Source organism: Domibacillus sp. PGB-M46, assembly GCF_022668875.1.
Classification (GTDB): Bacteria; Bacillota; Bacilli; order Bacillales; family Domibacillaceae; genus Domibacillus.
This window is the reverse complement of sequence record NZ_JAKGCR010000002.1, coordinates 114470-228763: the sequence shown is the minus strand read 5'-3', so window position 1 is coordinate 228763 and position 114294 is coordinate 114470. Positions and strand designations below refer to the sequence as shown.

Sequence of the window (114294 nt, the reverse complement as noted above, 5' to 3'; positions counted from 1 at the left end):
CGCTCTTGATTGTCAATACGGCAAGCAAATGCGGATTTACGCCGCAGTTTGGCGGCCTGCAGTCTTTATATGAAAAGTACAAAGACGACGGTTTTGTGGTTCTCGGGTTTCCGTGTGATCAGTTTAACAACCAGGAATATGACGATATCAATCAAACGACCGAATTTTGCCGGGTAAACTATGGTGTTACGTTTCCCATCTTTGCCAAGGTTGATGTAAATGGTGAGGATGCACACCCGCTGTTTGTTCACTTAACAACCGAGAAAAAAGGGATGCTGTCCAAAAAAATCAAATGGAATTTTACAAAATTTCTCGTCGACCGAAACGGGCAGGTTGTCGAGCGATATGCACCACAGACAAGCCCTGAAAAAATAGAAGAGGATGTAAAAAAAATCCTATCATGAATGATTTTCGCTCACTGAACGGCCAGCTTTGTTTTGCTGTTTATGAAACAGCTGGCGAGTTTAACAAGCTGTATACAAGCGTATTGCAGCCGTTTGGACTTACGTATCCGCAGTATTTGGTGCTTTTGGCTTTATGGGAAAAAGATGGGGTAACGATGAAAGAGCTTGGTGCAAAGCTCGACCTTGGTACTGGAACACTGACGCCGATGATTTCACGTATGCAGGAAAATGGCTGGGTGCGTAAAGAGCGCTCCAAAGAAGATGAACGAAGAGTATTTATCTATTTAGAGGAAAAAGCGCACCAGCAGCAGGGGGCTATTACGAAGCGTGTGGCAGAGGAAATCGAACTTTGTCAAATTAACGCGGAAGAATACAAAGAATTGATGACCAGGCTTAATGATCTGCATCAAAAACTTAAAAAAAGAACAAATTCCGCCGGCGCGTAGTGCACCGGCGGAATTTTTTTGTTGTCATGTTTCGGACAGGTCACGCATATCGTAGTACGGGAAAGGGTGATGCGCATGTGTGGCATAACAGGCTTTGTACATTTTAATCAAGAGCTTGCCAGTAAAAAAGAAACAGTCCGCCAGATGGCGCAGACACTTGAAAAACGGGGACCGGACGATTTTAACATTTGGACAGCGGAGCATGTAGCATTCGGTCATACGCGGCTTGTCGTCGTAGATCCGACAGGCGGGATCCAGCCGATGACGCGCGGAACATACACCATTGTATATAACGGTGAGCTGTACAATACGGAAGAGATCCGGGCTGAGCTTAAAAAGTGCGGCCACTCATTTCAAGGACATTCGGACACGGAAGTGCTGCTTTATTCATTTATCGAGTGGCGTGAAAAGTGCCTGGAGCGGTTAAATGGCATTTTTGCGTTTGGTGTGTGGGACCAAACACGTGGGGAGTTATTTATGGCACGTGACCGGCTCGGTGTGAAGCCGTTATTTTATACAGAAAAAAATGGCGCGTTTATTTTCGGCTCGGAAATCAAGGCGCTGCTTGCCCATCCGGATGTGAAACCGGAACTTGACCGATTAGGCTTTATGGAGCTGATCGCGATCGGACCGGGCCGTACACCGGGACAGGGAGTGTTTAAAGGGATAAAAGAGCTTCGGCCGGCGCACGCGCTAACTGTAAAAAAGACCGGGGTGAAAGTATGGAGATACTGGAATGTACAGAGCGCCCCGCATGCTGATTCCCTTCCTGAGACAGCCCTGCGTGTCCGGGAGCTGCTGCAGGATGCCGTTATGCGTCAGCTGACGGCAGATGTACCAGTGTGTACCTTTCTGTCTGGAGGGGTAGATTCCAGTGCAATCAGTGCATTTGCAGCTCAGTTTTTCGACACACCGCTTCATACGTATTCAATTGAGTACGAAGACAACAGCCGCTTTTTCAAGCAAAACGTTTTTCAGCCGGGAGAAGACCGGCCATGGATCGAAAAAATGCAGCAGCACATTGGCTCCGTTCATCACACAAAAGTGATTGATCAGGAAACATTGGCTCATGCATTAAAAGAAGCCATGTGTGCGCGTGACCTCCCGGGCATGGCCGATGTGGATTCGTCCCTGCTTTGGTTCTGCCATGAAATCAAGCAGGACTTTACTGTCGGATTGTCAGGAGAGTGTGCAGATGAAGTGTTCGGCGGGTATCCGTGGTTTCACCGGAACGGATCAGAAGAAGGGTTTCCATGGATTACCTCCATGCAGGAAAAATCCCAGCTGTTAAACGATAAATGGAGGCAGGTTCTTCCACTAAAAGAATATGGACGGGAGCAAAGCGGCAAACTGCGGGACGAGACACCAAAGCTTGATGGGGAATCGGATGTGGAGCGCCGGCGCAGAGAGCTGTTTTATTTGAACATGGTATCATTTATGACCGCACTTTTGGAACGAAAAGACCGGATGAGTATGGGGGCAGGGCTGGAAGTGCGTGTACCGTTCGCGGATCACCGGCTTGTTGAATACGTCTGGAACATACCGTGGGAGATGAAAATGGCAGACGGGCGTGAAAAAGGCATTCTTCGAAGAGCACTGGATGGTGTTCTGCCGGGAGATGTGCTGTATCGGAAGAAAAGTCCGTATCCAAAGACGCATCATCCAGCGTATACAGCAGCCGTGTCAGGCATGCTGCAGGATATTTTAAAGAAGGATACACCGCTCTTGCACTTTTTCTCAAAAGAAGGACTTGAGAAACTCGCACAGACCGGCGGGGCATCATTTCAATATCCGTGGTTTGGCCAGTTGATGACTGGACCGCAGCTTGTTGCTTATTTTGTTCAAATGCACGAATGGTTTGAAGAATATTCTGTTAGGTTTTATGACAAATAAGATGTTTTTGAGCAGGAAATCGGGGAATATAGTAATCAAATACGAAAGGAGTGCTGAAAATGAAAACAAATAAAATGACATGTGTATATAGAAACGGGCAAGGTGAGTGGAAACAAGGCGAGTCGTTTGAAGAAGAACTCAAGCTCGGCGAAGGCACTCACTTTCATATCAAGTGCGGCGAAACATCAAAGTTTTACGAAATGGTTTCAGACCGTTATATAACAGACCGAAAAGACCGTCAAAAAACATTTTATAAATTTGAAACACCCGATGGCTATAAAGCAGGAGACCGCTTTTTCAGCGTTGCTTATATAGACCATCGCAATCAGGATATTACATTTGATATTCACAGCGAATAAACCTGCATTACATGTTTTAATCATAAAAAGGGGTTATTCCAAAGTCGAGGGAGTGGACTTTTGGAATAGCCCCTTTTTATGTGTTAAAGAGACTCCAGTTTTTTCACACTTACTTTCACCTCAAGTGTTTGACTGCCGCCTCTGTAAATCCCTTGAAGAGGGCTGACATCTGTATAGTCACGGCCAATGCCAATTCGAATATGATTTTCTAGTGCTTCTACATTATTGGTTGGATCAAGCCCAATCCAGCCAATTCCAGGCACCATCACTTCTACCCAGGCGTGGGAAGCTGAGTCGCCAATAAATTCCGCATTGTCTCCTGTGTATAAATAGCCGCTGACATATCTGGCCGGGATCCCTTTTTTTCTAAGCATGCCGAGCATAACATGCGTATAATCCTGACAGACGCCTTTTTTCAAAGTGAAAGCTTCCTGGGCCGTTGTAAGGACATTCGTGGCTTCAGTATCATACGTAAATGTCTTATGCAAATACCGCATTAATTCCAGTGGGAATTGAACAGGATTTTCAATATTACCGACAGACTGCGTCATTTCTTCTACTTGTTCCGGACTAAGAAAGGTATATGTATTTTCCTTTAAAAAAGGAAGATAGTGCTCCTTGAACCGCCTTGAGTGAAAAATGGACTTCATTTCGGAAGAGTATTCAATTCGTTCAATAAACGGCGCCCGCTGAATGCTGACAACAGAAGTCGTTTTTACTTCTAATGAGCGGTGTTTTTGCGGGATAAGAAAGCTTTCCACGGTATTTCCCCACAAATCTATACTTTCTTTTGTCATAGAAGGAGGGGTAATATCAATCTGATAAGAAAGCAGGTGCTGGCATTCGTCCGTACTTGGTTTTAAACGAATATGGTTCATGCTTTGGTCCACATCGTTTTCGTATTTGAAAATATTAGTATGGGTAATTTCATACTTCATAAAGCCATCACTCTCCAAGTGCGTTGGTTTATTCGTTCACATAATAGATTCACGCTCCATTAAATAATACGTCTCAGAGAATATTTTGCCAAATTCTATGCAGCGATTTAATGATTGAAGCAGGAAATATTCCATTTCTTCTTCTGCCAGGCTGTTCAGGTAATCTTCATGAAACTCTGTCATCATTGTATCGAGCAGCGCATACATCCGCCAGGAATAATGGGACACTTTTTCATTTTCTAATTTTTTGATGGCTTCCCAAATATGATCTACACAGTAGCGGACCGAGCGTGGGAAAGAGACGTCTGTCAGGAGAAACTTAATCACACAATCCGGATTGATAATAGGAGAAAAACGGTTAAAGTATGTGTCAGCCCCGTTTACAAACTGCAGCGCAGAACGCCAGGCAACATCATCGGTCGTAGTGTCGCAAGCCTGTTTTGATTTTTGGTAAAAAACGTGCAAAATACGCGCTGTTTTCTCTGCCCGTTCAAGCCATCTGCCGATCTTCATAAAGTGATAAGGAAGATCACGTGCCATAGAAGCGTCTACCACACCTGTTGCGGTAAACGATGTTTTTTTAATTTGATTTAAAAAGAAATGGATATCTGGAAGAGAGCAGTTTACTGTCTGCGGTATCTTCGGAAGAGACAAATAAAATTCATTCCAGACCTCCCACAGCTCATTCGGGATATGATTGCGGGTAATGCGGGCATTTTCGCGCACGATTGACACGGTATTTACAGTCGAGTTAACATTTTCTTTTGAAAATGTTAAGTAATCTACTATGTTATCTAATTGTATACTATTATACAAAAAAGAAAATTCCTCTTTTGACGAGCAAATATCAAGAACGGTTTCCCAGTCGTCTTGTGCAGCCGTTTCCTGCTCGGATGATTCGAGCATTTTGATCAGCTGCATACTGAGGATGTGCGCGTTTTGCTCTGTTCTTTCACCATTTCTAGACATCCAATATAATGAATCAGCGACTCTGCTTAGCATGCTGTGGTTCCTCCTTTAATACCCAGGTATCTTTTGCTCCTCCGCCTTGTGAAGAGTTCACAACGAGTGAGCCTTCTTTTAAAGCAACACGTGACAGGCCGCCTGGAAAAACATTAATGTTTTCCCCTTTCATCACAAATACGCGAAGGTCCACATGGCAAGGATAAAAGCGGCCATCCTGATAAACCGGTGCTCGTGACAGCTTGATGGTCGGCTGCGCAATATATTGATTTGGGTTTTCCATAATTTTCTCTTTGAAAATAGCGATTTCTTCTTCAGACGCGTGCGGGCCAATCAACATATCGTAGCCCCCGGAAGCTCCTACGTTTTTAACAACAAGCTGGTCAATATGCTTAAGCACCCATTCGCGCTGTTCAGGATTTCGCAGCATATAGGTTTCCACATTTGGGATAATCGGTTCTTCGTTTAAATAATATTTGATCATATCAGGTACATACGCATAGATCGCTTTATCATCTGCAGCCCCGTTGCCGATGCCGTTTACGATCGAAACATTTCCTGCCCGGTACGCATCGAGCAGGCCGGGAACGCCTAAACGGGAATCTTTTCGAAAAGCCTGCGGATCAAGAAAATCGTCATCAATACGCCGGTAAATAATATCAACCCGTTTTAGTCCCCTGATTGTTTTCATGTAGACGATTTTGTCCTTAACAATCAAATCCCGCCCTTCAACAAGAGAAATATTCATCCGCTGTGCTAAAAAAACGTGGTCATAGTAAGCGGAATTATACATGCCCGGTGTTAACAAAACAGCTCGTGGATCGTCGGTTGTTCTTGCATTTTTAGGAAGATGGGACATTAAAGCAGCGTGCAGGTGGCCGATTTGTTCTTCCAGCATGTTAAGGGAATGCTTTGAAAAGAACTCCGGGCAAACCTGGCGCATCACATACCGGTTTTGATATACATATGACATGCCGGAAGGGTTTCGCAAGTTGTCTTCAAGTACTCTGTAAACACCTTTTTCATCTTTGATTAAATCAATGCCTGCCAAAAAAATATGGTTTCGAAGCGGGATGTCTACTCCGCCTGCTTGCTGGTAGTAAAAGTAAGGGTTTTGTTCAATGAGGTCACGCGGAATAATCCCATCATTCAAAATATTTTGACCATGGTAAATGTCATCTAAAAATAAATTTAATGCTTTGACACGCTGCACCATTCCTTTTTCGATTTGCTTCCACTTGTCAGATGGGATAATAATAGGAATAAAATCGAAAGGCAGCGTCCGTTCGGTTCCCCCTTCATTTCCATAGACGGTAAACGTTATACCCTGACGTAAAAAATTTAAATTTGCTGTATCCTGTTTTTCCTTTAATTCTTCAGGATTCAATTGTAGAAGAGAGTTATAAAAACGTTGGTAATGTTCCCTCGGATTTCCGTTCTGGTCAATCATTTCGTCGAAATAAGGATCACTAGTGTACGGTTTAAACATTGTCAGGACTCTCCTTAAAAGTATTTATTGTAAGAATACAACAAATGATGGTAAATCCCTGCAGTTTTGTAAAAAAATCTTACATGAATATGTGATATTTTTTTACAAAATTAAAGTGTGAAAAATAATAAAATGCAAACAGAAGATTTGAAAGGAAAGATAAAATGTCTAACATATAGAAGAAAAAGCAAAAAGTAGTGGGAAAATTCTGTTTAATGAGCCGGGCTTTTATGATAAATTATTGGGAGAAAGTGAAAGGATGGAGAATATGACTCAATTAAAAAACGTAAATATTGCAAAGGAAGCAAACATTTATTTCGACGGGAAGGTAACGAGCAGAACCATTTTCCTGCAGGACGGAACTAAAAAAACGCTCGGTATTATGATGCCCGGGGAATATACATTTTCAACGGATTTAAAAGAAGAAATGGATATTTCAGCTGGAAAGCTCGAATACAAGCTTCAAGGCAGTGACTGGGAAACGATTGACGGAGCGGGTGTTTTCTTCGTGCCGGCCAATGAAACATTTGAATTAAAAGTACATACAATTGTGGATTATTGCTGCTCTTATTTGTCTGAGTAATCAAGTTGTTTTTTCGTTTTTGGCGCTCCCTTTCGAGCGCTTTTTTTTGTTTAAATTTTTGGAAAAAGGATATAAATAATGGGAATGTGAATTCAATTTGGCAGGGAGGAATAAATGTGGAACACGAAGACAAGAAAAAAACAGGGACAGGTGAAACGGAAGAAACGTTAACAAACCGTCAGGGACATCCAGTTGTAGACAATCAAAACATTCGAACTGTTGGAAATCGTGGTCCGGCAACGCTCGAAAACTATCATTTTATCGAGAAAATTTCCCATTTTGACCGTGAACGTATTCCGGAGCGGGTTGTGCATGCGCGTGGTGCTGGGGCACATGGCTATTTTGAAACGTATGGGAAAGTCGGCGACGAAGATGTTGCTAAATATACACGGGCAAAGGTATTTAAAGGAGCAGGCAAGCGGACACCGGTATTTGTTCGGTTTTCAACGGTTGCCGGAGCGAAGGAATCTCCGGAAACAGCCCGCGATCCGCGTGGATTTGCGGTTAAATTTTATACAGAAGACGGCAACTGGGATCTTGTCGGCAACAACCTGAAAATTTTCTTTATTCGTGATCCACTGAAATTCCCAGACATGATTCATGCGTTTAAGCCAGACCCGGTGACAAACATTCAAAATCCGGAGCGCATGTTTGATTTTGTTTCCAAAACACCGGAAGCGACTCATATGATTACTTTCTTATTTTCCCCTTGGGGCATTCCGGCAAACTATCGCCAAATGCAGGGCTCGGGCGTTAATACGTATAAGTGGGTAAACGAAGCGGGTGAAGCAGTGCTGGTGAAATATCATTGGGAGCCGTTAAAGCAGGGCATTCGGAACTTGACGCAAAAAGAAGCCAATGAAATTCAAGGCATGAACACAAGCCATGCCACACAGGATCTTTATGAAGCGATTGAAAAAGGTGACTATCCGGAATGGGAGCTTTGCGTACAAATTATGAGTGATGATGAGCACCCAGAGCTTGATTTTGATCCGCTTGATGATACAAAGCTATGGCCTCAGGATCAGTTCCCGTTTCTGCCGGTTGGGAAAATGGTGCTGGATAAAAATCCGGAAAATTATTTTGCAGAAGTTGAGCAGGCGGCTTTTGGGACAGGAGTGCTTGTAGACGGCCTGGATTTTTCTGATGATAAAATGCTCCAGGGACGCACGTTCTCTTACTCAGATACCCAGCGTTACCGTGTTGGAGCAAACTACCTGCAAATTCCGATCAATAAACCAAAAAAGCGGGTTGCGACCAATCAGCGCGATGGCCAGCATGCCCACTATGTAGACGATGGACGGAATCCGCATGTGAATTACGAGCCGTCTATGCTGGATGGCTTAAAAGAAGCGGAAAGAGCCGGTGCAGACCATCAGCCTGCTTACAACGCTAAATTAATAAAGCAGCCGATTGACCGCAGAAACGATTACGGGCAGGCCGGTGATACATACCGGAGTTTTGAAGACTGGGAACGCGATGAATTGATCAGCAATTTGGTTGATGCGCTCAGCGTATCACACCCGGATATTCAAAAAGCCATGATCGGCCACTTTACAAAAGCAGACGAGGAGTATGGCCGCCGCGTAGCGGAGGGGCTTGAAAAAGCAAAACAGAAGATGAACCAAAGGGCTGGAGATACCGGTTCAGCGGCAGCGAAAAAAGCAGCAGATACTGCCAAACAAGAAGGCCACGAGGCGGATCCATACTAAAACAACCCCCTTCACCATAGTGAAGGGGGATTTTTGATTTTTATTCGAGCGAACGCAAAACGTCTGCTGCGAGTTTAAAGGAATGCAGTCTCGCTTCGTGGTCATAAATTTGCGCGTTAATCATTAGTTCGTCCGCGCCGGTTTCTTCAATGAAAGCGGCTAATTTTTTCTTAATGGTTTCCGGACCGCCGATGATGGAGGAACCGAGCTGCTGCTGCAGGGCCGCTTTTTCAAATTCAGTCCAAATGCCGTCCATGCTGTCCACTGGCGGCTGAAGAGGCACCGCTTTGTTGCGGATCAGGTTTAAAAATTGCTGCTGCATGGATGTGGCAAGCCGCTCTGCTTTTTGGTCCGTATCAGCGGCAATAACGTTTACGCCAAGCATAGCATGCGGCTTTTCGAGAACGTCCGATGGGGTAAAATGCCGCCGATAAAGGGCGAGCGCCGGCAGCGTATTATCTGGAGAAAAGTGGCTTGCAAAAGAAAACGGCAGGCCTAAATCACCAGCGAGGCGAGCGCTGAACCCGCTTGAGCCAAGCAGCCAGATCGGAATGGACAAGCCTTCACCCGGAACGGCATGAACATGATTTGTACCGTTAAAGTATCCGCGCAGCTCAGCCAGCTGCTCTGGAAAGTCGTGCCCGTCGCTCATATTCTGGCGGCGCAGTGCCCGCATCGTCACCTGGTCCGTTCCAGGAGCGCGGCCAAGCCCCAGATCGATGCGTCCAGGAAACAGGGACTCAAGGGTGCCAAATTGTTCTGCGATAACAAGCGGCGCATGATTAGGCAGCATAATGCCCCCAGCGCCAACCCGAATTGTTTTTGTGGCGGCGGCAATATGGCCGATCACCACGGATGTGGCAGAGCTTGCAATGCCGGGCATATTATGATGCTCAGCAAGCCAGTAGCGGTTATAACCCCATTTTTCTGCATGACGGGCGAGGTCAGCAGAACGCTGAAAAGATTCTGAAGCGGTGCTTCCTGCTGTAATAGGAGCAAGGTCAAGAGCAGAATAAGAGATAGACATCTATAAACACTTCTTTCATATAAGGTAAGTAAAGGTACTCATTTCTTGTCTGTTTAGTGTAGCAGGAATATTTCGTGCGGCAAAATAAAACGGCTTGCATTTCAGGCGAAAAAGAAGTAAGATACGAATACAGCTGCATTGTACGTGTTTTTTTAATTAAGTTTTAACCTTTAAGCTGTAATAGGGAGTTTAACATTAAAGCGGGATTGACAAGCCTCTGCCGTTTCGGCAGGGAGGACAGACATGAACGTTTTTGCAAACACCCACTTTGAGGAGTGGTGGTTTAAAACTTTCTTATTTTTGATAATACGGCAAAAGCGGCACAAAAAAACCAGCCCCGTTTAGGAGCTGGTTTTTTTGTGCCTGAAAAACAATAAAGAGAAAAAAGTTTAAAACTTTCTATAGGGCTGAAATTGATTCATCAGCTCGTCCAGTTCTTGGCTGAACTGAACAGTCTCTGCATGGCTTAATCCTTTTGTTGTGCCGGATGTAATCATGTCCCGGCGGACTTTTTTAATTTTTTTCATTAACTCATCACGATTTACCAGCGTATTCATTTTGAAACCTCCGTGAGTACTTTCCATACTTTTTTATAAGAGAACAGCATCTAGTATACGAAAAGATCGTATTATTTAAAACAGATTCGACAAAACGTATCAAAACGTTACAGATGGAGCGGGCTGTTTGACAGAAAGGGGAAATTTTCGAAAAAGGAGCAGCATAGAAAGAGAAGAAAAGCCGGCTTCAAAAAAACCGGCTGCAGGATTAAGAACGGAAAAATGCTTTGTCCGTATTGTATTTCGCTTCGAACGTATTAATAATATAGGTTTCATAAATATCCCGTTCCATCGGGTTATCCACTACAAGAACAACAATTTTGTGAACGTCATCACGGTGGTTTTTAATGTCGGATACATTATCTTCAAAATGTTTGCGGATACGCATGCGGAGTTTACGGGCTTTGCCCACAAACAGAAGACGGTCCTGTGCATCATAAAAAAGAAAAACGCCGGCTTTGTCACGCGGAATTTTATGGTAATCGGTAAATCCGTACTCGCGTGCGATCAGCGCTTCACTTGTGTCCTCCGGATTCCGTTTTCTTGTTAAAATGTAGTCAGCCTCAGGCAGTTCAATATTAATCAATGTGAATCACTTCCTATTCCTTTGCATAATGGTACAATGCTATCATAACAGAGAAGAGAGGGATATGTGTGTCTATTTTTGTTTGGACAGTTATTATTTTACTGTTTATTGCAAGTTTTGCCGGCTTCATTTTTCCAATTGTTCCATCGGTTCTCGTTTTGTGGGCAGGATTTGGTCTTTATTATGTTGGCATTAGCCGCGAAGAATTATCCATTCTTTTTTGGATTGGCATGCTTGTTTTAACAGCGCTTATGTTTTTAGCTGATTTTCTGGCAAACAGCTACTTTGTGAAAAAATACGGCGGTTCCAAATGGGGCGAGTGGACCGCGGTGATTGCTCTTATTGCGGGTTCGTTTATCATTCCGCCCTTTGGGATTTTGATTGTGCCGTTTGTGGCGGTTTTTGCCGTTGAACTCATTGTTTTAAAAAATGTAAAACAGGCTTTTTTTGTTGCGTACGCAACGCTTATTGCTTTCTTAAGCGGAACGCTGGCCAAGGTGGTGATCCAGCTTATTATGATCGGCTGGTTTTTGGCAGAAGCAATTCTGTAGCGGCTCCATGTTTGGATGCTTCCTCTGTAAGGGTATAGAGCATACCATGAAGAAGCATACAGGAGGCTTGAGCAATGGCAGCTGAACGGATACGAGTTGGATATATGGAATTAACAGAGGAAGAATCCAATCGCTTGTTAAAAGAAGTGCAGCGTGATGGACGGGCGGAAACACTGGAAGATCTGCAGCAATTGATGGATAAGTATGATGCCCGGATGACAGAGGCGGAAGGCCATCTTCTTGAGGAAATGATGGACGAAAAGGAAGAGAAACCCTCTGTAACAGAGGAAGAAATTGAATTTTTTCCAAAAACAGAAGATGATAAGCGGTATAGGATTAAAGCATCGAAAAAAACAAATGCTTTTGACAAACCGGGAAATCAATAAAAGCAGGCAAAAGAAAAAAGCGGATTCCCAAGAGGGATCACGCTTTTTTTTGTTCGGCCTCTGCCGGTTTACGAAACGTATTATTTTGCAGCGAATTCGTGTGCCGGGTTCCGTTTTCCATCTCGCTCCCGCAAAATGGGCACGTTGGTGAATCATCATCTGAAAAGTTCTTTCTCATCCAGCCTTTGCAGCCCTCCGACGGGCATTCCCATGTCTCGATATCAACGTTTGGCAATGGTTCCGTACGATTTTTGCTGTAATAAGACATTTTAAACGTCACCCCCGGGATTATTGGTCAATCCTGTCTATTATCTCACACTTTGCCTCGTTCTGATACATTTTGCTGTTTATTTTTGTTTTTAAGCAGTTCTTATTTCGGATCGGTTGTGTGATGATCCGTTAAATATCCCTTTATTTTTGATATACTGGGATGTAAAGGAGAAGATAACGATGAATGATCTTATTTTACAAATTATAGTCTGGGCAGCAGTCATTTTGGCCATGGTGAAGCTTTATCCGATTTTGCAAAAATTATGGAAAAAATGAGAAAGGGCTTTCAGAAATAAGTTGAAATTTTCTGAAAGCCGTGTTACTCTTTTTTTAAGATTTTTTTGAAACGCTGTTGCGTAATACCAAACAAAGGGGATGTTGTACGTGGGGAATTATGTGAAAGCAGGGTCGCTGCAAGTAGATGATCGGTTGTTTGAATTTGTAAACAGCCGTGTGCTTCCTCAGGCAGGGATGGATGAGGAAGCGTTCTGGACGGGTTTCAGCCGGCTTGTAGCGGATCTTACACCAAAAAACAAGAAGCTTTTAGAGCGAAGAAATGACTTGCAGGCTCAAATCAACGATTGGCATCGAAAGCATTCCTTTGAGCCGGCAGCGTATAAAATCTTTTTGAAAGAAATTGGTTACATTGAGCCTGAAGGGGACGACTTCACGATCCAAACAGAAAACATAGATGATGAAATTTCGCTTCAAGCCGGTCCGCAGCTTGTTGTACCGGTAAATAATGCGCGCTACGCCGTTAACGCAGCTAATGCAAGATGGGGGAGCTTGTATGATGCGTTATATGGTACAGATGCCATCCCGGAAACGGACGGTGCAGAAAAGTCAGACGGATTTAATCCAATCCGCGGCGAAAGAGTTGTTGCTTTTGCACGCCGGTTCTTAGATACAGCAGCACCGCTTGAAGCAGGTTCACATACAGAATCAACCGGCTATCGTGTAGAAAATGGCCGTCTGATCGTTTCTTTACAAAATGGCGAGACATCACTGAAGAACCCAGAACAATTGAAAGGAACGAGTGAAGAAGGGATTTTGCTCGTACATCATGGTCTGCATATTGAAATACAAGTGGATCCGGAGCACCCAATTGGCTCAAAAGATCCAGCGGGAGTCAAAGATATTTTACTGGAAGCAGCCATAACGACCATTATGGATTGTGAAGACTCTGTAGCGGCTGTCGATGCCGAAGACAAGCTCCTTGTGTACGAAAACTGGCTGGGCTTGATGCGGGGTGACTTATCTGCTTCTTTTACAAAAAACGGCAGGCAAATCCACCGTACACTGAAAGCAGACCGGTCTTATATATCGCCAGATGGTGCGCCGTTTGAACTTCCCGGCCGCTCTCTCATGTTTGTTCGAAATGTTGGCCATTTAATGACCAACAATGCCATATTGGACGAGCATGGTGATGAAATTTTTGAAGGTATTTTGGATGGTGTGATCACAAGCGCCATTGCTAAGCCGTCCGCACTCGGACAGCCGAGCCGGATAAATTCACGCAAACGCTCCATTTATATTGTGAAGCCGAAAATGCATGGATCCGAGGAAGTGGCTTTTGCAGACGATTTATTTAACCGGATTGAGGATTTATTAAATATGCCGCGATACACACTTAAAATCGGAGTGATGGATGAAGAGCGCCGAACGTCTCTTAATTTAAAAAATTGTATCGCAGCTGTTCGAAACCGGATTGTTTTTATTAACACCGGCTTTTTAGACCGGACTGGCGATGAGATGCACACTTCAATGGAAGCGGGTCCGATGATTCGAAAAAGCGAAATGAAAAAAACAGCCTGGCTGGAGGGCTATGAAAAATCGAACGTAGCAAGCGGGTTGGCAGCGGGCTTCGGACACCGGGCGCAAATTGGTAAGGGGATGTGGGCAATGCCGGACTTGATGGCTGATATGATGGAGCAGAAAATCAGCCATGTGCAGGCTGGCGCCAATACAGCCTGGGTTCCGTCCCCGACCGCAGCTGTTTTGCACGCCATTCATTACCATGAAGTGAACGTGTTCGATCGCCAGAGGAAAATCGCCGATCAAGCTTCGGCTTTTCAGGACATGATGCTGCAAATTCCAATCGTGTCCAAAGTGAATTGGCGTCTGGAAGATATTCAGCAGGAGCTCGATAACAATGCCCAGGGAATTTTAGGATATGTTGTCCGGTGGGTTGAACAGGGGATTGGCTGTTCCAAAGTGCCGGATATTCATAATACGGGCTTGATGGAAGACCGGGCGACTCTCCGGATTTCAAGCCAGCACATGGCCAACTGGCTGCATCATGGAATTTGCACAAAGAAGCAGGTTATGGACACGCTGGAGCGAATGGCAGAAGTAGTTGATGAGCAAAATGCGGAAGATCCCGGCTACCGGCCAATGGGGCCGAATTATCATGATTCGGTTCCCTTTGCGGCTGCTTGTGAGTTGATCTTTAAAGGATATAAGCAGCCGAATGGCTACACAGAACCGATCCTGCACAAAAAACGGCTCCAGGCAAAAGAAAAATATCGTATTACATCATAAAGGAAAGCGGGCCTGGCCGGCTTTTCCTGCATAGTGAGGAAGGGATTCGGTTGGAAAGAGAAAACGTCGTTAAATCGGTCGCGCGTGCGCTTGATATTATTGCGCTTGTCAGTGCATCCCCGAGGGGGCTTGGTGTAACAGAAATTGCGAATGGAATGGATATTAATAAAAGCTCGGTGTTTCGGACACTAGCGACACTTGAGCAATACGGCTATATTGAACAGCATAAGGAAACAGGCCGCTATCGAATCGGCTACGCTTTTTTAGAGGTAAGCTCAAGGCTGCTGGAATCACTCGATGTCCGATCAGAAGCACAGGATGTTCTGCGCCAGTTGGAGGCGGAAACAAATGAAGTGGTTCACCTTGTCGTGTATGACCGTGGAGAAGTAGTGTATATTGAAAAGCTGGACGGACATGAAGCGCTGCGTATGCATTCAAAAGTCGGCAGGCGCGCGCCGGTTCACTGCACGTCTGTCGGAAAAGCAATTTTAGCCCATCTGCCCCAATCAGAAGTAAACGATATATTGGAACGAAGAGGGCTGCCGGTCCATACAGACTACACCATTACAACGGAAGAAGCGTATCTGGCGGAGCTCGCGCGTGTAAGAGAAGCAGGATATGCGCTTGATCTTGAAGAAAACGAGCCTGGAATCCGTTGTATTGCAGCACCGGTATTTGATCATCATGGAGCCATTGCAGCGGCTGTATCAATTTCCGGTCCCACTCTCCGCATGACGGATGAGCGCTTAAAAGCGTTAAGAGGGCGCATGATAAAAGCGGGAAGCGACATTTCAGAGCGCCTTGGATGGAACAGGAAATAATTTCTTGACTTTTTATTTGATGAGTGTTATGATTAACATCTGATTCAGATCGTAACTTAGAACGTTCATATAACATTCTGGCATTCTGCTAGTGTTGACTTTACTTATTCACACTGGAGCAGCTTCGGAGCTGCAAGGACTTAAGAGCAGGAAGGGCTTAGGTCGTTTAGGGACATCAAAAACGATAATGTGGAATTAATATACCGCGGCGGTTTAACGAAGGATAAAGAAAAAGATTTATCCTTGGAACGTTGTGAGTTACCCAATAAATATAAAAAAACCGGCCTGATCCGTTCAGGCCGGTTTTTCTATTCTCTTCCGGCATACGCTGTAGGAAAGGAGGAGATGGCGATGTATGATCGTGAATCCGCAGTCCGTTATGCGGAAAAGTGGTGGAACAAACGCAATCCGGCTTTTCCGGCGTTTGCTGTAGACTGCACCAATTATGTTTCACAATGCCTGCTGGCCGGAGGCGCCCCTATGAGAGGCGGCTACGCCGACCGCAAAAATGGCTGGTGGGTTGGAGGCGGTACGTGGAGTTTCAGCTGGAGTGTGACCCATTCGCTCAGGTGGTATTTAGAAGGATCGAAGAAGGGGTTAAAGGCTGTGCGGAAAGCATCGGCAGCAGATCTGCTTCCTGGAGACGTCATTATTTATGATTTTAACGGTGATGGCCGTATGGATCATGCTGCTTTTGTCGTAAGCCGCCAAAACGGTGTACCGCTTGTGAATGCGCACACGGCTGACAGCTATCACCGCCATTGGAGCTATACGACGTCACCGGCACACACGGACGGCATTCGTTACTACTTTTTCCATATTGATGAAAACACATCCTTGTAACAGTTTTGTAAAAGGGTTACGCTTATATGTCGCTGCCTGTTTCTGCTTTCAAGTGAAAATGGCACAGCGCTGACTGGACAGGGACTGAGCACGGTGGGCAAAGCAGGAAACTATCATTATGAAATGAGACTGTCATTTTCCATCTCAAAATCTATTGCCGTTTTTTTGTGTTCCGGGCTATAGTAATCACGCAGCCCGGGTAACACATAAAAAAAACGCAGGAGGATTTTGACCTTGAAAATAAATGTACGCATTGCCGCAATCGCTGGTCTTGTGTCAATTGGACTTTTCACAGCAGGACAGGTGGAAGCAGCTTCCCTGACTTGTGATACGACAAAGACTGTTCAGGTGAAAACCCAACAAAAATATTATGAAGTAAAATGGCAGGCACAGCCAGCAGCGGCTGCTCCGTCTAAAGAAGTAACACAGCCGACAGCACCTGCTGCTGGAGCAAAGCCTCAGCAGACAGCGCCTTCACAAGAAGCACCAAAGCAGGAGCAGGCGGCACAGCCGGCAGCTTCTCAACCAGTAAATGCTTTTGGACAGGAAGTAGCGAAGCTTGTAAACCAGGAGCGCGCTAAAGCAGGATTAAAGGCTTTAACGTTAGACACGGAGCTTAGCAAAGTCGCTCTTGCGAAATCACAGGATATGAAAGATAAAGGCTACTTTTCTCACCAGTCACCAACATACGGATCACCATTTGATATGATGAAACAATTTGGTATTACGTATAAAACAGCAGGCGAAAACATTGCCAAAGGCCAAAAAACGCCGGCAGAAGTAATGGAAGCGTGGATGAACAGTGACGGCCACCGGAAAAACATCTTAAGCCCTGACTTTACACACATCGGTGTTGGCTATGTAGATGGCCACTGGACACAAATGTTTATCGGAAAATAAAAACGCGCGGAAAATGGAGATCATTTTCCGCTTTTTTGCGCGTTCAATGTATGCTGAATAGTGGGCGATGAGAACTTTAGATGTTATTTGAAAGAATGCTTATAGTTCCGGCAGCGGATGAAAATAAGAAAAATTCCGGAATCACAGAATGAAGGGGAGAAAACAGCGAAAAAGGACTCTTTTATGGTTGGCACAGCTCTTGCAAATATAAAATAAAAGCGGTTACCAAAAGGGGGGGAGTGAAAATGGGTTTACTGGTGATACTTCTGGCGCTTGGCCTGCTCATGTTTACCGTATACCGCGGCTTTTCTGTTATTTTATTTGCGCCGATTTGTGCATTGCTGGCTGATCCCTTAACAGAGCCAGCCCGTGTTTTGCCGTTTTTCTCAAATGTTTTTATGGAGAAAATGGCCGGTTTTATTAAATTATATTCTCCTGTTTTTTTACTCGGTGCTATTTTTAGAAAAGTGGTGAAAATGTCAGGTATTGCAGAATCGATTGCCAAAACAATCGTTAGGTTCGTGGGTGCCAGGCAGGCTGTTTTAGCCATTGTGTTAATGTGCGCTATTTTAACATGCAGCGGTGTCCGCTTATTTGTAGTTGTTTTTGCCGTTTATCCGTTCGCCAGAAAAATCTTTATGGAGACTGACATTCCGAAGCGGCTCATTCCAGGAACGATTGCACTTGGCGCTTTTACCTTCACAATGGATGCACTGCCGGGAACTCCGCAAATTCAAAATGTTATTCCGACAACCTTTTTTAAAACAGATATTTACGCAGCGCCGGTTCTAGGAATCATCGGAGCGGTATTTGTGCTTGGCGCAGGCCTGCTGTATTTGGAAATGCGCCGGAAGAAAGCCTCCAAAGCCGGTGAAGGCTACTGCGGGTTAAACAATGACGTTTTGGGAGAAGAAGAGGAAACAAAAGCTGTAGAAAAAGAAACATCAGCCCTTCGTAAAGCACTCGCTTTTGTACCACTTATTTTAGTAGCCGTAATGAATAAATTTTTCACTGAAACATTGCCTGTATGGGTACCCAAACGGATTTGCTTTTGCAGCCATCGGATTGGATTCTTTGGGGAAGGTGGAGCTGTCGTCTGTGCTGGCAATCTGGTCTGTAGAAATGGCTTTGCTAACAGGAATTGTTGCGGCTTTTTTATACAACTGGAAGCAGGTTAAGGCCAATTTTCAGGCTGGTGTAAACACGGCTATTGGCGGTGTGCTGCTTGCCGCAATGAACACAGGGGCTGAACATGGGTTCGGCTTGATCATTTTCCGCTTTATTTACAGGAAGAACCGTCCCCAGCACCCGGAATCTGTTCCGTAAAAACGTCGGTAGCTGTTATGCCGCTAAAATATACTCTTCAAAAAGCAGAAAAAGAAGCGATCCAGCATGCCCTTTGTCAGTCTGCTAATAAAACTGAAGCGGCCCGGCTGCTTGGCATCGGAAAAACAAAGCTTTATGACAAGTGCCGGGAGTGCGGATTATGATAGAATAGAAGCGGTCATACATAGAGGAGGAAACGGTATGGAATCAATTAAGCAATTTATTTTCGCAAGAAACGCAGCGCTTGGCACTATTGCTAAAGCACCGGAAAACAAGTGGGATGAAGTACCTGCGGGGTTTTCAAACAATATCCGCTGGAATGCCGGACATATTTTCGTAACGGCAGAGGGGCTGCTTCATTTAGCAGATGAAGCCTATGAGACTGTGCATCCTGACTGGAATTCCCTGTTTGCTACAGGAACACGTCCGGCTGACTGGCCGGCAGGGGTTCCATCAGCAGAAGAAATTACGAACGCCCTGCAGGAACAATTGAATCGTGTAGAGCGTCATTTTTCTGCGAGGCTCGGTGAAAAAGCAGCCAATCCCGTTACAATCGGTCCGCTTGAAATGACAACCGTAGAAGCTCTTTTGCAGTTTGTCACGTTCCATGAAGGCATGCATACTGGGGTTATAAACAGCTTAACGAAAATGGTATAAAAAAACGCCTTTGCCGGATGCGGCAAGGGCGTTTTTTTTGTGAGCAGCTTAACCAGCAGACTTTTGCTTAGACAGCTGGCTGGCAGGCGTTACCCGTTTCATAAAGAAAGCCAGGACAAGGGCAACAGCGGCAATAAACACAGAGATGGTAAAAGAGAAATTAATACCGTGCAGCATCGCTTCATTGGCAATATTGGCCATCGCAGCTGGATCACCCGCAGCAGACTCGGCAAGCTGTTCAGCTTCCGACTCGGTCCGGTTTTGCATCAGTGTAACGAGCAGGGCAGACCCGACAGCGCCGGATACTTGCTGCAGGGTATTGTTCATGGCCGTTCCGTGCGGATTCATAGCCGGCGGAAGCTGGTTCAGCCCGTTTGTCATAACCGGCATCATAACCATAGACATCCCAAACATGCGAAGCGTATATACAAACATAATATAGCCGTACGAAGTGTCCAGCGTTAAATTACTGAACATAAAGGTCGTTAGAATCGTAATAGATAAACCGATAACGGCTAAAACCCGTGCACCGAATTTATCGAACAATATTCCGGTAACCGGAGACATGATCCCCATAACGATCGCGCCGGGCAGCATTAACAGCCCTGAATCAAGCGGGGAAATACCGCGGATTGTCTGTACATAAATCGGCATAAGAAGCATAGCAGAAAACATAGCCATTGCAATCACAACCGAAATAGCTGAAGACAGGGCAAACATCGGATACTTATAAATCCGGAACTCAAGCAGCGGTTCATCCAGCTTCATCTGGCGTAAAACAAACCAAACTAAGCCGATGACACCGGCCGCAATCGCGCCATAGACGTAAACAGAATCCCAGCCTTTTTCACCGGCAGAGCTGAATCCGTACAAGATGCCGCCGAAGCCGATGCTCGACAGCGCGAGAGACAAAAGATCCAGCGAAATGGGGCGCTGGGGCGTAATATTTTTTAATTTAAAGATGGCAAAAAGAAGCGTGAGAGCAGCAATTGGGATGACGACGTCAAACAGAGTACGCCATGTGTAATGCTCAATGAGCCAGCCGGAAAGGGTAGGTCCGATCGCTGGTGCCGTAATCATCACAAGCCCGAAAATCCCCATGGCCGCACCGCGGCGTTCCACCGGAAAGCTTGCGAGCATAACATTCATTAAAAGCGGCATCATAATCGCAGAACCGGATGCCTGGATCATCCGGGCGGCGAGCAGCACGCCGAACGATGGCGAAAGTGTTGCGAGAACAGATCCGGCCGTAAACAACGTCATTGCCGTAAGAAATAAACTCCGGTTTGTAAACCTCTGAATAAAAAAAGCACTTGCTGGAATTAAAACGCCGTTTACCAGCATATATCCAGTCGACAGCCACTGAACAGCAGAAGCCGATACATCAAATTCTTTCATAATAGACGGAAGCGCTACGTTAAGAAGCGTTTCATTTAAAAGGGAAACAAAAGCGCCGACAAACAAAATGGCAATCATCGCGTAAGGCGGTTTTCCCGGTACTACGTGTGTATTCAATTTATATCCTCCTTATACATACTAACTGTTCAATTTTTGTACTGTTGTTCTAACAGGTATTTATATTATACCGATCGTTCAAAAAAATCAATAAATAAATTAAATTTATATATGAAAGCTTGAAATAACAAGGTTATTGCGCTAATCTCTGAATAGACCGACAGTTCAAAAAAGGAAGTGCATTCATTGAACGAACGAAAAAGAAATGTAATGGAAGCAGCGCATGCTTTATTTGTAGAAAAAGGGTATGCGGCTACATCGATTCAAGATATTCTCGATCAAAGCGGCATTTCAAAAGGAACGTTTTATAATTACTTTCCATCTAAAAACGAGCTGCTGATGAGTATCTTTGAAAAAATTAATCTCGAAACGGATCAGCGCCGGGCGCATGTCATTGCCGGGCGGCCTGTTCACGATAAAGAAGCGTTTATTCAGCAAGTGAAAGTCAAGATGGAAGTCAGCAAGGAAAACAATTTATTTGCCCTATTTCAAGGTGTATTTATATCCGAAGATGAGGAATTAAAAAAGTTCATTAAACAGCACCATATAAGCGAGCTGCGCTGGATGCAAAGAAGGGTTATAGAAGTGTATGGAATGCGGGTTTATCCTTATTCAATTGACCTGGCTGTGATGATGCATGGCATGATCCATCATACGGTTCACTTTGTGATGGCAATTGAGGCAGATGTGAATGTAGATCAAGTCATTGGGTATGCGATGCGCCGGGTAGATGCGGCTATAGAAGAAATTATTCACACAAACGATGCACTGCTTGATCCGCATGTGCTCGAAAAATGGCAGCCGGAAGAAGAACGGGCAAGGGAACGGAAAAAAAGCCGTGTGCTGCAGGAAATCGGAGCGATGCAGAGGGAGGCAGATGAACGTTCCAACGAGCTGCTGGTATTTTTACAGGATGAAATGAGGGAAGAAACGCCCCGCCGTCTTGTGATGGAAACCGTGGCGGGCACCATTTCAAACAATGAAACCCTTATGCTGCGCATAAAAGAATTTTTTTCATAAGCGCCAGGCGGCCCAGACAGGGCCGTCTTTTTTTGGACAAAGGCCAGCGGGACTATGATAATAAAGAGAGAGAAAGGAGCGGAAGGGATGGATAAACAGCGTATTTTAATTGTAGAAGACGAAGAGCGGATTGCCCGGGTGCTTGAGTTGGAGCTTGAGCATGAAGGATATAAAACGAAAAAAGTGCTGGACGGGCTGGATGCTCTTGCTTTGTTTCGAACAGAGACATTTGACCTTGTCCTGCTTGATGTGATGCTGCCGGGAATGGATGGAATGGGCGTTCTGCGGCGAATCCGCCAGGGAAGCGATGTACCTGTTATTATGCTGACAGCCAAGGATGAAGTGGCCGACAAAGTAACCGGGCTTGATCTTGGGGCCAGTGATTATGTCACAAAGCCGTTTGATATGGATGAGCTTTTAGCCAGAATCCGGGCGGCACTTCGTAAAACTGTTTCAAACAGCTCGCTGTCTGCAGCGGATTTAATCGTAAAAGAAGAATCTCGTGAGGTTACTCGGGCAGGCCAGCCTATCGATCTTACACCGCGTGAGTATGATCTGCTCGTTTACCTATTGAAAAATAAGCGTCACGTATTGTCCAGAGAGCAGCTGCTTGATGGCGTCTGGGGATATGATTATTACGGTGACACAAACGTGGTGGATGTATATATCCGATATGTGCGAAACAAAGTTGATAGACCGTTTGATCTGCCTCTTATTCATACCGTACGCGGCGTTGGATACGTGTTGAAAGAATCATGAAGCTGAAAAATAAAATTCACCTCGGTACGAGCGTCCTGCTTGTTGTGATTGTTATTTTGATGAATACAGCCGTTTATTTTGCCGCTTCTTTTATGCTGAGGGAAGCAGATGTTGAACGAGCGGCAGCGGATGCAGCACAAATAGCCGGAGGCGTGTCGAGTCCAGCCGAGTCTATAACGAGCAGTGATTTGCTCCGGGCTTATGCGCCGCCGAATGGAATGGTCCGTGTAATATTGCCGGATGGAACGGTTGATGGGGTGGCAGTTTCGCCGGATGCCTCCGGGCTCAGAGAGCGGGCGGCTGCTTTTACAAAAGGAGAGAAACGGGAGATCATAAGGGATAATAATGGTTCTTCCTATGCCCGAGTCGCGCTTCCGGTTATTTGGCGCGGCGGCGAAGTGGCTTCGCTTGAATTATGGGAGGATCTGCAGGCAACAGAGCGAATTTTAACCATTTTGCGCGGCGTGCTTTTTGCTGCTTTGCTGATAGCGGTTATTCCTGCTGTGATATCAGCCCGCGTACTGGGTGCTATTATCTCTAACCCGGTTGAACAGATGACGGAAACGATGCGCCGGATCCGTAAAAGCGGTACACATGAACGGATTGAAACAAACGGCAGCCGGCATGATGAACTGCAGGATATGGCGCTTACCTTCAACGATATGATGAATTTGCTTGAAGAAAATTACCGAAAGCAGGAAGCATTTGTACAAAATGCGTCACATGAATTAAAAACACCCCTTACCGTTGTAGAGTCATACGCCCGTTTGTTGAAACGCCGCGGAAAGGACCATCCGGATTTGTTCGATGAATCGGTTGAAGCTATTTACGAAGAAGCGCTCCGCATGAAAGAACTGACCCAGCAGCTGCTTGCGCTCGCACGGCGCGATGAAACCTGGAATGTAAAAATGGAAATGGTCGATATGGCTATTTTTGTACGGGAAACAGCCGACTCCTTTCAGCGGGCATATAAACGGCGTGTTGACGTTCGAATAAAGGAAACATGCAGCGTGGAGACGGACCGGGATAAATTGCGGCAGCTGTTATTTATTTTTTTGGATAATGCACGCAAATATTCTGAGAAGGAAATCTATATAGAAGTCGAGAAACAGGAAATTCGTGTGATCGATCGGGGAATGGGCATACCCGTACCGGACCTGCCAAAAGTATTTGACCGATTTTACCGGGTGGACAAAGCAAGAGCACGTAAAACGGGCGGGTTTGGCCTCGGTTTGTCTCTCGCAAAAGAGCTGGCGGATGCCCTTGGGATCATTCTCCGGATTGAAAGTGAGGAAGGAAAAGGGACAATCGTAATTCTTACTTTTAGCGAATGCTCGTCTGCTGAAAGAAAAGACGAACGGGGGAAAGAGGAATGAAAAAAGTCATAACGGCTGCCATCGCCATCGCAGCCGCCGCAGCCGCGTTTTTTTTATACCAGTCCCTGCAGCAGCCGGATGTCACGATGAACGAAGCAGGAGAAAAGCTGGCGGAGCAGTACGGCGGCACGGTGAAGAAGGCAGAGCAGGCAGATGGTGAATTTCACTATACAATAGAAGTGCCCGATGAAGGCCAATACAGCATGACGGTTGACAGTGAGACGGGCGAATTAATGGCCATGACACGCCTTGAAACAGTAGAAAATGATTCGGCTGCCCAAGAAGAAAAAACTGAAAAAGGTGCTCGACAGCTGACACCGGAGGAAGCAGGAGAGATTGCGCTTAAAAAAGTACCGGGAACAGTGGATGATATCGAACGAGGCGACGGAGAAGAAGCTGGTTCTTACCTCGTTGATATAGATGCTCAAAATGGCGAAGAAGCAACTGTGCGAATCAATGCCATTTCAGGAGAAGTGCTGTCGATTTCCTGGGACGACTAACGGTTCTCATCAAACTCTCATTTTTCCCTCCCTTTTTTCTCATTTTGCATGGATATGATAAAAGCAGAAAAGGAAAAAGAGGAGGAAATAAAAATGAAGAAAACAACCATTGCAGGCAGCTTCTTAACATTAGGTCTTTTAGGCGGAGGGGTTCTCTGGGGCGTACAGAATGACAAAATCCAGGCGGAAGTGCCCGGCTTTGACGCGAAGCTGACGATGGAAGAAGCAAAAGCAATTGCTGAAAAAGAAACGCAGTCTGTAGTTGAAAGCATTGAATTGGAGAAAAAGCTGTCTGGCCCTGTTTATGAAATCGATACGCAGGAGTATGATATAAAAATAGATGGAGACTCCGGCAAGGTGTTAAAAAAACAACGGGATACGGATGATGCCAGCGGCGATGATGATGATCATCGTGAGAATACAAGTGTAACGGTAACGGAAGCAGAAGCGAAAGCGGCCGCTCAAAAACAAGTAAAAGGCACGATTGAAAAAATAGAGCTGGATGACGGACACTATGAATTAGAAATCAGGGACGGCAAAACAGAAACGGATGTATGGGTAAATGGAACAACAGGTGAAGTCGTAATCGAGGAAGAAGATCTGGATGATTAATCCGGGTCTTTTTTATTTTTCCCTTGCTAAAAGAAGCTCTTCCCTGCTAATGTTAAAGACAACAAAACTAAATAAAGCAATCATTAAAAGTGCCCGGAGTTTCTACGTCCGGGATAATAGGGAAACCGGTGAAAGTCCGGTGCAGCCCCCGCTACTGTATGCGTGATGAACCTGCCTGAAACCCACTGGATTCTATCCGGGAAGGGAGGCAGAAGTAAATTGACCGCAAGCCAGGAGACCTGCTTTTAATGCTGAAACATCATTCTTCGGTGGGAAGAACGGGATGAATACGCATGGCTTTTTCTTGGACAAGTCTTTTCTTTTATGCGGTTTTCTGCCCCTGCTTCTGCCGTAGAAGCGGGGGCTTTTTGCATGCTTTAAAAAGGAGCGGATAAAGTGGCAACGTGGAACTTAACGAGTATGAGCAAGCATGTGCTGATTTGCAACGGGTCTACCTGTATGCGAAAAGGCGGTGAAGAAGTGACACAGGCAATCCGGAATGAAATTACCGAGCGGGATTTGGATGCATATGTACATACAACAAGAACAAGATGCAATGGACGCTGCAAAGACGGGTGTGTAGTTGTCGTTTACCCGGAAGCAGACTGGTATTTTGAAATGGACGAGCATCGTGCCAAAGAGATGGTCGCCTCGCATCTTGAAAACAACCAGCCAATAAAAGAATGGATTGCCTATGAGCGGTCAGGGGAAGGTATGCAGCTGTTGAACGGCCGCTTTAAGGGAACGGAAAAAGGAGAGAAAAAATGACGGGCACATTGTATGTTGTCGGCTTCGGGCCCGGCCACGAAGATCATATTACGGATCGGGCGAAACAAGCGCTGAAAGAAAGTGATTACGTCATTGGATACAAAACCTACATGGAGCTTGTAGCCCCTTTGATTGAAGGAAAAGACGTTATTTCAACTGGAATGAGTGAGGAAGTAAGCAGGGCGCAGGCAGCAGTTAAGCAGGCGGAGCGCGGAAAAACCGTTTCTGTCATTTCAAGCGGTGATGCCGGTGTATACGGCATGGCGGGTCTTGTATATGAAGTATTGGCGGAACAGGGATGGAAGCGGGATACCGGTATTCGTGTAGAAATCATTCCGGGAATATCGGCGATCAATTCCTGCGCGTCTTTGCTCGGCGCCCCTATTATGCATGATGCCTGTACGATCAGCTTAAGTGACCATTTAACGCCATGGGAGCTTATAGCGAAACGGATAGATGCTGCCGGCGCTGCTGATTTTGTGATTGCGCTGTATAACCCGAAAAGCGGGCGGCGCACCAAGCAAATTGAAGAAGCGCAGCGGATTTTGCTCAACTACCGAAAACCGGACACGCCGGTTGGGCTTGTGAAAAGCGCATACCGTGACCGGGAAGAAGTCGTGATGACCACGCTTGCGGAAATGCTGGACCACGAAATTGGGATGCTGACAACAGTCGTAATCGGCAATTCAACGACTTTTTTCTATGATGGACTGATGATTACACCGCGTGGATACACACGCAAATATACGTTAACAGAAGAAAAGCAGCCGTTGCGGCCGCATGAGCGGCTTCGTCCTGAAAACGAACCGTGGGCATTGCATGGGGGCCAAAGCGAAAAAAAGCCTGAGCTCAAAGAGCTTGGCCTGCAGGCACTCGCCGCGCTGAAGCGGCAGAAGACGGCGCCGCCAGCTGTGAAAACAATCTTTGAAGCGGCGGTCAGCCCAGGACTGGTAAACAAGCATTTTACACCACAGCAGCTGATCGCTATATCTGAAGCAGCGGGTGAAAGGGGTACGATCGAATACACACCACATCACTATGTGCTGTTAAAAACCGAAACGAGTAACCCGCAGCCGATTATTGAAAAGTTGAAAGAAGCGGGACTAAGCCTTGCGCCAACCGGCGATGTTGTCACGATAAAAGCATGTGACTTCTGCAACGGGGATAAAGGCGACGCGATTCCATATACCGAGCAGCTTGGACGAAAGCTTGGCGGCCTCGACGTGCCGAAAGAGCTTCGCATTGGCGTGAATGGCTGCGGCATGGCGTGCTACGGTGCAGTGAACGAGGATATTGGCATCGTATACCGTAAAGGAGCGTTTGACCTGTTTTTAGGCGCTAAAGTGGTCAGCCGGACTGCGCACCCAGGTGTGTATGTGGCAGAAGGCATTCCGCCGGAACGAGTTGTTCCGATGCTCACAGGAATAGTAGAAGAATACCGTGAATCCGGTCATCCAAATGAACGCTTTTTCAAATATTTTAAACGGGTTGGGGAAATACAAGGATTTGCCCATCGAGATATGCCGGTGCCGGACGTTGAACCGATGCCGTGCGGAGAATAAGGGGGAAAAAGAATGAAAGCCGTACTTTTTGTTGGGCACGGAAGCCGTGACCCGGAAGGCAATGACCAAATTCATCAATTTGTGGAAGGATTTCTGCCGGATTTAAATCCGCTCGTTTTATATGAAACATGTTTCCTGGAGTTTGCGCGTCCTGATATCGCGGAAGGCATCAAGCGGTGTATAGCCCGGGGAGCAACTGAAGTTGCCCTCATACCACTTATGCTGCTGCCGGCGGGGCACTCGAAAATTCATATTCCAGCAGCGATTGACGCAGCAAAAGAAAAGTATCCGGGTGTAACATTTACCTATGGAAAGCCAATTGGCATCCATTATGAAACCTCTGTGATTTTAAAAGAACGCCTGCAGGATGCCGGCATTGATCCGGATGAAGTGGGCGAACAGGATGCGGTGATTCTGCTTGGGCGCGGCGGAAGCGATGCAGATGCCAATAGCGATCTATGCAAAATTGCCCGTATTTTATGGGAAAAAACATCCTTTGAAACCGTTGAACCGGCGTTTTATGGTGTGACGAAGCCATCACTTCCCCAAGCGGTAGAAAGAATTAAAAAGCTTGGCGCGAAAAAGGTCATTATTCTGCCGTACTTTTTGTTTACGGGTGTGCTGATCAAACGGATCGAACAGGATTTGACCCTGTTTCGTGAGCAATATCCAGAATTGTCTTTCACGCTTGCGGATTATTTCGGGTTTCATCCGAAGCTTAAAGTCATTGTGGCAGACCGGATTGATGAAGCGCTGGGCGGTAAATCACTCATGAATTGTGATACATGCCAGTACCGGTTTGAAGCGGGTATTCATCATCATCATGACCACGACCATGATCACCATGATCACGACCACGACCACGGCCACCATCACCACGGCCATGACCATGATCATGAAAAAGAGGCGATTCGATGATTTTCTTTCTGGCGGGGACAAGCGATGCCCGGGAGCTCGCTGTGAAACTGCAGGAAACGGGGCGCCCGGTTACAGCATCTGTGGTTACCCAGAATGCGTCAATTGAACTTGAAGCAGCGGGCATTTCAACGCGTGTGGGCCGGCTGGCTGGAGATGAAATGGCGACTGTGCTCGAAAAGGGTTATACGGCAGTCGTCGACGCCAGCCATCCGTTTGCTGAAGAAGCATCCCGAAATGCTATCGAAGCTGCCCAACGTGCCGGCATTCCTTATATCCGCTTTGAGCGGGCCGGCACGCAGGTTATTGAGCATCCGCTTGTCACGCGCGTGGGTACGTATGAAGAAGCAGCTGAAGCGGCATTAGAACGGGGAGGTGTCGTGCTCCTGACGACCGGCAGCAAGACGCTGCAGGTTTTCACGGAAAAGCTGCTGCCCCACACGGATATCCGGCTGATTGCACGGATGCTGCCGCGTACGGACAATATGGAAAAATGCGCTGCGCTTGGACTGCCTCAGAAAAATATTGTGGCTATGCAGGGTCCTTTTACGAAGGAGTTTGATCTTGCACTGTACCGCCATTACGGCGTGACGACGACCGTCATGAAAGAAAGCGGCGCGATCGGCGCGGTAGCGGAAAAGATCGAAGCGGCCGTGTCGCTTGGTATCGAAACGATCGTCATTTCCCGGCCGCCGGTGCAGTACCCAAATCAATGCGAGCAATTTGAGCAAGTGATCCACACATTAAACTGCCTGGAGGAAACGAAACATGGACTTTAAAACAACTTTTGTACCGGAAACAGTGAAACCGATGGAAATTGAATCACTTAGTTTCTCGATTATTGAAGACGAGTTTGGCCCCCATGATTTATCACCGGAAGAGTTCGCTGTTGTACAGCGGGTGATTCATGCTTCTGCCGATTTTGAACTCGGGAAAAGCGTGCTGTTTCATCCAAAGGCCATCCAGTCCGGCATTCGCGCGATCCGGCAGGGTGCGCGTGTAATTTGTGACGTACAAATGATTCAATCAGGCGTATCAAAACCGCGTATTGAGCAGTTTGGCGGTTCCTTGCATGTACATATTTCGGATGATGATGTGATGAAAGAAGCCAAAGAACTTGGGCTGACACGGGCAATTATCTCTATGCGTAAAGCGGCTGCGATTGGAGAAGGCGGTATTTACGCGATCGGCAATGCCCCGACAGCTCTTTTGGAAATTATCCGCCTCGCCAAAGAAGGCCTTGCCAAGCCTGATTTAATTATCGGCATGCCGGTCGGCTTTGTGTCGGCAGCAGAATCCAAAGAAGAACTGGCAAAACTGGATATTCCGTTTATTACGAATATTGGCCGTAAAGGCGGCAGTACGGTCACCGTGGCAGCACTGAATGCGCTGTCGCTGCTTGCCGTAAAATGAAGCCGGTCCCTGATAAGCCGCTTCGCACAGGCTACACAACGGGTTCCTGTGCGACTGCCGCGGCAAAAATTGCGCTGCAGACGCTTCTTACAGGCCAGCCGCCCGAATCGGTTTCTATTTATCTGCCGGCGAAGCAATGGGCTCACTTTACACCGGAATTTATCGAAGCAGGAGAGGGCTCTGTAAAAGCCGGCATCAAAAAAGATGCGGGAGACGATCCTGATATTACACACGGAGCGGTTATTTGTGCAGAAGTAAGCTGGACAAGCGGGCCAGGCATTGAGCTTGATGGCGGGGAAGGCGTCGGCCGGGCGACAAAGCCGGGACTCGACGTAGCACCGGGAGAAGCCGCGATCAATCCGGTGCCGCGCCGTATGATTACTGAAGCGGTTCAGGAGTTGCTTTTAGAAGCCGGGGCTGGAAAAGGCGTCCGCGTGATCATTTCCATTCCAGGCGGCGAGAAGCTGGCTGAAAAAACCTTAAATGCAAGACTTGGCATTTTGGGCGGCTTGTCTATTCTAGGAACGAGCGGCATTGTCCGCCCGTTTTCAACCGCGGCTTTTCGAGCCAGTATTGTAAAGGCTATTGAAGTGGCCGTTGCAGCCGGCTGTAAGCACGTGGCCGCTACGACAGGCGGACGCAGTGAAAAATATGCCATGAATCATTTGCCGCACCTGCCGGAAGAAGCATTTATTGAAATGGGCGATTTTGTCGGCTTCACACTCAAGCATTGTAAACGGCTCGGTATTCAAAAAGTTACACTTGCCGGGATGCCGGGCAAATTTTCAAAGGTCGCTCAAGGCGTCATGATGGTGCACTCTAAAAGCGCACCGGTCGATATGAATTTTTTGGCGCAGATGGCGGAGGAAGCAGGCGCCTCCGAGAATGAAATTGAAGAAGTGAGGGCAGCTAACACAGCGACGCATGCAGCAGAATTAATGGCGGACTATCCGGAATTTTTTGCGCTTTTCTGCCGCAATTGCTCAAGAAATGCCGTTCAGGAAGTGCGCGGCGGCATGGAAGTTGAAACGCTGCTGTTTGCGATGAAGGGACAGCTTTTAGGAAAGGCGGAATACAGTGAGTAACGTACATATTATTGGCATCGGTGCAGACGGAGCGGAAGGGCTGCACCCTCGCCAGCTGAAGCGTATTGAAGAAAGCCGGCTGCTTGTCGGCGGAGAACGGCAGCTGTCGTTTTTTCCTGATTTCACAGGGGAGAGGCTCGTGATTGGCGGAAATTTAAAAGAAGTAAAAACAAGGGTTCAGGACGAAGAAGGCCCAGTCGTGGTGCTGGCTTCGGGTGATCCGCTTTTTTACGGAATCGGAGCGTATCTGTCAGGGAGTACAGACGCTGTTATTGAGCCGCAGCCGTCAAGTGTACAGCTTGCATTTGCCCGGATGAATGAATCGTGGCAGAATGCAAAAACGATCAGTGTGCACGGCCGTCCAATCGCCGGGCTTGCCCAGAAAATTGATGGTGAAGAAAAAGTGGCGTTGCTGACAGATGAAACGCATTCACCGGGTGTGATTGCCCGCTACCTGCTTCGGTTTAACATGACTGAGTATGATGCATTCGTGGCTGAAAATATGGGTGCGGCGGACGAGCGCTGCCGTCATTTAACGCTTGAGGAAATGAGTGAAGCTTCATTTGCTCCGTTGAACGTGGTGATTTTAAAGAAAAATCGGCCATCGAAAGAATGGACTACCGGTATTCCGGATGAGGAATTCAGCCAGCGCAAGCCGGACAAAGGTTTGATTACAAAACGTGATATCCGCATTCTTACCATTGGCCGAATGAACATCCGCCCGGACAGTACTGTTTGGGATATCGGAACGTGTACCGGTTCCATCGCGATCGAAGCAGCTAAAATAGCCCGAAATGGTGCTGTTTTTGCCATCGAGAAAAATGAAGCGGACCTCGCCAATGCGGAAGCGAATTTTCGAAAATTTCGCACGGACGTCACACTCGTTCATGGAAAAGCGCCAGATGGCTTAGAGGCTTTTCCTGATCCAGATTGCGTATTTATGGGCGGCACGGCCGGTAATATGGACAAGCTTATTGACACGTGTGCAAAGCGGCTGAAGCCGGGCGGGACAATCGTATTGAATGCCGTTACGATTGAAAACATGTCAAAAGCCCATCAGTTATTCCGGGAAGCCGGCTTTGAGGTAGATATGGCTCTTGCCCAAGTGTCCTTGTCTAAGCCTATTTTAAATATGACGCGCTTTGAAGCGCAAAATCCGGTTTACATTATATGTGCTAAAAGAAAAGAGGAGCAGTGATGACAGGTATTTTATATGGGATTGGTGCAGGACCGGGCGATCCGGAACTGTTAACGGTAAAAGCGTTTCGCATTTTGTCGGAAAGCCGGGTTATTGCGTTTCCGAAAAAGCGGTCTGGTGAAAAAAGCTATGCGCGCCAGATTATTGATGCTTATATTGATCCGCAGGAAAAAGACATGCTTGGTCTTGTTTTTCCGATGACGAAGGATCCAGTCATTTTAGAGCGTGAATGGAACAAAGCAGCAGAAGCCGTAGCGGAAAAACTGGAATCCGGCGAAAACGTCGCGTTCGTGACAGAGGGCGATCCAATGCTGTACAGCACATTTATTCACATGAAAAATGTATTGCAAAAAAGAATGCCGAACGTAAAAACAGAAGTAGTGCCCGGCATATCATCAGTAAATGGAACCGCAGCAAGGCTGAACATTCCGCTTGCCGACGGAGATGAGCATGTCGCGATCATTCCGGCAACAAATGATCGCGAGGCGCTGAAACAGGCAATTGAGACGCATGACTGCGTTATTTTTCTGAAAGTCGCGAAGGTGGCAGCCCTTATTTCAAGTGTGATCAGGGAGCTTGGACTTGAGGGGCACGCCCATGCGGTCACAAAAGTTACATCCAGTGATGAAGTTATCTGGACACTGGATGAATTTGAGCGGGCAGAACCGAACTATTTAACGCTGATGGTGGTGAAGAAAAAATGAAGCTGTTCATTGTGGGAGCGGGACCCGGCGCACCGGATTTAATTACGGTCCGCGGGATGAAGCTTGTAGAGGAAGCAGACGTGATTTTGTATGCCGATTCACTCGTTAACGAGGAATTAATGGCGGGCTGCAAGGAAGGTGCGGTTGTACTGAAAACAGCCGGCATGCATTTAGAAGAGATGGTAGAAACCATGGTTAATTACGTGAAGGAAGGAAAAAAAGTCGTCCGCCTTCATACAGGCGACCCGGCTATTTATGGAGCGATCATCGAGCAAATCGCTCTCTTGAAAGAAGCGGGCATTGAAACAGAAATCGTACCCGGAGTCAGCTCTGTTTTTGCAGCAGCTGCGGCAGCGGGTGCGGAATTGACCATTCCGGATGTTACACAAACCGTTATTTTAACGCGGGCCGAGGGAAGAACGCCGGTACCAGAGAAAGAGCAGCTGAAGGATTTAGCCAAACATGAATGTACAATTGCTTTTTTCTTAAGCGCAACACTGACCAAAAAGGTGACGCGTGAGCTGGTTGAAGCAGGCTGGCCGGAGAACACGCCGGTAGCTGTTGTATACCGTGCCACGTGGCCGGACGAAAAAATTGTCCGCTCAACGATCGCCGGGCTCGATACGGCGATGCGTGAAAACGGCATTCGCAAGCAGGCGATGATTTTAGCCGGCAAAGCGCTTGATCCGGACATTGGAAAATCGGGACATCGTTCGAAACTGTATGATAAAACCTTTACCCACGGGTTCCGGAAGGGAATCAAGTCATGAAGGTTGCGATAGCTTCCATTACAAAACACGGAACCGAAACAGCACGCAAGCTTGCCGGGGAGATGCAGGCGGATTTGTATTACATGCGGAAATTTTGCCGCGGTGATGAAGAAGAGCGGGGCATTACGCTGTTTGACGGTTCTGTCCGCCTTCAACTGCCAAAATTATTTAAAGAATACGACGGCATTGTGCTGATTATTTCACTCGGTGCTGTTGTCCGGATGATTGCCCCGATTTTAGGCGATAAAAAAACCGATCCGGCAGTGGTCGTTCTCGATGACCGGGCTGAGCATGCAATCAGTGTTCTTTCCGGCCATATCGGGGGCGCCAACGAGCTTACATACCGGGTGGCCGAACTGACAGGTGCCCGGCCGGTAATTACAACTGCATCCGATGTGCAAAAAACGATTCCGGTTGATATGTTTGGCCGCGAATTCGGCTGGAAGTTTGAATATGACCGCTTTTTAACGCAGGCGGCAGCTGCCGTAGTGAACGAAGAGCCGGTACTTGTTGTGCAGGAATCAGGAGAGCCGAACTGGTGGAAGCATGACCGGCCGATGCCGGCTCATATCAAGACGGCGGCTTCGGTAAAAGAAGCACTTGAAACACCTCACAATGCCGCTCTCGTCGTCACCCATAGATTACTCGATGCAGAAGAACTCGATGGGCTTCACTATCCTGTTGTGTACCGCCCAAAATCAATCGTCCTTGGCATTGGCTGCAACCGTGGAACAGAAGCGGAAGAAATTGAGCAGGTTATCGATGAGACCCTTCGCGATCTTGCCCTTTCCAAAACAAGCGTTCAGTCCATTGCATCCATTGACCTGAAAAAAGATGAAGAGGGTATTTTGGCAGTTGCCGAAAAAAACGACTGGCCGTTTTTCACCTTCCCGCCTGAGCGGTTAAACGAAGCGCCGATGAAAGAGCGTTCGGAAACGGTGTTTAAGTATACCGGTGCGTATGGAGTCAGTGAACCGGCTGCTTATTTAGCGTCAAAAGGGGGAGAAGTTATTCTGCCAAAGAAAAAAAACGGCAACGTAACCATTTCGGCTGCCCTGATCGAATTTGGCAATAAGTAAAGGAGAGAAGAATAAGATGGGAAAACGAATCGTTATTGCCGGAACGGGCAGCGGCTCCGGCAAAACAACGGTTACGCTGGCGCTGCTTGGCGCTCTGAAGCAGCAGGGCCTTTCTGTACAGCCGTTTAAATGCGGACCGGATTATATCGACCCAACGTACCATACGGCTATATGCGGGCGCCTTTCGCGCAACCTGGACAGCTGGATGGGAGATGCCGGCACGATTCGTGAGGTATTTTCTGAAGCGTCACGGGATGCTGATATTTCAGTAATTGAAGGTGTCATGGGAATGTTTGATGGAAAAGACCCGCTCAAAGATGACGGCAGTACAGCTGAGATCAGCCGTCTTACAGGCGCGCCGGTGCTGCTGGTCATTGATGCATCCGGCACGGCACGAAGCGCGGCAGCCATTGTGAAAGGATTTCAAATGATGGCACCCGGGCAGATCAAAGCCGTTATTGCGAACAAAACTGGCAGTGAAGGACACTTTCGTTTGATTGAGCAGGCAGTAAAGCAGGAATGCGGCATCCCGGTTATCGGCCATTTGCCGAAAATGCCTGGTGTCAGTGTGCCGGAGCGCCATCTGGGTCTTGTCCCGGCCGTTGAAAGAGGAGATCTGGCCGGCTTTTTCCATGCGCTTGCAGAAGCGGCACGAAAGACGGTTGACCTTGATGAACTGCTCCGCCTTGCAGAAGTGCCGGACCTGCCGCAGTCCGAAAACCGTTTATTTGGAAGAAAACAAGACAGCCATGTGACGATTGCGGTTGCAAAGGATGCCGCCTTTCACTTTTATTACGAGGAAAATTTGGATATGCTTCGTACGCATGGGGCAGACCTTCACTTTTTCTCGCCTCTTGCAGGCGAGACCGTACCCGAAGCAGCAGATGCTCTTTATATAGGCGGCGGATTTCCGGAAGAATTTGCACCCGTTCTCGCTGCCCAGTGCGAAGCACGGAAGTCCGTTCGGCGGGCTGTTGAGTCCGGTATGCCGACATTGGCTGAATGCGGCGGGTTTATGTATTTAACGGAAGAACTGATTACCGTTGATGGACACTCTTATCCTATGTGCGGCATTATTCAGGGGAAAACGGTCATGAAATCAACCAGAGCAGCCCTAGGCTACCGGGAATTAACCGCTTTTCCGGGTGCGTGGATCCCAGAAGGTGAGAAGCTAAGAGGACATGAGTTTCATTATTCTGTGTTTGAAGGACAGGAAAAACCAGCTCCGGCTTTTCAATCCGGCAGCCGATTTGGACAGAAGCCGGACGGCTGTATAGTGTATAATGCTGTTGCAGGCTATGCCCATCTTTATTTTCCGTCAAATACTGGAATTCCGGCAGCATTCGTGAAAGCGGCCCGGACTTACCAGCGGAAAAAAGTGACAATCTAAAAACTTGTACGTTTTTCGTCAAATTGTGACAAAAACATAGCCATATTTTTACGAAACTATTGTATTATACTATCTCTTTGTTTACAATCATAAATGGAAGGTGCATCCAATATTATGTTTAATTAGGGGATACGTATGAACAAAAAAACGACCATCATTGCTTTGCTGTCAAGTTTATTTTTGATGCTCGCCATGGTACTGGTCAATTTGATTGTAACAGCCACCCACCATAACAAAACGGTGTGGGCAACAAGCACAGTAAAATCGTCTTATGAAAATATTAACATTAAAATGAAAGAAGCCCATGAAAAGAGGTACGATATCGCGGTACAGTACCCTGTTTTTCAACAGGCTTCCTTAAATAAAAAAATCGAACAGTATGTAAAACAAAAAGAGTCAGGTTTTTTAAAAGAAGTCGGGAAAATCGATAGAAAAATGCGAAACGAACAGCCTGCCTCCCTGCGATTAACGTTTGAGCTTGTTCCAGACAGCAGCGGTATTTACTCGGTTCTTTTCAATGAAAAAACGTATATCACGGCTGAAAAAAACCGCATCTTAAATGAAACGTTTATCGTGGATACAGCAGCGGGCCTGCTTGCAAAAACGCCGGACTTATTTATCAATCCGCAAAAAGCTTCTACGGCTCTTCATACACCCGTTTCGATCAGCGAAGCCGGTTTGTATGTAAAAAATGGCGAAATGGTTTTTTTTAGTGATCGTAAAAAGCACGAAGGAAGTGTGCCGCTTTCTAAGGCAGTGCCGTTTTTAAAAAAGGAATGGCGGGACCAGTTAGCGGCAGAGGCGGAGCCAGCCGGAAAAACATCTAGAAAAATTGCGCTTACGTTTGATGACGGGCCAAATCCGCAGAGTACAAAAGCGATTTTGGCTACGCTTAAAAAACATCATGCAAGAGCCACCTTTTTTATGCTCGGCAGCCGTGTAGAACAATATCCGGAGCTCGCCGACCAAGTGGTGCAAGAAGGCCATGAAATCGGCAATCATTCTTTTAGTCACCGGAACCTGACTGAACTCGATAAGCAGGATATAGAAGAGGAAATTCGGCGGACAGCTTCAGCAGTAGAAGCGGCTGCCGGTGTTTCACCACTGACGGTCCGGCCTCCTTATGGAGCGACAAATGACAGTGTAAATGAAGTGATTGGAGCAAAACCGCTGCTTTGGACCATTGACACCATGGACTGGAAATCGCACAATCCAAAAGCCATCTGCAGGATTGTCGAAAAAGAAGCGAAGGACGGTTCAATCGTGTTAATGCACGATATTCATCAAACTACTGCCCAATCGCTTGGTGAGATCGTGTCTTTTCTGCAAAAGGAAGGCTATGAACTTGTCACAGTCAGTGAATTGTAAAGAGATCCGGCCCGGCGAAAGCTGAGCCGGATTTTGTGTTCATAAAGCGGAACGTGATATGATAAGAAAAAAGACGGTATTTTTTGAAAACAGGAGGTGGATGCTCCGAGCTATCGGAGCCTGTCATTGGAGATTGTGAATTTATTGGGCATTGCTTTATTAATCGCCCTTACTGCTTTTTTCGTAGCTGCGGAATTTGCTATTGTAAAAATGAGAGCTTCACGCGTCGATCAGCTTGTAGCAGAAGGAAAACCGGGTGCTATGGCAGCAAAACGCGTTACAACCCGGTTAGATGAGTATTTATCTGCCTGCCAGCTCGGCATTACTATTACGGCACTCGGGCTTGGCTGGATTGGCGAACCGACGGTGGAAAAGCTTCTTCATCCGCTGTTTGAGCGTTTTGAGCTTGCTTCTTCTCTCGCTGCAGTTTTGTCATTTATCCTTGCTTTTACTATTGTCACGTTTCTTCACGTTGTTGTGGGCGAGCTGGCGCCTAAAACAGTCGCTATCCAAAAAGCAGAGGAAGTCACGCTGGCGCTTGCCGTCCCGCTTATATGGTTTTACCGTATTATGTATCCGTTTATATGGACGCTCAACGGCTCAGCACGGTTTGTGACCGGCTTGTTCGGGCTGAAAATGGCATCTGAACATGATGAGGTTCATACAGAGGAAGAATGGCGGATGCTGCTTTCTGAAAGTTACAAAAGCGGCGAAATCAATCAAACTGAATTGAAATATGTAAATAATATTTTTGAATTTGATGAGCGCCTTGCAAAAGAAATTATGGTGCCGCGCACAGAAATGGTCAGCTTATCGATTGATGATACACTTGATGATGTTCTGGCTATTATCAGAGAAGAAAAATATACGCGGTATCCCGTTATTGACGGAGACAAAGACAATGTAATCGGCATGGTGAACTTCAAAGAAATTTTAAGTGTCGCCGTAAAAGGCAAGCCGCTTCCTAAAGTGCAGCCGCTGCGTCAATTTGTAAAACCTGTGATTCGCGTATTTGAAAACATGCTGATTCATGACCTGCTTGTGAAAATGCAGAAAGAGCAGACCCATATGGCAATCTTAATTGATGAATATGGCGGTACATCAGGTCTTGTGACGGTAGAAGACATTTTAGAAGAAATTGTCGGGGAAATTCGTGACGAATATGATACAGATGAAATTCCCGAAGTACGAAAAGTGAATGATAGCCATTATCTATTCAGCGCGAAAGTATTAATAAGTGAAGTAAATGCCCTGCTTGGCACCGAGTTAAATGATGAAGACGTTGATACGCTCGGCGGCTGGTTTTTAACAGAAAAAATTGATACATCCCTTCATGACATGCTCGAGGAAGAGGACTGGGTATTTACGATTATCGAAATGGAAGATCATCATATTTTATATATTGAAGCGAAAAAGCGCACATAACAGGCGCTTTTTTTCGTGGTTGTCACCAGAAATAGTCCGGGACAAGTTGCCGGAACGCTCAAAAAGGTGTAGGATAATAGGAATGAAATACGATGGAAAAGCAAAGGGAGTAAAAACAATGTCACGATATGAAGACGACAGCCTTGCCTTGCATACCGACCTTTATCAGATTAATATGGCCGAAACGTACTGGCATGATGGCATCCATACAAAAAAAGCCGTATTTGAATTATATTTTCGCAAGCTTCCATTCGGAAACGGATACGGTGTTTTTGCCGGATTAGAAAAAATTATTGATTACTTGGAGAATTTTCATTTTTCAGAGAGCGATATCGACTATTTGCGCGATATCGGCTATAAGGAAGATTTTTTAGCTTATTTAAAAAATATGAGGTTTACAGGCACGTTAAAAAGCATGCAGGAAGGTGAGCTTGTCTTTGCAAACGAACCAATTCTGCGTATTGAAGCGCCGCTGGCGGAAGCTCAAATTGTCGAAACCGCCCTGCTTAATATTGTGAACTATCAAACATTGATCGCCACGAAAGCATCACGGATTAAACAGGTGCTTGGCGACGAAACGGCAATGGAATTTGGCTCGCGCCGGGCGCACGAGATGGATGCAGCAGTATGGGGGACGCGTGCTGCTTATATCGGCGGTTTTGACGCAACAAGCAATGTCCGGGCAGGCAAGCTGTTTGGCATTCCCGTTTCCGGTACGCACGCCCATGCACTTGTGCAAACGTACAAAGATGAATACACAGCTTTTCGCAAATATGCAGAGCGGCATCGTGACTGTGTGTTTCTCGTAGATACCTATGACACGCTCAAGTCTGGTATGCCGGCAGCGATCCGGGCCGCAAAAGAGCTGGGAGACCAGATTCGCTTCGTTGGTGTCCGCCTCGACAGCGGCGATATGGCTTATCTTTCCAAGGAAGCACGTAAAATGCTTGATGAAGCAGGGTTTCCAAAAGCGCATATTGTGGCGTCCAATGATCTGGATGAATACACGATTATGAACTTAAAAGCAGAAGGTGCCAAAATTGATGTATGGGGTATCGGTACAAAGGTAATTACCGCGTATGACCAAGCTGCTCTTGGCGCCGTTTATAAATTGGTGTCGATTGAAGATGACAACAGAATGATGACGGATACGATCAAGCTGTCAGCCAATCCAGAAAAAGTGACAACACCTGGATTGAAACGCGTGTACCGCATTATCAATAAGCTGAATGGCAAAGCGGAAGGGGATTATATTGCGATGGAACATGAAGATCCACAGCATGCCGAGCGGCTGAAAATGTTTCATCCTGTACACACCTTTGTCAGCAAATTTGTGACCAATTTTGAAGCACGCGAACTGCATGAACCGATTTTCATCAACGGCACGCGTGTATATGAACTGCCCGATATCCATACGATCCGGAGCCGGACGGCGGATAATCTGTCGCTATTATGGAGCGAATACAAGCGGGCGCTTAATCCGGAAGAATATCCGGTCGATTTAAGCCAGGCCTGCTGGGATAATAAAATGAAAAATATTGAAGCCGTTAAAGCGCAGCCGCAGGAGCAGCTGTAACGGTCCGAAAAAGCGCCAAAATCGGCGCTTTTTTTCATGTAATCTTTGCTCCTGTAAAAAGCAGCGATTATAATGGAAGAAGGTACACTAGGAGGTGCGTCTCGTGAAGGAAGAATTGAGTGAATTTTATGATATCTTTACCGGCACTAAAAAAGATATTGAAAGTTTTATGGCAATGCTCGACCCGGTTATTAACAATGCAAAAGATGACCACGAGCGGCTGTATTATCACCATATTTTTGAAGAAGAGGAACAGCGGCTTTCCAGGCTTGCCGAGTTGATCCCGCTGATTGAAACCTTTCAGGCCGGGCGGGGAGGCGATTTCACACCGTCCAACAATACGTTTAACCGGCTGCTGCAGGAACTGAATCTTGAAAAGTTCGGCCTGCATAACTTTGTGGAGCATCTTGATCTTGCCCTTTTTCAATTTAAAGATGCAGAGCGCCAGGCCAAGCTGTCTCATATGCGCGAATCCAATTATAAAAGTTATCAGTTTGTAAAAGAAAAGCTTGCCGGCATTAACAAACGCTTTGACACAGGGTACACAGATCCGCATGCGCATCATGACGAGCATGGCGATCATTTAAACCATCATGAACACAGCGATCATCATTCCCATGTGCATACATCAGCGGCGCTTCCGGGAAAACCGGCAGGACCAAAGCGGACATTTACAGTAGGGTCCCTTATTTCAAAGTAGGAGGAAGAGTTCATGAGTAAATTACACTTATATCCAGACGCACCACTATCAGAAGCTGACTTTGATCAGCTGGAGCAAATTATGATTGAAGCGGCCAGAGGGCAATTAACAGGCCGGCGGTTCATTGAGTTATACGGCCCGCTTGGACGCGGCGTACAGAGCATTCACACAGACATTTTTTCTGAAAAAAGCGCAGCTCATATGGATTTGCAGGGATCGTTTGACACGGAAGTGGAATCATCCAAGCGCGTCAATTATACCATTCCTATGTTATATAAGGATTTTGTTTTGTACTGGCGTGACATTGAGCAGGCAAAAGCACTTGATATTCCGATCGACTTTTCCGCAGCAGCCAATGCAGCACGCGATGTGGCATTGCTCGAAGACGAAATGATTTTTCATGGCGCGGCCCAGTTTGACATACCTGGTTTAATGAATGTCAAAGGACGCCAGACACACTTAATCAGCAATTGGTACGAATCTGGAACCGCATTCCAGGACGTAGTGGAAGCACGCGGAAAGCTGATGGAGATGAACCATAACGGTCCGTATGCGCTTGTTCTGTCGCCAGAGCTGTACGCACTGCTGCACCGGGTACACCGCGATACAAACGTGCTCGAAATTGAGCATGTGCGTGAGCTTGTAACAGGCGGCGTTTTTCAATCGCCCGTTTTAAGAGGAAAAACAGGTGTGCTTGTGAATACAGGACGTAATAATCTTGATTTGGCGGTATCGGAAGATTTCGAAACCGCTTATCTCGGCGAAGAAGGAATGAACCACCCATTCCGTGTATACGAAACGGCAGTGCTCCGAATCAAGCGTCCATCTGCAATTTGTACATTCGCCGACCCAAGAGATGATGAATAGGGAGTGGACGGTCGGTTCGCTCATTCCAGGCAGGGAAACACGGCGGGCACCGCTGGAGCCGCCGGCCCGCCTGGCGGAAGAAAAACAGCCATCTCCCGGTAAGCTGGCAGCAGCGGTTCAATGGAAGCAAAAAGAAGCCTCCTGCACTGTATCAGTCAAGCCGGGTGTTACACTGCTCGATGCGACACTTGAACAGGGGTGCAGCATAGATTACAAATGCCGTAAAGGAACATGCGGCCGATGTGCTGTGGACATTCTTTCAGGAGAAGCTTTTCTCTCACCTAAAAATGAAGCCGAACAAAAAAAGCTCGGCGCTTCTTTACGCAGGCTGGCCTGCCAGGCGGTAATGAGAGAAGCGTAAAAAACAGGGAAGCCGATTTGGCACCCTGTTTTTCACATAAAAAAAAGCCTTTTAACAAGGCCTGTTATATATTAAGCAAATTTTTTCGTATTGATGGCAACTACATTCGACTCAATCGCAAATGGCAAATGAACATGCCGCTTTTCCAGTTCGTCTATACTGACGTCCCGTACAAGCTTTAATGCTTCCTTCTTAAAGGAATGAGTGACAAATCCTTCATTTACTTCACACAGCTTACGCAAGTAGCGAAGGGTTTCTTCTGTCATTAGTTCTCGAACGGCTGCATTTTGAAGCTGGCAGATCAATTTATGGCGAAGTCCCCGCATGACGCCGATTTGATCAACGTGTGCTGTAACATTTTCGCCGCTATCTGCCACAAAGCTGAACGAAATGTATTTTCCCTGAGACAAATCAACATTTGTAAAAACCGGGTTGGTATATGTTTCACCGGATGAAAGTGTAATCGACTCGGCTTCCGCAGCACCACCTAGCTTTCGGCTGTTGGCGATAACCATATGGATGTCTTTGAGTCCGTGAAGCATTCCATTCATGCAGTCTCCCTCTTTCCATCATCGTTCTTCTTTCATCTTAAAGGTAATGATAATCATTGTCAATAAGAAGTTAAGGAAGCATGAATTGCTTATTTTTGTACAGAATAAAAGAGCATTCCGCTTTATTTAATACTATTCAGAAAATTCATTCTTTATGCAAGATCTATTCAGTATTCTGTAATAAAATGCAAAAAACGCGCATTTTCGATGAATATTCATGTATAAAAATAAACAAATGCATAAAAAATGATTGAGTTTTTAAAGTGAAAAGAGTATTATCGTACTATATAAAAAAATCAAAGGGGATTTTTAGATGACCTATTCATTTAAAAAAGCAGCAGCCGCTATCATGGCCAGCACTGCTTTGCTGTTAGCAGCGTGCGGCGGCGGAGAAGAAGAAAAGGGCGGCAGTCCTTCTGAAGAGAAAAAGGTACTTAATGTTGGAACGGAAGCTACATTCGCTCCGTTTGAATTTATGGATAAAGGTGAAGTGTCCGGATTTGACGTAGATCTTTTAAATGCCGCAGCAGAAGAAGCTGGCTATGACGTCAACATTCAAAATACAGGATGGGATTCCATGCTTGCCGGTCTTCAAAGCGGACAGCTTGATATCGGCATGTCGGGCATTACTATTACCGATGAACGTAAAGAAACATATGATTTCTCTGTTCCATATTTTGAATCCGTAACGATGATCGTCTACAAAGAAGGAACAGACATTAAAGCCGCGGAAGATTTAAAAGGCAAGAAAATTGGTGTTCAAAATGGAACCACTGGACAATTTGCAGCTGAAAGCATCGTGGGTGTAAACAATAATGCTATTTCAAAATATGAAACAGCCGCTCTGATGTTCCAGGCTCTTCAAAGTGGAGACGTTGAAGCTGTAGTAACAGATATTGCAGTAGCACTTGAATATGAAAAATCAAATCCGAATGCCGGCGTTAAAACGGTCACAGATGATCAGTTTGCAGCTGAATACTACGGTATTGCTTTCCCGAAAGGAAGCGAGTATAAGGACGATTTTGACAAAGCATTAAATACGCTTTACGAAAACGGTAAATACGCTGAAATCTACGAAAAATGGTTTGATGAAGCGCCGGATATGGAAACTTTAAAAAAAGCAGCGCAATAAAAAAACGGCTGTCCATTTCTTAACGGGCAGCCATTTTCTATGAAAGGAGAGAAAAAAATGGATTTTCGTTTTGATATTATTACAGATTATATGCCGTTTTTTCTGCAGGGCTTAAAAGTCACGCTTGGTGTTTCCCTTGCCGGTGTGCTGGCCGGACTTGTACTCGGGCTTTTTATCGCGCTCGGAAAAATGTCAACTAATAGATGGGTTCGTCTTCCCTTTAATATTTATATTAATATTTTCCGGGGAACACCGCTCCTTGTTCAGCTATTAATTATTCATTTTGGAATAGTACCGTTGTTTATGTCGCCTTCTAACCCCGTTATATCTCTTGTGATTGGATTGTCTCTGAATGCGGCAGCATATATTGCCGAAATTTTCCGGGCAGGTATTCAATCTATTGATAAAGGGCAGATGGAAGCTGCGCGCTCTCTTGGGATGACGCGCGTACAGGCGATGAAACTCGTTATTTTGCCGCAGGCGTTCAAGCGTGTAATTCCGCCGCTCGGCAATGAATTTATCGTGCTGCTAAAAGAATCTTCACTTGGTTCAGTGCTGGCTGCACCTGAACTGATGTATTGGGGCCGTGCTGCGGCAGGCCAGTATATTCGTGTATGGGAGCCGTACCTGACCGTTGCACTTATTTATCTTGTACTGACACTGTCACTTACCTACTTGATGAATTATGTTGAAAGGAGATTAAGCACTGATGATAAGCGTTAAAAACTTAAAAAAATCTTTTGGCGACAATGAAGTGCTGAAAGACATTTCCCTTGATGTATCACCGCAGGAAGTGGTAGTGGTTATTGGTCCATCCGGATCAGGAAAATCAACGTTTATCCGCTGCTTAAACATGCTGGAAACAATTGATAGCGGGCACGTAATCATTGATGGAAAAGATTTAACCGATAAGAAAACAAATATTAACGAGGTTCGAACAGACGTAGGAATGGTGTTTCAGCACTTTAACTTATTCCCTCACAAAACGATTCTTGAAAACATTACACTCGCCCCTATCAATGTGCGGGGTGTAAAAAAAGCAGAAGCAGAGGAAAAAGCGCGGGTCCTGCTGGCCAAAGTAGGTCTTGCCGAAAAAGCCTCTGCTTATCCGGATTCACTTTCCGGGGGACAAAAGCAGCGTGTGGCGATTGCGCGTGCACTTGCGATGGAGCCGAAGGTCATGCTGTTTGATGAACCAACATCAGCTCTTGACCCCGAAATGGTCGGGGAAGTACTGGAAGTCATGAAGCAGCTGGCTAAGGACGGGATGACCATGATTGTCGTAACGCATGAAATGGGCTTTGCCCGCGAAGTGGGCGACCGGGTTATTTTTATGGATAATGGCTATGTAGTGGAACAAAACGAACCGAAAGCGCTGTTTGATGCTCCTCAGCACGAACGGACGAAAGCCTTTTTAAGCAAGGTACTATAACAAAAAGCCTCCTTTTAAAAGGAGGCTTTTTTAGTGCTGGTAAATAAGCATTTCGATTTCTGTACCTTCAAGCGTTTCTTTGGTCATTAAATCCTCTACGAGCCGTTCGAACGCCTCTCGGTTTTCCTCAATTAATGTTTGGGACCGTTCGAGTGCGACTTCAAACAGCTCATTCATTTTTGTTTCCTTGTCTGCTTGACGGAATGTCAGGGAAAAACGATCCTGGAAAATACCGGTGTCTACCATGCGTTCTAAGATCTGTTTTGCCTGCTGAACATCACCGCTTACGCCAATTGAATGCTCGCCAAGGTAAAGGCGCTCTGCTACCCCGCCTGAAAGAATCATAGCCACCTGGTCAATCAATTCGCTGGCCGTTGATAAATGAAGCTCTTTCGGCACAGGAGCAACATAACCAAGCGCTTGTCCACGCGGAATGATCGTAGCCTTGCGGACAGAGCCGGGCTTCGTGAGAGCAGCTACTAGGGCATGGCCGGCTTCATGAATCGCGACACGCCGCTTTGTAGCAGGGTCTGCGAGCGGCCGTGTTGTTGTGCCTAGAATGGTTCGGTCGAGCGCATAGTCAAAATCTTCTTTTCCAATCGTATCACGCCCGCTTCGAATGGCATTGCGGCTTGCCGTTTCAAACAGCGCCGACAACTCGGCTCCGGAAAAGCCGACGGTAGACTCTGCCAAATCCTGAAGCATGGCGGCGGCATTGTCGGTTAATTTTCTTCCTTTGGCGTGAATATCAATAATTTCTTTCCGTCCTTTTGCATCCGGCAAAGTCACATGGAACGAGAAATCAATACGGCCGGGGCGGAGAAAAGCTTCATCAAGCATGTCACGCCGGTTTGTCGCGGCGATAAATAGAATACCATCATTGTCAAGGCCGCCGTCAAGTTGAACAAGCAGCTCGGTCAATGTTTTTTCGCCTTCCTCGCCGCCGTGTGCTTTCCGGCGCCCGGCTAATGCGTCAACTTCATCAATAAAAATAACAGCCGGTTTTTGTTTGCGAGCTTCTGTAAACAAGCTGCGTACACGCGATGCACCAACACCGACGAACAGCTCTGTAAAAGCGGAACCGCTTGATGAAAAGAAAGAAGCGCCAATTTCACGGGCGATAGCCTGAGCGAGCAGTGTTTTTCCTGTTCCCGGCGGACCGTATAGAAGAATACCGCGCGGCGGTTCAAGTCCCAGGCGGGTAGATAAATCTCTTTCTTTTAAAATCGACAGCGTCTGCAGAATATCCTCCTTCATCTCATCTGCAAGACCGCCGACATCATCAAGCGTAATATCTGGAAGGGGGCGGGCCTGTGAAAGGCTGTTTTTCATCGAGTGAGCCACACCCATGCCGCCGCCTTTTTTTCGGTAAATGTAAAACCCAATGGCTGATGCTGTTAACAGAACAAGTACAATAATCCAGCTTTCATATGGATTGGCTTTTACATATTCATAGCGAATATTGTATGTTTTGTTCAATTGGTCAACCGCATCGCTTCCCGGAGAAATATAAGAAGTAAACTCGCCGTTTTGTGTGGAAATATGCAGCTTGCCGTCAGGATGCTCCTCTAGCTCAACTACTTTTCCGTTTTCTTTTTGAATAATAGATTCAACCGATGAAAACGGAACGACAGTCGCTTGATTCGTATCCCGTACATATAGAAATACAACGGCTGCTATGAGCAGCGAAAAAGCAATCGCCGCTTTCCACCACAGTCCGGGACGTGTTAACATCGACATCACACTCCCTTTTTAGTCTCCTCTCTATTATAAGAGAAAACGAGAATCGATGAAAGCGGAAAACATTTCTGCTCCAAAACACTCTTGTTTTAAAATCGAATGGTGCGTGGTATGATAAGAAAGATTAAATTTAAAGGAGCGATTACTTTGGCGAAAAAAGGCTATATTCAAATGAAAGACGGAGCGAAAATCGAATTCGACCTGTTTCCGGAGGCAGCACCAGGCACAGTAGAAAACTTCGAGAAACTAGCGAATGAAGGATTTTATAACGGTGTTGTATTCCACCGTGTTATTCCGGGATTTGTAAGCCAGGGCGGTGATCCGACTGGAACAGGAATGGGCGGTCCGGGTTACACAATTAAATGCGAAACAGAAGGAAACCCGCATACACATCAGGAAGGGTCTCTGTCTATGGCACATGCAGGAAGAGACACAGGCGGCAGCCAGTTCTTTATCGTTCATGAGCCACAGCCTCATTTGAATGGCGTTCATACTGTTTTTGGCCAGGTAACGTCAGGCATCGAAGCTGTAAAGTCTATGAAAAATGGCGATGTAATGGAGAAAGTAGAAGTATTCGACGCGTAATGATACACTAAAGCCGGCTTTTGCCGGTTTTTTTATGGGAAAAATGAGTATTTCGGATGTGCAGTTGACGAGGTCATACAACTGTGTAAAAATAAAACACATCATACATAAAAGCCTACTGGGGGTGCCTTCAGGCTGAGAGAGGAATGTCCTTAACCCCAATAACCTGATCCGGATCATGCCGGCGTAGGGAAGTAGCAATCACTGACGAAAAAACGGTTCAGCGTATTGCTGAGCCGTTTTTTGTATGAAGGAGGAAAAATCAGTTGTTTACCCCTAAAAAAATGGCAGTAATGTCTCTCCTGGCCGCAATTGGCGTACTAGGCGCCACTTTTATCTGGTTTCCGGCAGGAGCGGCGAAAGCCTTTCCCGTCCAGCATGCCATCAATGTGCTGGCGGCCATTTTGCTCGGTCCCGGCCCGGCAGTCATCATCGCTTTTTTAATTGCAGCTGTTCGCAACCTATTAGGGCTTGGAACGATTCTCGCTTTTCCAGGCAGTATGATTGGTGCCGCTTTGGCTGGGTATGCTTATCAAAAATGGAAGAAGCCTTCTCTTGCCGCAGTGGGAGAAATGGCAGGAACCGGTGTGGTCGCTTCGCTTGTATCTGTACCGATCGCCAACTTATTTCTCGGTATGAAAGCAGCCGCATTTGCCTTTATGCCGGCGTTTCTTATCAGCAGCGTGACAGGGGCCGTGCTTGGCCTTCTCCTAGCCGTCCGCTTGAAAAAAACAAGAATATTTCAACGAAAGGATCAATTCTAATGAATAATCACGATGCAGCTCAGCTGCTCCAAAAAGTAAGAGCGGAAAAGCCGCTTATTCACAATTTAACCAACACTGTTGTAACAAACTTTACAGCAAACGGCCTGCTTGCGATGGGTGCTTCTCCGGTTATGGCTGATGCCGTGGAAGAAGCAGCAGATATGGCTCGTATTGCATCTGCTGTTGTTCTTAATATCGGTACACTTTCAGCTTCTAAGGTAGAAGCCATGATTTTGGCAGGGAAAGCAGCGAATGAAAAAGGGATTCCTGTTTTGTTTGATCCTGTTGGAGCAGGAGCTACTCCATTCCGCACAGAAAGCGCCAAGCGCATTTTATCAGAGGTGAAAGTGGATGTACTGCGCGGGAATGCAGGAGAAGTTGCCGTGCTGTGCGGACGGTCCGTTGAAGTAAAAGGAGTAGACGGCGGCGGAAATGAAGATGTGCGCAGACTGGCAAGGGAAGCAGCCGGGCTGCTCAACCTTACTTGTGTAATTACCGGCAAGGAAGACAATGTGTTTGGGGAAGAAGCATATGCCATTCAAAACGGCCATCCTATTTTAACGCGCGTTACAGGGACAGGCTGTCTTCTTGGGGCTGTAATTGCTTCTTTCTGCGCGGTTGAAAAAAACTACGCAAAAGCAGCCGCAGCAGCGCTGTCCTTTTATGGTGTGGCTGCGGAACGTGCTGCCGCTGCGGCGGGTGCGGACGGACCGGGTACATTCGCTGCCGGGTTTATCAATCAACTTTATCAAACAAGTAGCCAGGACATGATCGAAAATGGAAAAGTAGAGGTGCTTTAATATGACAGTAGCCAAAGCATTAACAATTGCCGGATCTGACAGCGGAGGCGGCGCTGGCATTCAAGCGGATTTAAAAACATTTCAAGAATTGGGTGTGTACGGCACGTCCGCTTTAACGGCCGTTACAGCGCAAAACACACTCGGTGTACACGGTGTTTACCCGATCGAAGCTGAAGCCGTAGAAAAACAAATTGAAGCGGTATTGTCAGACATTGGAGTAAATGCCGTGAAAACAGGGATGCTGTTTTCAGCTGGCATTATTGAAGCCGCTGCCTGGACACTCCGGAAATACGAGTGCCAAAATCTTGTCATTGATCCTGTAATGATTGCCAAAGGCGGTGCTTCATTGCTGCAGAAGGAAGCATCTGAAGCATTGAAAAAAGTTTTGCTTCCGCTTGCGCTTGTTGTGACCCCTAATATTCCTGAGGCAGAGGTGCTGACAGGAATGACCATTCGTTCAGAAGCCGATAAAAAAGAAGCGGCGGAGCGGATTGCTTCTTACGGGGTGAAAAACGTCTTGATTAAAGGCGGTCATGAGGAAGGAGATCAAACATCGGACCTTTTATATGACGGGGAGGCGTTCCACACGTTTACCGGCCGGCGGATTGATACAAAAGACACTCATGGGACCGGCTGTACTTTTTCAGCGGCTATGACGGCGGAAATCGCAAAGGGTTCATCTGTCCACTCGGCGGCTCAAACGGCTAAATCTTTTATTCAGGCGGCGATTGAAGACGGTCTTCATATCGGAGAAGGCCATGGGCCGACTAATCATTGGGCACATCGCCAGCGGGGAGGACAGCTATGAGAAACGAACAGCTGGCTGTATATTTTATTGCCGGTACGCCGAACTGTCCGCGGCCGATTGAAACCATCCTGCAGGAAGCCATTGCCGGCGGTGTTACGATGTTTCAGTTCCGGGAAAAAGGAAAGAATGCGCTCACGGGAGCTGCCAAGAAACAAACCGCCCAGCGCCTTCAGGCGATCTGCCGGGAAGCAGGCATCCCGTTTATTGTCAATGATGATATTGAGCTTGCTATCGACATTGGAGCCGACGGCGTTCATATTGGCCAGGAAGATGAAGCGGCATCCATCGTACGTGAGAAGCTAAAAGGCGGTATTGTCGGAGTATCCGTTCATACGATGGAAGAATTTGAACAAGCGATAAAAGATGGAGCTGATTATGTCGGGACTGGTCCAGTATTTGCCACCGCAACGAAAACGGATACCCGCCCGGTGGCAGGCACGGGCTTAATCCGCCGTATGAAAGAGCGTTATCCCCAGTTTCCAGTAGTCGGTATTGGCGGCATTACGCTTGAAAATGCGGAAGAGGTCATCGGAGCCGGAGCCGATGGAGTATCTGTGATTACGGCCATCAGCCTGGCTGAAAATCCTGCTTCCGCTGCAGCACTTTTAAAAAACAATTTCTTATAAAAAAGCAAACTAGCAGGCCTTTTTTCGTGCTATGATAAGAAAAACGTATTTAGAACGAGGCCGGGTGAAGCAATGTACCTATGTATTATCAACCCGTCTTCCGGAAACGGACAGGCGGTTTTTTTGTGGAAAAAAGTTGAGAGTATTTTAAAAAAGAAACAGATTCCTTATAAAGCGCTTGTGGGAGGTTCGGACGTAGCAGCCCGTGAGTTTATTTGGAAGCGGATGAAAGAAAAAAAGATAAAAGCTGTGACGGTGATCGGCGGCGACGGAACCTTTCACGCGGTTATACAAGACCTTGTTTACACGGATACAGCGGTCGCTTTTCTCCCGGCCGGGTCGGGAAATGATCTCGCCCGTATGTTTGGCCTGACGAAAAATCCGCATGCCTTTGTAGAAGGCCTGCTGTCAAAAACTCCCCAGCAGATCGATGTATTGAAAGTCAACAACAGCTTTGGGCTGACGGTTTCCGGTATTGGCCTGGATGCTCATATTGCCGGACAGGCAGCCCGGGCTTTTTATAAAAAAACGCTTCATAAACTTGGGGCAGGCGGCCTGTCTTATAAGCTGAGCGCCCTTTCGTCCATTATTCACTACAAGCCATTTAAAAGCATTGTTACAATTGATCAGGATCAATACATATCAGACCGCACCTGGATGATCGCAAGCGGAAATACGTCTTTGTATGGGGGAGGGCTTGTCATTTGCCCGTATGCCCATCCTATTGATGGAGTAGCCGACATTACACTTGTGCATACTGTGTCGAGAAGACGGCTGCTTTTTCGGCTGTTTCCGCTTCTTATGAAAGGGGACCCGGTACTGCGTGCAGGGGTTACCTACAAAAAGGGCAAAAGCATCATGGTTCAAACGAGCCGGCCGGTGCCGGTAATGGTTGATGGCGAAGTAATTGGCGCAACGCCTGCTGCCATTTCTATTCAAGAAAAAGCCATTTATCTTATTATCACTACGTAACAAAATAAAACTTGTTTGCATATTAGAGCCAGGTTTTGGGTATGAAAAAAGGAGAAGATATGTGCACAAGCGAAGTGGAGGCGTAGGAATGGAAAAAATGAACCGTGGTATTTTAACAGCGCTGTCAGCGATCGGCATTGCGCAAGGGCTGAAAATCTTCACTCATAAAAAAGTGAGTGGCAATTGGGATGTAAAACAGGCTTTTACAACAGGCGGTATGCCAAGCTCTCACTCGGCCGGCGTGTCAGCACTGGCTTCTTATGTGGCTGCAAACAAAGGATGGCGCCATACGGAAACAGCATTAGCGACTGTTTTTGGTGTCATTGTAATGTATGATGCTCAAGGCATCCGCCGTCATACGGGGGAAATTGCACAGCTGGTCAATGATCTTGAAGACAATCTCGCTAAATTTTCCGGTGAATTTCCGAGTTTTCAATACGTGCAGCGCGAAAAAGAATTAAAGGAATTGCTCGGCCACCAGCCGGTCGAAGTAGGGGCAGGTGCCCTGCTAGGCATTCTCCTTGGCATTGCCTCTGCAAAAATTGAAGACGGACTGAGAAAATCGGAACAAAAAAAACAAATTTACAATCGGCGTGAAATCAATCGGCGTAAACATCAATGGTAACGAAAAAAGCACCCGTCGCGGGTGCTTTTTTTATTTGATTACTTGGAAAACAACATGACGGTTCATAACCGGTTTCAGCTTGAAAAGCACATGATGGATGATTTCCTTTTTCATCACAGCTGAAACGGCCGGTGAGAGGGTTAATGATTGAATAAAGCGTAATGCGTGGCATTCGATATAGTGGGTAATTTGCTCTTTATAAAATAAATCGCGTTTAACGATTTTCTCCTTTATTTCGTTTGTAAGCTGTATCGCAAATTGCGTAACAGAATACTCAACTCCTCCGTAAAATTCAGCTACTGTCATAGCTCATTCCACTCCTTCCTCCATTCCATTTGTCAATACTTCTATTTATATCTTAACATAAACTTTACAATAAATTAATAATTAAATGATATTTATTTACATTACCTTAATTTATATGCCATAAACAGCCTTATATGCAAAAAAACCCCTAAACAGATGGGGTTTTTTGCATAACGATTTAAGAAAGAGAGATTGCTGCCGGCTTTACTTGAAGGGAAGAAAGCTGGTACGTTTTATGGCGGATTGCTTCAACGGAAACATATTTTCGAGCAACGCCGGTATCCATCGCTGCCTGAGCGACAGCAGCAGCCACTTCCGGTGCTACCCGGGGATCAAATGCAGATGGAATAATATATTCCTCAGAGCGTTCCTGATCGCCTACAAGAGAGGCAATGGCAAAAGCAGCAGCCATTTTCATTTCCTCATTGATATCTGAAGCCCGTGTATCAAGCGCCCCTCGGAAAATGCCCGGAAAAGCTAAAACATTGTTAACTTGATTTGGAAAGTCGGAGCGGCCTGTGCCGATCACGCGTACACCGGCTGCTTTGGCATCTGCCGGCAGAATTTCCGGCGTTGGGTTGGCCATTGCAAAAACAATCGCATCCTGCTTCATCGTCTGGATCATAGCCGGTGTCAGCGCTCCAGCAGCAGAGACACCGATAAACACATCGCTGTTCTTTACAGCTTCCTCAAGCGGTCCGCTCACTTTATCCGGGTTGGTGAACGAAGCAATTTCTTCTTTGATCGGATTCATCCCGGCGGTCCGTCCCTCGTAAATCGCTCCTTTCGTATCACACATAATCATATTTTTCACGTTAAAGGCCTGAAGCAGTTTGGCGATGGCTATACCAGCTGAACCAGCACCATTAATGACAATTTTGATATCAGAAAAGGACTTGTCCACAATCTTTAACGCATTAATTAAACCGGCCGCTGTAACGATCGCTGTACCGTGCTGGTCGTCATGAAAAACAGGAATATCCATTTCCTTTCTGAGACGCTCCTCAATCAAAAAGCAGTTGGGTGCTTTAATATCTTCTAAATTAATGCCTCCAAAGGATGAAGCAGTAAGTTTTACAGTTCGGATAATGTCTTCTGGATCGCTGCTACTAATGCAAAGCGGAAAAGCATCCACACCGCCAAAATTTTTAAATAAAATAGCTTTTCCCTCCATTACGGGAAGGGAAGCATGTGCGCCGATATCTCCCAATCCGAGGACAGCGGAACCGTCTGATACAACTGCCACTGTGTTGGCTTTCATCGTGTACTCATACAAATTTTCTGGGTTTTCGTGAATCTCAAGGCAGGGTTCAGCCACGCCTGGCGAATAAACAAGGCTTAAATCGTTTAAGTCTGTAACCCCCATTTTCGCTGCTGTTTCCAGCTTTCCTTGATAGTGACGATGAAGATCAAGTGCATCCTGACGTAAATCTTTCAATGTGATTCCCCTTTTCTGCTCAGTTTTCTAATTTTCATAGCAACGCAAACCAGAAACTGATTTAAATTTTCTGAAAATTTATTTTTGTATTGTATCGCTTTTCAGAAGGGTTGTAAATAGAATCGGGCAAAAAATGTCCCGATAAATAAAAGGGTTGTGTTCTTTTCTTTTTTACTGTACATTTAGAAAATAAGATCAATTAAACAAACCTTATCAAGAGAAGCGGAGGGACTGGCCCGACGATGCTTCAGCAACCGGCCGTATCGGCAAAGGTGCTAAATCCAGCGGACTGACACCGTCCGGGAGATGAGAAGAAGTGTAAAAACAAGCCTTCTTCCATGGAGGCTTGTTTTTTTTATATTAAAAGGAGCGATAGAAATGACAAATATTGAAACAAAGCTTGCCCAACTCGGCAACCGTACAAACAATCCAACTGGAACAGTTAATCCGCCTGTTTATTTTTCAACAGCTTACCGCCACGAGGGAATTGGCATGTCAACAGGCTATGACTACGTGCGGACAGGAAACCCAACCCGCGAGGTCGTCGAAAAAGCGATCGCTGACCTTGAAGGAGCAGATGCAGGATTTGCTTTTTCTTCCGGCATGGCCGCTATCCATACTTTAATGTCTTTGTTTGAGCCGGGTGACCATTTCTTAGTATCAGCTGACTTGTACGGCGGCACGTACCGCTTATTTGAAAAAGCCTGGAAAAAGTTTGGCCTCGACTTTACATATGACAGCTTTGAATCATTGAGTGAAACAAAAAAATTGGTAACTGAGAAAACAAAAGCGGTCTTTTTGGAAACGCCGACCAACCCGCTTATGAACGAAATCAGCATCAAAGCCGTTTCTGATTTTGCAAAAGAACACGGTCTGCTGCTCATTGTGGATAATACATTTTATACTCCAGTGCTGCAGCGCCCTATTGAGCAGGGTGCCGATATTGTTCTTCACAGCGCCACGAAATATCTTGGCGGGCACAATGACCTGCTGGCCGGCTTAATTGCTGTAAAAGGTGAAGAACTGGCGGCTCGCGTTTTTGACTTTCAAAATGCAATCGGTGCCGTGCTCGCGCCATTTGATTCCTGGCTGCTTGTCCGCGGTATGAAAACACTCAGCCTGCGTATGAAGCAGCATACAGAAAACGGTCAAAAAATTGCGTCATTTTTAAAAGAGCATGATGATATTACAGACGTTCTATATCCGGGACAGGGCGGTATGCTGTCATTCCGCTTACGGTCAGAAGAGTGGGTGAATGCATTCCTGCAAAACTTGCAGATTATTTCCTTTGCGGAGAGCCTGGGCGGAGTAGAGAGTCTTATGACATATCCAGCCACGCAAACCCACATGGATATACCGGAAGAAATCCGTGTTGCAAACGGCGTCTGTAACCGGCTTTTACGTTTTTCAATCGGGATCGAACATGCGGAGGATTTAATTGCAGATCTCGAGCAGGCATTTCAAAAAATGAAGGGATGAACAACGAGTTGAGCGACTATACATTTCAAACCAAATTACTTCATAACAATCATAAATTTGATCCAAATACCGGCGCGGTCAGTGTGCCAATTCAGCATGCATCTACGTTTCATCAGTCTGACTTTGATTCGTTTGGCCAGTATGATTACAGCCGGTCCGGCAATCCGACTCGTGAAACGCTAGAAGCAGCAATTGCTGAATTGGAAGGCGGCGTTCGTGGTTTTGCGTTCGCTTCAGGTATGGCGGCTATCTCTACAGCGTTTATGCTTTTGTCAAAAGGCGACCATGTAGTGGTGACAGATGACGTATATGGCGGCACGTTCCGGATGGTTACATCCGTGCTCACACGCTTTGGCATTGAACATACATTTGTCGATATGACAAATCTGGATGCTGTTGCTAAAGCTATTCAGCCGAATACAAAAGTGCTTTATATGGAAACGCCGTCTAATCCGCTGCTCAAAGTAACCGATATTGAGGGCGTTGTGAAACTCGCTAAAGCGAACGGATGCCTGACATTCTTAGATAACACTTTTTTGACTCCTTATTTGCAGCGGCCCATTGAGCTTGGTGTAGATCTTGTTCTTCATAGTGCAACCAAATTTTTATCCGGGCACAGCGATGTGCTGGCCGGTCTCGCTGTAGCAAAAGATGAAGAATTAGCTGCTCAGTTTTATGCGCTGCAAAACTCGTTTGGAGCGGTGCTTGGTGTTCAGGACTGCTGGCTTGTGCTGAGAGGCTTAAAGACATTATCAGTCCGGATGGAGCAGTCACAAAAAGGGGCAGCTGAAATTGCTCATTACCTGGCTTCCCACCCAAAAGTAAAGCATGTGTATTATCCGGGACTTGCTGAGCACCCAGGCCATTCCGTTCACTTCCGCCAGGCAGCAGGCGGCGGCGCTGTGCTGTCATTTGAATTAGAAGATACAGATGCGGTACGCCGTTTTACTGCCCGCGCAAAAATTCCAGTATTTGCGGTCAGTCTTGGTGCGGTTGAATCTATTTTGTCATACCCGCCAAAAATGTCCCACGCGGCTATGCCCGATGCGGAACGGGACAAGCGTGGCATTCGAGACGGATTGCTGCGTCTGTCCGTTGGTCTGGAATCTCCAGATGATTTAATCCGGGATTTTGAACAGGCTTTTCAAGACTAATGCAAAAAACGTCATCCTTTTTAAAAGGATGACGTTTTTATTAAGCGTGACGCATTTTTTTAAGAATAAAGCTTACAATGGCAACAAGGATGATAGCGCCGATTAAAGCCGGAATAATGGCCATTCCACCGATGGTTGGTCCCCAATCACCAAAGATTGCGCCGCCAATCCATGCGCCAATAATACCTGCAATAATGTTGCCGATGATTCCGCCTGGAATATCCTTACCTAGAATAAGTCCTGCTAACCAGCCGATGATTCCACCGACAATTAAGAAGATAATAAATCCCATGATGTTTTCCTCCTGGTAAAGTTATTTGTAATGCTTTGATGGTTTATGTATTCCCGATATCAAATAGATCAAACCAAAAAAATGAATAAAAATTAATTGACAATATTTTCACAGTCAGGACAAAAGAAAAAGAAAGAGCGATCGCTCTTTCTTTAGTATTTCCGAATGGTAAAATCACATTCACCTTCGAGTGCTTTAATCAGCGGGCCGAACCCGCTGGCTTCATCTATTGCACGCTGATCAAGCAGTTCATTAAATCGGCCTCCGTAAAATTTCACATGAAGCATAATGCTGAGGCGGCGGCCGCCCCTCTCAGGGTTTTTCGATACATCAACCTGTGCACCAACATCAACAAACGTTTCGTCTGCATGATCATCAATGCCGGCAGCCTGCTGCACGGCGTTTTGATAGCAGGCAGCAATTGAAGCGCCGACCAAATAACTCAGGATAGTTTGTCCGCAGCTGTTCCTGACCGCCGAATATGGATGGAGTGGTCAGCTCAAGGTTCAGCGATCCTTCCTCTGTCCAGACGCTTCCTTCCCACCCGCCCTTTGCATTAACGGTCACACTATAGACCGGTTCCATTAAAGATCGCTCCTTTTCGGGTCGGATTGAGTTTCTTCTATCATTTCCCGCGAAAAGAAACGGAACGGCCAAACAATTAAATAAGCATACCGGCAATCGCAGCGCTGAGCAGGGAAGCAAGAGCCCCCGCTATAACTGCTCTTAAGCCAAGGCGGGCAATGTCAGGACGGCGTGATGGCGCTAAGTTGCCGAGCCCCCCTATTAAAATGGCCAATGAAGAAATATTGGCAAACCCGCAAAGAGCAAAGCTGATAATCGCGACTGTTTTCGGCGTCAGGTCGTCGATTTGCGGGCCAAAGTTGGAGTAAGCAACAAATTCATTTAAAACCAGCTTTTGTCCAATAAAGCTGCCGGCCGTGACAGCTTCCTGCCACGGAACACCGATGGCAAACGCAATTGGGGCGAAAAGGTAACCGAGAATCATTTCAAGTGAAAGTCCGTTTAAGCCAAACCAGCTGCCAACCAGTCCGAGCAGGCCGTTGATCAAGGCAATAATCGCGATAAACGCCAGCAGCATAGCGCCAATGTTCAAAGCCAGCTGAAGACCGACGCTTGCTCCTTTGGCGGCTGCATCAATCACATTTACCGCATCTTCATCTGATTCCATTTTAAACTCTTTCGGTTCAGGCACATCCGACGTTTCTGGAAGAAACAGTTTTGCCATGACAAGTCCAGCCGGTGCAGCCATAAAGCTTGCCGCAAGCAGGTACTCAAGAGGCACGCCAAGAAGGGAGTAGCCAATCAAAACAGAGCCTGAAACCGATGCAAGACCGCCTGTCATGACTGCAAACAATTCTGATTCCGTCATCTTTTGAATATAAGGTCTTACTACAAGCGGTGCTTCAGTCTGCCCGACAAAGATATTAGCGGCGGCTGACATGGATTCTGCTTTACGGGTACCGAGAAGCGATGATAGAAATCCGCCAATGATTTTAATGAAAAACTGCATAATGTTTAAATAGTACAAAACAGAAATCAAGGCCGAGAAAAAAATAACGACCGGAAGAATGTTTAAGGCAAATACATATGTAATACCAGATTGTTCTGTATAAAATCCGCCAAATAAAAAGTTGATTCCTTCATTTGCATAGCCAGTGATCGCATTGACGACTTCCGTCAGCTTCAGCATCATTTTTTGCCCGAAGCTCCATTTTAAAACAACAAACGCAAAAACAAGCTGGAAAGCAAGCCCCCCTAATACAGTCCGCCAGTTGATACGCTTTCGATTGGTCGAGAAAAGAAATCCAATCCCTAATACGATTACAATCCCAAATAGTCCCCAGAGGAACGACATTTTAAACACTCCTTTAATTTTCTTTACACATCCACATCTGACTAGTTTATAATTAACAGCGTTGGCTATTCAACTGTTTAGAAAAAGACGCAACATTAAAATAATACTTACTTATATAGCTTATCTGATTTAACAGAATATAAATGTGTAAGGAAAGAAAGGAAGAACAGAATGGCATCATTTAAAGAAGATGTATTATCAAGACGAACGTTTGCAATTATCTCTCACCCGGATGCCGGGAAAACGACAATGACAGAGAAATTGCTTCTATTCGGCGGTGCAATCCGTGACGCCGGAACGGTAAAAGGAAAGAAAACAGGCAAATTCGCTACATCTGACTGGATGGAAATAGAAAAGCAGCGGGGGATTTCCGTAACCTCTTCTGTTATGCAGTTTGCTTATGAAGGATACAATGTAAACATTTTGGATACACCGGGTCACCAGGATTTCTCGGAAGACACGTACCGGACGCTGATGGCGGTTGACAGTGCCGTGATGATTGTCGATGCGGCAAAAGGGATTGAAGCCCAGACACTCAAATTATTTAAAGTATGCCGCATGCGCGGCATTCCGATTTTTACATTCATTAATAAATTGGACCGCCAGGGGAAAATGCCGCTTGAACTGCTGGAAGAGCTTGAAGAGGTGCTCGGCATTCAGTCGTATCCGATGAACTGGCCGATTGGGATGGGGAAAGAGTTTTTTGGCATTTACGACCGTTATAACAAGCGGGTTGAACAATTCCGCACAGAAGAAGCGGACCGTTTTTTGCCGCTTGATAAAGAAGGGCATATTGCGGTTGACCATCCTATTAAAGAATCTTCTCTTTACACAGAAGCGATGGATGATATTTTACTGCTTGAAGAAGCAGGCAATGAGTTTTCGCGGGAAAAAATTAATTCAGGTGAATTATCACCCGTCTTCTTCGGCAGCGCACTGACAAACTTCGGCGTACAGACATTTTTAGAGACGTACCTGCAGTTTGCGCCGCCGCCGCAGCCGCGCAATGCTGACGCAGGAGAAATTGATCCGCTGAATGAGCAGTTTTCTGGCTTTATTTTTAAAATCCAGGCAAATATGAATCCAGCTCACCGTGACCGGATTGCTTTTCTGCGTATTTGCTCCGGCAAATTTGAGCGCGGTATGGCGGTTACACTCGCCCGGACAGGAAAAACAACAAAGGTGTCCCAGTCCACACAATTTTTAGCGGACGACCGCAGTACGGTCAATGAAGCGGTTAGTGGGGACATCATCGGACTATACGATACTGGAACGTACCAAATTGGCGATACCCTTACAGGCGGCAAGCCGATTTTCCAATTTGAAAAGCTGCCTCAGTTTACTCCGGAGCTTTTTGTGAAAGTGGCGGCGAAAAACGTGATGAAGCAAAAAAGCTTCCACAAAGGAATCGAGCAGCTTGTACAGGAAGGCGCTATTCAAATGTATAAAACGGTCCGTACAGAAGAGTATATTCTCGGGGCTGTCGGGCAGCTCCAATTTGAAGTATTTGAGCACCGGATGATCGGCGAATACAATTCAGAAGTGCGCATGGAGCCAATCGGCCAAAAAATTGCCCGCTGGATTGAAAACGAAGAGGATATTACCGATGCCATGTCGTCTTCGCGCAGCACGCTTGTGCGCGACCGTCATGGCAAGCTTGTATTCCTGTTTGAAAACGACTTTGCGCTCCGCTGGTTCCAGGATAAGCACCCAAATATCCGCTTATATAACTTAATTGGATAATTTCTTTTTAAAGAAGCCTTGTTACAAGGCTTCTTTCCTTTTGGCCATAAAAGTGTTCAATTTGGTCAGCGGGCCGATCATTCGGTATAGTTAAAGAAGAATCAGTCAAGAAAGAAGGAGGAAGCAGGTTGAAGTTAAGCCGATTTTCGATTGACCGCCCCGTGTTTACGACGGTCATTATGTTTTTAGTCATTATTCTCGGAATCGTTTCCTTAACCCGGATTCCGTTAAAATTAATCCCGGATTTAAATCCGCCGATCGCAGTAGTGGTAACTAATTATGAAGGGGCCGGCCCGAAGGAAGTGTCGGAAAAAGTAACCAAGCCGCTTGAAACAAATCTGGCCACTCTTCCAGGTATAGAAAATATCTCATCGACCTCTCAGGAAGGATCCAACTTTATTTTGCTTGAATTTTCCTGGAGCACAAGTATCGATGATGTTCAGAACGATGTACTGCAGCGGATTGGGCAGACACCTATGCCAGACGGTGCAGGGGAACCCCAGTTGTTAAAATTTGATCCATCACAGTTTCCTATTATTCAACTGTCCCTTCAGGCAGGAGCAGAAGAAGACCTTGAACGTCTGGCGGAAGCGCTGCAAACGAATTTGTCTTCCGTAGAAGGCGTGGCGAATGTATCGGTTACAGGAACAACAGCAGACGAAGTTATTGTAGAGCTTGATGAAGAAAAATTAGAGGAATATGGGCTGGGACAATCTGACGTTGTTCAATTAATCGGTGCCAATAACGTATCACTTCCGGGCAGCACAGTGGAAACAGAAGGGAAGACGCTGACTACGCGTGTTATCAGCCAGTTAACCTCAGTGGCAGACATTAGAAATTTAATCATTTCTATTAACCCGCTTACTGGAGAAGAAATAAGCATAGCCGATGTGGCAGCTGTTCAAAAAAAACCATTGAATGAAAATTCCATTACACGAGCGAACGAGCAGCCGGCTGTTTTATTAAGTGTTCTTCAGGAATCAAATGCAAATACAGCAGAAGTATCAAAGAGATTCCAGGAAAAGCTGGATGAGCTCCTGGAAAAAGGCGAATATAAATCCGTTCAAGCCGATATTTTAACAGACCAGGGAGATTATATCCGGCTGGCAATCGGAAACATCGCCAATTCTCTCGTTGTTGGCGGAGCGCTGGCCATGGCGGTGCTTTTCTTCTTTTTACGAAACATCAGAAGCCCGCTTATTATTGGAGTAGCCATTCCTTATTCCGTTATTATTACGTTTGTACTTATGTTTTTGGCTGGGTTCAATTTGAATATTATGACCCTGGGTGCTCTTGCCCTCGGGATCGGAATGCTCGTTGATAATGCCATCGTGGTCATTGAAAACATTTACCGGCACCTGTCAATGGGGAAGGATTCAAAAACAGCTGCTTATGACGGCGCTAAAGAAGTCGGTGCGGCGATTATAGCTTCTACTTTAACGACCGTTGCTGTTTTTCTGCCTGTTGTGTTTATCTCCGGGATTCTCGGTCAGATTTTCAAAGAATTCGCTTTAACCATTTCCTTCAGCTTGCTGGCTTCACTTTTCGTTGCTTTAACCGTGATACCGATGCTGGCCAGCCGCTTTTTAAAAACAGTACCAGCCGATTTGGAAAGGAAGCGCCAACAGTCACGCCGGCTGATGTTATTTGAGAGAGCGGTGAGATGGTCACTCGCACATCGGCTGATTGTCCTTGGTACAGCACTGACATTGCTTGCTGGAGGTGTATTCGGATTAACGAAAGTGGGAACGCAGTTTTTACCCCCAACCGATGAAGGATTTGTAACGGTTCGGGTAGAGACGGAAAATGGAACTTCTCTTGAGGAAACAAACCGCGTGGTTAGAGCTGTTGAAAAAGTGCTGGCCGGTGAGCAGGATACACAGGTATACGTGAGTTTGATTGGATCGACGCAGGAAGGATCATTTCGTGGAGGAGACAGTGCAAATGAAGCCGAACTGTATGTGAAAATGAAAGAAGATCGGAACCGGTCTATTTTTGACTTTGTAGATCATGTGAAGCCAGCCGCAGAGAGAGCTGCAAAAGAAGTAAATAAAACAGCGGATGTAAGGTTTAATCTTCAATCTGCATCTGGAACTACTCCGCAAACGTTGTCTTTTAGCGTACGGGACAGTGATAAAACCCGTCTTGATCGTGTAGTTGAAAAGCTTCAGTCGGAAGTAGAAGCAATTGATGGTGTAACAGATGTACGAACAGATCTGGATGAAACGGTTCGCGAAATACAAATAACGGTCAACCGTGAAAAAGCCCAAGCAGCTGGATTTGCGCCTGCTCAAGTAGCGCAGCTCATTAATGACGCAACACGCGGCGTGTTTGCCACACAGATTATCGAAGAAGAATCCTCGGAAGTAAAAGCGGTTTACGTCCGGTACGATAAAGATGTAACAGCAAATTTGGAAAAATTAAAGAAAATGCTTGTTAAAACACCAGCCGGCAACTTTTTGGCTCTTGAAGCATTAGCAGACATTCAAGTAACAAAAGGACCTGTTAACATTCGGCATATTGATGGACAGGATGCCGTTCAATTTACGGTTACTTATGCAGCATCTCAAAATCTGGGAGACATTTCTTCGGCTGTAGATGAGAAAATTGCCGGCCTGCACTTATCGGATCAAACCGTTGTTTCATACAGCGGAGACCAAGAGCTTTTGGATAATTCAAAGGATGATATGATTATGGCAATGGTGCTGGCTGTCGTACTTATTTACATTGTTATGGCTGCCCAGTATGAATCATTTAAATATCCGTTTGTGATCATGTTTACAGTACCATTAATGATTATTGGAGTAGCGTTGTCGCTTATTATGGCAAAATTGCCAATTAGTATCCCCGCGGTAATTGGTATTTTAATTTTGGTCGGTATCGTCGTCAACAATGCCATTGTAATTGTTGATTATATTTTACAGCGAAAAGAAGAAGGATATTCTGGCACAGAAGCCATTGTCCAGTCGGTTAAAGACAGGGTTCGTCCAATATTAATGACAGCTCTGACAACCATTCTCGGGCTCATTCCGCTTGCATCAGGAATTGGTGATGGGACGGAAATCAACCAGCCGATGGGGATCGTTGTAATCGGCGGTTTGGTTTCCAGTACGTTTTTAACGCTTTTCGTTATCCCGGTTGTGTTTAGTTTTTTTGACCGGGGAACAAAAAAAGAAAAAAGTTTACAAACTAAAAAAAATTGAATATACTAATATTGTGAAAAATAAATTTCTTTGACGAATAGTCGAAGGGGAGTAGCGTTAGGTGCAAACCTAAAGCAGTGTCGTCACTTCATGGATTTGATCTATATCCATCGGCGCTGCTGGCATGAAGGAAGACCACACATGCTTAGCGAGACCTTTGTCTGTAATCTATTACAGGCAAAGGTCTCGCTTTTTTTTGTTTTCTTCATGCCCGTTTTAAACCATTATTGGAAGGAGATGGGTAAAATGGATACAGCTTTGTTACTAGAATACGCATGGGTGCTCGGTGTCCTCATTATTTTGGAAGGGATCTTGGCAGCGGATAATGCAGTTGTCATGGCCGTTATGGTTAAGCACCTGCCGAAGGAGCAACAGAAAAAAGCACTGTTTTACGGATTGATGGGGGCTCTTGTTTTTCGCATTGCGGCACTGTTCCTTATTTCGTTCCTCGTCAAAGTATGGCAGGTACAGGCGATTGGCGCTCTTTACTTGTTCTTTATCTGCGTCAGTCATTTATATAAAAAATGGAAGGAAGACAGAAGGATTGAAGGACACGGACTCGAAAAGGATTTGCGCGGATCTTCTTTTTGGATGACTGTTTTAAAAGTAGAAATAGCGGATATTGCGTTTGCCATTGATTCGATGCTCGCGGCTGTAGCATTGGCGGTTACACTTCCGGAAACAGGCTGGGGCCAGATTGGCGGTATCGATTCCGGACAGTTTTTGGTAATGTTCCTTGGCGGTTTTATTGGCGTTGTTATTATGCGCTTTGCGGCTACCTGGTTTGTCCGTCTTCTGCAAAAATATCCCACGCTCGAAACAGCCGCATTTTTAATTGTCGGCTGGGTCGGCGTGAAGCTGGCAGTCTTTACATTGTCTCATCCGTCTCTGGCAGTACTGGATGAGCATTTTCCCGAATCAAAACCGTGGAAGCTCGTTTTCTGGGGTGTTCTCCTGGCAATTGCTGCAGGCGGTTATTTAATTGCCCGGGCGAAAGGGCCTGAACAAAGCAGTGAAAATGCCAGCGCTTAAAGCAAAAAACAAAAAAACACATCGAATGTCACAGTTCGATGTGTTTTTTTGTTTGAAAACAATGTTTTAGGCGTATAGATAGAGACGGATAAGAAAAAGGAGATACAGCTATGGATTTAAAATCAGGAAGTGTGTACTGGCCGGAGACATTCGAAGAAGCGCCCGCTTATCCATCTGTAAAAGAGGATATAGAGTGTGATGTCGTGATTATCGGTGCAGGTGTATCCGGCGCCTGTACCGCTTATGAATTAAGAAACACCGGCTTTGATGTCGTGCTTGTTGAAAAACGGACAGTGGCCGCGGGAAGCTCAAGCGCAAATACAGGCTTACTGCAGTTTGCCAATGATCAGCTTCTGTATGAGGCGATTCGTTCATTTGGCAAAAGGGCAGCAGTTGATCATTATTGGCGCTGTTTTAATGCGATCCGTTATCTTGAGAATGATATCGCCCCGTCGCTGCCGATTGATCCGGACCTGACCATGCGCAGCAGTTTATTTTTCGCGAGCTGTGAAGAAGATATCGGCAAAATACAAACAGAATACGCAGCTTTAAAAGAAGCCGGGTTTGATGTTGACTATGTGGAAGGAGAGGGAATGAAAAAATGGGTTCCTTTCAGCCGGCCGGCAGCTATTATTGCAAAAGGCGACGCAGAGGTTAATCCGTTAAAGCTTACCCATGGACTTGTAAGAGCGGCTGCCAAAGAAGGGGTCCGTGTTTTTGAGCAAACAGAAGTGAGTTTAAAAAAAGCGGATGAAGCCGGTGTCGTTCTGCGAACAAAGGACGGCCATTTACTCAGGGCAAAAAAAGCCGTTTTTGCCCAAGGGTATGAAACGCAAGAAACGGTAAAGGACCCAAATGCAGTCGTCGAAAGCAGCTATGCAATTATAACCAATCCCGTAGAGGATTTATCGTTTTGGAAGGATGGCGTCATGATCTGGGAATCCAACCGTCCTTACTACTACGCCCGGACAACAGCAGACCGGCGCATTGTAATCGGCGGACTTGATGAACCGGCTTCGGAGGGAAGTGCGCGTGACCGAAAAATGCCGGCAAAGACGGAGAAGCTTGTTCAAGAAGCTGAGGCATGGTTCCCATCTTTAAAAGGAAAAATACGCGCGGAGTACAGCTGGAGCGGATCGTTTGCCCATACGCAGGACGGGCAGCCCATCATCGGCCGGTACAGCCATATGCCCAACTGCTTGTTCCTGCTTGGCTATGGCGGCAACGGAGTGGTGTACAGCTTGTTTCTGTCCCGTCTGATCGCCCGATTTTTAATGGGAGAAAGGGATGCGGCTTTTTCATTTTATTCAAAAGAGCGGTTTTATGAACCAAAGTAAAAAGCGGCAGGCCGGGAAGGCCTGCCGCTTTTGGTTTAAATGGCTGCTGTTAAACGGGACGGAAAAAAGTAGGACGAAGAACCGGCACCGTTTGGCTGAAAGTAAACAAGCAGCCAGCCGTCTTCTTGAACCCAGGCACCGTTTCGTTTTTGCATTGTAACGGGCTCCAGGATCGTATGCTTATGCAGTTCTTTTTCGCGAAGTCCAAGAGATGCGAACGACTCACCGGCAAGAAGCGGGTGGGCGGCAAGCTGCTGATAGATCGCTTTCCGCTGGGCAGACTCGTCGGTATTCCACCAAGGCTTACGGGGCTTAAAGCGCTGATTGGCTAAATAATCATACTTCATAATACTCTCCACATGAGCCGCGTCATTCGGATAAGCCGTCCGCACAAACGAATCCAGCCGTTTAAATAAATCCTCCAGCTGGTGGCCGATACGGCTCCAGCCGTTCGCTTCCCAGAAGGCACCGAAATCCTGAAAGAAGTCAAACGGTGTTTCGGCGAGATGGCGTGTAATATAATCAATGGTCTCGTCGGTCCGGTGATCGTTCCAGTACTTTTCAAGCACGTCTTCCGTTTGTTTAATACGAATGACTTCATCGAATGGAAGCACCCGGTTTGACAGCATTTCATACGGCGCTTGATCCATGTACTGATAGCCGTATTGAGGAGCGCTCAGGCGCAGACCCGTTCCGCGAAGCAGCTTTAGGAAGCCAAGCTGCAGCTCTTCCGGCCGGAGGGCAAATACGTCGTTAAACGTATTGCGGAATGAATCGTAATTTTCTTCCGGCAGGCCGGCGATCAAATCAAGGTGCTGCTCAATTTTGCCGCCTTCCTTTACCATCGTCACGGTACGTACTAGTTTTTCCCAGTTTTGTTTTCTCTGAACGAGCTCGTTTACGCCGTCATTGGTCGACTGCACCCCGATTTCAAAACGAAACAAACCGGCCGGGGCATTCTCGTTTAAAAATTGAATCACTTCCGGGCGCATGATGTCGCCTGTAATCTCGAATTGAAATACAGTACCGGGCACGTGCTCATCAATGAGAAACTGAAACATTTCCATTGCATAGCTGCGGCTGATATTAAATGTCCGGTCAACAAATTTAATGGTTTTAGCCCCGTTTTTCATCAGAAAACGAATATCGTCTTTTATTTTCTCGCGGTCAAAATAACGCACGCCGGTCTCAATAGACGATAAGCAGAATTGGCAGCGGAATGGACAGCCGCGGCTTGTTTCAATATAGGTAATCCGCTTAGACAGCGAATCCAGGTCTTCTTCAAAGCGAAACGGGGAAGGCAGCTCGCGCAGGTCAATTTTATTCGTCTGCGGCTGAATACGCTGTTTGCCGTTTTCTTTGTAGGCAAGGCCGGGCACTTTGGAAAAGTCGCGCTCTCCCGCCAGCTGGTCGAGCAGCATGCGGAACGTTTTTTCTCCTTCACCGATCGCAATAAAGTCCACATCTGTAAGCCGGTCCAGCCAGTATGGAACATCATAAGTCACTTCCGGACCGCCAAAGACAATTGTACACTCAGGCAGTACTTTTTTAATCATGCCGGCTACGCGGATCGTTTCTTCAATGTTCCAGATGTAGCAGCTGAAGCCGATCACATCTGGTTTGTGGCTGTACAAGTCGGCTACAATATTCATGGCAGGATCTTTGATCGTATACTCGGCCAGCCGGATACTATAGGCATCCTCACAGTAAGATTTCAAGTAACGGATCGCTAAATTAGTATGGATATATTTTGCATTTAATGTGCAGACAGTAATATTCACGATTTATTCTCCTTTTTAATGAAAAAGCTGGGGCGTTTCAGCTCCAAAAACGGGCGGAACAGGGCGGCTGTCCATGGAGACGCCAGGGCAAAGGTTAAAACAGCGGCAATTCCAAGCAAAACAAGCAGAGACGGCGGCAGTTCCAGTGTTTCTACACGACGTGACGACTGAACAAAAAAGCCATGCAGCAAGTACACGTATAATGTATTGCGTCCCCATGAGGTAAAGAAAAAGACTTTATGCGGCACAACGGAAAGAAAAAAAGCAATCATGACGATATTAACAGCATAAACAAACAATCGTAAAAGCAAACCATCTGTTCCGTCAGCGCCAAGCGCCGCGTACGATTGGGAGCCAAACAGCCACTCAATCTGCATCGCTGTATGGGTGTAGCAGTATGCAAACAGCCCGGCTGTAAAAAGAAACAGCGGAATGCGGGACCGCATGCGGAACAAGGGCTGGAACCATTCTTTTTTTGCATAATAGCCCGCTAAAAAGAACGGGAAAAACACAAAAGTCCGGCCGATGCTTAAAACAGTCAGTGATTCATTAACCAATCCGATTCCAATACCGGCTACTACCGAAAGGATAAGCGCAATGAACGGATTTTTCAGCCATTTAACGGTGCCTAAAAGCAATACGTGCCAAAGGAACAAGCTCATTAAAAACCAAAGCGACCATTCAGGGATCAGCAACCTTACAGAAAGAGCTTCTTCATGGTCGATCCAAAAATAAAAAACCGAATACACACATTGAAAAATAAGAAATGGAATCAGCAGTTTTTCAGCCGCTTTTTTAATATAGCCCGGCCGCTTTATGTTCTTGGCGAAAAAGCCGGAAATCAAAATAAAAGCTGGCATATGAAAAAAATAGATTACCATATAAAGAGCATAAAGAAACGGACTGGTGTGAATATATGGACGAAGAAGATGGCCAAATACCACCAAAAAAATAAGAAAAAACCGAACATTGTCAAAATAATTATCACGTTTTTTCAATAAGATCACCTGTTTAATAGAGTAAACACATGACGTTATTATACACGACCGAGAAAGGAAATCGACAAAAACCGCTGTGGAAATTGTGGAAAATCACAGCTTCCTGCTTCCAAAAGGAAGCAAAAATGTGTAACGTATAAATGAAGAAATGAATAGACAGGCAGGGGAATAATAATGAAAGAAAGTGAAAAATCGTTAAAATTATTTATTGTGCTATCGCGCGCATATAAAGTGGTAAACGAGCAGGTTAATGGATTTATTCAAAAGTCCGGCCTTAATCCGACAGAATTTGCCGTAATGGAACTGTTGTATCATAAAGGGCCTCAGCCGCTTCAGCAGATCGGCGGGAAAATCCTACTTGCAAGCGGCAGTATTACATACGTTGTGGATAAGCTTGAGAAAAAGCAGCTGCTAAAACGGGTAGCCTGCCCACACGACCGGCGCATTACCCATGCCGCTATCACGGAAGCAGGAACGGAATTGATTGAGCACATTTTTCCAGTGCATGAGCAAAATATTCATGATCTGGTAAGTGTGCTGTCGGAAGAAGAAGTCGAACAGGCAACGGCCATTTTAAGAAAACTAGGGCTGTCTATTAAAAACTTGTCGTAACGCTTTTGCCGAATCTGAGTTTTATATGGTAAAATAACTCGGATTAAGGAAAGGAGCTTTATGAATGGCACTATGGAAAGACTGGCGCTTTATTCTTGGAGTGGCAGCGGCATACATTCTTTTATATGTAACTTTCTTGGATAAAGATATTTTTTGGTATATTTACACAGCAGCTACTTTGTTTTTTATTAGTATTTCAATTATAAGCGAGCCTATAGATGACCAGCAGAATACAAACCGGTTTATGCTATACGGTATCTTGTCTGGGGTTGTTTTATACGCACTCTTTGCGGCCGGATATGCACTGCTGAAGCTGATGCCTGTATCGGCAGAGGAGCATGTTTCTTCTATCTATGCTTTATTCAGCCCCGTATTTATTTGGCATTATATCGTTCTTGTGCTGATTATCATTCCTGGAGAAGAATTGTTTTTCCGGGGATTTATCCAAAAACGCCTCGGCCGCTATATGAACAAGTGGGCAGCTATGGTGACAGCGGCACTGTTTTATGCTTCTGTTTTTGTTTTTTCCGGTGAATGGCTTTGGATGATGGCAGCTTTTTGCGGCGGCTTGTTTTGGGGAAGCTTATATATATGGCGCAAAAGCATACCAATGCTGATTATTTCTCACTTAATCTTTGATTTGCTTTTTGTTGTTTTTTTACCGCTTGCATAAAGCGCCTTTTTGGCGCTTTATTTTTTTTGAAAAAGTGCTTGAAAGTCAAAAAAGGTCAAAGTATAATAAGTATATGGTCAGAGATGGTCAAAGTTAAATATAATAAATACTCGCGAAACCTTTTAGATCAATTTGCAGGAGAGCCAAAAGCCAGAGGAAGCAGTTTTCTCTTGAGGAAGCTGAACTTGCTTTTGTTCTCCTTATGCTTGCTCGTGCTGTTTTCCTTAGGCACATCATATTGAGCAGAAAAGTTGAAAGTCAAAAAGGTCAGTTTATAATAGAGTTATAGTCAAAGATGGTCAAAATTAAGAGCAACGAAACATTCAAACCTTTTTAAACGAACTTGCAATGAAGGGCAAAAGCAGAACAGGAATCCATTTCTTCTATGTAAGTTGAACTTTTCTTTGGTTGCAGCCATTTATGGTGAGCAGAAAAGTTGAAAGTCAAAAAAGGTCAAATTATAATAAAGATATAGTCAAATATAGTCAAAGTCAAAACAAAGGGGATGACGTGGATGAAATGTCAAAAATGCCAGCAGCATCGTGCGAATGTGCAAATGAATGTCCGTGTCAATGGTCAATCAGCACAGTATCATTTATGCGATGCATGCTTTCAAAAAGAAAAACAAACTATGGGAGGAATGAACATGAATTTTGGATCATTCGGTTTTCCATTTGATGAGTTTATGAAAGGAATGCAATCACAAAATCCGCAGCAGGCAATGAAGCAGCAAGTACCGCCAGCTGAAGCGGGACGCGGAGGCGGAGGGATTCTCGATCAATTCGGACGCAATCTGTCCTCACTTGCCAAAGCCGGATTAATTGACCCGGTGATCGGCCGCGACAAAGAAGTTGCGCGTGTGATTGAAATTTTAAACAGAAGAAATAAAAACAACCCTGTTCTGATTGGGGAGCCTGGTGTTGGTAAAACAGCGATTGCAGAAGGACTTGCTCTTTACATTGCAGAAGGACGAGTGCCGGCGAAACTGACAGGCAAAGAAGTATATGTGCTGGATGTTGCTTCCCTTGTTGCCGGTACAGGTGTGCGCGGGCAATTTGAAGAGCGTATGAAACAAATTATTGAAGAAGTAAAAACACGGAAAAATATTCTTCTTTTCATTGATGAAATTCATCAGCTGGTTGGAGCGGGGTCAGCAGAAGGCTCTATGGATGCCGGCAATATTTTAAAACCGGCTCTTGCCCGCGGTGAAATGCAATTGATTGGTGCAACAACATTAAAAGAATACCGTCAAATCGAAAAAGATGCAGCGCTTGAAAGACGCTTTCAGCCGGTGCAAGTTGCGGAACCAAACGTAGAAGAAACGATTCATATTTTAAAAGGTCTGCAGAAGCATTATGAAGACTTCCACCAGGTTACTTACACTGAAGAAGCGATTCAAGCGTGTGCCGCTCTGTCACACCGTTATATCCAGGACCGGTTTCTGCCGGACAAAGCAATTGACCTTCTTGACGAAGCGGGTTCTAAGTTAAACTTGACCATTGACCCGTCTGACACAGCTTCTATACAAGAACAGCTTTCCAAGGCAGCAAAGCGTAAAGAAGAAGCTCTGCAGAAGGAAGCATATGAAGAAGCAGCAAAATGGCGTGACGAAGAAGCTGCGCTGGAACAAAAACTGGCTCAAGGCGGTACAGCGGCTGAGGCACCAACCGTCACAGCAGAAGTGATTCAATCATTAATTGCAAGCAAAACAGGCATTCCGGTTGGAAAGCTTCATCAAGATGAACAGCTTCAAATCAAACATCTTGAAGAAAATCTTGCCGGTAAGGTAATTGGGCAAAAAAGAGCCGTTCAAAAAGTGGCGAAAGCGATCCGTCGCAGCCGTGCGGGCTTAAAAGCGAAAAACCGCCCAATTGGTTCATTCCTGTTTGTCGGACCAACAGGGGTTGGTAAAACAGAATTAACAAAAACATTAGCAGAAGAGTTATTCGGCTCTAAAGAATCCCTTATTCGCCTGGACATGAGTGAGTTTATGGAGAAACACAGTGTGTCTAAACTGATTGGTTCTCCTCCGGGATATGTGGGATTTGAAGAAGCAGGTCAGTTAACAGAAAAAGTGCGCCGTAATCCATACAGCATTATTTTGCTTGATGAAATTGAAAAAGCGCACCCTGATGTTCAGCATATGTTCCTGCAAATAATGGAAGATGGCAGATTAACAGACAGTCAGGGACGGACGGTAAGTTTCAAAGAGTGCGTTATTATTATGACAAGCAACGCTGGTGTCGGCAGAAAAAATATAACAGTCGGCTTTGACAAGCAGGCTCAAAAATCCGATGATTCTATTCTTGACTCATTGTCTGATTTCTTCAAGCCAGAATTTCTAAACCGTTTCGACGCGATTATCGAGTTTGAAGCGCTCGGCAAAGAAGAGCTTATCCAGATTGTTGATCTGATGCTCGGCGACTTGAATGATATGCTTGCGGAGCAGCAAATGAAAATTAATGTGGATGCAGCAGTAAAAGAAAAGCTGGCTGAGATTGGCTTCAATCCTCAATTTGGGGCACGGCCGCTTCGCCGGGCAATTCAAGAGCATATTGAAGATGCAATCGCTGATTTTATGATCGATCATCCAGATGCTTCGCATTTAAAAGCAGAAGTTAAAAACGGCCAAATTACGATTCAGTCAGTGTAAATAAACAAAAGAGCGGATTCTAGAATCCGCTCTTTTTTTCATGCATGGACGATGATATAATTTTTATGGTTAACGACTGTTTTTTCTTCTAATTCGCGCTCATCGAAATCTTCCATTATTGTCAAATCAACAATGACGGAGTTTTCATTTACTTTTTCGACGATCCCGCGTAGGCCGTCTTTAAATTCAATAATGTTGCCGACTTCTGCTTTAGTCATCTGTTTCGCTCCTTTTCGACAATTGACGATACCATTTTCTCTCGTTTTCTTTTATAATGAAAACGTTAGCGAAAGGTATTAAAATAAATTTTGCCTTATTTTTTGAAAATAGTAAAGGATTTTACACGGTGTTGTGTTAATTTTTCGACTATTTTAATAGGAGGTGAAGAGCTTGACTGCAGAAGAAGCTGCGGGATATATTGAAAGCCTTCGCAATGGAACTGTTGCACGTGTACACATTGAACGAAATGAATTTCTTTCGTTTCGGCAGGTGCTTATTCAACAGGCTGACTTTAAACATTTCCGAGGCATTGCCAAACACGGTGGTCACACTGAATATGAATATATGAAAGCGCCTCGAAGCTAAAGGAGTGGAAGCATGTTCAAGAACAAAACCGTCATCGTAACAGGCGGGGCGAATGGGATTGGCAGAGCAACAGCCTATGCTTTCGCCACAAAAGGTGCCAACACAATTATTGTAGATATGAAAGAGGAAGGCCGGACAGTTGTTCAGGGATGGAAGCAATCCGGCTATAACGCGGCGTTTTATTGTGCGGATGTAGGAAATACAGACAAAATGGCAGAATTGTTTGCGCAGATTAACCAGGAATACGGCGGCATCGACATCTTAATTAACAATGCAGGAGTTTCTTCTTTTGGCTCTATCTGGGACATAAAGAAAACAGACTGGGACAAAATAATGACCACTAATGCAGCAAGCGTCCTGTTTTGTTCCCGCGAAGCCGCCCGTTATATGAAAAGCGGCAGCGCCATCGTGAATATGTGCTCAACTCGGCAAAGTATGTCAGAGCCTCATACAGAATTGTATGCAGCGTCAAAAGGAGCCATTTATTCGTTGACTCATGCGCTTTCCGTGACATTAGGTGAGAACGGAATACGGGTAAACAGTATCAGTCCCGGCTGGATTGAAACGGGTGACTACACGAAACTGCGGCCGGAAGATCATGCCCAGCATCCAGCAGGCCGGGTCGGCAGGCCGGAGGATGTAGCCAAAGCCTGTTTATATCTTACCGACCCGGAAAATACTTTTATAACCGGAGAAAATTTGGTTATTGACGGTGGAATGACGCGCAAAATGATTTATGTTCATTAACGTTTCGACTTTTTCAATTGCTCTTTCGCGTACTTTTTAAGCGAATCAATAATCTGGTTTTTCAATGCGTCGTTTCCGTCGCTTTGAACACCGTAGTGATATACGCTGCCGGCTTGTCGCTGCCGAATCATTTTTCCTGGAAAAGAAATAAGCGTACCAGCCAGCTGAAAAGTAAAAACGAGAATCGGATCGACTGCTGGGTCAAGAGCCTCTTTTGAAGCCGCTTTTAATCCACTGGGGCTGATATCGAGGATAACAGCATCAAACGATTGAACTTTTTTTCTTTCACCTGGACCGGTGGACTCGAATACCTCGCAAACCGCTGGAATTGATTCGGAAAAAGCATAGCGAAACGCTTCTTGTCTTTTATAATACATGCCAAAAACTCCTTACGCTTGTCTATATTTGTCTATTTTAAAAGATAAAGGGAGAAGCAGCAACTTGAAAAAACTCGATCGTTGAGAGAAATGAAATTTAATGCTATTCTCTATGAAGAAAAATGTATGAAGGAGAGACGACCCATGTCTAAAAAAACTTTTACAGTAACAGCAGACACAGGCATCCATGCACGTCCTGCAACGCTGCTTGTTCAAACAGCAAGCAAATACTCAAGCGATATAAATCTTGAATTTAACGGCAAAACAGTGAACTTAAAATCCATCATGGGTGTAATGTCACTTGGAATTGGCAAAGGTGCTGAAATTACGATTTCAGCAGAAGGCAGTGACGAAGAAGCTGCACTCCAAGCGATTGAAACACTACTCCAAAACGAAGGGCTGGCAAACTAATAATGGCAGCGATATTAAAGGGAATTGGCGCATCAGACGGAATTTCATTTGCAAAAGCTTACCGCTTAATGGAACCAGACTTAACAGTTGAGAAAAAGGATGTAGCAGATGCTGCAGCTGAAGCGGAACGTTTCCGCGCAGCGCTGAAAAAATCAGAAGCGGAACTTGAAGTAATCAAAGAAAAAGCACGCAAGGATCTAGGAGACGACAAAGCCGCTATTTTCGAAGCTCACCTGCTTGTATTAAACGATCCAGAACTTACTGGACCAATTGAAGACAAAATTAAATCCGAGTCTGTGAACGCAGAATACGCGCTTCAAGAAACAGCAAACATGTTTATCGGCATGTTTGAAGCGATGGATAATGAATACATGAAAGAGCGCGCAGCAGATATTAAAGATGTAACAAAACGTGTACTAGCAGCGCTTCTTGGTGTAGACCTTCCAGCACCTGCTTTGATTGCAGAGGAAGTCGTTGTCGTTGCAGAAGATTTAACACCTTCTATGACCGCTCAGCTGAACCGTGAATTCGTTAAAGGATTTACAACAGATATCGGCGGCCGTACGTCTCACTCTGCGATCATGGCACGTTCATTGGAAATTCCAGCGGTTGTTGGAACGAAAAACGCAACAACAGATATTCAAAACGGTGATATGATTATCATTGATGGTCTTCAAGGGGAAGTACACATTAACCCGACGGAAGAAGTAGCAGCAGAATACAAAAAACGTGCAGAAGCATACGCGCAGCAAAAAGCGGAATGGGCGAAGCTTGTAAACGAACAAACGGTTACAGCGGACGGCCGCCACGTTGAGCTTGCTGCTAACATTGGGACGCCTGCAGACCTTGAAGGGGTAAAAGCAAATGGCGGAGAAGGCGTTGGCTTGTACCGTACAGAATTTTTATACATGGGCCGCGATAACCTGCCTACAGAAGAAGAGCAATTTGAATCTTACAAAGCTGTTTTAGAAGGCATGGAAGGCAAACCGGTCGTTGTTCGCACATTGGATATCGGCGGTGATAAAGAGCTTCCATACTTGAACCTGCCGCATGAAATGAACCCGTTCCTTGGTTTCCGTGCGATTCGCCTTTGTTTGGAAGAGCAGGATATTTTCCGTACGCAGCTTCGTGCCCTGCTTCGCGCGAGCATTTACGGAAACTTGAAAATCATGTTCCCGATGATTGCGACTGTAAACGAATTCCGCCAGGCAAAAGCCGTTCTTTTAGAAGAGCGTGCAAAACTTGAAGCAGAAGGTGTGAGCGTTGCGGAACACATCGAGCTTGGCATCATGGTGGAGATTCCATCAACAGCTGTTATTGCTGATTTGTTTGCAAAAGAAGTAGACTTTTTCTCAATCGGTACAAACGACTTGATTCAATACACAATGGCGGCAGACCGTATGAACGAACGTGTATCTTACTTGTACCAGCCGTACAATCCGTCTATCCTGCGTCTTGTTAAAATGGTTATTGAAGCGGCGCACAAAGAAGGCAAATGGGCTGGCATGTGCGGTGAAATGGCCGGAGATGAAACAGCGATTCCATTGCTTTTAGGTCTAGGCCTTGATGAATTCTCAATGAGTGCCACATCTATCCTAAAAGCACGTGCGCAAATGAAACATTTGTCAAAAGCAGATATGGAAGAGCTTGCAGCAAAAGCAATTGAAATGTCGACAGCTGAAGAAGTTGTAGAACTTGTTCAATCCATCAAAAAAAATTCATAAAAAAGGTGTAAAAGTAGAAAAAACGGGAATGATATAAACGTAACCAGTTTTTCATTCTCCATTTCTCTCACTTTTTGCCCGGGCGATCGCTGTCCGGGCCTTTTTTTATGAAAAAAAGCAGAAGCTGCATCACAGCTTCTGCTTTATTCATTAAAGTGTTCTTAAAAATTGTTCGATCCGCCGCAGCCCTTCTTCAATTTCCTCCACACTGCATGCATAAGACAAACGGAACCAGCCTTCCCCCGCATCAGAAAAAGCACTGCCGGGCACAACCGCTACTTTATAATTTTGAGCTAAAGTTAAACAAAAATCAAAAGAAGAGCCGATATAAGCTGTAGGTACTTTTACAAAAAAGTAAAAGGCACCATCAGGTTTGACCGTTTTTAGTCCGAGCTCCTGCAGTTTCTCAAGGGTGAAATCACGCCGCTTTTGGTATTCGCTGCGCATAGGCAGCGCATCATCCATGCCGTCGGTCAGGGCGGCAGCCGCTGCTTTTTGTGAAACAGAAGAAGCACAGGAGACGTTGTACTGATGGACTTTTAAAATGTGCTGTGTAATAGACTGCGGCGCAAATAAAAGCCCAATCCGCCAGCCGGTCATCGCATGTGACTTGGATAAGCCGTTTACGACAATCGTTTGTTCCGGCAAAAAGGACGCAATGGAGACGTGAGGACGTTCATACACAATTTCGCTGTAAATTTCGTCTGCTAAAACGAAAAGCTCATATCTTTTTGCCAGCGCCGCAATATCTTGAAGCTCCTGTTCCGTTAAGCTGACGCCAGTCGGGTTTGAAGGATAAGGAAGAACGATCACTTTTGTTTTTTTGGATATGTATGGCTCGATTTTGTCGGCAGTCATGCGAAAATCATTATCGGTTACATTTACCATCACCGGCTTGGCACCGCACAAGTGAATAATAGGCTCATAACCGGGGTAAACAGGACCTGGGAGAATCACTTCATCACCCGGTTCCAGAGCAGCCCGCAGTGCAATGTCGATCGCCTGGCTTGCCCCAACAGTCACAATCACTTCAGTGTCCGCACTGTAAGAGACTCCATACTTTTCCTTATAAAAACGGACAGCAGCTTCCTTTAGCTCAGGCAGCCCGCTGTTTGGCGTATACACGGTCGCATTTTGCTCGATAGCACGGATACCGGCTTTTTTTACATGATCAGGAGTGTTAAAATCCGGCTGGCCGATCGTAAGAGAAATCATTCCTTCCTGGGTACCGACGAGGTTATAAAACTTGCGGATACCCGAAATTTCAATGCTTTTCACACGTGTGTTCAATCGATGTTCCATTTATAAACCACCTTTTTCTTATCTAATATTATTATAATGTAAATTTTTGAATTAAATATTAAAGAATTATAAACTTTTCAATCATCGACAATTTTTTCATTCGTGATATAGTAAAATAAAAAAGCAAGGGGACTTATGACTTATGACAAATGATTATGGAATTTTACTTGAATCTGGAACAAATGAACTTGAAATTGTGGAATTTGAAGTTCAGGGCAATAAATATGGGATTAATGTGATGAAAGTAAAAGAAATCATTCAGCCCATGCCTATTACTTTTATCCCGCATGCCCACTCCCACATTGAAGGTATTATTCAGCTTCGTGGTGAGGTGCTGCCAGTGATTGATATGGCAAAAGTGCTAGGCCTGCAGCCATCACAAAATGGCCAGATGGATAAATACATTGTAACAGAGTTTAACCAGCAAAAAGTGGTTTTTCACGTTCAAAACGTGACGCGCATCCACCGCATTTCCTGGAATGATATTGAAAAGCCGTCTGAAATGTATCAGGGAGGCAACAACCAAATTATCGGCGTGATTAAAATCAATGAAACGATGATTTTGTTGATCGACTTTGAAAAAATTGTTGTAGATATTAATCCGCATTCCGGCATTCACATGGATCAAATTCGAAGCCTGGGCAAGCGTGAGCGGTCCGAAAAAAAAATTATTGTGGCAGAGGACTCACCGCTGCTCCGCAAGCTGCTTCACGATACGCTGGTGGAAGCGGGATATGATCGGGTTGAATTTTTTGAAAACGGTCAGATTGCCCTCGATTATTTGGAATCGACCCTTGAACAGGAAGATACATTCGAAAAAGTGCAGCTGATTGTTACAGATATTGAAATGCCAAAAATGGACGGACACCATTTAACAAGACGGATCAAAGATCATCCTATTTTGAAAAAACTTCCAGTCATTATTTTTTCTTCATTGATTACCGACGAGCTTCGCCACAAGGGCACAGGAGTAGGTGCTGATGCGCAGGTGAGCAAGCCGGAAATTGCCCGTCTTGTTCAGTATATTGATGAACTTGCCCTATAAAAGAAAGGACGCTTGCTTGTTCAGCGGCGTCCTTTTCGTTCTTAATATGACTGGCCAAGCGGTTTAAACACCGGCTTCGTATACTTTTTCTGGCCGGGGGTCTTCGGCTTTATTTCTTTTTCTTTCATACCCGTATACGCCTCAAGAATACTTTTTGCTTTAGACAGTCCCATGGAACAGCGGGGGTTGCGTATTTGTTCGCTTAACCGCCCCAGGTGCGGCAATAAAGTAAAGTCTTCTTTGCAAGGCGGCATATGAAAGGTGTATTCACCGCACGAAACAAGCACATCCGACTGCTGCCGGCTGTTTTTAGGATTTCGGGAAAAGTGAAGGCCTTTTTTTTCTGCTTTGCCTTCCTTGATCATCTTCAGGAGGGCGCATTTTTTCAGCGCATATAGATATTTTGGGTTTGTAGCCGTTTTTGCATGGCGGTTAACCGTGAAAATGGCTTTGGCGAGGGTCTCTTCGGATGAAGGTTCGGTGAAGGGTTCAGATTTTTTGCTCAATGTAGTGACTCCTTTCGTCCTCATTTTCTCTCATTATATACTGTTTAACCGTGATTTGGAAGCATTCATAGTGGTTTGCGTGGTATATTTAAAGGGGAAAATGAATAAAAAAAGAAAGCGGGAATCACTGTGATGCAAACCAAAACAGGCATTATTGACATTGGATCCAATACAGTCCGTCTGGTTTTATATAAAGAGCAAGGGTCAGCGATTGAGGAATTTCGAAATGTAAAAGCACCTCTCAGGCTGCGGCACTTTTTAAATGAAAAAAGTGAAATGAGCGATGAAGGTGTCCGGCTGCTGCTTGAAGCGCTGCTCAATTTCAAAGAAGTTCTCCATTACTACGGGGTAACAGAGATAGAATGTACCGCAACGGCTGCTATAAGACAGGCATCAAACCGGGATGCCATTATTGAAAGAGTCAAGGAGGAAACGGGATTTCATATCCGGCTGCTGTCGGGAGGGGAAGAAGCTTCTTACGGGCTGTCAGCCGTTTTGAAAACAATGCCGGCTGATAATGGACTGACGATTGATATCGGCGGAGGCAGTACAGAAATTACACTTTATAGAAACAGAAAATTGAAACATTTTTTCAGCTTTCCTTTTGGCGTGGTCTCCCTTAAAGAACAGTTTATCCCGGAAGGCCGAATGAAGCCGAAAGAGCAGAAACGAATGGCTGAGTTTATTCAAGGAGAGCTTGAAAAATTCGATTGGCTTGGGGAAGCACCGGACGGCATAATTACGGCTCTGGGCGGCAGCGCGCGCAACTTGGCGAATATCCAGCAGCTAAAAGAAAATTATCCGCCACTTGGTGTACATGGCTATGAGCTGTCCGCAGAAGCTCTCGAACAGCTGCGCACCGAGCTTTCTCCGCTTTCATACACAGAGCTTGAGAAAGTGGATGGTCTTTCAAATGAGCGCGCTGATTTAATTTTGCCTGCTATTGAAGTCTTTTATCAGCTGACTATACATACAAAAGCGAAAAGAATGCTGGTCAGCTCCCGGGGGCTTCGGGATGGAATCATGCTGGAGCGGGCGAAAAACAGCAATTGGGATACAGCAGAAGATGTAAAACGAAACGGCGTGAAAAGGCTGTTAACTGTTTATGGCCATGATGAAAATCATCATTACCAAATGATGAAGCTGACTCAAAATATGCTTCGCGGTTTTGAGCAGGAACGGATTTTAAAGGTCACGAACAAAGAGCGGTTTATGATTGAACAAGCGGCGGCTTTGTTTTATCTCGGTGAATACATATCATCCAATGCAAAAAGCCGGCATACCTTTTATCTTCTGCTTAACTCCATGTTTGACGGCTTTACTCATCGAGAGAAAGCATATATTTCTTTGGTCGCTTCCTTTACAAATAATTCAACACTCAAGCAATATTTAGAGCAGTTCGACGGCTGGTTCACTAAAGAGGACATCCAAAAAATGCGGGAGTACGGTGCCCTGCTTAAGCTTTGTTTTAGCTTAAACAGCTCAAAGCGAAGCATTGTCAGCGATCTAGGTGTGAAAAGAAAACATGAGCATATTCTTATTACGGTTTATTGCGAAGGAAGCGAACTTGCTGAACGCTACCAAAGCGATAAACAAAAACGCCATTTAGAAAAAGCCTTGCAAACAGACATTCAGATAGAATTTAAACAAATAAAAGAAAACTGAAATGGGGGAGTCCGATGAGCAGGCAGACAGCCATTGATTTAGCGAATCCAAGATACTACAACAATCGAGAATTAAGCTGGCTTAACTTTAACAAACGTGTGTTGGAAGAATCATCGGATTTAAACAATCCTTTGCTGGAACGAATGAAATTTTTGGCGATCTTCAGTTCAAACTTAGATGAATTTTTTATGGTACGGGTAGCTGGCTTAAAAGATCAAGTAAAAGCAGGCTTTAATAAGCCTGAGAACAAAGCGGGCCTGACCCCCAAGCAGCAGCTGAACCGGATCAGCATTAAAGCGCATGAGCTTGTGGAAACACAAAACAGGATACTAAGAGAGGAAATTCTTCCCGCTCTTAAAGAAGAAGGATTTTTGTTGAAAAAGCCGGCTGAGCTGGTGGATGAACAACAGCGTTTTTTACTTGATTACTTCGACAACGAAGTGTTTCCTGTTTTAACACCGATGGCCATTGACGCTTACCGCCCATTTCCAATGCTGTTAAACAAATCACTTAATTTAGTTGTGATGCTGCAAAATGATGAACCGGAAGCGGAAATGGATCGCGTAGCCATTGTGCAGGTGCCGGGAGTGCTGGAACGTACAATCGAAGTGCCATCGGAGGAAGGCGGCACATTCGTTTTGCTTGAAGACGTATTAGAATATTTTATTGACCGTGTTTTTCAAGGGTATGTTGTAAAGAATGTGAATATTTTCCGGATTACACGCAATGCGGATATGGAAATTCACGAAGAAGGCGCCCGCGATTTGCTTCTTGAAATTGAAAAAGAATTAAAAAAGCGAAAATGGGGAGCCGCTGTCCGGCTTGAAATTAAATCGCAGGATTTAGATCAGGATGTACTGGACTACCTGCTTGAAGAGCTTGAAATTCATTTTAAAGATGTTTATGAAATAGACGGCCCGATTGATTTAACTTTTTTGTTTCCTTTTACCAAAAAGCTGAGCACGCTTCGTGAAGGGTTGACATATGAAACGTTTATTCCGCAGCTGCCGATCGATTTGTCTTCCCGGGAAAATATCTTTGAAAAAGTATTGCAGCAGGATATCCTTTTTTATCACCCATACGAATCATTCGAACCGGTAGTGGATTTTATCTCGCAGGCGGCAGATGATCCTACCGTTTTAGCGATTAAAATGACGCTTTACCGGGTCAGCGGCGATTCACCGATTATTGAGTCGCTTAAACGGGCAGCGGAAAAAGGAAAACAAGTTACCGTTCTCGTTGAATTAAAAGCGCGTTTCGATGAAGAAAACAATGTTCAATGGGCCAAAGAGCTGGAAAAAGCGGGCTGTCATGTGATCTATGGCATGCACAATTTGAAAACGCATAGTAAAATTACGCTTGTTGTTCGGAAACGAGCGGGCCAAATTGAACGGTTCGTTCATCTCGGCACAGGCAATTATAATGATGCAACGGCAAAGCTTTACACGGACCATGGCTTAATTACATCTAAAAAAGAGTTTGGCGTAGATGCGACGAATTTCTTCAATTATTTAAGCGGGTATATGAACAAACCGAAATACAATCACTTAGTGGTCGCTCCATTTGATATTCAGGACGCATTTATCAAACTCATTGATGAAGAAATTGACAATCATAAAAAGTATGGAAATGGCCGGATTATTGCAAAGATGAATTCTTTAACAGATAAACGGTTAATTATGAAGCTGTACGAAGCATCCAACGCAGGGGTGCAAATTGACTGCATCATCCGTGGAATTTGCTGTATGCGCCCGGGGATTCCCGGCGTAAGTGAAAACATACGGGTAATCAGTATTGTGGGCCGCTTTTTAGAGCACAGCCGGATTTACTATTTCCATCATAACGGTGAACGGAATATTTACCTTTCTTCAGCAGATATGATGACACGCAATATGATTAAGCGGGTGGAAATTTTATTCCCGATCTTAGACCATACATTAAAAAACAGGCTGACGGACTTTTTGCATTTGCAGCTGTCGGATACAGCAAAAGCACGCTATCAGGACAATGAAGGAAACTACCATTACGTAGCCAGTGACAAAGATGAGATATATGTTGACAGCCAGCTTGAATGTTTACAGGCGGTTTATCAGCTAAGGGAGGACGAAGAATAAAACAAAAAAGGAAATCCGCAATACAAGTGGATTTCCTTTTTATTATATATTTATGAATGACTATTCATTCACACAGGAGGAAAACACATGAAAAACCAGACGGTCGTTATAACAGGCGGATCAAGCGGCATGGGAAAATATATGGCCCGGCGTTTTTTTGAGGAAGGAGCCAATGTGGTCATTTGCGGACGAAACGAAGCAAAATTAAGGGCGGCTAAAAATGAAATAAGCGGAGAAAACGACCGGCTTTTAACAGTGGCTATGGATGTACGCTGTCCTGACGAAGCTGTGCAGCTTATGGAAAAGGCGGATCAGGCGTTTGGCTCGATCCATGTGCTCATTAATAATGCTGCCGGTAATTTTATTTGTCCCACAGAAAAGCTGACGCCAAATGGATGGCAGGCTGTTATAGACATTGTGTTAAACGGAACCTTTTATTGCTCACACGCTGCAGGAAACTATTGGATTAAACAAAAAAGCAGCGGTTTAATCATTAACATGGCTGCTGCTTATGCCTGGAATGCAGGAGCCAGAGTTGCACATTCGGCTGCTGCCAAGGCAGGTGTACTGTCTCTCACACGTACTCTTGCAGTTGAATGGGGCTATCAGTATGGAATACGTGTTAATGCGATCGCCCCCGGTCCAATTGAGCGGACAGGAGGGGCTGAAAAGCTATGGGAGTCATCAGAAGCAGCCCGGCGGACGCTGAACAGCGTACCGCTGGGCCGGCTTGGGACGCCCGAGGAGGTCGCTTCTCTTGCTCTTTTTTTGTGTTCGAAAGACGCTGCTTATATAAATGGCGAATGTATTACAATAGATGGCGGGCAGTGGTTGAATCGCTTTCCTTTTTAAAAGCAGCAATAGGGCTGCTTTTTTTTGGAATCGCTTCCTTGTTTGTTGACAACATGTATATACAGGTGGTAAAGTCTTATTAAGATGTATATACAAGATTAGGAGGGCTGTAACAATGGGTGCATACTCAAAACAAGCGGAGCAGATTGTAGAGGCAGTCGGCGGACGTGATAATATTAGTGCAGCTACACATTGTGTAACACGGCTGCGTTTTGCGTTAAAAGATGACAGCAAAGTCGATACAGCAAAACTTGAACAAATTGATGTCGTCAAAGGATCTTTCGCAGCCAACGGACAGTATCAGGTTGTTATTGGCCAGGGTACCGTCAACAAAGTGTATCAGGATTTAGTTGATCAAACCGGTATTGGAGAATCTTCCAAAGATGATGTAAAAAAAGCATCAGAATCCAATTTAAATCCGCTGCAGCGGGCGATTAAAACATTGGCTGATATTTTTATACCCATTTTACCGGCCATTGTAACAGCCGGCTTGCTGCTTGGACTGAATAATATTTTAACCGGACCCGGCATTTTCTTTGAGGAATCGTTAATCGAGCGTTATCCTCAGTGGGCGGACATTGCAAACGTTATCAACTTGATTGCGAATACAGCGTTTACCTTCCTTCCTGCCTTGATCGGATGGTCAGCGGTGAAGCGGTTTGGCGGTAGTCCGCTTTTAGGGATTGTGCTAGGATTAATTCTCGTTCATCCCGATTTATTGAACGCCTGGGCATACGGTGAAGCAGAAAAAGCGGGAGAAATCCCTACGTGGAATATTTTGGGGCTGACAGTTGAAAAAATCGGCTACCAGGGACAGGTCCTGCCTGTTTTATTCGCCTCCTATTTATTGGCGAAAATTGAAGTTTTCTTAACAAAAAGAGTTCCTGAAGGCATTCAGCTGCTCGTTGTAGCACCGGTTGCCCTTCTTATTACCGGGTTTGCCGCTTTTATTTTAATCGGTCCGGTTATGTTTATTGTTGGAAATGCCATCACAGATGCGGTTATTTATATTTTTGACACCGTACCGCTTTTAGGCGGCTTAATTTACGGCGGCCTGTACAGCGTGCTTGTTATCACAGGAATGCATCACACCTTCTTAGCTGTTGATCTGCAGCTGGTCGGCTCTCAGCTTGGCGGCACGTTTTTATGGCCGATGCTTGCTCTTTCTAACATCGCACAGGGCGCAGCTGCTTTAGCAATTGGGCTTTCAGCAAAAGAAGACCGTTTAAAAGGTCTTTCTTACACATCAGCACTGTCTGCATTTCTCGGTGTAACAGAGCCGGCTATATTCGGGGTAAACCTCCGCTTCCGGTATGCTTTTATCGCTGCTATGATCAGCTCTGCCATTGCCGGTATGTTTATCTCGGTAAATGGTGTTCTCGCTAGTACGATTGGCGTCGGAGGCATTCCAGGCTTTCTCGTTATCAGTAAAGGAATGACATCCTTTTTGATCGGCATGGTCATTGTAATCGTTCTGCCGATCATTCTCACATTTATTTTTTCACGATTTGCGAAACAAAAATAAAGGGCGCTTTTGCCCTTTTTTCTATTAGGAGGCTTACGACATGAATGAACAATGGTGGAAACAAAGTGTTGTATATCAAATTTATCCGAAAAGCTTTAATGATACGAACGGCAGCGGAGTGGGCGACTTGCGGGGCATTATTGAAAAGCTGGATTATTTAAAAAACCTCGGGGTTGATGTGCTGTGGCTGACGCCCATTTATGCGTCCCCGCAAAAAGACAACGGCTACGACATTAGCGATTATTATGCGGTAAATCCGGAATACGGAACAATGGCTGACGTGGAGGAGCTGCTCGAGCAAGCCCATAATCGTGAAATCAAAATTGTCATGGACCTCGTTGTTAACCACACTTCTACCGAGCATAACTGGTTTCAACAGTCGAGAGAAGCTGACGGCCGCTTCCGGGACTATTATATTTGGAAAGACGGAGTAAACGGAGGTCCGCCAAACAACTGGAAGTCAAAATTTGGCGGATCAGCATGGGCTTATGATGAAAAGCGCGGCCAGTATTATCTGCATTTATTTGATCGTACGCAGGCCGATTTAAATTGGGAAAACGAACAAGTTCGCCGTGATCTATATGAAATGATGCATTTTTGGCTTCAAAAAGGGATTGACGGCTTCCGTCTGGATGTCATTAATCTTATTTCCAAAGATCAATCTTTCCCAGATGACTTTGAAGGGGACGGGCGGCGCTTTTACACAGATGGTCCGCGGGTTCACGAGTTTTTACGTGAGATGAATGATAACGTGTTTTCTCAATATGATCTGTTAACGGTAGGTGAAATGTCTTCTACAACCATTGAACACTGCATTCGTTATTCTCATCCGGATTCGCATGAATTGGCGATGACCTTTAATTTCCATCATTTAAAAGCGGATTATCCTGGAGGAGAAAAATGGACAGCCGCTCCGTTTGATTTTTTATGGCTGAAAGGGATTATGTCAGACTGGCAGCAGGAAATGGATAAAGGCGGAGGCTGGAATGCCTTGTTCTGGTGTAACCATGACCAGCCGCGTATTGTAAGCCGGTATGGAAATGACGGAGAATACCGGGTGAAGTCAGCGAAGATGCTGGCAAACACCATTCATTTTATGAAGGGAACCCCTTATATTTACCAGGGCGAAGAAATTGGAATGACAAATCCTCATTTTGAACGGATTGAGCAGTATCGTGATGTGGAGTCTTTGAATATGTACAATGAAATGCGCGCACAGGGAATGGCAGAAGAAGATATCATGACAATTATAAAGCAAAAATCACGTGATAACAGCCGGACGCCTGTTCAGTGGAACAGCGGAAAAAATGCCGGCTTCACAAGCGGCACTCCATGGATTGAAACGGCTGAAAACTATAAAGAAATTAATGTGGAAGCCGCACAACAAGACCAAGACTCTATTTTTTATCATTACAAAACACTAATTGAGCTCCGGAAAAAGGAAAAGGTGATGCGTGAAGGAAGCTACCGGCTGCTTATGAGCAACCATCCTGAGCTGTTTGTATATATGAGAGAATACGAGGGGGAAGCATGGATCGTCATCAATAATTTTTATGGCCGCCCCGTGCCATTCGTTGTGCCTGAAGAATTGAAAGGCAAGCGTTCATCTCTTGTTTTGTCAAATGAGAAAGAAGCTCCTGTGCAGCTTTCAAACCGTACATTAACGCCTTATGAAAGCACCGTGTACCGTCTGTTTAACTAATCCATTTTATGTTATAGTGGAGGGAATGACAGTATGCAGGTGAACCAAGATGAAAATCAATAAATACAAGTATATTTACGAAGAGCTGGTTGAGAAAATAAAAACGGGTGTTTTTCAGCCGGGTGAGCTTATTCCGTCAGAGAATGACCTGGCCGCCAGCTATGAAACATCCAGGGAAACGATTCGAAAAGCGCTGACACTTCTTTCGCAAAATGGTTTTATTCAAAAGCTGCGCGGCAAAGGCTCGGTCGTTCTTGACACGAGCCGTGCAAGCTTTCCATTTTCGGGGCTTGTCAGCTTTAAAGAGCTGGCAGAAGGGCTTAACGCAGCCATTCATACAGATGTAGAAGAGCTTGCATTAATTCGTCCCGAGCCATATTTGCAGCATCAGCTTCAATGCAGTCCAAAGGAAGAGATATGGAAAGTGACCCGGACGCGTGTTTTTGATGGGGAACGTGTTATTTTGGACAAGGATTTTTTATTGAAAAAGCATGTTCCCTCTCTGACAGAAGAAATATGCGGACAATCGATTTATGCTTACATTGAAGAAGAACTCGGTTTAACGATCAGTTTTGCTAAAAAGGAAATAACCGTTGAGCCCTGCACAGAAGAAGACATGGCTCTTCTTGACATGAATGGCTGTTCACATATTGCTGTGGTGCGTAACTACGTTTATTTAGATAATGCGAGCCTTTTTCAGTATACGGAGTCAAGACACCGGCCGGATAAATTTCGCTTCGTCGATTTTGCCCGCCGGCATATGATGTAGCCTGGCACGTTTCTGTGCCGGGCTTCTTTGAATTAAAGCATAATAAATAAAAGTCATGTATAATAATAAACGATTGGACGGAATGGGGGGTTTTTTCATGGATGCATTGGAAATTATGAGTCATCTGGATCGTGTTGTACCATATTACCAGCCGATCTTCAGCGCTGATGAACATAAAATTATTGGGTATGAAGTGTTAGGCCGTTACATAGAAGGAGAGACGGTCCATAGTCTCGGACACTTTTTCCATGATGAAGATACACCGGATGACTACCGTTGTGAAGTAGAAGACGTCATTATACGAAAAGCACTCGATGCTTTTTTGAAAGCCGGCAGAACCGAAATGCTGTTTGTAAACCGGCGGGCAGCCGGACTGCTTGAGGATTATGGTGAATCTTTTCTAGCTATTTTAGACGAATATACCGAAAAAGGATTAAGGTATGAGCAGATTGTGCTGGAGATCTCGGAAGCGGATTACAGCAAATCGCTTGATAACGTTCTTCGCTACTATAAAACACTCGGGATTCGGCTTGCCGTTGATCATATAGGGGAAGTAGACGTGGACGGGGATATTCGCCGTTTTGCCGGGTCATCACCTGATATTTTAAAAATAAGCCTGCAGGCCCTTCGAAAAGACGCCAGTGACCAGACCTATAAAAATATCGTTTATTCCCTTTCAATGTTTGCCCGTAAAATTGGTGCCTCGCTCCTGTTTGAAACCGTGGAAGCAGAGTATCAGCTTCAATATGCCTGGAAAAATGGCGGGCGTTATTATCAAGGCTTTTACTTATCGGAGCCTATGCCCGATTTTGCCCAGCCTGACGGGCAAAAAGAAATGCTAAGGGAAAAATGCAGCCGGTTTATTACGTATGAAAAACAGGCGCTCAGCAGCGTATATGCGCTGGCGGACCATCTGGAAAGCGGACTGAGTGCTATCATTTCCAGATCGAAATCAGCCCCGAAAGAAAAGCTCCTCGAAGATATCGCCAGGGAGTTTAATGAAATGTGTTTCCGGTTATATATATGTGATGAGAACGGTTTTGAATTAACACCAAACTACTTTAAAAGGGATGGCCAATGGATTTTTCAGCCGGAATATTTAAACAAGAATTGGAGCTGGCGCCCTTATTTTCTTGAAAACATTGTCCGGATGAATAAAAATGGCGGCGGTTTAATCTCTGATTTGTATAATGATCTTGAAACAGGAGAAACCATCCGAACATTTTCCTGCCCGGTGAATGAGCACGAATATTTATTTTTTGATATTCCATATGCTTATTTATACGACCAGGATGGATTGCTCTATTAACGTATGAAGCTGGAGGAATCCGGGCACAATGGAAGTATCCTGGCATAAAAGGGGATGCTTATGGAAGCTTGGATTCTATTATCAGCTGCTGTTCTGCTTGGCGGCCTGCTTTGGACTGCCAGATTGATGAAACGATCCGGCGCTTTTGGCATTCGGGATACAGCCAATTCTAAGCCGGTTCGCCAGCATCCATATAGATTGAATCCGGTCATTTGGCTATTTATCGCGATGTTTGTCATATTTCTTGGAATTATTGCAATTGTATGGCTGCAGGGGCGCTGATTTTGGCGTCTTTTTTATTTGTAGATTGTGAAAAAAGAGGGCAAAAATATTGGATTAAAGCAGGGATGTATGGTATATTTCTTGTGCTTACTAAATGGTTAACGAAAGAAAGGGGTCGACAACATATGTCACAATTAGTTGGAATCGTACAGCGCCTTAAATCACTGCAGGAGGGCGGAGAGCAGGGAGAAGTACAGCAGCGCTTGTTTGAATTAAACGGCAAAACACTCTGCCAGGTAAAATATTTCCCAAATAAAGACACGTTCGAACTTGAAGTATATGATAAGGATGGAAAAGGAAGTAAGTATCCTTTTGATGATATTGATATGACAGCAATCGAAATTTTCGAACTTCTTCAAGAAGCGAAGCAGGAAGCACAAGGGTAACAGAAGGCGGCCAGGGCCGGATCTTTTTGAAGAAGAACGGCTCGTTTCTCTGGTAGAAGCTACAGGCATTTTGCTATAATGGAAGGTAAGTAAAGCGCTTACAAAAAAGAAAGGAAGAACACCAATGATCTCCTTCAGAAACAAAGACGTTCTGCAGACAAATATTATGGATTACATTATTCCGGGAGAGAAAGTGGCATTTGTCCAGCGGGGAAACAGTCTGGAGCATGCATTGCTGATTCTGACGAAAAGTGGTTACACGGCAATTCCGGTTTTGGATACCAAATACCGTCTTGAAGGGCTGATTAGCATTCCTATGATTACGGAAGCGCTTCTCGGTCTTGAACGTATTGAGTTTGAGCGGCTTGATGAGCTGAAAGTGGAGGATGTGATGGCTATCGATAAACCGAGATTAACGGTTCATGACCACTTCCGAAAAGCGCTTGGACAGCTTATTAATCATCCTTTTTTATGTGTAACTGATGAAGAAGGCCATTTTGAGGGTATATTAACGAGACGGGTCATTTTAAAGCAGCTCAATTATTATGTTGATGGATTAAATTAAAGATCCGCCAGGCGGCGGATTTTTTTTATTGAATTTGGGGTGAAAGGGTTGAAACCAAAACAAACAAAGCGTCCTCTCGTCTTGGCGGCTGTGATGCTGGCCATGTTTATGGGAGCGATCGAAGCAACAATTGTTTCAACGGCTATGCCGGATATTGTAGCGGAGCTTGGTGGTTTTTCGCTGTATAGCTGGGTGTTCTCTGCTTATTTGCTTATGAACGCAGCGACTGTTTTAATTTATGGAAAGCTATCGGATATCTTTGGCCGGCGGCCGGTTTTATTTGCAGGTATGACGATTTTTTTGGCCGGCTCTATTCTTTGCGGCCTGGCCGGCTCAATGGAGCAGATGATTCTTTTCCGCTTTATTCAGGGAGTCGGGGCCGGTGCAGTAATGCCCATTGCCACAACCATTGTCGGCGATATTTATTCCAAGGAAGAGCGGGCGCATATTCAAGGCTATCTGTCGAGTGTGTGGGGCATTTCGGCCGTTTCCGGGCCGGCACTTGGCGGCCTGCTTGTAGAATATGTATCGTGGCGCTGGGTATTCTGGATTAACATACCTCTTGGCATTGTTTCGATGATCATGCTTGGCCTTTTCCTGCATGAGAAGGTAGAAAAGAAAAAGCCGGATATCGACTATATCGGAACGGTGCTTTTTTTAGTAGGAATTTCAACGTTTATGTACTGGTTGGTTGAAGCGGGCAACACAGCCCATACAGGTCCGCTGCTAGTGCTTGGAGCCGTTTCGTTTTGTCTTTTTGTTTTGCACGAACGGCGTACACCGTCTCCTATTGTGCCATTTCATTTGTGGAAGGTGCGTCCAATCTTAATTGCCAACCTTGTATCGTTAACGACCGGCATTATGCTCATCGGCATTTCATCTTTTTTGCCGGCTTATGTACAGGGTGTGATGGGGAAAAGTGCTACGATCGCCGGGTTCACGCTGACCGCTATGTCAATCGGCTGGCCGATTGCCTCCTCTTTATCCGGCCGCCTTCTTCATTCCATTGGCTACCGTGCTACAACTCTAATTGGCGGGGCAGCACTGTTAGCCGGCGGCTTAATGTTTATGTTCATGACACCGGATTTAGGCCCCTGGTGGGCAGCCGCTTCTTCTTTCGTTACAGGAGTGGGAATGGGTTTGACCTCGACTGCTTTTATTATTTCGATACAAAACGCGGTCGACTGGCATGAAAGAGGAGCTGCGACGGCAGCCAATATGTTTATGAGAAATATTGGAAATGCAATAGGAGCAGCGCTGCTTGGCGGTGTACTAAACAGCCAGTTGTCCGCTTATTTGGCAGGCAAAAGCGGAGCAGATAATCTGAGCGTTAACTCCGTGAATGAGCTCCTAGGCGGAGAAGGAGATATACCGGCTTCCGCCCGCGCTATTTTAGGTGAAGGGCTGACGTCTTCCCTGCATGCGGTTTATTTTGTCGTTTTCCTATTTGCGGCCCTTTCATTTATTCTGCTTTTGTTTTTAAAGAAAGGAGAGTGACGGGATGTCTGTTTCAGAATTTCGCCTGCTGACCGTTCTTGCAGAGGAAATGAATATGCGAAAAGCAGCAGAGCGGCTTTTTGTTTCTCAGCCGGCTCTTTCCCAGCGCCTGCAGACAGTCGAAAAAGAGTGGGGCGTTAAAATTTTTAACCGTTCTACAAAAGGGCTTTCTTTGACGCCGGCAGGTGAGAGAATTGTGGAGTATGCAAAAGAAACCCTGGAGAAAAGAGAGCGTCTCCTCGAAGAGCTGCAGCTGCTTGAGCCGCAGGTGCATGGAACATTGAAAATCGCCTGCGCTACCATCGTCGGTCAAAACTGGCTGCCAAAAGTGCTAAAGCTGTACGTAGAACGCTATCCCCATGCCAAAATTCAGCTGATTACCGGCTGGAGCAGCGAAATTGTCAAAGCGCTTTATGAAGGGGATGTACATGTTGGCATTATACGCGGAACGCCGGAATGGAAAGGGCGAAAAATTCACTTGTTTGAGGATCCGCTTTATTTAGTCGATAAAGATATTCAAAATGTAGAAGATGTGCTTTCCACCGACAAACCGTTTATTCAATTCAAAAGTGACTCAAGCTACTATCAGGAAATACAAGAATGGTGGCACAGTCGTTTTCAAATGGCGCCAAAGCGCTCAATTGTGGTAGACCAAATTGAAACATGCCGGCAGATGGCGTTTAATGGACTTGGGTACGCGATTTTGCCAGCTATTACATTAGCGAATCATGAACACGATCTTTTTCAAATCCCGCTTCTTGACCGTGAAGGCGCACCGATTCAGCGCGATACGTGGCTTCTTGGCTATGATGCCGCTTTTGAACTTCGTCAAGTGCAGGCATTTGTCGAAACAGTGGAGCTTTTTATGGCACAATCGGAAGAAAATCGCTTGTGAAAGTGGCGCTGCTTTGATACAGTAATAGCAGAAAAAACAGATTGACCAGGAGGAATACATACTTATGAAAATGATGGATGCACACGAAATTATTGCTTTTATCGGAAACAGCAAAAAATCAACACCGGTAAAAGTGTACGTAAATGGAGATGTAGAAGGCATTAACTTCGGCGAATCAGCAAAAGTATTTGGCGAAGGCAAATCTGTTGTTGTGTTCGGTGAATGGGCAGAAGTGTCTGAAGCACTTGAGCAAAATAAAGATAAAATCACTGATTACGTAGTGGAAAATGACCGCCGCAACTCTGCGATTCCGCTTTTAGATATGAAAAACATTAAAGCACGTATTGAGCCGGGTGTTGTGATCCGCGATCAAGTTGAAATCGGCGACAATGCCGTTATTATGATGGGTGCTTCTATTAATATTGGAGCAGTAGTTGGCGAAGGAACGATGATCGACATGAATGCGGTTCTTGGCGGGCGTGCGACAACGGGTAAAAACTGCCATGTTGGTGCAGGCGCTGTGTTGGCGGGTGTAATTGAGCCGCCTTCTGCTTCACCGGTTATTTTAGAAGACAACGTTTTAATCGGGGCAAATGCGGTTGTGCTTGAAGGCTGCCGTATTGGCGAAGGTTCTGTCGTGGCTGCAGGCGCGATCGTTACGGAAGATATCCCGCCTTACTCTGTTGCAGTTGGAGCACCAGCACGCGTGATTAAACAAATCGATGATAAAACAAAATCAAAAACAGAAATCATGCAGGAACTCCGTAAACTATAAAAGCGGTAATCATAAGGACGCGTGGGCAGCTGCTCGCGCGTTCTTTTTCTAAAAAGGGGGAAAAGAAATGAGCCAATTTACAGCTATCCGACGTGATTTGCACCAAATTCCAGAGCTCGGATTTCAAGAATTCAAAACGCAGGCTTATTTGCTGGAGTATTTAAAATCACTTCCGCAGGAGCGAATGGAAATTCAAACATGGCGGACAGGCATTCTTGTAAAAATAAACGGGTCTAATCCATCTAAAACAATCGGATGGCGGTCAGATATCGATGGCCTGCCTATTACCGAGCAGACTGGCCTTTCATTTGCTTCAACACACGAAGGGCGTATGCACGCATGCGGCCATGATCTGCATATGAGCATTGCACTTGGCGTGGTTACTCATTTTGCTTCCCATCCGATTGATGACGATTTAGTTTTTATTTTTCAGCCGGCAGAAGAAGGACCAGGAGGAGCCGAGCCGATGATGGCCTCGAAAGAGTTCCGCGCATGGCTGCCGGATGAAATTTATGCACTTCATATTGCGCCGGAGCATCCGGCGGGCACAATTTCCACGAAGCCGGGCCTTTTATTTGCGAATACGTCAGAGCTGTTTATTGATATTCACGGCAAAGGCGGCCATGCTGCTTATCCGCACGAAACAAAGGATATGGTTGTAGCGGCCTCTTACTTTGTTACACAGCTCCAGTCTATCGTTTCCCGAAACGTTGACCCGCTTGATAGTGCTGTGGTGACGGTAGGGAAAATGACGGCTGGCACTGTGCAAAACGTGATCGCCGACCATGCAAGGCTGGAAGGCACCATCCGCACGCTTTCACCAGAAGCAATGGTAAAAGCAAAGGCACGGGTTCAGTCTCTTTTAAAAGGGATAGAAACGGCGTTTGACTGCGAAACAGAAATCGACTGTGGCAGCGGCTATTACCAAGTGTATAATGATCCGGAAGTGACGGGCCGCTTTATTCAATTTGCGATGCAGCAGCCAGATATCCAATTCGTGCAGGCACGAGAAGCCATGACAGGAGAAGACTTTGGCTTTATGCTGAAAGAAATTCCAGGTCTTATGTTTTGGCTTGGTGTCGGATCGGAGTATGGCCTTCATCACGCAAAATTAAACCCGGATGAGACGGCGATCCAAACGGCAATTTCATTTATCAGCAGTTACTTTGAGCAGCTGGGCAGCCGCTGAGCATTTTTAAAGGACCAACCATCTTACAAAGCTCTCCATTTAAGCGGGCCGGCTTTGCCCTCCAAACTGAAAATAGAACCACAAAAACCTCTTTAATCTATAATGCTCACCGGGGCTTAATACACCGTTAGGCCCTGATGTGTCTATACTATTAAAAAAGGGGTGTGGACGGATGAAATTAAAAGAGCAAATGCCAGAGCTTAATGGTGCAACAAAGTGGCTGAACGGGAAAGTGTTTACCAGTGAGTTAATTGGCGAAAGGCCAACCCTCATTCATTTTTGGTCGGTAAGCTGTCACCTATGCAAAGAAGCCATGTCAAACATCAACAAATTCCGTGATGATTACAAGGATACATTAAATGTTCTGGCTGTACACATGCCTCTTTCGGAGGATGACCTGGACTTGGAAGAGATTAAAGCGGCAGCAGAAGAACATGGAATCACACACCCGATTTTTGTTGACAGTGAACATACACTTACAGAAGCATTTAACAATCAATATGTTCCTGCTTATTATGTTTTCGATAAAGAAGGCCGGCTGCGTCACTTTCAAGCAGGGGGAAGCGGGCTGAAAATGCTTGAGAAGCGTTTAAATCGCGTTCTCGGTGAAACGTCCAAAACAAAATAAAGCAGGTGGCCGGCGCCAGCCGGTTTTTCTTTGTTTCTTTTTGTAAGAAAGAGTGAGGGGTATGGTGAGGGCAGGAAAATAAGAAAGGAAGCAATTAAAGGCCTTTCGTGGTAAACTGTCAGAGCAAAACCTTTTATTTAACGTTGACAGCGGGGGAAGAATCATGAAAAAGGAATTTGTCGTTATTGGACTCGGTCGATTCGGAAGCAGTATTTGCCGGGAGCTGAGTGAACAAGGAATGGAAGTAATGGCGATCGATAAAGACGAGGATCGTGTAAATGAGTTTACTTCGATTGCTTCTCATGCTGTTGTCGCAGATACGACAGATGAATCGGTTTTAAAAAGCCTGGGCATTCGAAACTTTGATCACGTGATCGTCGCTATTGGAGACGATATTCAGTCCAGTATTTTAACAACGCTGATGTTAAAAGAAGTGGGCGTTAAAAAAGTTACGGCCAAGGCACAAAATGATTATCATGAAAAAGTGCTGATCAAGATCGGCGCAGACCAGGTTGTCCACCCGGAACGTGACATGGGACGGCGGATTGCCAATAATATCGTCTCAAACAACGTATTAGATTATTTAGAGCTTTCCGATGAGCATTCCATCGCCGAAATTATTGCCAATGAATCGCTTGCTGGCAATACGTTGATTGACCTCGATATTCGGGCTCTTTACGGGATTAATATCGTAGCAATTAAACGGGGTAAAGAAATTATCGTATCGCCACAGGCAAATGAGCCTATTCATTTAGGCGATATTTTAATTATTATTGGTGCGGATAGAGATATTGACCGATTCCAGAGAAAAATGAATCACTGATAAAACCCTCCACTCAAAGTGGAGGGTTTTTTGGCGAAACAAGCACAAAACGGAGGACGTGTGCCTGGTCTTTAAATGAGATGCGGCGGATCCTGCTTTTTCGTCCAGGAGCACCGTGATCATGCAGGAACAAATAAATACGCCCCTGCTGGATTTCATATCCTGCCAGCACGACCCAATGATACGCAAACAAAGGCTTGGCAAAAAAGCGGAGGGTGAAATACTTGTCAAATTTTGCGGCAACGGGCCGGCCATGGTCAAGCTCGTGAATCACTTCATCAATCCGGTTCGAGGAACTAACACGCCAGTTGCTGCCCAGCAGTTTTTTTAATCTTCGAACCATTGAAAAGCGGGATAAACCGATTTTTGTAGTACCAAGTTTTTTATATAAATCGTTTGCTGTACATGAATATCCCCAGTAATCTAAAATAACCGAAACTGTGACGGGGCCGCAGGCGGATGAACGATAGTTCTTTTTAATATTTTCTGCATACTGGGACTGGCTCTTTACCTGAATGATAGCAGACACCTCCGAAAAAACGCGCTCCTAAAAGCAGGAGCGCGTTTTCTTTTGTTACACTTCCATAATGATCGGCAGGATCATCGGGCGGCGTTTTGTCCGCTCGTAAAGGAAAGGTGAAAGAGTATCGGTAATTTCATTTTTAATATCAGACCATTGAGTGGTGCTGTTATTGAGAAGCTGCTTTACATGGCGATTCAGCATCGACTGTGCTTCGTAAATAAGATCGCCCGACTCACGCATATACACAAATCCGCGCGAAATAATATCAGGGCCTGCTTCGATTTTATTTTTTTCTTTGTTGATGCTTACGACCACAATCACAAGGCCTTCTTCTGAAAGAATGCGGCGGTCACGAAGCACGATGTTGCCGATGTCGCCAATGCCGCTTCCGTCAATATAAACGGAGCCGGATTGAATGCGTCCAGCCACGTGCGCTTCGTCTTTTGAAAGAGCCAATACATCGCCGTTGTCCATAATAAAGCAGTTTTCTGGCGGAACACCGCAGTCGATCGCGTGCTGGCAGTGCATTTTCTGCATCCGGTATTCACCGTGAATCGGCATGAAAAATTTAGGCTTAATCAAGCGGAGCATCAATTTCTGCTCTTCCTGGCTTCCGTGCCCGGATGTATGGATCTCATTTAATGGGCCGTGAATAACGTCTGCTCCTGCCCGGGACAAAGCATCAATAATTCGATTGACACTTACATTGTTGCCGGGAATCGGTGAGGAAGAAAAAACGACCGTATCATTCGGCTGGATCTGAATTTGACGGTGAGATCCGTTGGCGATGCGTGACAGTGCCGCCATAGGTTCACCCTGGCTGCCAGTGCACAAAATTGTTACTTTGTTCGCCGGTAATTTATTTAACTGGTGAGTGTCGACAAACGTGTCTTTCGGACAGCGGATATAGCCGAGCTGTTGTCCGATATTAATCGCATTTTCCATGCTGCGCCCAAACACACCGACTTTCCGGCCGTCTTCAACAGCTGCATCAACAACCTGCTGTAGGCGGTGGATGTTCGAGGCAAAAGTAGCGAAAATAATGCGTCCCTGTACTTTTCGAAAAACATTGTGAATGCTTTCTCCAACTTTCCGTTCAGACATTGTGAAATTGGGCACTTCACTGTTAGTACTATCAGACAGGAGACAAAGAACACCTTCCTTGCCAATTTCCGCCATCTTTGTTAAGTTGGCCGGCTCTCCTACAGGAGTGAAGTCAAATTTAAAGTCGCCTGTGTGCACGATATTGCCTTGCGGTGTTTTGACTACAACACCATAAGAGTCTGGAATACTATGGGTTGTCCGGAAAAAGGATACGGATGTTTTCCGGAACTTGATAATGTCATCCTCGCCGATTTCGTGAAGGCGGGCGCGGCGCAGAAGGCCGTGTTCATCTAGTTTATTGCGCAGAAGACCAAGTGCGAGCTTCCCGCCGTACACCGGTACATTTACAACCCGGAGCAGGTAAGGGATACCGCCGATGTGATCTTCGTGACCGTGTGTAACAAACAAGCCTTTAATTTTATCCGCATTTTTTTGAAGATAGGAATAATCTGGAATCACATAATCGATTCCAAGAAGCTCATCTTCCGGGAACTTAATCCCTGCATCAATTAAAATAATTTCGTCCTGAAATTGGACGGCATAAGTGTTTTTGCCGATTTCGCCCAAACCGCCGAGGGCGAAAACTGCAGTTTGATCATTTTTTACAAATTTCATGCTTTACAGCTGCTCCACTTTAAAGTCGGGAGACTTCTTCTCATACTCAAGGTGGTTGTCAGTTACCTTTTGAACAAACTCAATATTATATGGGCGGCTTTTTAATGCGTGGCGTACTTCACGTTCTGTTTGCGCTTCCGCATATAAGGTTTTTGTTTTTTCCCGAACGGGCACTTCAGAACGGTCTTCCTGGTAATACACTTTGAAAATCATGATTTTCTCTCCTTTATTCCGGTTTAATATATACAAACCGCCATAAAAGCGGTTCTTCTCGTTTTTAATACTGCGTCTTATTAAGTGATCTTGGTTTTTATTATATAGAAAGAACGATGTTTTGACACGAAAGAACATCTTTTTGTTTCATACATAAAGACAGCCCTTCGTAACGGAAGGGCTTAACCATTCTAAATTATGCGATTGATTTTCTTCTAAGCAGATCTTTCCACTGTTTTACGAGCTTTTTTTTCAGCTTCTTCAACATTGTGGATCACTCCTCACTGCCATTTTATCATATGGCTGTCGGAATGAAAAGAGATCGACATATTCTATTAGACTGCTCAGCGTTCGATTGCCTGTGCGTTCTCTTCAATCTGAAAAGGCGCTTTTTCATTGATATAATCATAAAACATAACGCCGTTTAAGTGATCTATTTCATGCTGCATACAAATAGCAGGAAGCCCCTTTAAACGCAGCTTTACTTCTTCCCCTTCCAAAGTAACCGCTTTTACTGTCACTCTTGCATAGCGGTGCACATAACCCGGAACGTTACGATCAACGGATAAGCACCCTTCACCGCTTGTTAAATAAGCTTTTTCAACAGAATGGCTGACAATTTTCGGGTTAAACAGCGCATAGCTGAGCTGGTTTCCATTCTCATCAATTACATGAACAGCAATCATCCGTTTTGAAACACCAATTTGGGGTGCAGCCAAACCAATACCGGGACGCAGCCCGTATTTTTCGGCTATTTCGGGATCCTGGCTGTTTTTTACGTATTCAATTAGTGAAGCGAGAACCGATTTGTCTTCTTCAGAAGCAGGAAGCGGCACTTCTTTAGCTTTTTCCCGAAGAACCGGATCGCCTTCCCGCACGATGTCATTCATTTTAATCATATGGTTTCCTTCCTTTTTCGCTTTTAGTGTATTTATCTTATCAAAAACTGTGCAAAATGTTAATGAAGCGATTTTTTGTTTTACGCTTTGGAAACCGGGAATAGGGGAAAGGGGTAAAAAATGTAATGTATAACAGCTTAAAAAAGCGCTTTCTTTTTATAGTACAGATTAAACAGAAACACTAGTACAGAGCGCATGAAAGCAGTGGTTTAAAGGATAATTATAAAAATTCTTTTTGAATTGACGTATGAACACGGTTATTATACACTATTAACCGAAGCTTTTAATTGTATTAGTGATTTATAAAAAATAACTGGTACAGGTCATTATAAATGAAAACAGCCACATGACAAATAGAGAAAGGAAAGGTGACAACCATGAGTCCAAAGAAAACTCAGTTCGATCCGCAAAAAACGCTTGAGTCGATTGAAACGCAATTTGAAATGGTTCAAGTTTTGAATGAAGAAGGAAAAATTGTAAACGAAAGTGCAGCACCAAAGCTTTCAGATGAAGAACTTCAAGAATTGATGACGCGCATGGTATACACACGCGTACTTGACCAGCGTTCTATTTCATTAAACCGTCAAGGGCGTCTTGGCTTCTACGCACCAACAGCTGGACAAGAAGCATCACAAATTGCTTCCCAGTATGCTCTTGAAAAAGAAGATTGGATTTTGCCAGGATACCGTGATGTTCCGCAAATCGTATGGCATGGCCTTCCATTATGGAAAGCATTTTTATTCTCACGCGGTCACTACGTAGGCAACCAGGCACCTGAAGGCGTAAATGTTTTGTCTCCACAAATCATTATCGGTGCACAATACGTGCAAAATGCCGGCGTGGCTCTAGGACTTAAAAAACGCGGTAAAAAAGCAGTAGCTGTTACATATACAGGCGACGGCGGCTCATCACAAGGTGATTTCTACGAAGGAATCAACTTTGCCGGTGCATTCAATGCTCCAGCGATCTTTATCGTTCAAAACAACCAATTTGCGATTTCAACTCCGCGTGAAAAACAAACAGCAGCAAAAACAATCGCTCAAAAAGGGATTGCAGCAGGTATTCCATCTGTTCTTGTTGATGGTATGGATCCACTTGCGGTGTATGCGGCTGTTAAAGATGCGCGTGAGCGTGCAATCAACGGCGAAGGTCCGACATTGATCGAAACACTTTGCTACCGTTACGGTCCACATACAATGGCCGGTGATGACCCGACTCGCTACCGTACATCTGACCTTGATACAGAGTGGGAGAAAAAAGATCCGCTTGTTCGTTTCCGCAAATACTTAGAAGCAAAAGGTCTATGGAACGAAGAAAAAGAAACAGAAGTAATTGAACGCGCGAAAGAAGAAATCAAAGACGCGATCAAAAAAGCGGATGAAACGCCAAAACAAAAAGTAACAGACCTTATGAAAAATATGTATGAAGAAATGCCAGCAAACTTAAAAGAACAATATGCAATCTACACTGAAAAGGAGTCGAAGTAAGCCATGGCACAAATGACAATGATTCAAGCGATTACGGATGCCTTGCGCGTAGAGCTTAAAAATGACGAAAACGTCCTTGTTTTCGGCGAAGACGTCGGCGTTAACGGCGGCGTATTCCGTGCAACAGAAGGCCTTCAAAAAGAATTCGGGGAAGATCGCGTTTTCGACACACCGCTTGCAGAATCTGGAATCGGTGGTTTAGCTGTCGGTCTTGCTTTAGAAGGGTTCCGCCCAGTACCAGAGCTTCAGTTTTTTGGATTTGTTTACGAAGTAATGGATTCTATCAACGGACAGCTTGCACGTATGCGTTACCGTTCAGGCGGAACTTATTCTGCTCCTGTAACGTTCCGTTCTCCATTTGGCGGCGGCGTTCACACACCAGAACTTCATGCGGACAGCTTAGAAGGATTGGTAGCACAGCAGCCTGGTTTAAAAGTAGTTATTCCTTCTACTCCTTACGAAGCAAAAGGACTTTTGATCTCTGCTATTCGTGACAACGATCCGGTTATTTTCTTAGAGCACATGAAATTGTACCGTTCATTCCGTGAAGAAGTGCCAGAAGAAGAATACACAATTCCTCTTGGAAAAGCAGCAGTAAAACGTGAAGGTACGGACCTTTCAATCATTACGTACGGCGCGATGGTTCATGAATCTCTCAAAGCAGCAGAAGCGCTTGAAAAAGAAGGACATTCTGTTGAAGTAATCGATCTTCGTACGATCCAGCCGCTTGATATCGAAACAATCATCGCTTCAGTTGAGAAAACAGGACGCGCTATCGTTGTTCAAGAAGCGCAAAAACAAGGCGGTATTGCAGCGAACGTTGTAGCAGAAATCAACGATCGTGCAATTTTAAGCCTGGAAGCTCCTGTTCTGCGTGTAGCAGCACCGGATACCGTATTCCCATTCTCACAAGCCGAGGGTGTATGGCTTCCAAACTATAAAGATGTTATCGAAACAGCGAAAAAAGTTCTTCAATTTTAATCATACTTAATTCATGAAAAGGAGGCAGTGCCTCCTTTTCAAAATTCAATTATTAGGAGGCTGAATGCATTGGCATTTGAATTTAAATTACCAGACATCGGTGAAGGTATTCACGAAGGTGAAATCGTCAAGTGGTTTGTAAAGCCAGGTGACAAAGTAGCGGAAGATGACGTACTTTGCGAAGTACAAAACGATAAAGCAGTTGTTGAAATCCCATCACCAGTTGCAGGTACAGTAGAAGAAGTACTGGTTGAAGAGGGCACTACAGCAATCGTTGGCGATACATTAATCAAATTTGACGCTCCCGGATACGAAGATTTGAAATTCAAAGGCGACGATCACGGCGACGAAGGCGAAGCAAAAACAGAAGCGCAAGTTCAGTCTTCTTTAGAAGGCGGTCAAAACATTGATAAAGCACCTGTTGAAGAAGCGCCGAAAGAGTCTACAGGCCCTATTCACACAGGCCCGGCTCAAACACAGGAAGAAGTAGACCCGAACCGCCGCATCATTGCAATGCCATCTGTACGTAAATACGCACGTGAGAAAAATGTAAACATCGCTCAAGTAGCAGGCAGCGGTAAAAACGGCCGTATTGTGAAAGAAGATATTGATGCATTCATGAACGGCGGTGCGAACACTTCTGCACAAGCTGAAGCAGCTGTACAACAGGAAGCTCCAGCAGCGAAAGAAGAGTCAAAACCAGCAGCAGCAGCGATTCCAGAAGGCGAGTTCCCAGAGACACGCGAAAAAATGAGCGGCATCCGCAAAGCAATTGCCAAAGCGATGGTCAACTCAAAACAAACTGCACCACACGTTACCCTAATGGACGAAGTAGAAGTAACCGAGCTGTGGGCACACCGCAAAAAGTTCAAAGATATTGCGGCGGAAAAAGGCGTGAAATTAACGTTCCTTCCATACGTTGTAAAAGCTTTGACAAGTGCGCTTCGTGAATTCCCTGCGCTTAACACATCCATCGATGATGCAACAAGCGAAATTGTTCATAAGCACTATTACAACATTGGTATCGCAGCTGATACTGAAAAAGGCTTGATGGTACCAGTTGTGAAAAATGCAGACCGCAAATCAATGTTTGCGATCTCTAACGAAATCAATGAACTTGCTGTAAAAGCACGTGACGGCAAATTGGCTCCTGCAGAAATGAAAGGCGCATCTTGCACAATCACCAATATCGGTTCCGCCGGCGGACAATGGTTTACACCAGTTATCAACCATCCAGAAGTAGCAATTTTGGGTATTGGACGCATTGCTGAAAAACCAATTGTAAAAAATGGTGAAATTGTAGCGGCACCTGTGTTAGCATTATCATTGAGCTTTGATCATCGTATGATTGACGGAGCGACTGCACAAAATGCGTTGAATCACATTAAACGGTTGTTAAACAACCCAGAACTTTTACTAATGGAGGCGTAAGAGATGGTAGTAGGAGATTTCCCAATTGAAACAGACACTATAGTAATTGGTTCAGGCCCTGGCGGTTATGTAGCGGCAATCCGCGCAGCACAGCTTGGACAAAAAGTAACGATCGTTGAAAAAGAAAATCTTGGAGGCGTCTGCTTAAATGTAGGCTGTATTCCTTCTAAAGCTCTTTTAACAGCAGCTCACCGTTTCGAGCAGGCGAAACACTCTGACGATATCGGTATCATTGCTGAAGCTGTTTCTGTAAACTTCGACAAAGTACAAGAGTGGAAAGCTAGCGTCGTGAACAAGCTTACAGGCGGCGTTGAAGGCCTTCTAAAAGGAAACAAAGTGGAAATCGTTCGCGGTGAAGCTTATTTCAACGATGCGAACACGCTTCGTGTTATGGGTGAAGATTCTGCACAAACGTATACATTCAAAAATGCGATCATTGCTACTGGATCACGCCCAATTGAAATTCCAAACTTTAAATTTTCAAACCGCGTTATTGATTCAACAGGCGCATTATCACTAAAAGAAATCCCTAAAAAAATGGTTGTTGTCGGCGGCGGCTACATCGGCTCCGAGCTTTCAACAGCATATGCGGATTTTGGAACAGAAGTAACAATCCTTGAAGGCGCTCCTGAAATTCTTGGCGGCTTTGAAAAACAAATGTCTGCTATCGTTAAACGCAACATGAAGAAAAAAGGCATCGAAATCGTAACGAGTGCGATGGCTAAATCAGCCGTAGAAACAGAAAACGGCGTAAAAGTAACATACGAAGCAGGCGGAAAAGAAGAAACAATTGAAGCTGATTACGTACTTGTTACGGTAGGCCGTCGTCCAAACACGGATGAAATGGGTCTTGAAGGCATTGGCGTGAAAGTAGCAGAGCGCGGATTGGTAGAAGTTGACAAACAGTGCCGTACAAGTGTAGAAAACATTTATGCAATCGGCGATATCATTTCGGGACCTCCTTTGGCCCACAAAGCATCTTACGAAGGTAAGATTGCTGCTGAGGCGATTGCAGGAGAAAAATCTGAAGTGGATTACCTTGCGATTCCAGCGGTTTGCTTTACAGAGCCAGAACTTGCAACAGTTGGATACAGCGAAGCACAAGCAAAAGAAGAAAACATCGAAATCGTATCAGCGAAATTCCCATTTGCAGCGAACGGCCGTGCTCTTGCACTTAACAGCACAGACGGCTTCGTAAAAGTGGTAGCACGCAAAGAAGACGGACTGATCATCGGCGCGCAAATCGCTGGTTCAGGCGCTTCTGATATGGTAGCGGAACTAGGTCTTGCGATTGAAGCAGGTATGACACTTGAAGATGTAGCAATGACAATTCATGCGCACCCTACGCTTGCTGAAATGACAATGGAAGCAGCAGAAGTAGCACTTGGAACACCAATTCACATTGTAAAATAATTGAATGATTACATTGAAACCCCCGGTTTCCTTATTCTAGGAAACCGGGGGTTTTTTGTCCCGTTTTTAAATATGTTATACAATTAGAGCTTGAATTTTTAAATGTGTTATATTATTATTAACTCAAGAAACATAAATCGCTTTCAAAAACAAAAACAGGAGGTTATAAAACATGGGAACAATCATCTGCAAGTCTTGCCAAGCAACAATTGAGCATTTCGAAGAAGAAAAGGTGACAGTTTTATACTCTCATTGTGGCTGTGATCATGAAACTGAAAGTGACGACTGAACGGATAACTAAAATGAGCCGCTCCAAGCGGATATAAATTTAATAAACATAAATCGGTTTTAAAAACAAAAACAGGGGGTTATAAAACATGGGAACAATCATTTGCCAGTCATGCAAAGCAACAATTGAGCACTTTGAAGAAGAAAAGGTGACAGTTTTATACTCTCATTGTGGCTGTGATCATGAAACAGAGAGTGATGACTGAACGGATAGATAAAGAGCCGCCCCAAACTGGAGCGGCTCTTTTTTTTAATAAATCGGCTTGCGTTCGCGGATCACACGCAACGTTTTTAATTCTTCATCTTCAGGGCCTTGGACAGGAAGTCCGGCTGCTACGTTTTCTTTTACATAACGCAGGTTTTCTTCGGTAATGATTTCACCCGGAATAAAAATTGGGATACCCGGCGGGTAAACCATCATAAATTCTGCCATAATCCGGCCTGCTGATTCATCAAGTGGGACGGTTTCTGTCTCTGCATAAAAAGCTTCGCGAGGAGACAGTGCTAACAGCGGGATATCCGGCAGCATTACATGCGCATATCTAGACTGAACGGTACCTTTAAAGGAAGCTGCCATTTCAGTTAAAGCTTTCACAAGCAGTTCGCAATCTTCTTTCGTATCCCCTGGTGTAATAATGCAGAGAATGTTGTATAAATCACTGAGCTCTACCTCGATGTTATAACGGTCCCGGAGCCATTTTTCTGCATCATGTCCGCTTATACCAAGGTTCTTAACAGAAACAATCAGTTTGGTCGGGTCATAATCATACGTGGCTTTTGAGCCTAGAATTTCTTCACCTACACAATAAAGGTGGTCAATTTCGTTTATTTGTTTTCGTGTTTCCTGCGCGTGTTTCAGGGTCTGCTCAATAATTTGATGCCCGTTGATCGCAAGGTGTCTCCGTGCGGTGTCAAGGGAAGCAAGCAGGATATAAGACGTAGATGTCGTTGTCAGCATGCTCAAAATCGTCTGTACACGATTTACGGATACAAGTCCTTCGCGTACATTTAAGATAGAGCTCTGGGTCATAGAACCGCCCAGCTTATGCACACTCGTGGCCGCCATATCGGCTCCTGCCTGCATAGCCGAAATCGGAAGGTCTTCATGAAAATGGATATGAACACCGTGTGCTTCGTCGACAAGAACGGGAACGTTGAATGAATGGGCAATATCAACGATTTGTTTTAAGTCGCCCGCAATGCCGAAGTACGTCGGGTTAATCACGAGCAGGCCTTTTGCATCCGGATGCTCTGTTAATGCCCGAGTAACAGACTCGGTTGTAATACCATGTGAAATTCCTAAATCTTTATCAATTTCAGGATGAATAAAAATTGGAACTGCACCAGAAAATACAATCGCGGTCATAATGGACTTATGAACATTACGCGGCACAATGATTTTTTCACCGGGTCCGCAAACGGCCATAATCATCGTCATAATAGCTCCACTTGTTCCTTGAACAGAGAAAAACGTATGGTCAGCACCAAATGCCTCGGCAGCCAGCTGCTGGGCTTCTTTAATGATACCGTGCGGCTGATGGAGGTCATCAAGGGGTGCAATATTAATTAAATCAATGGAAAGCGCATTTTCTCCGATAAATTCTTTGAAGACGGGATCCATTCCGCTTCCTTTTTTATGACCTGGAATATGAAATTGAACCGGGTTCCGTTCGGCGTGGCGAAGAAGCCCGTCAAATAATGGTGTTTCGTGTTGTGACAACGCCATTTCCACCTCTTTTCTAATCATTCGCTAAAGCAAAAGAATTATAGCACTTTGCATGGTCCTTGCAAAGAAATTTTTCTTCCCAAGCAAGGAGATGACTTGTGCAAAAGCGAATAAATAAAGGGAGGTGAGAAAAATGGAATATTCGTACCCGTTTTCAACGGACTGGTCAACGGAAGAAGTGATTGATGTCGTTTCCTTTTTCGAAGCCATTGAGCAGGCTTATGAAAAAGGAATTGCCAAAGAAACGTTAATGGAGCGGTATCGCCGCTTTAAAGAAATTGTGCCAGGAAAAGCAGAAGAAAAGCGCATTTGCAATGAGTTTGAAGAAGTAAGCGGCTATTCTTCCTACCGCGCAGTTCAAAAAATGAAGCAGGCTCCTGAACAAACAAAAATACGCATGTAAAGACAGCAGCCCATTTCGGCAGAGGAAATGGGCTGCTGTTTATTTATAAGCAAGCTGATAAATAGGAAGAAGTGTTTTAAACGTTTCTCTAATAAGGGTATAAAGTGCTTCTCCATTCTGCAGAACAGGGTCATCCGCTTGAATGTGGCGGCCAATTAAAAGCTCTGCTTTTTTTACATCCCGGAACCGCTCAAGAGCATGTTCAACGTCCAGCTCTTCCCATGTTTGAGCGTCTTTTTTTAAATGATCGAGAGACACCACATAGTCAGCCGGTATCGCATTATGGAGCAACTGCTGATGAGTTAAGAAGGCTTGGGCAATTTCTTTTTTACGCGGCAGCTCGTAAATAAAAGCAAGCCAAATAAAAACATGATCGTCAAACAAGCCGACTTGAAAATGGGGGTGCTGCTTATATCCACGCTTGTTGTCTGCTACAGCAAGCCATGTATCGTTTGGTGGATTCACTTTACGTCGCGCGTGGCGTGCAATGTGTAAAAACATTTCCTGTCCGAGCAGTGCTGCCAAATCATCGGCCAGGACGCTGCCGAGCTGATTGAATTTCGGCTGTATCCGTTCCTGTATGGCAGTCATTCTTTCTGCAAGACCATTTATTTGGAAGACCAGAAAATCTTCTTCAGTAAAACCAGTAAAATTCATGGGAGTATAATCCTTTCCTGCAAATCATTTTTCATTCTTATGTTACCATATCGTGAGAAGTTGGAAAAACTTGATAAGCCTTTTTATTTCGTGTAAGGTGATAAAAAACGGAATAGAAGTGAGACGGGGGCTGTATCATGGCGAATTGGACAAAAATAGACCAAATGGTAAAGCGGTGGATTCAGGAAGCCGGCACAAATATACGAGCATCCTTTACTGATTCACTCACCATTCAGGCAAAGTCAAATCCGAATGATTTAGTGACAAATGTAGACCAGGAAACAGAGCGGTTTTTTATAGAGAATATCCGCTCCCACTTTCCAGATCATCGTATTTTAGGGGAAGAAGGCCAGGGAGATCAAATCAAATCGCTTGATGGTGTGATATGGATAATCGACCCGATTGACGGTACGATGAATTTTGTTCACCAGCAGCGTAATTTCGCCATCTCTATCGGTATTTATGAGGACGGTATCGGCCGGCTTGGATACATATATGACATTGTTCATGACGAGCTTTATCATGCCAGAAAAGGACATGGGGCCTGGATGAACGATACACCGCTTCAAAAACTCGAACAAGTACCGGTTGAAACGGCTATATTAGGGATTAGTGCCACATGGCTGATTAACAATCGGCATTTTGATCAAAACAAACTCATCCAGCTGGCGAAAGATGTGCGCGGAGTAAGATCATACGGATCAGCAGCGCTGGAACTTGCTTATGTAGCTTCAGGGCGTTTAAGCGCCTATATTACAATGCGGAATGCGCCGTGGGATTTTGCCGGCGGTAAAATGATTGTCGAAGAAGCGGGCGGCATTGTGAGCACGATTAGCGGAGAAGAAATTGATATGCTTTCCATCAATCCGGTTTTTGCGGCAGCGCCAGGTCTTTATGAAGACATTTTAAAGAAATATTTGAGCTGAGAAAAAAGGAACAGCGCTTTGGGCGGCTGTTCCTTTTTATTGTAAGCAGTCCGTTATATGTAGGGCGTTACGCGGCCCGGCACCAGGCATTGTTACCTTGTACCTTTTTATAATTTGCCTGCCCGGCGCATTTTCGCTTTGTACGAAAATCCAAATCCCATAACAGCGAGAAGCAGGATAATAGAGAGCGCGCCGCCTAAAATACTTCCTTCACCGATGGCAATACCGATGCCAATCATGCATGCAGCGGCTAAAACAGCAAATCCTAAAAACGGCCATTGAATAGTAGGCAAAGTGCATACCTCCTTTTTGTCTATTGTAGTACAACGAGATCTTTTTTTGCAATGCCGCTTTTTCCAAATAGGCATCGGGGTTATGATGTGGTATAATAGTTCAGTTAATGGAAACCGAACTAAACGAAGTTTCTAGAAAAGGCAGGAGGAAATAGGTTGAAAACAAGAAACGATTTACGGAACATCGCGATTATCGCCCACGTTGACCACGGAAAAACAACGCTGGTCGATCAGTTATTGAAGCAGTCAGGTATTTTTCGTTCAAATGAGCATGTAGAAGAGCGCGCGATGGATTCAAACGACCTTGAACGCGAACGCGGTATTACAATTCTCGCTAAAAATACTGCGATTCAATATAAAGATACAAAAATCAACATTTTGGATACACCAGGACATGCTGACTTCGGCGGCGAAGTAGAGCGGATCATGAAAATGGTTGACGGTGTTTTACTTGTTGTCGATGCGTACGAAGGCTGCATGCCTCAGACACGCTTCGTATTGAAAAAAGCACTAGAGCAAAATCTGCGTCCGATTGTTGTTGTTAACAAAATTGACCGTGATTTTGCCCGTCCGGCAGAAGTAGTAGATGAAGTACTTGAGCTTTTCATTGAGCTTGATGCAAACGATGAGCAGCTTGAATTCCCGGTTATTTATGCATCCGGTATTAACGGAACTGCAAGTACAGATCCGGAAAAACAAGATGAAAACATGGAAGCACTATACGAAGCGATTATCGAACATATCCCGGCACCGGTTGATAACAGTGACGAGCCGCTTCAATTCCAGGTAGCTCTTCTTGATTACAATGACTATTTAGGCCGTATCGGAATCGGCCGTGTTTTCCGCGGCGAAATGTCTGTTGGACAGTCTGTAGCGTTAATGAAGCTTGACGGTAAAGTAAAACAGTTCCGTGTAACAAAAATGTTTGGCTTCCTTGGATTAAAACGGGTTGAAATTGAAACGGCAAAAGCAGGCGATCTTGTAGCTGTTTCAGGCATGGAAGATATTAACGTTGGTGAAACAGTTACACCAATGGAGCATCAAGAAGCACTTCCGGTACTTCGCATTGATGAGCCAACATTGCAAATGAACTTCCTTGTAAACAACAGCCCATTCGCTGGCCGCGAAGGGAAATTTGTTACATCAAGAAAAATCGAAGAACGTCTTCATGCACAGCTTGAAACAGATGTCAGCCTTCGTGTTGAAAATACCGCTTCTCCAGATGAGTGGATCGTATCAGGGCGTGGCGAGCTTCACTTATCCATTTTAATTGAAAACCTTCGCCGTGAAGGATTCGAGCTTCAAGTATCGAAGCCGCAGGTTATCGTTCGCGAAATTGATGGAGTTCAATGTGAACCGGTTGAACGCGTTCAAATTGATGTGCCGGAAGAATACACCGGCTCTATCATCGAATCAATGGGTGAGCGTAAAGGTGAAATGCTCGACATGATCAATAATGGAAACGGCCAGGTCCGCTTGATTTTCATGGTGCCTGCACGTGGATTGATCGGATACACAACAGAGTTTTTAACCATGACACGCGGTTACGGCATTATCAACCACACGTTTGACAGCTATCAGCCAATGCAAAAAGGACGCATCGGTGGCCGCCGTCAGGGCGTTCTTGTATCGCAGGAAACTGGAAAAGCATCCACATACGGCATCATGGGTGTGGAAGACCGCGGAACGATTTTTGTTGAAGCAGGTACAGAAATTTATGCCGGTATGATCGTGGGCGAACATACACGTGACAATGATTTAACGGTAAATATCGCAAAAACAAAACAGGCAACCAATGTCCGTTCTGCAAACAAAGATCAAACCGCTACAATGAAAAAGCCGCGCATTATGTCTCTTGAAGAAGCGCTTGAGTATTTGAATGATGATGAATACTGCGAATTAACGCCGGAATCGATCCGTCTTCGCAAAAAAATTCTAGATAAAAATGAACGTGAGCGCGCAGCGAAAAAGAATAAGCAGGACTAAGCATTAAGCATAAGGATAGGGAGGAATGAGTGTGGAAGGATTGGAACATGTCGGCCCGCTTCTTCGGGCTCTTATTGAATCATTTGGTGTTCAAACAGCGATCTATATTTACTGGGCTATTTTAATTGCCCTCTCCATTCTCGTTTATAATCTCGGGTTTGCAAAAAAACTAAAAATGTGGCAAAACGCCATCGTTTATGTTTCCCTTGCGGCCGGCTCCCTGCTGCTTTTAATCCTGTCTTACCAGCTGCCGGTTGTTGAAAGCCTGATTGTAGCTGCCCTTGTGTTAGGGGCGTATAAATTCAGGCTGAGAAAGCATCAAAAACAAGAAAGAACCGCACGCTGAATAAAGCGGGAGGCTTATGCCTCCCGCTTTATTTTTTGCTGCCCGTACAGACCAAGGACAAGGGCATATAAAGCGTGTCCTGCTGCCCACCAGCCAAAAGCCTGTCCATCGTACGGAGCAGCAACGGGCTTGTGGGAAAGTATAGATAAAGGGTAGTACAGAAAAACAGTCGGCAGCATAAGAACAAAAGCAGTTGTAAAAGGCCGTTTCGTTTTGAAAAGCAGTCCCAAAAAAACAGCTGTAATCGAAAAAGAAAGAAGTAAGTGAAAGAAAAATTCCATCCATTCCGGCCACGCGATTCGGTTAAGAAGAGGAATGAAATCAACGTTCAGCAGTAAGGTATACACTTTCTTTCCTGTAAGCCATTCGGCTGTCTTTAAAAAAAAGCCAAGTACTATTCCTCCTGCAGTGCCAGCCAACAGAAGGCTTCTTATGAAAGCCACTCTTTTTCTTTTCCAGAACGATAAACAAAAAACTGTCCTGTACGGATTCGCTGCTCGGTTTTTTCCGCAATACGTGCCCGGCATGCTTCACACATATAGGTATGAATAGGCCGGTTGCGCAGCTTTTTAGCAGAAGGCAATTGATCGTCAATTGATTCAATTTTGTCACACATTATGCATTTTACTCTCATAGAGGCACCTCCGTTTTACAAGTAGTATAACATGGGAGAGGGCAGCATATAGAAATGCAGACAGAATATCGGTATAATAGGAGAAAAGTCAGAAGGAGCGGTGGCGTTGGCAAATCGAAATGAACCATATTTAATACCGGAATTGTTCGAAGCACTTCAATCGGAACGCCTTTCATTTTTTTCGACAGTAGATGCGGAAACAGGGGCCCCTTTTATGAATGCGATTTCCTGGGTGTATGCTTTAAATGATACAACGCTGCGCATAGCGGTAGACAGCCGTTCGAAAATTATCCATAATATTCATAAAAATGCACTGGTTTCCCTGGCTGTTTTTGCCTCTGAATCGGCTTATACAATCAGTGGTAGTGCAAAAATCCTATCCTGTCATTTAGAGGGAGTACCGTTAAAAGCATCCGTTATCGAAGTGTCGATTAAAGAAGTGCGGGATGTTATGTTTTATGGATCGAGAATTACAGTAGAGCCTGTTTCCGAAAAAACATACGATTTACAGGCGGCCGAAAAGCTGGACGGGCAAATTATGGCAGCTTTAAAACAGGAAACAATTCAATAAAGTTATTTTGGCTATATAAGGAGTTCGAACATTTTGAGATTAGTCGCTGTGTCATCCATCCAAGAAAATGTCTTTCTTGCTGAAAATGTGTTAAACAGCAAAGGACAAATACTGCTGAAGGCAGGTGCTGAGCTCAGACCGCCTATTGTGAAGCGGCTGTACTCGCTTGGTATTTCGTATGTATACATTGAAGATGCACGTACGGATGACATCTATATTCGCCCGGTTTTAACAGAAGGGACAAGAAGAGAAGCTCTCTGTATTATGTCGGAAGCATTTAATCAAGTGAAAAAAGACTTATCAGCAGATTCACCGAAATTCGGCTTTCACAAAATGGAAAAAAAGTTTGTTTCTGTTGTCCGCGATATTATCAGGCAGATCAAAAGCCGAAAAGAAGCGATTGATTTATTGACCCACTTATATGCCCACGACGATTATATTTTTACTCATTCACTAAACGTGACTATTTACACACTGGCGCTCAGTATGAAACTGAAAAATTTAACACCAAAACAAACAGAAGAAATCGGCTTAGGGGCAATGCTGCACGATGTTGGAAAAATGCTGATTCCGTTAGCCATTTTAAAAAAGCCTTCAAAGCTGACAGGTGACGAGTTTACTATAATAAAATCTCATACGGAATTAGGCTTTGAGCTGCTTCGGAAAGAACATGGGCTGCCGCTGACTGCAGCCCATTGTGCACTTCAGCACCATGAGCGCTTAAACGGTTCTGGCTATCCGCGCGGCTTAAAGGGAAATGAAATTCATTTATTTGGGAAAATGATTGGGATTGCCGATGTATACGACGCGGTAACCTCAAATCGAATTTATCGCAAAGCGATGCTGCCTCATGAAGGAATGGAAATTTTATATGCAGGTTCAGGAACCGAGTTTGAAACGGAATATATTGAAAAATTTCGCAAAGCGATCGTGATGTATCCAACAGGTTTAACCGTATGGCTTACAGACGGACGGAAGGGTATTGTGTGCGAGCAGAATGAGCATGTCAGCGACCGGCCTGTTTTGCTTATTTTAGAAGAAGGCGGGCACAACTTAAAAGTGCCTTATAAAGTGAATCTAGCAGTTGAAACAACCGTTTTTATAAAAGAAACGGATACAACATTGTCTGGTATATAAAAAATCCATCTGCCCGAAGGCAGATGGATTTTTACTGAACAGAAATAGCCGTTACATTTTTGATCGGACAGTCACGGTTTGATCCATCTTTCAGTAAGACATAAACGGGGCCGTCTTCCCGCAGCGGTTTTCCTTTAAAAGAAAACTGCATAATGAGC

General features: G+C 45.2%; 120 protein-coding genes, 1 other RNA gene, 2 pseudogenes and 3 riboswitches (2 of these 126 only partly in view). Of the genes and pseudogenes, 91 read left to right on the top strand and 32 right to left on the bottom strand.

From position 1 onward, the window contains the following. From L2D08_RS03120 to L2D08_RS03105, 4 genes are all read left to right on the top strand, one after another. A protein-coding gene (locus L2D08_RS03120; protein WP_309241324.1) for a glutathione peroxidase crosses the window boundary here: on the top strand, window positions 1-404 show its 3' portion. The gene continues 76 nt to the left of window position 1, outside the view; only the last 404 of its 480 coding nucleotides appear in the window; the start codon falls outside the window, past its left edge; it ends in the stop codon at window positions 402-404. After that, window positions 401-850, top strand: a complete 450-nt coding sequence (locus tag L2D08_RS03115) for a MarR family winged helix-turn-helix transcriptional regulator (protein ID WP_242232268.1) — start codon at window positions 401-403, stop codon at window positions 848-850. Before L2D08_RS03120 ends, L2D08_RS03115 begins: the two co-directional genes overlap by 4 nt. Window positions 851-925: 75 nt before the next feature. Then, window positions 926-2743 carry an asparagine synthase (glutamine-hydrolyzing) gene (asnB, locus tag L2D08_RS03110; RefSeq protein ID WP_242232267.1) on the top strand — a complete coding sequence of 606 codons (1818 nt, stop codon included), beginning with the start codon at window positions 926-928 and terminating at the stop codon, window positions 2741-2743. Window positions 2744-2802: 59 nt separating this feature from the next. After that, complete coding sequence (locus tag L2D08_RS03105; protein ID WP_242232266.1) at window positions 2803-3102, top strand: hypothetical protein; 300 nt, start codon at window positions 2803-2805, stop codon at window positions 3100-3102. Between the two features lie 83 nt (window positions 3103-3185). On the opposite strand, the gene L2D08_RS03100 is transcribed toward L2D08_RS03105, so the two are convergent. The 3 genes from L2D08_RS03100 to L2D08_RS03090 are packed head-to-tail and all read right to left on the bottom strand — an operon-like array spanning window position 3186 to window position 6492. Beyond that, window positions 3186-4040 (bottom strand): transglutaminase family protein, encoded by an 855-nt coding sequence (locus L2D08_RS03100; protein ID WP_242232265.1) that lies wholly within the window; start codon window positions 4038-4040, stop codon window positions 3186-3188. 36 nt (window positions 4041-4076) lie between these two features. Continuing rightward, window positions 4077-5042, bottom strand: coding sequence for an alpha-E domain-containing protein (locus tag L2D08_RS03095; RefSeq protein WP_242232264.1), 966 nt, complete (start codon window positions 5040-5042; stop codon window positions 4077-4079). Continuing rightward, window positions 5023-6492, bottom strand: a complete 1470-nt coding sequence (locus L2D08_RS03090) for a circularly permuted type 2 ATP-grasp protein (protein WP_242232263.1) — start codon at window positions 6490-6492, stop codon at window positions 5023-5025. Before L2D08_RS03090 ends, L2D08_RS03095 begins: the two co-directional genes overlap by 20 nt. Before the next feature lie 268 nt (window positions 6493-6760). On the opposite strand from L2D08_RS03090, the gene ppnP reads away from it, so the two are divergent. Then, window positions 6761-7075, top strand: coding sequence for a pyrimidine/purine nucleoside phosphorylase (gene ppnP, locus L2D08_RS03085; protein WP_242232262.1), 315 nt, complete (start codon window positions 6761-6763; stop codon window positions 7073-7075). A 116-nt stretch (window positions 7076-7191) separates the two neighbouring features. Next, window positions 7192-8787, top strand: a complete 1596-nt coding sequence (locus L2D08_RS03080) for a catalase (protein ID WP_375337557.1) — start codon at window positions 7192-7194, stop codon at window positions 8785-8787. 40 nt (window positions 8788-8827) lie between these two features. Here L2D08_RS03080 and L2D08_RS03075 read toward each other — a convergent pair whose 3' ends face one another. After that, the gene (locus L2D08_RS03075; RefSeq protein WP_242232261.1) at window positions 8828-9814 is read right to left on the bottom strand and encodes an LLM class flavin-dependent oxidoreductase; all 987 of its coding nucleotides are present in this window, start codon (window positions 9812-9814) and stop codon (window positions 8828-8830) included. A 127-nt stretch (window positions 9815-9941) separates the two neighbouring features. On the opposite strand from L2D08_RS03075, the gene ssrS reads away from it, so the two are divergent. Further along, a non-coding RNA gene (ssrS, locus tag L2D08_RS03070) (6S RNA) lies at window positions 9942-10142 on the top strand. Between the two features lie 61 nt (window positions 10143-10203). On the opposite strand, the gene L2D08_RS03065 is transcribed toward ssrS, so the two are convergent. Then, on the bottom strand, window positions 10204-10371 hold the full coding sequence (locus L2D08_RS03065) for an aspartyl-phosphate phosphatase Spo0E family protein (RefSeq protein ID WP_242232260.1): 168 nt from the start codon (window positions 10369-10371) through the stop codon (window positions 10204-10206). Window positions 10372-10579: 208 nt separating this feature from the next. Continuing rightward, window positions 10580-10957, bottom strand: coding sequence for a nucleotide excision repair endonuclease (locus tag L2D08_RS03060; protein WP_242232259.1), 378 nt, complete (start codon window positions 10955-10957; stop codon window positions 10580-10582). 68 nt (window positions 10958-11025) lie between these two features. Here L2D08_RS03060 and L2D08_RS03055 point away from each other — a divergent pair, with 68 nt between their 5' ends. Together L2D08_RS03055 and L2D08_RS03050 are read left to right on the top strand one after the other, a co-directional pair. Further along, window positions 11026-11508 (top strand): DUF456 domain-containing protein, encoded by a 483-nt coding sequence (locus L2D08_RS03055; RefSeq protein WP_242232258.1) that lies wholly within the window; start codon window positions 11026-11028, stop codon window positions 11506-11508. A 74-nt stretch (window positions 11509-11582) separates the two neighbouring features. Then, complete coding sequence (locus L2D08_RS03050; RefSeq protein ID WP_242232257.1) at window positions 11583-11894, top strand: hypothetical protein; 312 nt, start codon at window positions 11583-11585, stop codon at window positions 11892-11894. A gap of 37 nt (window positions 11895-11931) precedes the next feature. Here L2D08_RS03050 and L2D08_RS03045 read toward each other — a convergent pair whose 3' ends face one another. After that, window positions 11932-12162: a cold-shock protein gene (locus L2D08_RS03045; RefSeq protein ID WP_242232256.1), complete on the bottom strand. Its 231-nt coding sequence runs from the start codon at window positions 12160-12162 to the stop codon at window positions 11932-11934. Between the two features lie 386 nt (window positions 12163-12548). Between L2D08_RS03045 and L2D08_RS03040 the strand changes: the two genes are divergently transcribed. The 8 genes and pseudogenes from L2D08_RS03040 to L2D08_RS03010 all read left to right on the top strand — a co-directional run bounded on the left by L2D08_RS03040 (window position 12549) and on the right by L2D08_RS03010 (window position 19252). Beyond that, window positions 12549-14705 carry a malate synthase G gene (locus tag L2D08_RS03040; protein ID WP_242232255.1) on the top strand — a complete coding sequence of 719 codons (2157 nt, stop codon included), beginning with the start codon at window positions 12549-12551 and terminating at the stop codon, window positions 14703-14705. A gap of 50 nt (window positions 14706-14755) precedes the next feature. After that, window positions 14756-15526, top strand: coding sequence for an IclR family transcriptional regulator (locus L2D08_RS03035; protein ID WP_242232254.1), 771 nt, complete (start codon window positions 14756-14758; stop codon window positions 15524-15526). A 351-nt stretch (window positions 15527-15877) separates the two neighbouring features. Further along, window positions 15878-16369: an amidase domain-containing protein gene (locus L2D08_RS03030; protein WP_242232253.1), complete on the top strand. Its 492-nt coding sequence runs from the start codon at window positions 15878-15880 to the stop codon at window positions 16367-16369. Between the two features lie 234 nt (window positions 16370-16603). After that, window positions 16604-17269, top strand: coding sequence for a CAP domain-containing protein (locus L2D08_RS03025; RefSeq protein WP_242232252.1), 666 nt, complete (start codon window positions 16604-16606; stop codon window positions 17267-17269). Window positions 17270-17514: 245 nt separating this feature from the next. After that, window positions 17515-18163 (top strand): annotated as a pseudogene (locus L2D08_RS24435) (GntP family permease); the annotation flags it as partial. Between the two features lie 71 nt (window positions 18164-18234). Continuing rightward, window positions 18235-18541 (top strand): annotated as a pseudogene (locus tag L2D08_RS24430) (GntP family permease); the annotation flags it as partial. A 71-nt stretch (window positions 18542-18612) separates the two neighbouring features. Next, window positions 18613-18759, top strand: a complete 147-nt coding sequence (locus tag L2D08_RS03015) for a helix-turn-helix domain-containing protein (protein WP_242232251.1) — start codon at window positions 18613-18615, stop codon at window positions 18757-18759. Window positions 18760-18796: 37 nt separating this feature from the next. Continuing rightward, window positions 18797-19252: a DinB family protein gene (locus L2D08_RS03010; RefSeq protein WP_242232250.1), complete on the top strand. Its 456-nt coding sequence runs from the start codon at window positions 18797-18799 to the stop codon at window positions 19250-19252. Between the two features lie 48 nt (window positions 19253-19300). Here the strand turns inward: L2D08_RS03010 and L2D08_RS03005 are convergent, their stop codons facing one another. After that, complete coding sequence (locus L2D08_RS03005) at window positions 19301-20728, bottom strand: DHA2 family efflux MFS transporter permease subunit (RefSeq protein ID WP_242232460.1); 1428 nt, start codon at window positions 20726-20728, stop codon at window positions 19301-19303. Window positions 20729-20953: 225 nt separating this feature from the next. Here L2D08_RS03005 and L2D08_RS03000 point away from each other — a divergent pair, with 225 nt between their 5' ends. From L2D08_RS03000 to L2D08_RS02895, 22 genes are all read left to right on the top strand, one after another. After that, complete coding sequence (locus L2D08_RS03000; protein WP_242232249.1) at window positions 20954-21787, top strand: TetR/AcrR family transcriptional regulator; 834 nt, start codon at window positions 20954-20956, stop codon at window positions 21785-21787. A gap of 87 nt (window positions 21788-21874) precedes the next feature. Next, window positions 21875-22546 (top strand): response regulator transcription factor, encoded by a 672-nt coding sequence (locus L2D08_RS02995; RefSeq protein ID WP_242232248.1) that lies wholly within the window; start codon window positions 21875-21877, stop codon window positions 22544-22546. After that, window positions 22543-23922 (top strand): sensor histidine kinase, encoded by a 1380-nt coding sequence (locus L2D08_RS02990; protein WP_242232247.1) that lies wholly within the window; start codon window positions 22543-22545, stop codon window positions 23920-23922. The genes L2D08_RS02995 and L2D08_RS02990 overlap by 4 nt, the downstream gene beginning before the upstream one ends. Further along, the gene (locus tag L2D08_RS02985) at window positions 23919-24422 is read left to right on the top strand and encodes a PepSY domain-containing protein (protein ID WP_242232246.1); all 504 of its coding nucleotides are present in this window, start codon (window positions 23919-23921) and stop codon (window positions 24420-24422) included. Before L2D08_RS02990 ends, L2D08_RS02985 begins: the two co-directional genes overlap by 4 nt. A 93-nt stretch (window positions 24423-24515) precedes the next feature. Further along, window positions 24516-25034, top strand: a complete 519-nt coding sequence (locus tag L2D08_RS02980; RefSeq protein ID WP_242232245.1) for a PepSY domain-containing protein — start codon at window positions 24516-24518, stop codon at window positions 25032-25034. Window positions 25035-25104: 70 nt separating this feature from the next. Beyond that, a riboswitch (cobalamin riboswitch) is annotated at window positions 25105-25295 on the top strand. A 135-nt stretch (window positions 25296-25430) separates the two neighbouring features. Then, window positions 25431-25802, top strand: coding sequence for a (2Fe-2S) ferredoxin domain-containing protein (locus L2D08_RS02975; protein ID WP_242232244.1), 372 nt, complete (start codon window positions 25431-25433; stop codon window positions 25800-25802). Further along, window positions 25799-27364 carry a precorrin-3B C(17)-methyltransferase gene (gene cobJ / locus L2D08_RS02970; RefSeq protein ID WP_242232243.1) on the top strand — a complete coding sequence of 522 codons (1566 nt, stop codon included), beginning with the start codon at window positions 25799-25801 and terminating at the stop codon, window positions 27362-27364. The genes L2D08_RS02975 and cobJ overlap by 4 nt, the downstream gene beginning before the upstream one ends. A 12-nt stretch (window positions 27365-27376) precedes the next feature. Continuing rightward, window positions 27377-28282, top strand: coding sequence for a sirohydrochlorin chelatase (locus L2D08_RS02965; protein WP_242232242.1), 906 nt, complete (start codon window positions 27377-27379; stop codon window positions 28280-28282). Next, entirely contained in the window at window positions 28279-29058 is a 780-nt protein-coding gene (gene cobK / locus L2D08_RS02960) for a precorrin-6A reductase (protein ID WP_242232241.1), read from the top strand. The genes L2D08_RS02965 and cobK overlap by 4 nt, the downstream gene beginning before the upstream one ends. Next, window positions 29048-29692: a precorrin-8X methylmutase gene (locus L2D08_RS02955; protein WP_242232240.1), complete on the top strand. Its 645-nt coding sequence runs from the start codon at window positions 29048-29050 to the stop codon at window positions 29690-29692. The genes cobK and L2D08_RS02955 overlap by 11 nt, the downstream gene beginning before the upstream one ends. Then, window positions 29689-30777, top strand: coding sequence for a cobalt-precorrin-5B (C(1))-methyltransferase (locus L2D08_RS02950; protein WP_242232239.1), 1089 nt, complete (start codon window positions 29689-29691; stop codon window positions 30775-30777). Before L2D08_RS02955 ends, L2D08_RS02950 begins: the two co-directional genes overlap by 4 nt. Beyond that, window positions 30770-31975, top strand: coding sequence for a precorrin-6y C5,15-methyltransferase (decarboxylating) subunit CbiE (gene cbiE / locus L2D08_RS02945; protein WP_242232238.1), 1206 nt, complete (start codon window positions 30770-30772; stop codon window positions 31973-31975). Before L2D08_RS02950 ends, cbiE begins: the two co-directional genes overlap by 8 nt. After that, window positions 31975-32679 carry a precorrin-2 C(20)-methyltransferase gene (gene cobI, locus L2D08_RS02940; RefSeq protein ID WP_242232237.1) on the top strand — a complete coding sequence of 235 codons (705 nt, stop codon included), beginning with the start codon at window positions 31975-31977 and terminating at the stop codon, window positions 32677-32679. Before cbiE ends, cobI begins: the two co-directional genes overlap by 1 nt. Then, window positions 32676-33449 (top strand): precorrin-4 C(11)-methyltransferase, encoded by a 774-nt coding sequence (gene cobM / locus L2D08_RS02935; protein ID WP_242232236.1) that lies wholly within the window; start codon window positions 32676-32678, stop codon window positions 33447-33449. Before cobI ends, cobM begins: the two co-directional genes overlap by 4 nt. After that, window positions 33446-34528, top strand: coding sequence for a cobalt-precorrin 5A hydrolase (locus L2D08_RS02930; RefSeq protein WP_242232235.1), 1083 nt, complete (start codon window positions 33446-33448; stop codon window positions 34526-34528). Before cobM ends, L2D08_RS02930 begins: the two co-directional genes overlap by 4 nt. A gap of 16 nt (window positions 34529-34544) precedes the next feature. Beyond that, the gene (locus L2D08_RS02925) at window positions 34545-35918 is read left to right on the top strand and encodes a cobyrinic acid a,c-diamide synthase CobB (protein WP_242232234.1); all 1374 of its coding nucleotides are present in this window, start codon (window positions 34545-34547) and stop codon (window positions 35916-35918) included. Between the two features lie 135 nt (window positions 35919-36053). Beyond that, complete coding sequence (locus tag L2D08_RS02920) at window positions 36054-37286, top strand: polysaccharide deacetylase family protein (protein ID WP_242232233.1); 1233 nt, start codon at window positions 36054-36056, stop codon at window positions 37284-37286. 126 nt (window positions 37287-37412) lie between these two features. Continuing rightward, window positions 37413-38711: a hemolysin family protein gene (locus tag L2D08_RS02915; protein ID WP_242232232.1), complete on the top strand. Its 1299-nt coding sequence runs from the start codon at window positions 37413-37415 to the stop codon at window positions 38709-38711. 118 nt (window positions 38712-38829) lie between these two features. Continuing rightward, window positions 38830-40287, top strand: a complete 1458-nt coding sequence (locus L2D08_RS02910; protein ID WP_242232231.1) for a nicotinate phosphoribosyltransferase — start codon at window positions 38830-38832, stop codon at window positions 40285-40287. Window positions 40288-40390: 103 nt separating this feature from the next. Further along, on the top strand, window positions 40391-40987 hold the full coding sequence (locus tag L2D08_RS02905; protein ID WP_242232230.1) for an IMEF encapsulin system ferritin-like cargo protein: 597 nt from the start codon (window positions 40391-40393) through the stop codon (window positions 40985-40987). A gap of 12 nt (window positions 40988-40999) precedes the next feature. Continuing rightward, a complete protein-coding gene (locus L2D08_RS02900) occupies window positions 41000-41854 on the top strand; it encodes a family 1 encapsulin nanocompartment shell protein (protein ID WP_242232229.1) in 855 nt (284 codons plus the stop codon). Next, window positions 41847-42215, top strand: a complete 369-nt coding sequence (locus tag L2D08_RS02895; RefSeq protein ID WP_242232228.1) for a 2Fe-2S iron-sulfur cluster-binding protein — start codon at window positions 41847-41849, stop codon at window positions 42213-42215. The genes L2D08_RS02900 and L2D08_RS02895 overlap by 8 nt, the downstream gene beginning before the upstream one ends. A gap of 71 nt (window positions 42216-42286) precedes the next feature. Here L2D08_RS02895 and L2D08_RS02890 read toward each other — a convergent pair whose 3' ends face one another. Then, a complete protein-coding gene (locus tag L2D08_RS02890) occupies window positions 42287-42766 on the bottom strand; it encodes a hypothetical protein (RefSeq protein ID WP_242232227.1) in 480 nt (159 codons plus the stop codon). 313 nt (window positions 42767-43079) lie between these two features. Here L2D08_RS02890 and L2D08_RS02885 point away from each other — a divergent pair, with 313 nt between their 5' ends. The 3 genes from L2D08_RS02885 to L2D08_RS02875 are packed head-to-tail and all read left to right on the top strand — an operon-like array spanning window position 43080 to window position 45330. Continuing rightward, window positions 43080-43898, top strand: a complete 819-nt coding sequence (locus L2D08_RS02885) for a basic amino acid ABC transporter substrate-binding protein (RefSeq protein WP_242232226.1) — start codon at window positions 43080-43082, stop codon at window positions 43896-43898. A gap of 57 nt (window positions 43899-43955) precedes the next feature. After that, complete coding sequence (locus L2D08_RS02880; protein ID WP_242232225.1) at window positions 43956-44621, top strand: amino acid ABC transporter permease; 666 nt, start codon at window positions 43956-43958, stop codon at window positions 44619-44621. Then, window positions 44608-45330: an amino acid ABC transporter ATP-binding protein gene (locus L2D08_RS02875; protein WP_242232224.1), complete on the top strand. Its 723-nt coding sequence runs from the start codon at window positions 44608-44610 to the stop codon at window positions 45328-45330. The genes L2D08_RS02880 and L2D08_RS02875 overlap by 14 nt, the downstream gene beginning before the upstream one ends. A 30-nt stretch (window positions 45331-45360) precedes the next feature. On the opposite strand, the gene L2D08_RS02870 is transcribed toward L2D08_RS02875, so the two are convergent. Further along, window positions 45361-47064 (bottom strand): AAA family ATPase, encoded by a 1704-nt coding sequence (locus L2D08_RS02870; protein WP_242232223.1) that lies wholly within the window; start codon window positions 47062-47064, stop codon window positions 45361-45363. 153 nt (window positions 47065-47217) lie between these two features. Between L2D08_RS02870 and L2D08_RS02865 the strand changes: the two genes are divergently transcribed. The 7 genes from L2D08_RS02865 (at window position 47218) to L2D08_RS02835 (ending at window position 52250) form a co-directional block, all read left to right on the top strand. Beyond that, window positions 47218-47655 carry a peptidylprolyl isomerase gene (locus L2D08_RS02865; RefSeq protein ID WP_242232222.1) on the top strand — a complete coding sequence of 146 codons (438 nt, stop codon included), beginning with the start codon at window positions 47218-47220 and terminating at the stop codon, window positions 47653-47655. Window positions 47656-47765: 110 nt separating this feature from the next. Beyond that, window positions 47766-47865, top strand: a riboswitch (TPP riboswitch). Window positions 47866-47921: 56 nt separating this feature from the next. After that, window positions 47922-48419, top strand: coding sequence for an energy coupling factor transporter S component ThiW (gene thiW, locus L2D08_RS02860; RefSeq protein WP_242232221.1), 498 nt, complete (start codon window positions 47922-47924; stop codon window positions 48417-48419). Beyond that, window positions 48419-49219, top strand: a complete 801-nt coding sequence (thiM, locus tag L2D08_RS02855) for a hydroxyethylthiazole kinase (protein WP_242232220.1) — start codon at window positions 48419-48421, stop codon at window positions 49217-49219. Before thiW ends, thiM begins: the two co-directional genes overlap by 1 nt. 1 nt (window position 49220) lies before the next feature. Further along, on the top strand, window positions 49221-50027 hold the full coding sequence (gene thiD / locus L2D08_RS02850; RefSeq protein WP_242232219.1) for a bifunctional hydroxymethylpyrimidine kinase/phosphomethylpyrimidine kinase: 807 nt from the start codon (window positions 49221-49223) through the stop codon (window positions 50025-50027). Continuing rightward, complete coding sequence (thiE, locus tag L2D08_RS02845) at window positions 50024-50653, top strand: thiamine phosphate synthase (protein ID WP_242232218.1); 630 nt, start codon at window positions 50024-50026, stop codon at window positions 50651-50653. The genes thiD and thiE overlap by 4 nt, the downstream gene beginning before the upstream one ends. Before the next feature lie 72 nt (window positions 50654-50725). Then, window positions 50726-51625 (top strand): diacylglycerol/lipid kinase family protein, encoded by a 900-nt coding sequence (locus tag L2D08_RS02840; RefSeq protein WP_255821793.1) that lies wholly within the window; start codon window positions 50726-50728, stop codon window positions 51623-51625. An 88-nt stretch (window positions 51626-51713) separates the two neighbouring features. Then, window positions 51714-52250: a divergent PAP2 family protein gene (locus tag L2D08_RS02835; RefSeq protein WP_242232216.1), complete on the top strand. Its 537-nt coding sequence runs from the start codon at window positions 51714-51716 to the stop codon at window positions 52248-52250. A 30-nt stretch (window positions 52251-52280) separates the two neighbouring features. Here L2D08_RS02835 and L2D08_RS02830 read toward each other — a convergent pair whose 3' ends face one another. Both L2D08_RS02830 and L2D08_RS02825 read right to left on the bottom strand, forming a co-directional pair. Continuing rightward, a complete protein-coding gene (locus tag L2D08_RS02830; protein WP_242232215.1) occupies window positions 52281-52556 on the bottom strand; it encodes a hypothetical protein in 276 nt (91 codons plus the stop codon). A 178-nt stretch (window positions 52557-52734) separates the two neighbouring features. Further along, on the bottom strand, window positions 52735-53994 hold the full coding sequence (locus L2D08_RS02825) for an NAD(P)-dependent malic enzyme (RefSeq protein WP_242232214.1): 1260 nt from the start codon (window positions 53992-53994) through the stop codon (window positions 52735-52737). A 207-nt stretch (window positions 53995-54201) separates the two neighbouring features. Continuing rightward, window positions 54202-54307, top strand: a riboswitch (SAM riboswitch). A 65-nt stretch (window positions 54308-54372) separates the two neighbouring features. On the opposite strand from L2D08_RS02825, the gene L2D08_RS02820 reads away from it, so the two are divergent. Both L2D08_RS02820 and metC read left to right on the top strand, forming a co-directional pair. Beyond that, window positions 54373-55473: a methionine biosynthesis PLP-dependent protein gene (locus L2D08_RS02820; protein ID WP_242232213.1), complete on the top strand. Its 1101-nt coding sequence runs from the start codon at window positions 54373-54375 to the stop codon at window positions 55471-55473. Between the two features lie 8 nt (window positions 55474-55481). Next, on the top strand, window positions 55482-56627 hold the full coding sequence (metC, locus tag L2D08_RS02815; protein ID WP_242232212.1) for a cystathionine beta-lyase: 1146 nt from the start codon (window positions 55482-55484) through the stop codon (window positions 56625-56627). Window positions 56628-56667: 40 nt separating this feature from the next. Here the strand turns inward: metC and L2D08_RS02810 are convergent, their stop codons facing one another. The 4 genes from L2D08_RS02810 to L2D08_RS02795 form a co-directional block, all read right to left on the bottom strand. After that, entirely contained in the window at window positions 56668-56919 is a 252-nt protein-coding gene (locus tag L2D08_RS02810) for a GlsB/YeaQ/YmgE family stress response membrane protein (RefSeq protein ID WP_050181614.1), read from the bottom strand. Window positions 56920-57071: 152 nt separating this feature from the next. Continuing rightward, on the bottom strand, window positions 57072-57317 hold the full coding sequence (locus tag L2D08_RS02805) for a hypothetical protein (RefSeq protein ID WP_242232211.1): 246 nt from the start codon (window positions 57315-57317) through the stop codon (window positions 57072-57074). Continuing rightward, entirely contained in the window at window positions 57295-57504 is a 210-nt protein-coding gene (locus L2D08_RS02800; protein WP_242232210.1) for a hypothetical protein, read from the bottom strand. Before L2D08_RS02800 ends, L2D08_RS02805 begins: the two co-directional genes overlap by 23 nt. A 76-nt stretch (window positions 57505-57580) precedes the next feature. Next, window positions 57581-58798, bottom strand: coding sequence for a NupC/NupG family nucleoside CNT transporter (locus L2D08_RS02795; RefSeq protein WP_242232209.1), 1218 nt, complete (start codon window positions 58796-58798; stop codon window positions 57581-57583). A 171-nt stretch (window positions 58799-58969) separates the two neighbouring features. On the opposite strand from L2D08_RS02795, the gene L2D08_RS02790 reads away from it, so the two are divergent. From L2D08_RS02790 to L2D08_RS02775, 4 genes are all read left to right on the top strand, one after another. Beyond that, a complete protein-coding gene (locus tag L2D08_RS02790; protein ID WP_242232208.1) occupies window positions 58970-60541 on the top strand; it encodes a peptide chain release factor 3 in 1572 nt (523 codons plus the stop codon). Between the two features lie 128 nt (window positions 60542-60669). Then, window positions 60670-63744, top strand: a complete 3075-nt coding sequence (locus tag L2D08_RS02785) for an efflux RND transporter permease subunit (protein WP_242232207.1) — start codon at window positions 60670-60672, stop codon at window positions 63742-63744. 246 nt (window positions 63745-63990) lie between these two features. Beyond that, window positions 63991-64776 (top strand): TerC family protein, encoded by a 786-nt coding sequence (locus tag L2D08_RS02780; RefSeq protein WP_242232206.1) that lies wholly within the window; start codon window positions 63991-63993, stop codon window positions 64774-64776. A gap of 110 nt (window positions 64777-64886) precedes the next feature. Further along, window positions 64887-66113 carry an NAD(P)/FAD-dependent oxidoreductase gene (locus L2D08_RS02775; RefSeq protein WP_242232205.1) on the top strand — a complete coding sequence of 409 codons (1227 nt, stop codon included), beginning with the start codon at window positions 64887-64889 and terminating at the stop codon, window positions 66111-66113. Window positions 66114-66148: 35 nt separating this feature from the next. Here L2D08_RS02775 and L2D08_RS02770 read toward each other — a convergent pair whose 3' ends face one another. Further along, window positions 66149-67894, bottom strand: a complete 1746-nt coding sequence (locus L2D08_RS02770; protein WP_242232204.1) for a B12-binding domain-containing radical SAM protein — start codon at window positions 67892-67894, stop codon at window positions 66149-66151. Next, window positions 67891-68892: an acyltransferase family protein gene (locus L2D08_RS02765; protein WP_242232203.1), complete on the bottom strand. Its 1002-nt coding sequence runs from the start codon at window positions 68890-68892 to the stop codon at window positions 67891-67893. Before L2D08_RS02765 ends, L2D08_RS02770 begins: the two co-directional genes overlap by 4 nt. A 174-nt stretch (window positions 68893-69066) precedes the next feature. Between L2D08_RS02765 and L2D08_RS02760 the strand changes: the two genes are divergently transcribed. The 3 genes from L2D08_RS02760 (at window position 69067) to L2D08_RS02750 (ending at window position 72830) form a co-directional block, all read left to right on the top strand. After that, complete coding sequence (locus L2D08_RS02760) at window positions 69067-69504, top strand: MarR family winged helix-turn-helix transcriptional regulator (RefSeq protein WP_242232202.1); 438 nt, start codon at window positions 69067-69069, stop codon at window positions 69502-69504. 64 nt (window positions 69505-69568) lie between these two features. Further along, window positions 69569-70177: a CPBP family intramembrane glutamic endopeptidase gene (locus L2D08_RS02755; protein WP_242232201.1), complete on the top strand. Its 609-nt coding sequence runs from the start codon at window positions 69569-69571 to the stop codon at window positions 70175-70177. Window positions 70178-70691: 514 nt separating this feature from the next. Continuing rightward, the gene (locus L2D08_RS02750) at window positions 70692-72830 is read left to right on the top strand and encodes an ATP-dependent Clp protease ATP-binding subunit (RefSeq protein ID WP_242232200.1); all 2139 of its coding nucleotides are present in this window, start codon (window positions 70692-70694) and stop codon (window positions 72828-72830) included. Between the two features lie 38 nt (window positions 72831-72868). On the opposite strand, the gene L2D08_RS02745 is transcribed toward L2D08_RS02750, so the two are convergent. Next, a complete protein-coding gene (locus L2D08_RS02745) occupies window positions 72869-73048 on the bottom strand; it encodes a YkvS family protein (protein ID WP_069939554.1) in 180 nt (59 codons plus the stop codon). A 172-nt stretch (window positions 73049-73220) separates the two neighbouring features. Between L2D08_RS02745 and L2D08_RS02740 the strand changes: the two genes are divergently transcribed. Beyond that, entirely contained in the window at window positions 73221-73415 is a 195-nt protein-coding gene (locus tag L2D08_RS02740; protein ID WP_242232199.1) for a hypothetical protein, read from the top strand. 12 nt (window positions 73416-73427) lie between these two features. Further along, complete coding sequence (locus L2D08_RS02735) at window positions 73428-74162, top strand: SDR family NAD(P)-dependent oxidoreductase (protein WP_242232198.1); 735 nt, start codon at window positions 73428-73430, stop codon at window positions 74160-74162. Here the strand turns inward: L2D08_RS02735 and L2D08_RS02730 are convergent. Continuing rightward, the gene (locus L2D08_RS02730; protein WP_242232197.1) at window positions 74159-74539 is read right to left on the bottom strand and encodes a PilZ domain-containing protein; all 381 of its coding nucleotides are present in this window, start codon (window positions 74537-74539) and stop codon (window positions 74159-74161) included. The genes L2D08_RS02735 and L2D08_RS02730 overlap by 4 nt on opposite strands. A 144-nt stretch (window positions 74540-74683) precedes the next feature. Here L2D08_RS02730 and L2D08_RS02725 point away from each other — a divergent pair, with 144 nt between their 5' ends. Beyond that, entirely contained in the window at window positions 74684-74950 is a 267-nt protein-coding gene (locus L2D08_RS02725) for a phosphocarrier protein HPr (RefSeq protein WP_242232196.1), read from the top strand. A gap of 2 nt (window positions 74951-74952) precedes the next feature. After that, window positions 74953-76674: a phosphoenolpyruvate--protein phosphotransferase gene (gene ptsP, locus L2D08_RS02720; protein WP_242232195.1), complete on the top strand. Its 1722-nt coding sequence runs from the start codon at window positions 74953-74955 to the stop codon at window positions 76672-76674. 150 nt (window positions 76675-76824) lie between these two features. Here the strand turns inward: ptsP and L2D08_RS02715 are convergent, their stop codons facing one another. Further along, window positions 76825-77976 carry an aminotransferase A gene (locus L2D08_RS02715; protein ID WP_242232194.1) on the bottom strand — a complete coding sequence of 384 codons (1152 nt, stop codon included), beginning with the start codon at window positions 77974-77976 and terminating at the stop codon, window positions 76825-76827. Window positions 77977-78118: 142 nt separating this feature from the next. Here L2D08_RS02715 and L2D08_RS02710 point away from each other — a divergent pair, with 142 nt between their 5' ends. Beyond that, a complete protein-coding gene (locus L2D08_RS02710; RefSeq protein WP_242232193.1) occupies window positions 78119-79021 on the top strand; it encodes a chemotaxis protein in 903 nt (300 codons plus the stop codon). A gap of 41 nt (window positions 79022-79062) precedes the next feature. Here the strand turns inward: L2D08_RS02710 and L2D08_RS02705 are convergent, their stop codons facing one another. After that, window positions 79063-79527, bottom strand: coding sequence for a YkyB family protein (locus tag L2D08_RS02705; RefSeq protein WP_375337556.1), 465 nt, complete (start codon window positions 79525-79527; stop codon window positions 79063-79065). Window positions 79528-79659: 132 nt separating this feature from the next. On the opposite strand from L2D08_RS02705, the gene L2D08_RS02700 reads away from it, so the two are divergent. The 16 genes from L2D08_RS02700 (at window position 79660) to L2D08_RS02625 (ending at window position 96503) form a co-directional block, all read left to right on the top strand. Continuing rightward, complete coding sequence (locus L2D08_RS02700; RefSeq protein WP_242232459.1) at window positions 79660-81192, top strand: Ppx/GppA family phosphatase; 1533 nt, start codon at window positions 79660-79662, stop codon at window positions 81190-81192. A 14-nt stretch (window positions 81193-81206) separates the two neighbouring features. Further along, the gene (locus tag L2D08_RS02695; RefSeq protein WP_242232191.1) at window positions 81207-83306 is read left to right on the top strand and encodes an RNA degradosome polyphosphate kinase; all 2100 of its coding nucleotides are present in this window, start codon (window positions 81207-81209) and stop codon (window positions 83304-83306) included. Between the two features lie 87 nt (window positions 83307-83393). Continuing rightward, the gene (fadH, locus tag L2D08_RS02690; protein ID WP_242232190.1) at window positions 83394-84158 is read left to right on the top strand and encodes a 2,4-dienoyl-CoA reductase; all 765 of its coding nucleotides are present in this window, start codon (window positions 83394-83396) and stop codon (window positions 84156-84158) included. Between the two features lie 115 nt (window positions 84159-84273). Continuing rightward, entirely contained in the window at window positions 84274-85683 is a 1410-nt protein-coding gene (gene treP, locus L2D08_RS02685) for a PTS system trehalose-specific EIIBC component (protein WP_242232189.1), read from the top strand. Window positions 85684-85723: 40 nt separating this feature from the next. After that, the gene (gene treC / locus L2D08_RS02680; protein WP_242232188.1) at window positions 85724-87385 is read left to right on the top strand and encodes an alpha,alpha-phosphotrehalase; all 1662 of its coding nucleotides are present in this window, start codon (window positions 85724-85726) and stop codon (window positions 87383-87385) included. Window positions 87386-87434: 49 nt separating this feature from the next. Continuing rightward, entirely contained in the window at window positions 87435-88154 is a 720-nt protein-coding gene (gene treR, locus L2D08_RS02675) for a trehalose operon repressor (RefSeq protein ID WP_242232187.1), read from the top strand. A gap of 97 nt (window positions 88155-88251) precedes the next feature. Next, window positions 88252-89463: an EAL domain-containing protein gene (locus tag L2D08_RS02670; RefSeq protein WP_242232186.1), complete on the top strand. Its 1212-nt coding sequence runs from the start codon at window positions 88252-88254 to the stop codon at window positions 89461-89463. A gap of 60 nt (window positions 89464-89523) precedes the next feature. Further along, window positions 89524-89745, top strand: coding sequence for a hypothetical protein (locus tag L2D08_RS02665; RefSeq protein ID WP_242232185.1), 222 nt, complete (start codon window positions 89524-89526; stop codon window positions 89743-89745). A 125-nt stretch (window positions 89746-89870) separates the two neighbouring features. After that, the gene (locus L2D08_RS02660) at window positions 89871-90131 is read left to right on the top strand and encodes a YkuJ family protein (protein WP_046179710.1); all 261 of its coding nucleotides are present in this window, start codon (window positions 89871-89873) and stop codon (window positions 90129-90131) included. Window positions 90132-90255: 124 nt separating this feature from the next. Beyond that, window positions 90256-90696: a cyclic-di-AMP-binding protein CbpB gene (cbpB, locus tag L2D08_RS02655; RefSeq protein ID WP_242232184.1), complete on the top strand. Its 441-nt coding sequence runs from the start codon at window positions 90256-90258 to the stop codon at window positions 90694-90696. A 93-nt stretch (window positions 90697-90789) separates the two neighbouring features. Next, on the top strand, window positions 90790-92193 hold the full coding sequence (locus L2D08_RS02650) for an MDR family MFS transporter (RefSeq protein WP_375337558.1): 1404 nt from the start codon (window positions 90790-90792) through the stop codon (window positions 92191-92193). 4 nt (window positions 92194-92197) lie between these two features. After that, complete coding sequence (locus L2D08_RS02645; protein ID WP_242232182.1) at window positions 92198-93088, top strand: transcriptional regulator CcpC; 891 nt, start codon at window positions 92198-92200, stop codon at window positions 93086-93088. Window positions 93089-93152: 64 nt separating this feature from the next. Further along, window positions 93153-93863 (top strand): 2,3,4,5-tetrahydropyridine-2,6-dicarboxylate N-acetyltransferase, encoded by a 711-nt coding sequence (gene dapD, locus L2D08_RS02640; protein WP_242232181.1) that lies wholly within the window; start codon window positions 93153-93155, stop codon window positions 93861-93863. A gap of 67 nt (window positions 93864-93930) precedes the next feature. Further along, entirely contained in the window at window positions 93931-95052 is a 1122-nt protein-coding gene (locus L2D08_RS02635; protein ID WP_242232180.1) for an N-acetyldiaminopimelate deacetylase, read from the top strand. A 172-nt stretch (window positions 95053-95224) separates the two neighbouring features. Continuing rightward, window positions 95225-95680: a TlpA family protein disulfide reductase gene (locus tag L2D08_RS02630; protein ID WP_242232179.1), complete on the top strand. Its 456-nt coding sequence runs from the start codon at window positions 95225-95227 to the stop codon at window positions 95678-95680. A gap of 163 nt (window positions 95681-95843) precedes the next feature. Continuing rightward, window positions 95844-96503, top strand: a complete 660-nt coding sequence (locus tag L2D08_RS02625) for a potassium channel family protein (protein ID WP_242232178.1) — start codon at window positions 95844-95846, stop codon at window positions 96501-96503. 13 nt (window positions 96504-96516) lie between these two features. On the opposite strand, the gene L2D08_RS02620 is transcribed toward L2D08_RS02625, so the two are convergent. The 4 genes from L2D08_RS02620 to def all read right to left on the bottom strand — a co-directional run bounded on the left by L2D08_RS02620 (window position 96517) and on the right by def (window position 99857). Continuing rightward, the gene (locus tag L2D08_RS02620) at window positions 96517-97032 is read right to left on the bottom strand and encodes a C39 family peptidase (protein ID WP_242232177.1); all 516 of its coding nucleotides are present in this window, start codon (window positions 97030-97032) and stop codon (window positions 96517-96519) included. Between the two features lie 45 nt (window positions 97033-97077). Continuing rightward, window positions 97078-98745, bottom strand: coding sequence for a ribonuclease J1 (gene rnjA, locus L2D08_RS02615; RefSeq protein WP_242232176.1), 1668 nt, complete (start codon window positions 98743-98745; stop codon window positions 97078-97080). Between the two features lie 3 nt (window positions 98746-98748). Continuing rightward, a complete protein-coding gene (locus tag L2D08_RS02610) occupies window positions 98749-98958 on the bottom strand; it encodes a DNA-dependent RNA polymerase subunit epsilon (protein ID WP_242232175.1) in 210 nt (69 codons plus the stop codon). Between the two features lie 344 nt (window positions 98959-99302). Further along, complete coding sequence (def, locus tag L2D08_RS02605) at window positions 99303-99857, bottom strand: peptide deformylase (RefSeq protein WP_242232174.1); 555 nt, start codon at window positions 99855-99857, stop codon at window positions 99303-99305. A 377-nt stretch (window positions 99858-100234) separates the two neighbouring features. Between def and pdhA the strand changes: the two genes are divergently transcribed. From pdhA to L2D08_RS02575, 6 genes are all read left to right on the top strand, one after another. Further along, entirely contained in the window at window positions 100235-101344 is a 1110-nt protein-coding gene (gene pdhA, locus L2D08_RS02600; protein WP_242232173.1) for a pyruvate dehydrogenase (acetyl-transferring) E1 component subunit alpha, read from the top strand. A gap of 3 nt (window positions 101345-101347) precedes the next feature. Next, window positions 101348-102325 (top strand): alpha-ketoacid dehydrogenase subunit beta, encoded by a 978-nt coding sequence (locus tag L2D08_RS02595; RefSeq protein ID WP_242232172.1) that lies wholly within the window; start codon window positions 101348-101350, stop codon window positions 102323-102325. A gap of 69 nt (window positions 102326-102394) precedes the next feature. Continuing rightward, complete coding sequence (locus tag L2D08_RS02590) at window positions 102395-103756, top strand: dihydrolipoamide acetyltransferase family protein (protein ID WP_242232171.1); 1362 nt, start codon at window positions 102395-102397, stop codon at window positions 103754-103756. A gap of 3 nt (window positions 103757-103759) precedes the next feature. Continuing rightward, window positions 103760-105169, top strand: a complete 1410-nt coding sequence (gene lpdA, locus L2D08_RS02585) for a dihydrolipoyl dehydrogenase (RefSeq protein ID WP_242232170.1) — start codon at window positions 103760-103762, stop codon at window positions 105167-105169. Window positions 105170-105341: 172 nt separating this feature from the next. Next, complete coding sequence (locus L2D08_RS02580) at window positions 105342-105458, top strand: GapA-binding peptide SR1P (protein ID WP_242232169.1); 117 nt, start codon at window positions 105342-105344, stop codon at window positions 105456-105458. An 88-nt stretch (window positions 105459-105546) separates the two neighbouring features. After that, window positions 105547-105663, top strand: coding sequence for a GapA-binding peptide SR1P (locus L2D08_RS02575; protein ID WP_242232168.1), 117 nt, complete (start codon window positions 105547-105549; stop codon window positions 105661-105663). Between the two features lie 44 nt (window positions 105664-105707). Here the strand turns inward: L2D08_RS02575 and L2D08_RS02570 are convergent, their stop codons facing one another. Then, complete coding sequence (locus L2D08_RS02570) at window positions 105708-107177, bottom strand: aminotransferase class I/II-fold pyridoxal phosphate-dependent enzyme (RefSeq protein WP_242232167.1); 1470 nt, start codon at window positions 107175-107177, stop codon at window positions 105708-105710. Between the two features lie 139 nt (window positions 107178-107316). On the opposite strand from L2D08_RS02570, the gene L2D08_RS02565 reads away from it, so the two are divergent. Next, window positions 107317-107586, top strand: a complete 270-nt coding sequence (locus tag L2D08_RS02565; protein WP_242232166.1) for a UPF0223 family protein — start codon at window positions 107317-107319, stop codon at window positions 107584-107586. Window positions 107587-107625: 39 nt separating this feature from the next. Here L2D08_RS02565 and L2D08_RS02560 read toward each other — a convergent pair whose 3' ends face one another. Further along, the gene (locus L2D08_RS02560) at window positions 107626-108243 is read right to left on the bottom strand and encodes a YktB family protein (protein ID WP_242232165.1); all 618 of its coding nucleotides are present in this window, start codon (window positions 108241-108243) and stop codon (window positions 107626-107628) included. A gap of 134 nt (window positions 108244-108377) precedes the next feature. On the opposite strand from L2D08_RS02560, the gene L2D08_RS02555 reads away from it, so the two are divergent. Beyond that, the gene (locus tag L2D08_RS02555) at window positions 108378-109169 is read left to right on the top strand and encodes an inositol monophosphatase family protein (RefSeq protein WP_309087496.1); all 792 of its coding nucleotides are present in this window, start codon (window positions 108378-108380) and stop codon (window positions 109167-109169) included. A gap of 107 nt (window positions 109170-109276) precedes the next feature. Here the strand turns inward: L2D08_RS02555 and L2D08_RS02550 are convergent, their stop codons facing one another. Beyond that, a complete protein-coding gene (locus L2D08_RS02550) occupies window positions 109277-109462 on the bottom strand; it encodes a DUF5325 family protein (protein ID WP_242232163.1) in 186 nt (61 codons plus the stop codon). A 156-nt stretch (window positions 109463-109618) separates the two neighbouring features. On the opposite strand from L2D08_RS02550, the gene typA reads away from it, so the two are divergent. Continuing rightward, window positions 109619-111448 (top strand): translational GTPase TypA, encoded by a 1830-nt coding sequence (gene typA, locus L2D08_RS02545; protein ID WP_242232162.1) that lies wholly within the window; start codon window positions 109619-109621, stop codon window positions 111446-111448. A 31-nt stretch (window positions 111449-111479) separates the two neighbouring features. Further along, a complete protein-coding gene (locus tag L2D08_RS02540; RefSeq protein WP_242232161.1) occupies window positions 111480-111794 on the top strand; it encodes a YlaH-like family protein in 315 nt (104 codons plus the stop codon). A 14-nt stretch (window positions 111795-111808) separates the two neighbouring features. On the opposite strand, the gene L2D08_RS02535 is transcribed toward L2D08_RS02540, so the two are convergent. After that, a complete protein-coding gene (locus L2D08_RS02535; RefSeq protein ID WP_242232160.1) occupies window positions 111809-112213 on the bottom strand; it encodes a hypothetical protein in 405 nt (134 codons plus the stop codon). A gap of 11 nt (window positions 112214-112224) precedes the next feature. After that, a complete protein-coding gene (locus L2D08_RS02530; RefSeq protein ID WP_242232159.1) occupies window positions 112225-112428 on the bottom strand; it encodes a YlaI family protein in 204 nt (67 codons plus the stop codon). A gap of 106 nt (window positions 112429-112534) precedes the next feature. Between L2D08_RS02530 and L2D08_RS02525 the strand changes: the two genes are divergently transcribed. Both L2D08_RS02525 and L2D08_RS02520 read left to right on the top strand, forming a co-directional pair. Further along, window positions 112535-112999, top strand: coding sequence for a pyridoxamine 5'-phosphate oxidase family protein (locus tag L2D08_RS02525; protein WP_242232158.1), 465 nt, complete (start codon window positions 112535-112537; stop codon window positions 112997-112999). A gap of 33 nt (window positions 113000-113032) precedes the next feature. Further along, window positions 113033-114136 (top strand): HD-GYP domain-containing protein, encoded by a 1104-nt coding sequence (locus tag L2D08_RS02520; protein ID WP_242232157.1) that lies wholly within the window; start codon window positions 113033-113035, stop codon window positions 114134-114136. 31 nt (window positions 114137-114167) lie between these two features. Here the strand turns inward: L2D08_RS02520 and L2D08_RS02515 are convergent, their stop codons facing one another. Then, a protein-coding gene (locus L2D08_RS02515; RefSeq protein WP_242232156.1) for a peptidyl-prolyl cis-trans isomerase crosses the window boundary here: on the bottom strand, window positions 114168-114294 show its end. 374 nt of this gene lie beyond the right edge of the window; 127 of the gene's 501 nt are visible here — the last part of the coding sequence; the start codon falls outside the window, past its right edge — the gene reads right to left on this strand; its stop codon occupies window positions 114168-114170.

What these genes read in the sequence shown, in the direction of transcription:
- L2D08_RS02650 (WP_375337558.1), top strand. Translation starts at nt 90,790, where the DNA reads ATGCTGGCCATGTTTATGGGAGCGATCGAAGCAACAATTGTTTCAACG.
- L2D08_RS02660 (WP_046179710.1), top strand. Translation starts at nt 89,871, where the DNA reads ATGTCACAATTAGTTGGAATCGTACAGCGCCTTAAATCACTGCAGGAG.
- L2D08_RS02950 (WP_242232239.1), top strand. Translation starts at nt 29,689, where the DNA reads ATGAAGCCGGTCCCTGATAAGCCGCTTCGCACAGGCTACACAACGGGT.
- L2D08_RS02840 (WP_255821793.1), top strand. Translation starts at nt 50,726, where the DNA reads ATGTACCTATGTATTATCAACCCGTCTTCCGGAAACGGACAGGCGGTT.
- L2D08_RS02925 (WP_242232234.1), top strand. Translation starts at nt 34,545, where the DNA reads ATGGGAAAACGAATCGTTATTGCCGGAACGGGCAGCGGCTCCGGCAAA.
- L2D08_RS02835 (WP_242232216.1), top strand. Translation starts at nt 51,714, where the DNA reads ATGGAAAAAATGAACCGTGGTATTTTAACAGCGCTGTCAGCGATCGGC.
- L2D08_RS02575 (WP_242232168.1), top strand. Translation starts at nt 105,547, where the DNA reads ATGGGAACAATCATTTGCCAGTCATGCAAAGCAACAATTGAGCACTTT.
- L2D08_RS02595 (WP_242232172.1), top strand. Translation starts at nt 101,348, where the DNA reads ATGGCACAAATGACAATGATTCAAGCGATTACGGATGCCTTGCGCGTA.
- thiD (WP_242232219.1), top strand. Translation starts at nt 49,221, where the DNA reads ATGACAGTAGCCAAAGCATTAACAATTGCCGGATCTGACAGCGGAGGC.
- L2D08_RS02565 (WP_242232166.1), top strand. Translation starts at nt 107,317, where the DNA reads ATGGAATATTCGTACCCGTTTTCAACGGACTGGTCAACGGAAGAAGTG.
- L2D08_RS02965 (WP_242232242.1), top strand. Translation starts at nt 27,377, where the DNA reads ATGAAAGCCGTACTTTTTGTTGGGCACGGAAGCCGTGACCCGGAAGGC.
- L2D08_RS02955 (WP_242232240.1), top strand. Translation starts at nt 29,048, where the DNA reads ATGGACTTTAAAACAACTTTTGTACCGGAAACAGTGAAACCGATGGAA.
- rnjA (WP_242232176.1), bottom strand. Translation starts at nt 98,745, where the DNA reads ATGAAATTTGTAAAAAATGATCAAACTGCAGTTTTCGCCCTCGGCGGT.
- L2D08_RS02710 (WP_242232193.1), top strand. Translation starts at nt 78,119, where the DNA reads ATGACAAATGATTATGGAATTTTACTTGAATCTGGAACAAATGAACTT.
- treC (WP_242232188.1), top strand. Translation starts at nt 85,724, where the DNA reads ATGAATGAACAATGGTGGAAACAAAGTGTTGTATATCAAATTTATCCG.
- L2D08_RS02735 (WP_242232198.1), top strand. Translation starts at nt 73,428, where the DNA reads ATGTTCAAGAACAAAACCGTCATCGTAACAGGCGGGGCGAATGGGATT.
- L2D08_RS02695 (WP_242232191.1), top strand. Translation starts at nt 81,207, where the DNA reads ATGAGCAGGCAGACAGCCATTGATTTAGCGAATCCAAGATACTACAAC.
- L2D08_RS02995 (WP_242232248.1), top strand. Translation starts at nt 21,875, where the DNA reads ATGGATAAACAGCGTATTTTAATTGTAGAAGACGAAGAGCGGATTGCC.
- L2D08_RS02560 (WP_242232165.1), bottom strand. Translation starts at nt 108,243, where the DNA reads ATGAATTTTACTGGTTTTACTGAAGAAGATTTTCTGGTCTTCCAAATA.
- L2D08_RS03010 (WP_242232250.1), top strand. Translation starts at nt 18,797, where the DNA reads ATGGAATCAATTAAGCAATTTATTTTCGCAAGAAACGCAGCGCTTGGC.
- L2D08_RS02800 (WP_242232210.1), bottom strand. Translation starts at nt 57,504, where the DNA reads ATGGAACCGGTCTATAGTGTGACCGTTAATGCAAAGGGCGGGTGGGAA.
- L2D08_RS03100 (WP_242232265.1), bottom strand. Translation starts at nt 4,040, where the DNA reads ATGAAGTATGAAATTACCCATACTAATATTTTCAAATACGAAAACGAT.
- L2D08_RS02830 (WP_242232215.1), bottom strand. Translation starts at nt 52,556, where the DNA reads ATGACAGTAGCTGAATTTTACGGAGGAGTTGAGTATTCTGTTACGCAA.
- L2D08_RS02730 (WP_242232197.1), bottom strand. Translation starts at nt 74,539, where the DNA reads ATGTATTATAAAAGACAAGAAGCGTTTCGCTATGCTTTTTCCGAATCA.
- L2D08_RS03095 (WP_242232264.1), bottom strand. Translation starts at nt 5,042, where the DNA reads ATGCTAAGCAGAGTCGCTGATTCATTATATTGGATGTCTAGAAATGGT.
- L2D08_RS02665 (WP_242232185.1), top strand. Translation starts at nt 89,524, where the DNA reads ATGGAAGCTTGGATTCTATTATCAGCTGCTGTTCTGCTTGGCGGCCTG.
- L2D08_RS02985 (WP_242232246.1), top strand. Translation starts at nt 23,919, where the DNA reads ATGAAAAAAGTCATAACGGCTGCCATCGCCATCGCAGCCGCCGCAGCC.
- cobJ (WP_242232243.1), top strand. Translation starts at nt 25,799, where the DNA reads ATGACGGGCACATTGTATGTTGTCGGCTTCGGGCCCGGCCACGAAGAT.
- cbpB (WP_242232184.1), top strand. Translation starts at nt 90,256, where the DNA reads ATGATCTCCTTCAGAAACAAAGACGTTCTGCAGACAAATATTATGGAT.
- L2D08_RS03030 (WP_242232253.1), top strand. Translation starts at nt 15,878, where the DNA reads ATGTATGATCGTGAATCCGCAGTCCGTTATGCGGAAAAGTGGTGGAAC.
- pdhA (WP_242232173.1), top strand. Translation starts at nt 100,235, where the DNA reads ATGAGTCCAAAGAAAACTCAGTTCGATCCGCAAAAAACGCTTGAGTCG.
- L2D08_RS02875 (WP_242232224.1), top strand. Translation starts at nt 44,608, where the DNA reads ATGATAAGCGTTAAAAACTTAAAAAAATCTTTTGGCGACAATGAAGTG.
- L2D08_RS02700 (WP_242232459.1), top strand. Translation starts at nt 79,660, where the DNA reads ATGCAAACCAAAACAGGCATTATTGACATTGGATCCAATACAGTCCGT.
- L2D08_RS02880 (WP_242232225.1), top strand. Translation starts at nt 43,956, where the DNA reads ATGGATTTTCGTTTTGATATTATTACAGATTATATGCCGTTTTTTCTG.
- L2D08_RS02895 (WP_242232228.1), top strand. Translation starts at nt 41,847, where the DNA reads ATGAATAGGGAGTGGACGGTCGGTTCGCTCATTCCAGGCAGGGAAACA.
- L2D08_RS02870 (WP_242232223.1), bottom strand. Translation starts at nt 47,064, where the DNA reads ATGTTAACACGTCCCGGACTGTGGTGGAAAGCGGCGATTGCTTTTTCG.
- L2D08_RS03045 (WP_242232256.1), bottom strand. Translation starts at nt 12,162, where the DNA reads ATGTCTTATTACAGCAAAAATCGTACGGAACCATTGCCAAACGTTGAT.
- fadH (WP_242232190.1), top strand. Translation starts at nt 83,394, where the DNA reads ATGAAAAACCAGACGGTCGTTATAACAGGCGGATCAAGCGGCATGGGA.
- ptsP (WP_242232195.1), top strand. Translation starts at nt 74,953, where the DNA reads ATGGCAGCGATATTAAAGGGAATTGGCGCATCAGACGGAATTTCATTT.
- L2D08_RS02780 (WP_242232206.1), top strand. Translation starts at nt 63,991, where the DNA reads ATGGATACAGCTTTGTTACTAGAATACGCATGGGTGCTCGGTGTCCTC.
- L2D08_RS02645 (WP_242232182.1), top strand. Translation starts at nt 92,198, where the DNA reads ATGTCTGTTTCAGAATTTCGCCTGCTGACCGTTCTTGCAGAGGAAATG.
- L2D08_RS03105 (WP_242232266.1), top strand. Translation starts at nt 2,803, where the DNA reads ATGAAAACAAATAAAATGACATGTGTATATAGAAACGGGCAAGGTGAG.
- L2D08_RS02990 (WP_242232247.1), top strand. Translation starts at nt 22,543, where the DNA reads ATGAAGCTGAAAAATAAAATTCACCTCGGTACGAGCGTCCTGCTTGTT.
- ppnP (WP_242232262.1), top strand. Translation starts at nt 6,761, where the DNA reads ATGACTCAATTAAAAAACGTAAATATTGCAAAGGAAGCAAACATTTAT.
- L2D08_RS03050 (WP_242232257.1), top strand. Translation starts at nt 11,583, where the DNA reads ATGGCAGCTGAACGGATACGAGTTGGATATATGGAATTAACAGAGGAA.
- lpdA (WP_242232170.1), top strand. Translation starts at nt 103,760, where the DNA reads ATGGTAGTAGGAGATTTCCCAATTGAAACAGACACTATAGTAATTGGT.
- L2D08_RS02635 (WP_242232180.1), top strand. Translation starts at nt 93,931, where the DNA reads ATGAGCCAATTTACAGCTATCCGACGTGATTTGCACCAAATTCCAGAG.
- L2D08_RS03065 (WP_242232260.1), bottom strand. Translation starts at nt 10,371, where the DNA reads ATGAATACGCTGGTAAATCGTGATGAGTTAATGAAAAAAATTAAAAAA.
- treP (WP_242232189.1), top strand. Translation starts at nt 84,274, where the DNA reads ATGGGTGCATACTCAAAACAAGCGGAGCAGATTGTAGAGGCAGTCGGC.
- L2D08_RS02920 (WP_242232233.1), top strand. Translation starts at nt 36,054, where the DNA reads ATGAACAAAAAAACGACCATCATTGCTTTGCTGTCAAGTTTATTTTTG.
- L2D08_RS02930 (WP_242232235.1), top strand. Translation starts at nt 33,446, where the DNA reads ATGAAGGTTGCGATAGCTTCCATTACAAAACACGGAACCGAAACAGCA.
- L2D08_RS02795 (WP_242232209.1), bottom strand. Translation starts at nt 58,798, where the DNA reads ATGTCGTTCCTCTGGGGACTATTTGGGATTGTAATCGTATTAGGGATT.
- dapD (WP_242232181.1), top strand. Translation starts at nt 93,153, where the DNA reads ATGAAAATGATGGATGCACACGAAATTATTGCTTTTATCGGAAACAGC.
- L2D08_RS03015 (WP_242232251.1), top strand. Translation starts at nt 18,613, where the DNA reads ATGCCGCTAAAATATACTCTTCAAAAAGCAGAAAAAGAAGCGATCCAG.
- L2D08_RS02745 (WP_069939554.1), bottom strand. Translation starts at nt 73,048, where the DNA reads ATGACTAAAGCAGAAGTCGGCAACATTATTGAATTTAAAGACGGCCTA.
- L2D08_RS02910 (WP_242232231.1), top strand. Translation starts at nt 38,830, where the DNA reads ATGTCACGATATGAAGACGACAGCCTTGCCTTGCATACCGACCTTTAT.
- L2D08_RS02715 (WP_242232194.1), bottom strand. Translation starts at nt 77,976, where the DNA reads ATGGAACATCGATTGAACACACGTGTGAAAAGCATTGAAATTTCGGGT.
- L2D08_RS02755 (WP_242232201.1), top strand. Translation starts at nt 69,569, where the DNA reads ATGGCACTATGGAAAGACTGGCGCTTTATTCTTGGAGTGGCAGCGGCA.
- L2D08_RS02890 (WP_242232227.1), bottom strand. Translation starts at nt 42,766, where the DNA reads ATGAATGGAATGCTTCACGGACTCAAAGACATCCATATGGTTATCGCC.
- L2D08_RS02885 (WP_242232226.1), top strand. Translation starts at nt 43,080, where the DNA reads ATGACCTATTCATTTAAAAAAGCAGCAGCCGCTATCATGGCCAGCACT.
- L2D08_RS02530 (WP_242232159.1), bottom strand. Translation starts at nt 112,428, where the DNA reads ATGAGAGTAAAATGCATAATGTGTGACAAAATTGAATCAATTGACGAT.
- L2D08_RS03005 (WP_242232460.1), bottom strand. Translation starts at nt 20,728, where the DNA reads ATGATTGCCATTTTGTTTGTCGGCGCTTTTGTTTCCCTTTTAAATGAA.
- asnB (WP_242232267.1), top strand. Translation starts at nt 926, where the DNA reads ATGTGTGGCATAACAGGCTTTGTACATTTTAATCAAGAGCTTGCCAGT.
- L2D08_RS03075 (WP_242232261.1), bottom strand. Translation starts at nt 9,814, where the DNA reads ATGTCTATCTCTTATTCTGCTCTTGACCTTGCTCCTATTACAGCAGGA.
- cobM (WP_242232236.1), top strand. Translation starts at nt 32,676, where the DNA reads ATGAAGCTGTTCATTGTGGGAGCGGGACCCGGCGCACCGGATTTAATT.
- L2D08_RS02790 (WP_242232208.1), top strand. Translation starts at nt 58,970, where the DNA reads ATGGCATCATTTAAAGAAGATGTATTATCAAGACGAACGTTTGCAATT.
- L2D08_RS02670 (WP_242232186.1), top strand. Translation starts at nt 88,252, where the DNA reads ATGGATGCATTGGAAATTATGAGTCATCTGGATCGTGTTGTACCATAT.
- cobI (WP_242232237.1), top strand. Translation starts at nt 31,975, where the DNA reads ATGACAGGTATTTTATATGGGATTGGTGCAGGACCGGGCGATCCGGAA.
- thiM (WP_242232220.1), top strand. Translation starts at nt 48,419, where the DNA reads ATGAATAATCACGATGCAGCTCAGCTGCTCCAAAAAGTAAGAGCGGAA.
- L2D08_RS02580 (WP_242232169.1), top strand. Translation starts at nt 105,342, where the DNA reads ATGGGAACAATCATCTGCAAGTCTTGCCAAGCAACAATTGAGCATTTC.
- L2D08_RS03090 (WP_242232263.1), bottom strand. Translation starts at nt 6,492, where the DNA reads ATGTTTAAACCGTACACTAGTGATCCTTATTTCGACGAAATGATTGAC.
- L2D08_RS02725 (WP_242232196.1), top strand. Translation starts at nt 74,684, where the DNA reads ATGTCTAAAAAAACTTTTACAGTAACAGCAGACACAGGCATCCATGCA.
- L2D08_RS02750 (WP_242232200.1), top strand. Translation starts at nt 70,692, where the DNA reads ATGAAATGTCAAAAATGCCAGCAGCATCGTGCGAATGTGCAAATGAAT.
- L2D08_RS02625 (WP_242232178.1), top strand. Translation starts at nt 95,844, where the DNA reads ATGAAAAAGGAATTTGTCGTTATTGGACTCGGTCGATTCGGAAGCAGT.
- L2D08_RS02980 (WP_242232245.1), top strand. Translation starts at nt 24,516, where the DNA reads ATGAAGAAAACAACCATTGCAGGCAGCTTCTTAACATTAGGTCTTTTA.
- L2D08_RS02630 (WP_242232179.1), top strand. Translation starts at nt 95,225, where the DNA reads ATGAAATTAAAAGAGCAAATGCCAGAGCTTAATGGTGCAACAAAGTGG.
- L2D08_RS02760 (WP_242232202.1), top strand. Translation starts at nt 69,067, where the DNA reads ATGAAAGAAAGTGAAAAATCGTTAAAATTATTTATTGTGCTATCGCGC.
- L2D08_RS02820 (WP_242232213.1), top strand. Translation starts at nt 54,373, where the DNA reads ATGACAAATATTGAAACAAAGCTTGCCCAACTCGGCAACCGTACAAAC.
- L2D08_RS03115 (WP_242232268.1), top strand. Translation starts at nt 401, where the DNA reads ATGAATGATTTTCGCTCACTGAACGGCCAGCTTTGTTTTGCTGTTTAT.
- L2D08_RS02900 (WP_242232229.1), top strand. Translation starts at nt 41,000, where the DNA reads ATGAGTAAATTACACTTATATCCAGACGCACCACTATCAGAAGCTGAC.
- treR (WP_242232187.1), top strand. Translation starts at nt 87,435, where the DNA reads ATGAAAATCAATAAATACAAGTATATTTACGAAGAGCTGGTTGAGAAA.
- cobK (WP_242232241.1), top strand. Translation starts at nt 28,279, where the DNA reads ATGATTTTCTTTCTGGCGGGGACAAGCGATGCCCGGGAGCTCGCTGTG.
- L2D08_RS02775 (WP_242232205.1), top strand. Translation starts at nt 64,887, where the DNA reads ATGGATTTAAAATCAGGAAGTGTGTACTGGCCGGAGACATTCGAAGAA.
- thiE (WP_242232218.1), top strand. Translation starts at nt 50,024, where the DNA reads ATGAGAAACGAACAGCTGGCTGTATATTTTATTGCCGGTACGCCGAAC.
- L2D08_RS02810 (WP_050181614.1), bottom strand. Translation starts at nt 56,919, where the DNA reads ATGGGATTTATTATCTTCTTAATTGTCGGTGGAATCATCGGCTGGTTA.
- L2D08_RS02610 (WP_242232175.1), bottom strand. Translation starts at nt 98,958, where the DNA reads ATGATTTTCAAAGTGTATTACCAGGAAGACCGTTCTGAAGTGCCCGTT.
- def (WP_242232174.1), bottom strand. Translation starts at nt 99,857, where the DNA reads ATGATTAAAATGAATGACATCGTGCGGGAAGGCGATCCGGTTCTTCGG.